Annotated in this window: 104 protein-coding genes and 4 pseudogenes (2 of these 108 running past the window's edge); 50 read left to right on the forward strand and 58 right to left on the reverse strand. The window is 72.2% G+C overall.

Annotated elements, in window-relative coordinates; all coding sequences use genetic code 11:
* A protein-coding gene (locus BT341_RS47170) for a lytic polysaccharide monooxygenase (RefSeq protein ID WP_425426453.1) crosses the window boundary here: on the reverse strand, window positions 1-35 show its beginning. It extends 178 nt beyond the left edge of the window; the window shows 35 of its 213 coding nt (coding positions 1-35); its start codon is at window positions 33-35; its stop codon lies beyond the left edge, outside the window.
* Between BT341_RS47170 and BT341_RS47570 the strand changes: the two genes are divergently transcribed.
* Complete coding sequence (locus tag BT341_RS47570; RefSeq protein WP_281256048.1) at window positions 15-143, forward strand: hypothetical protein; 129 nt, start codon at window positions 15-17, stop codon at window positions 141-143. The two genes, BT341_RS47170 and BT341_RS47570, sit on opposite strands and share 21 nt — an antisense overlap.
* 170 nt (window positions 144-313) lie before the next feature.
* On the opposite strand, the pseudogene BT341_RS48055 reads toward BT341_RS47570, so the two are convergent.
* A pseudogene (locus BT341_RS48055) lies at window positions 314-425 on the reverse strand (DNA-binding response regulator); the annotation flags it as partial.
* A 235-nt stretch (window positions 426-660) separates the two neighbouring features.
* Between BT341_RS48055 and BT341_RS41625 the strand changes: the two are divergent.
* Window positions 661-882: pseudogene (locus BT341_RS41625) on the forward strand (response regulator transcription factor); the annotation flags it as partial.
* A 6-nt stretch (window positions 883-888) separates the two neighbouring features.
* On the opposite strand, the gene BT341_RS41630 reads toward BT341_RS41625, so the two are convergent.
* A complete protein-coding gene (locus BT341_RS41630) occupies window positions 889-1,614 on the reverse strand; it encodes a thioesterase II family protein (RefSeq protein WP_245805274.1) in 726 nt (241 codons plus the stop codon).
* 220 nt (window positions 1,615-1,834) lie between these two features.
* Here BT341_RS41630 and BT341_RS41635 point away from each other — a divergent pair, with 220 nt between their 5' ends.
* A complete protein-coding gene (locus BT341_RS41635) occupies window positions 1,835-2,236 on the forward strand; it encodes an ATP-binding protein (protein WP_245805275.1) in 402 nt (133 codons plus the stop codon).
* 186 nt (window positions 2,237-2,422) lie between these two features.
* Here BT341_RS41635 and BT341_RS41640 read toward each other — a convergent pair whose 3' ends face one another.
* From BT341_RS41640 to BT341_RS41650, 3 genes are read right to left on the reverse strand one after another with little or no spacing between them, the layout of a single operon-like run.
* Window positions 2,423-5,167 (reverse strand): bifunctional YncE family protein/alkaline phosphatase family protein, encoded by a 2,745-nt coding sequence (locus BT341_RS41640; RefSeq protein ID WP_072481436.1) that lies wholly within the window; start codon window positions 5,165-5,167, stop codon window positions 2,423-2,425.
* Window positions 5,168-5,171: 4 nt separating this feature from the next.
* Window positions 5,172-6,518 carry an ABC transporter permease gene (locus BT341_RS41645; RefSeq protein WP_072481437.1) on the reverse strand — a complete coding sequence of 449 codons (1,347 nt, stop codon included), beginning with the start codon at window positions 6,516-6,518 and terminating at the stop codon, window positions 5,172-5,174.
* Window positions 6,515-7,429 (reverse strand): ABC transporter ATP-binding protein, encoded by a 915-nt coding sequence (locus tag BT341_RS41650; RefSeq protein ID WP_072481438.1) that lies wholly within the window; start codon window positions 7,427-7,429, stop codon window positions 6,515-6,517. Before BT341_RS41650 ends, BT341_RS41645 begins: the two co-directional genes overlap by 4 nt.
* Window positions 7,430-7,702: 273 nt before the next feature.
* Between BT341_RS41650 and BT341_RS41655 the strand changes: the two genes are divergently transcribed.
* Window positions 7,703-7,894 (forward strand): hypothetical protein, encoded by a 192-nt coding sequence (locus BT341_RS41655; protein ID WP_072481439.1) that lies wholly within the window; start codon window positions 7,703-7,705, stop codon window positions 7,892-7,894.
* Between the two features lie 5 nt (window positions 7,895-7,899).
* Here BT341_RS41655 and BT341_RS41660 read toward each other — a convergent pair whose 3' ends face one another.
* The 15 genes and pseudogenes from BT341_RS41660 to BT341_RS41730 form a co-directional block, all read right to left on the reverse strand.
* Window positions 7,900-8,565: a response regulator gene (locus BT341_RS41660; RefSeq protein ID WP_072482470.1), complete on the reverse strand. Its 666-nt coding sequence runs from the start codon at window positions 8,563-8,565 to the stop codon at window positions 7,900-7,902.
* Window positions 8,566-8,761: 196 nt separating this feature from the next.
* Window positions 8,762-9,415: a polysaccharide deacetylase family protein gene (locus BT341_RS41665; protein ID WP_072481440.1), complete on the reverse strand. Its 654-nt coding sequence runs from the start codon at window positions 9,413-9,415 to the stop codon at window positions 8,762-8,764.
* Between the two features lie 4 nt (window positions 9,416-9,419).
* Window positions 9,420-10,079: a glycoside hydrolase family 11 protein gene (locus BT341_RS41670; RefSeq protein WP_072481441.1), complete on the reverse strand. Its 660-nt coding sequence runs from the start codon at window positions 10,077-10,079 to the stop codon at window positions 9,420-9,422.
* Between the two features lie 89 nt (window positions 10,080-10,168).
* Entirely contained in the window at window positions 10,169-12,181 is a 2,013-nt protein-coding gene (locus tag BT341_RS41675; RefSeq protein ID WP_245805276.1) for an FtsX-like permease family protein, read from the reverse strand.
* A 128-nt stretch (window positions 12,182-12,309) separates the two neighbouring features.
* A pseudogene (locus BT341_RS48060) lies at window positions 12,310-12,576 on the reverse strand (MFS transporter); the annotation flags it as partial.
* Between the two features lie 197 nt (window positions 12,577-12,773).
* Window positions 12,774-13,718 (reverse strand): GlxA family transcriptional regulator, encoded by a 945-nt coding sequence (locus BT341_RS41685; protein WP_072481442.1) that lies wholly within the window; start codon window positions 13,716-13,718, stop codon window positions 12,774-12,776.
* Window positions 13,719-13,739: 21 nt separating this feature from the next.
* The gene (locus BT341_RS41690; RefSeq protein WP_072481443.1) at window positions 13,740-14,306 is read right to left on the reverse strand and encodes a TetR/AcrR family transcriptional regulator; all 567 of its coding nucleotides are present in this window, start codon (window positions 14,304-14,306) and stop codon (window positions 13,740-13,742) included.
* Window positions 14,307-14,355: 49 nt separating this feature from the next.
* Window positions 14,356-15,669 (reverse strand): ABC transporter substrate-binding protein, encoded by a 1,314-nt coding sequence (locus BT341_RS41695; protein ID WP_072481444.1) that lies wholly within the window; start codon window positions 15,667-15,669, stop codon window positions 14,356-14,358.
* Window positions 15,656-16,726 carry a branched-chain amino acid ABC transporter permease gene (locus BT341_RS41700; RefSeq protein WP_072481445.1) on the reverse strand — a complete coding sequence of 357 codons (1,071 nt, stop codon included), beginning with the start codon at window positions 16,724-16,726 and terminating at the stop codon, window positions 15,656-15,658. The genes BT341_RS41695 and BT341_RS41700 overlap by 14 nt, the downstream gene beginning before the upstream one ends.
* Window positions 16,723-17,574: a branched-chain amino acid ABC transporter permease gene (locus tag BT341_RS41705; protein ID WP_072481446.1), complete on the reverse strand. Its 852-nt coding sequence runs from the start codon at window positions 17,572-17,574 to the stop codon at window positions 16,723-16,725. The genes BT341_RS41700 and BT341_RS41705 overlap by 4 nt, the downstream gene beginning before the upstream one ends.
* 22 nt (window positions 17,575-17,596) lie before the next feature.
* Window positions 17,597-18,304, reverse strand: coding sequence for an ABC transporter ATP-binding protein (locus BT341_RS41710; RefSeq protein WP_072481447.1), 708 nt, complete (start codon window positions 18,302-18,304; stop codon window positions 17,597-17,599).
* 95 nt (window positions 18,305-18,399) lie between these two features.
* Window positions 18,400-19,206 (reverse strand): ABC transporter ATP-binding protein, encoded by an 807-nt coding sequence (locus tag BT341_RS41715; protein WP_072481448.1) that lies wholly within the window; start codon window positions 19,204-19,206, stop codon window positions 18,400-18,402.
* A gap of 221 nt (window positions 19,207-19,427) precedes the next feature.
* Entirely contained in the window at window positions 19,428-20,402 is a 975-nt protein-coding gene (locus BT341_RS41720) for an ABC transporter substrate-binding protein (RefSeq protein ID WP_072481449.1), read from the reverse strand.
* 322 nt (window positions 20,403-20,724) lie between these two features.
* Window positions 20,725-21,708: a methyltransferase gene (locus BT341_RS41725; protein ID WP_072481450.1), complete on the reverse strand. Its 984-nt coding sequence runs from the start codon at window positions 21,706-21,708 to the stop codon at window positions 20,725-20,727.
* A 14-nt stretch (window positions 21,709-21,722) separates the two neighbouring features.
* On the reverse strand, window positions 21,723-22,151 hold the full coding sequence (locus tag BT341_RS41730; RefSeq protein WP_072482472.1) for a hypothetical protein: 429 nt from the start codon (window positions 22,149-22,151) through the stop codon (window positions 21,723-21,725).
* Window positions 22,152-22,316: 165 nt separating this feature from the next.
* Here BT341_RS41730 and BT341_RS41735 point away from each other — a divergent pair, with 165 nt between their 5' ends.
* Window positions 22,317-22,505, forward strand: a complete 189-nt coding sequence (locus tag BT341_RS41735) for a hypothetical protein (protein ID WP_072481451.1) — start codon at window positions 22,317-22,319, stop codon at window positions 22,503-22,505.
* Here the strand turns inward: BT341_RS41735 and BT341_RS41740 are convergent.
* Window positions 22,439-22,939, reverse strand: coding sequence for a thioesterase (locus BT341_RS41740; RefSeq protein WP_245805277.1), 501 nt, complete (start codon window positions 22,937-22,939; stop codon window positions 22,439-22,441). The two genes, BT341_RS41735 and BT341_RS41740, sit on opposite strands and share 67 nt — an antisense overlap.
* Before the next feature lie 186 nt (window positions 22,940-23,125).
* Between BT341_RS41740 and BT341_RS47175 the strand changes: the two genes are divergently transcribed.
* Both BT341_RS47175 and BT341_RS41750 read left to right on the forward strand, forming a co-directional pair.
* Window positions 23,126-23,455 (forward strand): hypothetical protein, encoded by a 330-nt coding sequence (locus BT341_RS47175; protein ID WP_072481452.1) that lies wholly within the window; start codon window positions 23,126-23,128, stop codon window positions 23,453-23,455.
* 110 nt (window positions 23,456-23,565) lie between these two features.
* Window positions 23,566-24,333, forward strand: a complete 768-nt coding sequence (locus BT341_RS41750; RefSeq protein WP_072481453.1) for a GntR family transcriptional regulator — start codon at window positions 23,566-23,568, stop codon at window positions 24,331-24,333.
* Here the strand turns inward: BT341_RS41750 and BT341_RS41755 are convergent.
* The 4 genes from BT341_RS41755 to BT341_RS41770 are packed head-to-tail and all read right to left on the reverse strand — an operon-like array spanning window position 24,305 to window position 28,126.
* Window positions 24,305-25,627 (reverse strand): hypothetical protein, encoded by a 1,323-nt coding sequence (locus BT341_RS41755; protein WP_072481454.1) that lies wholly within the window; start codon window positions 25,625-25,627, stop codon window positions 24,305-24,307. The two genes, BT341_RS41750 and BT341_RS41755, sit on opposite strands and share 29 nt — an antisense overlap.
* Entirely contained in the window at window positions 25,624-26,013 is a 390-nt protein-coding gene (locus BT341_RS41760) for a PTS sugar transporter subunit IIA (RefSeq protein ID WP_072481455.1), read from the reverse strand. Before BT341_RS41760 ends, BT341_RS41755 begins: the two co-directional genes overlap by 4 nt.
* 9 nt (window positions 26,014-26,022) lie before the next feature.
* Complete coding sequence (locus BT341_RS41765; RefSeq protein ID WP_245805278.1) at window positions 26,023-27,630, reverse strand: PTS system mannose/fructose/sorbose family transporter subunit IID; 1,608 nt, start codon at window positions 27,628-27,630, stop codon at window positions 26,023-26,025.
* A gap of 19 nt (window positions 27,631-27,649) precedes the next feature.
* Entirely contained in the window at window positions 27,650-28,126 is a 477-nt protein-coding gene (locus BT341_RS41770) for a PTS sugar transporter subunit IIB (protein WP_072481457.1), read from the reverse strand.
* 341 nt (window positions 28,127-28,467) lie between these two features.
* Here BT341_RS41770 and BT341_RS41775 point away from each other — a divergent pair, with 341 nt between their 5' ends.
* Together BT341_RS41775 and BT341_RS41780 are read left to right on the forward strand one after the other, a co-directional pair.
* Entirely contained in the window at window positions 28,468-29,412 is a 945-nt protein-coding gene (locus tag BT341_RS41775) for an MBL fold metallo-hydrolase (protein WP_072481458.1), read from the forward strand.
* Between the two features lie 44 nt (window positions 29,413-29,456).
* Window positions 29,457-30,263, forward strand: coding sequence for a lipase family alpha/beta hydrolase (locus tag BT341_RS41780; RefSeq protein WP_245805279.1), 807 nt, complete (start codon window positions 29,457-29,459; stop codon window positions 30,261-30,263).
* Here BT341_RS41780 and BT341_RS41785 read toward each other — a convergent pair.
* The 4 genes from BT341_RS41785 to folP all read right to left on the reverse strand — a co-directional run bounded on the left by BT341_RS41785 (window position 30,253) and on the right by folP (window position 34,470).
* Window positions 30,253-31,095, reverse strand: a complete 843-nt coding sequence (locus BT341_RS41785) for an ABC transporter permease (RefSeq protein ID WP_072481459.1) — start codon at window positions 31,093-31,095, stop codon at window positions 30,253-30,255. The genes BT341_RS41780 and BT341_RS41785 overlap by 11 nt on opposite strands.
* Window positions 31,092-32,003, reverse strand: a complete 912-nt coding sequence (locus BT341_RS41790; protein WP_072481460.1) for an ABC transporter ATP-binding protein — start codon at window positions 32,001-32,003, stop codon at window positions 31,092-31,094. Before BT341_RS41790 ends, BT341_RS41785 begins: the two co-directional genes overlap by 4 nt.
* Window positions 32,000-33,127 carry a hypothetical protein gene (locus BT341_RS41795; protein WP_072482473.1) on the reverse strand — a complete coding sequence of 376 codons (1,128 nt, stop codon included), beginning with the start codon at window positions 33,125-33,127 and terminating at the stop codon, window positions 32,000-32,002. Before BT341_RS41795 ends, BT341_RS41790 begins: the two co-directional genes overlap by 4 nt.
* Window positions 33,128-33,591: 464 nt before the next feature.
* The gene (gene folP, locus BT341_RS41805) at window positions 33,592-34,470 is read right to left on the reverse strand and encodes a dihydropteroate synthase (protein ID WP_072481461.1); all 879 of its coding nucleotides are present in this window, start codon (window positions 34,468-34,470) and stop codon (window positions 33,592-33,594) included.
* A 148-nt stretch (window positions 34,471-34,618) separates the two neighbouring features.
* Here folP and BT341_RS41810 point away from each other — a divergent pair, with 148 nt between their 5' ends.
* Window positions 34,619-35,479, forward strand: coding sequence for a trypsin-like serine peptidase (locus BT341_RS41810; RefSeq protein WP_072481462.1), 861 nt, complete (start codon window positions 34,619-34,621; stop codon window positions 35,477-35,479).
* Between the two features lie 64 nt (window positions 35,480-35,543).
* Here the strand turns inward: BT341_RS41810 and BT341_RS41815 are convergent, their stop codons facing one another.
* Together BT341_RS41815 and BT341_RS41820 are read right to left on the reverse strand one after the other, a co-directional pair.
* A complete protein-coding gene (locus BT341_RS41815) occupies window positions 35,544-36,371 on the reverse strand; it encodes a COG1361 family protein (protein WP_072481463.1) in 828 nt (275 codons plus the stop codon).
* Between the two features lie 176 nt (window positions 36,372-36,547).
* On the reverse strand, window positions 36,548-37,177 hold the full coding sequence (locus tag BT341_RS41820; RefSeq protein WP_072481464.1) for a TetR/AcrR family transcriptional regulator: 630 nt from the start codon (window positions 37,175-37,177) through the stop codon (window positions 36,548-36,550).
* An 87-nt stretch (window positions 37,178-37,264) separates the two neighbouring features.
* On the opposite strand from BT341_RS41820, the gene BT341_RS41825 reads away from it, so the two are divergent.
* From BT341_RS41825 to BT341_RS41840, 4 genes are all read left to right on the forward strand, one after another.
* The gene (locus tag BT341_RS41825) at window positions 37,265-38,962 is read left to right on the forward strand and encodes a TIGR03086 family metal-binding protein (protein WP_072481465.1); all 1,698 of its coding nucleotides are present in this window, start codon (window positions 37,265-37,267) and stop codon (window positions 38,960-38,962) included.
* Window positions 38,963-39,087: 125 nt separating this feature from the next.
* Entirely contained in the window at window positions 39,088-39,924 is an 837-nt protein-coding gene (locus BT341_RS41830; RefSeq protein ID WP_218177826.1) for a hypothetical protein, read from the forward strand.
* Window positions 39,925-39,947: 23 nt separating this feature from the next.
* The gene (locus BT341_RS41835; RefSeq protein WP_072481466.1) at window positions 39,948-40,544 is read left to right on the forward strand and encodes a TetR/AcrR family transcriptional regulator; all 597 of its coding nucleotides are present in this window, start codon (window positions 39,948-39,950) and stop codon (window positions 40,542-40,544) included.
* A gap of 11 nt (window positions 40,545-40,555) precedes the next feature.
* Window positions 40,556-41,578 (forward strand): LLM class flavin-dependent oxidoreductase, encoded by a 1,023-nt coding sequence (locus BT341_RS41840; protein ID WP_072481467.1) that lies wholly within the window; start codon window positions 40,556-40,558, stop codon window positions 41,576-41,578.
* Here the strand turns inward: BT341_RS41840 and kstD are convergent.
* Window positions 41,575-43,302, reverse strand: a complete 1,728-nt coding sequence (gene kstD / locus BT341_RS41845) for a 3-oxosteroid 1-dehydrogenase (protein ID WP_072481468.1) — start codon at window positions 43,300-43,302, stop codon at window positions 41,575-41,577. The two genes, BT341_RS41840 and kstD, sit on opposite strands and share 4 nt — an antisense overlap.
* A gap of 218 nt (window positions 43,303-43,520) precedes the next feature.
* On the opposite strand from kstD, the gene BT341_RS41850 reads away from it, so the two are divergent.
* Both BT341_RS41850 and BT341_RS41855 read left to right on the forward strand, forming a co-directional pair.
* The gene (locus BT341_RS41850) at window positions 43,521-44,222 is read left to right on the forward strand and encodes an SDR family NAD(P)-dependent oxidoreductase (protein ID WP_425426507.1); all 702 of its coding nucleotides are present in this window, start codon (window positions 43,521-43,523) and stop codon (window positions 44,220-44,222) included.
* A 10-nt stretch (window positions 44,223-44,232) separates the two neighbouring features.
* Complete coding sequence (locus BT341_RS41855) at window positions 44,233-44,952, forward strand: hypothetical protein (RefSeq protein WP_072481470.1); 720 nt, start codon at window positions 44,233-44,235, stop codon at window positions 44,950-44,952.
* Here BT341_RS41855 and BT341_RS41860 read toward each other — a convergent pair.
* The gene (locus BT341_RS41860; RefSeq protein WP_072481471.1) at window positions 44,949-46,229 is read right to left on the reverse strand and encodes a 6-phospho-beta-glucosidase; all 1,281 of its coding nucleotides are present in this window, start codon (window positions 46,227-46,229) and stop codon (window positions 44,949-44,951) included. The genes BT341_RS41855 and BT341_RS41860 overlap by 4 nt on opposite strands.
* Window positions 46,220-46,963, reverse strand: coding sequence for a DeoR/GlpR family DNA-binding transcription regulator (locus tag BT341_RS41865; RefSeq protein ID WP_072481472.1), 744 nt, complete (start codon window positions 46,961-46,963; stop codon window positions 46,220-46,222). Before BT341_RS41865 ends, BT341_RS41860 begins: the two co-directional genes overlap by 10 nt.
* A gap of 113 nt (window positions 46,964-47,076) precedes the next feature.
* Here BT341_RS41865 and BT341_RS41870 point away from each other — a divergent pair, with 113 nt between their 5' ends.
* The 5 genes from BT341_RS41870 (at window position 47,077) to BT341_RS41890 (ending at window position 51,157) form a co-directional block, all read left to right on the forward strand.
* Complete coding sequence (locus tag BT341_RS41870) at window positions 47,077-48,105, forward strand: carbohydrate kinase family protein (RefSeq protein ID WP_072481473.1); 1,029 nt, start codon at window positions 47,077-47,079, stop codon at window positions 48,103-48,105.
* On the forward strand, window positions 48,105-48,827 hold the full coding sequence (locus BT341_RS41875; RefSeq protein ID WP_072481474.1) for a heavy metal-binding domain-containing protein: 723 nt from the start codon (window positions 48,105-48,107) through the stop codon (window positions 48,825-48,827). The genes BT341_RS41870 and BT341_RS41875 overlap by 1 nt, the downstream gene beginning before the upstream one ends.
* 311 nt (window positions 48,828-49,138) lie before the next feature.
* Window positions 49,139-49,930, forward strand: coding sequence for a heavy metal-binding domain-containing protein (locus BT341_RS41880; protein ID WP_072481475.1), 792 nt, complete (start codon window positions 49,139-49,141; stop codon window positions 49,928-49,930).
* 10 nt (window positions 49,931-49,940) lie between these two features.
* On the forward strand, window positions 49,941-50,759 hold the full coding sequence (locus BT341_RS41885) for a heavy metal-binding domain-containing protein (RefSeq protein ID WP_245805280.1): 819 nt from the start codon (window positions 49,941-49,943) through the stop codon (window positions 50,757-50,759).
* Window positions 50,759-51,157: a hypothetical protein gene (locus tag BT341_RS41890; protein WP_072481476.1), complete on the forward strand. Its 399-nt coding sequence runs from the start codon at window positions 50,759-50,761 to the stop codon at window positions 51,155-51,157. Before BT341_RS41885 ends, BT341_RS41890 begins: the two co-directional genes overlap by 1 nt.
* Window positions 51,158-51,254: 97 nt before the next feature.
* Here BT341_RS41890 and BT341_RS41895 read toward each other — a convergent pair whose 3' ends face one another.
* Both BT341_RS41895 and BT341_RS41900 read right to left on the reverse strand, forming a co-directional pair.
* Window positions 51,255-53,324, reverse strand: a complete 2,070-nt coding sequence (locus tag BT341_RS41895) for a PQQ-dependent sugar dehydrogenase (protein WP_072481477.1) — start codon at window positions 53,322-53,324, stop codon at window positions 51,255-51,257.
* 254 nt (window positions 53,325-53,578) lie between these two features.
* Window positions 53,579-54,430, reverse strand: a complete 852-nt coding sequence (locus BT341_RS41900) for an alpha/beta fold hydrolase (RefSeq protein ID WP_072481478.1) — start codon at window positions 54,428-54,430, stop codon at window positions 53,579-53,581.
* Between the two features lie 99 nt (window positions 54,431-54,529).
* Here BT341_RS41900 and BT341_RS41905 point away from each other — a divergent pair, with 99 nt between their 5' ends.
* A complete protein-coding gene (locus BT341_RS41905; protein WP_072481479.1) occupies window positions 54,530-55,093 on the forward strand; it encodes a CGNR zinc finger domain-containing protein in 564 nt (187 codons plus the stop codon).
* Window positions 55,094-55,921: 828 nt separating this feature from the next.
* Here the strand turns inward: BT341_RS41905 and BT341_RS41910 are convergent.
* Window positions 55,922-56,758: an oxidoreductase gene (locus BT341_RS41910; RefSeq protein ID WP_072481480.1), complete on the reverse strand. Its 837-nt coding sequence runs from the start codon at window positions 56,756-56,758 to the stop codon at window positions 55,922-55,924.
* 109 nt (window positions 56,759-56,867) lie between these two features.
* Between BT341_RS41910 and BT341_RS47575 the strand changes: the two genes are divergently transcribed.
* A complete protein-coding gene (locus BT341_RS47575; protein ID WP_072481481.1) occupies window positions 56,868-57,428 on the forward strand; it encodes a TetR/AcrR family transcriptional regulator in 561 nt (186 codons plus the stop codon).
* Window positions 57,429-57,566: 138 nt separating this feature from the next.
* On the opposite strand, the gene BT341_RS41920 is transcribed toward BT341_RS47575, so the two are convergent.
* From BT341_RS41920 to BT341_RS41930, 3 genes are all read right to left on the reverse strand, one after another.
* A complete protein-coding gene (locus tag BT341_RS41920; protein ID WP_072481482.1) occupies window positions 57,567-58,313 on the reverse strand; it encodes an SDR family NAD(P)-dependent oxidoreductase in 747 nt (248 codons plus the stop codon).
* Window positions 58,314-58,390: 77 nt separating this feature from the next.
* Window positions 58,391-59,227, reverse strand: coding sequence for an SCO6745 family protein (locus BT341_RS41925; RefSeq protein WP_072481483.1), 837 nt, complete (start codon window positions 59,225-59,227; stop codon window positions 58,391-58,393).
* Between the two features lie 132 nt (window positions 59,228-59,359).
* The gene (locus BT341_RS41930; RefSeq protein WP_072481484.1) at window positions 59,360-60,088 is read right to left on the reverse strand and encodes an SDR family oxidoreductase; all 729 of its coding nucleotides are present in this window, start codon (window positions 60,086-60,088) and stop codon (window positions 59,360-59,362) included.
* A 169-nt stretch (window positions 60,089-60,257) separates the two neighbouring features.
* Here BT341_RS41930 and BT341_RS41935 point away from each other — a divergent pair, with 169 nt between their 5' ends.
* Both BT341_RS41935 and BT341_RS41940 read left to right on the forward strand, forming a co-directional pair.
* Window positions 60,258-61,826, forward strand: a complete 1,569-nt coding sequence (locus BT341_RS41935) for a discoidin domain-containing protein (RefSeq protein ID WP_072481485.1) — start codon at window positions 60,258-60,260, stop codon at window positions 61,824-61,826.
* Window positions 61,827-61,903: 77 nt separating this feature from the next.
* On the forward strand, window positions 61,904-62,524 hold the full coding sequence (locus tag BT341_RS41940) for an SAM-dependent methyltransferase (protein WP_072481486.1): 621 nt from the start codon (window positions 61,904-61,906) through the stop codon (window positions 62,522-62,524).
* A 49-nt stretch (window positions 62,525-62,573) separates the two neighbouring features.
* Here the strand turns inward: BT341_RS41940 and BT341_RS41945 are convergent, their stop codons facing one another.
* Window positions 62,574-63,590, reverse strand: coding sequence for a S1 family peptidase (locus BT341_RS41945; protein WP_072481487.1), 1,017 nt, complete (start codon window positions 63,588-63,590; stop codon window positions 62,574-62,576).
* Between the two features lie 162 nt (window positions 63,591-63,752).
* Window positions 63,753-64,049, reverse strand: a complete 297-nt coding sequence (locus BT341_RS41950) for a GNAT family N-acetyltransferase (RefSeq protein ID WP_072481488.1) — start codon at window positions 64,047-64,049, stop codon at window positions 63,753-63,755.
* Window positions 64,050-64,216: 167 nt separating this feature from the next.
* Here BT341_RS41950 and BT341_RS41955 point away from each other — a divergent pair, with 167 nt between their 5' ends.
* The 7 genes and pseudogenes from BT341_RS41955 (at window position 64,217) to BT341_RS41985 (ending at window position 71,024) form a co-directional block, all read left to right on the forward strand.
* Window positions 64,217-66,277: a terpene synthase family protein gene (locus BT341_RS41955; protein ID WP_072481489.1), complete on the forward strand. Its 2,061-nt coding sequence runs from the start codon at window positions 64,217-64,219 to the stop codon at window positions 66,275-66,277.
* A gap of 61 nt (window positions 66,278-66,338) precedes the next feature.
* Window positions 66,339-67,130: an MBL fold metallo-hydrolase gene (locus BT341_RS41960; protein WP_072481490.1), complete on the forward strand. Its 792-nt coding sequence runs from the start codon at window positions 66,339-66,341 to the stop codon at window positions 67,128-67,130.
* Window positions 67,127-67,708, forward strand: a complete 582-nt coding sequence (locus tag BT341_RS41965) for a DedA family protein (protein WP_072481491.1) — start codon at window positions 67,127-67,129, stop codon at window positions 67,706-67,708. The genes BT341_RS41960 and BT341_RS41965 overlap by 4 nt, the downstream gene beginning before the upstream one ends.
* Window positions 67,705-69,819, forward strand: a complete 2,115-nt coding sequence (locus BT341_RS41970; protein ID WP_072481492.1) for a phage holin family protein — start codon at window positions 67,705-67,707, stop codon at window positions 69,817-69,819. The genes BT341_RS41965 and BT341_RS41970 overlap by 4 nt, the downstream gene beginning before the upstream one ends.
* The gene (locus tag BT341_RS41975; protein ID WP_072481493.1) at window positions 69,816-70,046 is read left to right on the forward strand and encodes a glutaredoxin family protein; all 231 of its coding nucleotides are present in this window, start codon (window positions 69,816-69,818) and stop codon (window positions 70,044-70,046) included. Before BT341_RS41970 ends, BT341_RS41975 begins: the two co-directional genes overlap by 4 nt.
* Entirely contained in the window at window positions 70,043-70,273 is a 231-nt protein-coding gene (locus BT341_RS41980; protein WP_072481494.1) for a putative acetyltransferase, read from the forward strand. Before BT341_RS41975 ends, BT341_RS41980 begins: the two co-directional genes overlap by 4 nt.
* A gap of 11 nt (window positions 70,274-70,284) precedes the next feature.
* A pseudogene (locus tag BT341_RS41985) lies at window positions 70,285-71,024 on the forward strand (SAM-dependent methyltransferase).
* On the opposite strand, the gene BT341_RS41990 reads toward BT341_RS41985, so the two are convergent.
* Window positions 71,002-71,796 (reverse strand): TetR/AcrR family transcriptional regulator C-terminal domain-containing protein, encoded by a 795-nt coding sequence (locus BT341_RS41990; protein WP_072481495.1) that lies wholly within the window; start codon window positions 71,794-71,796, stop codon window positions 71,002-71,004. The pseudogene BT341_RS41985 and the gene BT341_RS41990 overlap by 23 nt on opposite strands.
* A gap of 76 nt (window positions 71,797-71,872) precedes the next feature.
* Here BT341_RS41990 and BT341_RS41995 point away from each other — a divergent pair, with 76 nt between their 5' ends.
* The 6 genes from BT341_RS41995 to BT341_RS42020 all read left to right on the forward strand — a co-directional run bounded on the left by BT341_RS41995 (window position 71,873) and on the right by BT341_RS42020 (window position 84,302).
* Complete coding sequence (locus BT341_RS41995) at window positions 71,873-74,146, forward strand: ATP-binding cassette domain-containing protein (protein ID WP_072481496.1); 2,274 nt, start codon at window positions 71,873-71,875, stop codon at window positions 74,144-74,146.
* Window positions 74,143-74,946, forward strand: a complete 804-nt coding sequence (locus BT341_RS42000) for a siderophore-interacting protein (protein ID WP_072481497.1) — start codon at window positions 74,143-74,145, stop codon at window positions 74,944-74,946. Before BT341_RS41995 ends, BT341_RS42000 begins: the two co-directional genes overlap by 4 nt.
* A 166-nt stretch (window positions 74,947-75,112) precedes the next feature.
* Window positions 75,113-78,274 carry a hypothetical protein gene (locus BT341_RS42005; RefSeq protein ID WP_072481498.1) on the forward strand — a complete coding sequence of 1,054 codons (3,162 nt, stop codon included), beginning with the start codon at window positions 75,113-75,115 and terminating at the stop codon, window positions 78,272-78,274.
* Window positions 78,275-78,284: 10 nt separating this feature from the next.
* A complete protein-coding gene (locus tag BT341_RS42010) occupies window positions 78,285-82,142 on the forward strand; it encodes a hypothetical protein (RefSeq protein ID WP_072481499.1) in 3,858 nt (1,285 codons plus the stop codon).
* A 19-nt stretch (window positions 82,143-82,161) separates the two neighbouring features.
* Window positions 82,162-83,382 carry a hypothetical protein gene (locus BT341_RS42015; protein WP_072481500.1) on the forward strand — a complete coding sequence of 407 codons (1,221 nt, stop codon included), beginning with the start codon at window positions 82,162-82,164 and terminating at the stop codon, window positions 83,380-83,382.
* A 20-nt stretch (window positions 83,383-83,402) separates the two neighbouring features.
* On the forward strand, window positions 83,403-84,302 hold the full coding sequence (locus tag BT341_RS42020; protein WP_072481501.1) for a phosphotransferase family protein: 900 nt from the start codon (window positions 83,403-83,405) through the stop codon (window positions 84,300-84,302).
* Window positions 84,303-84,314: 12 nt separating this feature from the next.
* Here the strand turns inward: BT341_RS42020 and BT341_RS42025 are convergent, their stop codons facing one another.
* The 3 genes from BT341_RS42025 to BT341_RS42040 form a co-directional block, all read right to left on the reverse strand.
* Entirely contained in the window at window positions 84,315-84,878 is a 564-nt protein-coding gene (locus tag BT341_RS42025; protein ID WP_072482477.1) for a WHG domain-containing protein, read from the reverse strand.
* Between the two features lie 134 nt (window positions 84,879-85,012).
* Window positions 85,013-86,074 carry a glycoside hydrolase family 75 protein gene (locus BT341_RS48065; protein WP_425426454.1) on the reverse strand — a complete coding sequence of 354 codons (1,062 nt, stop codon included), beginning with the start codon at window positions 86,072-86,074 and terminating at the stop codon, window positions 85,013-85,015.
* Between the two features lie 146 nt (window positions 86,075-86,220).
* On the reverse strand, window positions 86,221-86,925 hold the full coding sequence (locus BT341_RS42040) for an SDR family oxidoreductase (RefSeq protein ID WP_072481502.1): 705 nt from the start codon (window positions 86,923-86,925) through the stop codon (window positions 86,221-86,223).
* 103 nt (window positions 86,926-87,028) lie between these two features.
* On the opposite strand from BT341_RS42040, the gene BT341_RS42045 reads away from it, so the two are divergent.
* Together BT341_RS42045 and BT341_RS42050 are read left to right on the forward strand one after the other, a co-directional pair.
* A complete protein-coding gene (locus BT341_RS42045; RefSeq protein WP_072481503.1) occupies window positions 87,029-87,520 on the forward strand; it encodes a winged helix-turn-helix transcriptional regulator in 492 nt (163 codons plus the stop codon).
* Window positions 87,521-87,557: 37 nt separating this feature from the next.
* Window positions 87,558-88,694 (forward strand): AAA family ATPase, encoded by a 1,137-nt coding sequence (locus BT341_RS42050; RefSeq protein WP_072481504.1) that lies wholly within the window; start codon window positions 87,558-87,560, stop codon window positions 88,692-88,694.
* A gap of 31 nt (window positions 88,695-88,725) precedes the next feature.
* On the opposite strand, the gene BT341_RS42055 is transcribed toward BT341_RS42050, so the two are convergent.
* Window positions 88,726-89,730 carry a LacI family DNA-binding transcriptional regulator gene (locus tag BT341_RS42055; protein WP_072481505.1) on the reverse strand — a complete coding sequence of 335 codons (1,005 nt, stop codon included), beginning with the start codon at window positions 89,728-89,730 and terminating at the stop codon, window positions 88,726-88,728.
* 154 nt (window positions 89,731-89,884) lie between these two features.
* Here BT341_RS42055 and BT341_RS42060 point away from each other — a divergent pair, with 154 nt between their 5' ends.
* The 6 genes from BT341_RS42060 to BT341_RS42085 all read left to right on the forward strand — a co-directional run bounded on the left by BT341_RS42060 (window position 89,885) and on the right by BT341_RS42085 (window position 97,475).
* On the forward strand, window positions 89,885-90,967 hold the full coding sequence (locus BT341_RS42060) for an ABC transporter substrate-binding protein (RefSeq protein WP_143168816.1): 1,083 nt from the start codon (window positions 89,885-89,887) through the stop codon (window positions 90,965-90,967).
* Window positions 90,967-92,523, forward strand: a complete 1,557-nt coding sequence (locus BT341_RS42065) for a sugar ABC transporter ATP-binding protein (RefSeq protein ID WP_072481507.1) — start codon at window positions 90,967-90,969, stop codon at window positions 92,521-92,523. The genes BT341_RS42060 and BT341_RS42065 overlap by 1 nt, the downstream gene beginning before the upstream one ends.
* Entirely contained in the window at window positions 92,516-93,478 is a 963-nt protein-coding gene (locus tag BT341_RS42070) for an ABC transporter permease (protein WP_072481508.1), read from the forward strand. Before BT341_RS42065 ends, BT341_RS42070 begins: the two co-directional genes overlap by 8 nt.
* The gene (locus BT341_RS42075; RefSeq protein ID WP_072481509.1) at window positions 93,475-94,461 is read left to right on the forward strand and encodes an ABC transporter permease; all 987 of its coding nucleotides are present in this window, start codon (window positions 93,475-93,477) and stop codon (window positions 94,459-94,461) included. The genes BT341_RS42070 and BT341_RS42075 overlap by 4 nt, the downstream gene beginning before the upstream one ends.
* A gap of 29 nt (window positions 94,462-94,490) precedes the next feature.
* A complete protein-coding gene (locus BT341_RS42080; RefSeq protein WP_072481510.1) occupies window positions 94,491-96,989 on the forward strand; it encodes a glycoside hydrolase family 2 in 2,499 nt (832 codons plus the stop codon).
* Between the two features lie 87 nt (window positions 96,990-97,076).
* Window positions 97,077-97,475, forward strand: a complete 399-nt coding sequence (locus BT341_RS42085) for a carboxymuconolactone decarboxylase family protein (RefSeq protein WP_072481511.1) — start codon at window positions 97,077-97,079, stop codon at window positions 97,473-97,475.
* A 6-nt stretch (window positions 97,476-97,481) separates the two neighbouring features.
* Here BT341_RS42085 and BT341_RS42090 read toward each other — a convergent pair whose 3' ends face one another.
* The 5 genes from BT341_RS42090 to BT341_RS42115 form a co-directional block, all read right to left on the reverse strand.
* Window positions 97,482-98,144, reverse strand: a complete 663-nt coding sequence (locus BT341_RS42090; RefSeq protein ID WP_072481512.1) for a TetR/AcrR family transcriptional regulator — start codon at window positions 98,142-98,144, stop codon at window positions 97,482-97,484.
* An 18-nt stretch (window positions 98,145-98,162) separates the two neighbouring features.
* Complete coding sequence (locus BT341_RS42095; protein ID WP_072481513.1) at window positions 98,163-98,579, reverse strand: PGPGW domain-containing protein; 417 nt, start codon at window positions 98,577-98,579, stop codon at window positions 98,163-98,165.
* Window positions 98,558-99,541 (reverse strand): serine hydrolase, encoded by a 984-nt coding sequence (locus tag BT341_RS42100; protein WP_084743160.1) that lies wholly within the window; start codon window positions 99,539-99,541, stop codon window positions 98,558-98,560. The genes BT341_RS42095 and BT341_RS42100 overlap by 22 nt, the downstream gene beginning before the upstream one ends.
* Before the next feature lie 520 nt (window positions 99,542-100,061).
* On the reverse strand, window positions 100,062-100,658 hold the full coding sequence (locus BT341_RS42110; RefSeq protein ID WP_072481516.1) for a CE1759 family FMN reductase: 597 nt from the start codon (window positions 100,656-100,658) through the stop codon (window positions 100,062-100,064).
* A complete protein-coding gene (locus BT341_RS42115; protein ID WP_072481517.1) occupies window positions 100,655-101,743 on the reverse strand; it encodes an LLM class flavin-dependent oxidoreductase in 1,089 nt (362 codons plus the stop codon). Before BT341_RS42115 ends, BT341_RS42110 begins: the two co-directional genes overlap by 4 nt.
* A gap of 107 nt (window positions 101,744-101,850) precedes the next feature.
* Between BT341_RS42115 and BT341_RS42120 the strand changes: the two genes are divergently transcribed.
* The 3 genes from BT341_RS42120 (at window position 101,851) to BT341_RS48070 (ending at window position 109,201) form a co-directional block, all read left to right on the forward strand.
* Window positions 101,851-103,212 carry a hypothetical protein gene (locus BT341_RS42120; protein WP_072481518.1) on the forward strand — a complete coding sequence of 454 codons (1,362 nt, stop codon included), beginning with the start codon at window positions 101,851-101,853 and terminating at the stop codon, window positions 103,210-103,212.
* Window positions 103,213-103,346: 134 nt separating this feature from the next.
* Complete coding sequence (locus tag BT341_RS42125) at window positions 103,347-105,398, forward strand: DNA gyrase/topoisomerase IV subunit B (RefSeq protein WP_072481519.1); 2,052 nt, start codon at window positions 103,347-103,349, stop codon at window positions 105,396-105,398.
* Between the two features lie 29 nt (window positions 105,399-105,427).
* Window positions 105,428-109,201, forward strand: a complete 3,774-nt coding sequence (locus BT341_RS48070) for a DNA gyrase subunit A (RefSeq protein WP_084743161.1) — start codon at window positions 105,428-105,430, stop codon at window positions 109,199-109,201.
* Between the two features lie 60 nt (window positions 109,202-109,261).
* Here the strand turns inward: BT341_RS48070 and BT341_RS42135 are convergent, their stop codons facing one another.
* Together BT341_RS42135 and BT341_RS42140 are read right to left on the reverse strand one after the other, a co-directional pair.
* Window positions 109,262-110,572 (reverse strand): family 1 glycosylhydrolase, encoded by a 1,311-nt coding sequence (locus BT341_RS42135; RefSeq protein ID WP_342750259.1) that lies wholly within the window; start codon window positions 110,570-110,572, stop codon window positions 109,262-109,264.
* Window positions 110,573-110,638: 66 nt separating this feature from the next.
* The gene (locus BT341_RS42140; RefSeq protein ID WP_072481520.1) at window positions 110,639-111,907 is read right to left on the reverse strand and encodes an RICIN domain-containing protein; all 1,269 of its coding nucleotides are present in this window, start codon (window positions 111,905-111,907) and stop codon (window positions 110,639-110,641) included.
* Window positions 111,908-112,190: 283 nt separating this feature from the next.
* Between BT341_RS42140 and BT341_RS42145 the strand changes: the two genes are divergently transcribed.
* Window positions 112,191-112,682 (forward strand): DinB family protein, encoded by a 492-nt coding sequence (locus BT341_RS42145; protein WP_072481521.1) that lies wholly within the window; start codon window positions 112,191-112,193, stop codon window positions 112,680-112,682.
* On the opposite strand, the gene BT341_RS42150 is transcribed toward BT341_RS42145, so the two are convergent.
* The 3 genes in view from BT341_RS42150 to BT341_RS42160 are tightly spaced (at most 5 nt apart) and all read right to left on the reverse strand, a layout consistent with a single transcriptional unit that may run on beyond the window.
* Complete coding sequence (locus BT341_RS42150; protein ID WP_072482480.1) at window positions 112,679-113,176, reverse strand: YbaB/EbfC family nucleoid-associated protein; 498 nt, start codon at window positions 113,174-113,176, stop codon at window positions 112,679-112,681. The two genes, BT341_RS42145 and BT341_RS42150, sit on opposite strands and share 4 nt — an antisense overlap.
* Window positions 113,177-113,181: 5 nt before the next feature.
* Window positions 113,182-113,562 carry a YbaB/EbfC family nucleoid-associated protein gene (locus tag BT341_RS42155; protein WP_084743162.1) on the reverse strand — a complete coding sequence of 127 codons (381 nt, stop codon included), beginning with the start codon at window positions 113,560-113,562 and terminating at the stop codon, window positions 113,182-113,184.
* Between the two features lie 4 nt (window positions 113,563-113,566).
* A protein-coding gene (locus BT341_RS42160) for a C40 family peptidase (protein ID WP_072481523.1) crosses the window boundary here: on the reverse strand, window positions 113,567-113,999 show its final stretch. It continues 677 nt past the right edge of the window; 433 of the gene's 1,110 nt are visible here — the last part of the coding sequence; its start codon lies off the right edge, out of view; it ends in the stop codon at window positions 113,567-113,569.

Consider the following 113,999-nt stretch of genomic DNA (forward strand, 5'->3'; position numbering starts at 1 on the left):
AAGAAGTCGGCGCCGTGGCTGGCCTGGTCGTACAACGCCGCATCTGGGAACTGACCGGCGTGTCCCCGGGGCCGGGCCTGGCCCCGCGCCTCGCGGAGGCGGCGGGCTGGTACCGCGAGGCACTGGACCTGTCTGTCCCATGAGGACGTGAGCCGAGGCCGGCCCGGCGCCCGTGTAGGCGGGTGCCGGGCCGGGGGCATCTCCCAAGCCGAAGTTCACGTCGCTGCACCACATGTACGTCTGGTCCTGGTGGGACGCCTGCCAGATCGTGAACACGACGTGGTGGCCGCCGTAGGCGCCGGACGTCTGGACTCTGGGCGACGACGTCGGGGTCGATCGCCGAGCCGCCGCCGGCCACCCGCCGGACCGCCTCCCAGGAAGTCCGCGACGTCGGCGACGCGCTCCTTCGGCAGGTAGTCCTCGCCGAGGCCGCGCGGGCGGGCACCGCGGGCGTGCTGTTCCTCAGCACGTGCGCGGTCTACCGCGACGGAGTCCACTGCGGCGTGGCGGAGCCGTCGGACGGGCCGGGGCCGGCGACGGACCCGGCGTGGGCGGCGGGTGGCGAGGCGGTCGCCTCGGTGGTGGCGGTGGCCGACCTGGCGGCGGCGATCACGGCGTCGGCGCTCGGCCCCCGGACCGATGCTGTCCCGCAACCGCGACCCGCTGCACGCGCTGACCGCCCGCGAGACGGAGGTCGTCGGGCTGATGGCCCAGGACCTGTCGAACGCGGCGATCGTGAAGCAGCGGGCGGTCACCCAGGGCGCGGTGGAGAACCACATCAGCAACATCTTCGCCAAGCTCGGCCTCGAGGCCAGCCGCGACGAGAACCGCCGCATCCGCGCGGTGCTGACCTACCTGGACAGCACCGCCGTCCGGGGCTGAACCAGGTCAGACGCGGACGATGCCCAGGTCGGCGGCCAGCCGGCGGAGGATCGCGTCCTGGTGGCGGGTGAGGAAGAAGTGGCCGCCGTCCAGCGGGACCAGCTCGAAGCCGCCCGCGGTGTGCCCGGCCCAGTCGGCGACCTCGTCGAGGGTGGCCATCGGGTCTTCGGTGCCGGTGAAGGCCACGATCGGCGTGGCCAGCGGCTTGCCGGGCACGTGCCGGTAGGTCTCGACGGCCCGGTAGTCGTTGCGCGCGGCGGGCAGGATCATGCGGACGACGTCGTCGTCGCCGAGCAGGCCGGTCTCGGTGCCGCTCAGCCGCCGCAGCTCGGCGAGGACGCCCTCGTCGGGTCCGGGTGTGCACGCTCTCGTCCCGCACCCGCGACGGCGCGCGGCGCCCGGAGACGAACAGTCCCGCGACCGGTACGCCGTCCCGCTCCGGCCGCCGCGCGGTCTCGTAGGCACCATCGCGCCCATGCTGTGCCCGAACAGGGCCAGCGGACGGCCGTCCGGCGCCCGCAGCGCGTCGATGCTGGTCAGGAAGGGTTCGTGCCGCCGGTCCTGCCGCCCGGGGTACTCCACGGCCAGCACCTCGACGTCCGGGGCGAGCGCCTTGGCGACGGGGAAGTAGAAGGTGGCCGAGCCGCCGGCGTGCGGCAGGCAGACCAGCCGCGCCCGCGCGCCGGGTGACGCGGCGAACCGGCGGAACCGGTTCTCCTCGGTGTGGTCCACGGGGGCGACCGCCTTTCCCTGTTTCGCGGCCACGGTCGCCAGGGGGCGAACGGCCAGGGCACCCCTAACACCCCCCAACCGTCCGTCCACACTGGACTGACGGGTGGTACCGGTGAATCGCCCGATCGGACGAGTAAACGTCGCCGAACCGGGTAAGCCCGACCCGGAGAATGCCGCGTCCGTGGGGGAGCGCGGCGGCAGGAGGAGTCGCACCGTGCGCGTGAGCTGGAACGGAGCCGACCAGGCCGGGTGGCACGTACTCGACGTCGCCGGCACCGACCGGACGGGCCTGAGCGCCGCCCGCCGGTGGGCCGAGGCCAAGCTGGGCACACTGCGGGAGACGGACCTGATCGACACGCTCATCGTGATCGGCGAGCTGCTGGAGAACGCCTACGTCCACGGCGGCGGTCCCCTGCAGCTGCGCCTCCACCACGAGCACGCCCCCTGCCGGGTGACGGTGGCGGTGGCCGACGTGGGCAAGGGCGAACCCCGCAAGCGGGTCCCGGACCGCGGCGGCGGCCGCGGCCTGATGCTGGTCGACCAGCTCTGCCTCGACTGGGGCGTCAGCCACCACGACGACGGCAAGCTCGTCTGGGCCCGCGTGGAGTGCGAAGAGGACTAGGTGTACTGACCTGCGAGGTCGGGGACGCGACTGGCGGGTGGTTGGCCTGCGGGTGCGGTGTGGCCGCGGTGGTGGTTGCAGGTGTGCAGCCGGTGCGGCAGGGCGCGGCGGCGTTCGGGGAGGCCGCACATCACGGCCCAGTGGACCGGGAGGCCCCGGCGTGGCGGCCTCCCGGTCCGTGCGGGATCAGCCGTCCGACTCCGCGGACGGCAGGTACGCGCCCGGCACCCGGTCCGGGGTGTACACCTGGTTCTCACCCGGGTACGGCTGCTGCCAGCCGTGCGTCTGGTACCACGTGAAGTGGTTCATCTGCGCCGGGTTGGCGTAGTCGGCCACCGCGTCCGGGCCGGTCAGCCGCTGGTGCGTGGTCCACTCCTGCCACTGCGCCGCGATCTGCTTCTTGTCCGCGGGCACCGCCGACGACGGCACCGGCGCCGCGGCCGGGTTCGCCGGGGCCGGGGTGTCCGGGCCGCACGACGGCTGGGTCTTCAGCCCGTCCGTCAGTGACGTGCGGTTCGGCAGCGCCGTGAACGGCGTGAAGTCCGGCTTCTGCTGGAACGCCGCACTCATCGGCGTCGCCGCGCTGTCCTTCTGGTTCATCGGCTTGATCCCGAGGATCTGCTCGATCGTGCGGATCATCGTGATCTGCGAGTAGTAGTGGCTGTCGACGACGCCGTGCCGGGCGTACGGGCTGATGATCTGCACCGGCGCCCGGTGCCCGTCGACGTGGTCGAGACCCGCCTGGGAGTCGTCCTCGACGACGAAGATCGCCGAGTCCTTCCAGTACTGGCTGTGCGAGATCTCGTCGACGATCCGGCCGACGGCGAGGTCGTTGTCGGCGACCTGGGCGGCCGCGTTCGGCGGGCCGCCGGTGTGGTCGCTCGACAGCCAGAACATGTTCAGGTCGGCCGGCCCGTTCTTCTCGAAGTCGTTCTTCCAGATCTGGTACCGGTAGACGTCCGGCACCGACGTGTCGAACTTCGGGAAGCCCGGCACCGACACGTTGTTCAGCGACGGGATCGGCGACGACGACACCAGCGGGTAGGCCGTCGGCTCACCCGTGGCCGCCATGTTCCTGGCGTCGCAGTACAGGTTCTGCCAGCTCGCCCCGGCGGGCTTGGTCAGGAACTGCTGGAACTCGCCGAAGTCCCGCACCGACTTGCCGGCCGCCTGCGCGCCGGTCCACAGGAACCCGCTGCTCTGGTGGCCGAGGGCGTCGTCCTCGGTGTCGTAGCTGCGCAGGTACTCCCCCGCCGACGACTCGGTGTACTCCGGGTTGTCGGCCTGCATGAGCCAGTTGTGGCCCTCGGCGGAGTTCGTGCCGATGTCGTAGGTGTTGTCGTACAGCCCGAACTGCCGGGCCAGCGCGTGCTGGTTCGGCGTCACGTTCTCGCCGAACTGCGTGACCGACGGGTCGCCGTTGCCGCGCGGGTCGTCGCCGAACACCTGGTCGTAGGTCCGGTTCTCCTTGACCAGCAGGAAGACGTGCTTGATGGTCGACGGGTCGCCGAGCCGCGCCGGGACCGGCACCGGGCTGCGGTGGCCGTGGTCGGTGGCCACCTGGACCGAGTCGTGGGTCCAGCCGTTCTGCTTGAACACCTGAGCGGTGTACCCGCGGACGGCGCGGTCGTCCGGCAGCCGGAACTTCTGCACGCTCGAGGTCGTGTCGTGGGTGCCGTGCCCGGCCGCCGTCGTCGGGCGGCGGGCGTCGATCCCGCGGGTGTTGGACACCACGACGTCCGGGCCCACCGTGGTGATCGCCGTCGGGAAGTAGTCGGTCGGCAGCAGCCCGACGTAGCTGACCGGCTCCTGCGCCCGGCTGTAGCGGTACACCGCGACGGCGTTGGCGCGGCCGAGCGTCACCAGCAGGTGCCCGTCCCCGGTCAGGGTCACGCCGTCCGGTTCGTAGCCGACCGACGCTTCCGGCCACGGCTGGGTCGCGATGGTCTGGACGACCTGGTCGCGGGCGGTGTCGATGACCGAGACGGTGTTGCTCGCGGTGTTCGTGACGAACAGCGCGTCCTTGCCGACGTACACCGCGGTCGGGTGCAGGCCGACGTCGATGCTCTTCGGCGTCGCGGCCGCGTTCGCCAGGTCGATGACGCTGACCGTGCCGCTGGTCGTGGCGCCGGTGAACTGGCTGGCCGGCACCTGCGTGTTGTAGGAGTTCAGCGTCGGCTCGCCGGGCTTCGCCGGGCGGCCGCCCTCGTTGCTGACGTACAGCTTGGTGCCGACGCGGACCAGGTCACGCGGGGCGTTGCCGACGGCCCAGCTCTGCTTGATCGCGCCCGTCGCCGCGTCGAGGGCGACGACGCGGTTCTGGCCGTTGACCGCCGAGTACACGGTCGAGCCGTCGGGCGAGAACACGGCCTGGGCGACCAGCGCGTGCTTCGCGCCGTCCGCCGGGATCTTGACCGGCACCGGAGCGGCGACCGTGCCGTCGGGGTTCACCGTGAACTTGGTGTAGCCGTCGGTCTGGGCCAGCCACAGCGTCTTGCCGTCCGGGGAGTACGACGGGCCTTCCTGGCCGACGTCGTTGCCCGCGATGCGCAGGTTCGCCGTCGCCGAGTTGCCGACGAGCTGCTGCACCTTCCAGTTCTTGAGGTCGACGATCGTGAGCGCGATCCCGCCGTCGGTGGTCAGCGCGGCGAGGTGGCCGCCGTCCGGGCTGACCGAGGACGCCATGATCTTGCCGTTGTTCACCACCAGCCGGTCGCCGATCGGCTTGAGGTACTGGTCGGCGGAGACGACCTGGCCGTTCTCGGTGACCTGGCCGACCTGGTCCTCGCCGAACTGCTGCGTCGACGCGACACCGACACCGGTGCCGGTGGCGACCAGCACGAGCGCGGCGGAGCCTGCCGTGGCGTAGCGCAGCCGATGGCGGCCGGGCCCGCGCTTCGCGGCACGCCGTCTGCGGCGTGTTACCTGCATCGGGTTATCCCTTCGGGGTGGAGGAGAGCAGCTCGACGTTGCCGTCGAACTGCCAGAGCGGGTTGGGTTGGTCCCCCGCGGGGGTCCGCACCTGGAAGTAGCCGTTCACTTCCTTCGGTCCGTCGCCGTCGGCGACGTACCGCCCGTCCGAGGTGATGTCCAGCTGGTAGATCGCCGATCCCGTCGCCGCGACGTCCGGCAGGTGCCAGGAGACGACGCACCGCCAGTCGTTGCCGGGCCCTTCGGGCTCGACCAGGCCGTCGCCCTTGGTGCACGCGGCCGTGGCGCCCAGCTGCGCCTCGGTGACGTCGGGCCGGTTCAGCTGCCCGGCCTGCAGCCGGTAGAGGTGGGCGAACGCGGTGGCGACCGACCGCTGGACCTTGTCCAGCTCGATGCCGGACCCGGTGGCCGGCGTGGCCACGGCGACGACCCCGGCCGTCGCGGCGAGCAGGCCCACGAGCGGCAGGACACCGAGGGTGAGCGCGCGGCGGCCCGAGCCGTCGTGCGCCGGGTTCGTGAAGTCGCGGCGCACGAACAGCACGTAGGCCAGCGCGGTCGCGGCCACGGCCCAGGCCAGGCCGACACCGACCGCGATGAGCAGCGGGCCGAGCTGGACCGGGTCGGTGAACAGGCCGTTCCACGCGATGAAGGCGTAACTGGGCAGGGCGAGGCGCACGGCGACGGGCAGCGGCAGCAGCTGGGCGAGCGCCATCGCGAGGGCGACGACGGCGGGCAGCAGCAGGCCCATCGGCGAGCGGCCCCAGGCGACCGACCCGAGGAGGCCGAGCGCGGCCAGCGCCAGCGTCGGGGCGAGCACGCAGACCCACGCGAGCAGGACCTGCGTGGCGGCCTCGCCCGGCGTCAGCGAGTGGCCGTCGAGCCCCACCAGCGGCCGGCTGCCCGCGGCGAGAACCCCGCCGGCGGCGCCGGACACGGCCATCCCGGCCACGAGCACGACGATCACGGTGAGGCTGGCCAGCGCTTTCGCCGCGAAGATCCGCCGGGGCGAGCGCACCGCGACCAGCAGGTGGCGCCAGGTCCCGAGCCGGTCTTCGGCGGCGAAGACGTCACCGGCCACCACCGACGTCAGCAGCGGGAGGGCGTAGGTGCCGGCGAACCCGAGCATGACCAGCGGCCCGGCCCAGCCCGTGGCATTCATCCACCGGCCGAACAGCGTGTCGACCGGCAGCGAGCTCTGCTCGCCGACCACGGCGACGAACAGCGCGGGCGCGATCCAGCAGGCCAGGACCAGCAGGCGGATCCGCCAGGCGGCGAACAGCTTGACCAGCTCGAAGCGGTAGCCGCGGGCCACCGGCACCGGCCGGGCCGCTTCGGCGACGGTCGCGGTCATCGGCCTGCCTCCCGGTCGGTGAGGGCGAGGAACGCGGCTTCGAGCGGGGACACGACGGGCGCGAGCTCGCGCACCGCCACGCCTTCCCGCGCCAGCCGCAGCACGAGGTCGTCGAGCGCGGGGGTCAGTGCCCGCACCACGAAGACGTCGGCGTCCGGGCCGGCGAGCCGGACGCCCGGGGCGCCGGCGACCAGGGCACGCGCCCTGTCCGGGTCCGAGGTGCGCAGCCGGTAGTCGAGTTCGCCGTTCTCGGCCGACAGCTTGGCCAGCGGGCCGGTGAACACGACGCGGCCGGTGGCGAGGATGGTGACCTCGGCGCACAGCGCTTCCAGGTCGTCCATCCGGTGGCTGGAAAGCACGACGGCGGTGCCTCGGCCGGCGAGCCGGCCGAGGACGCCGTGCACGTGCTGCTTGCCGGCCGGGTCTAGGCCGTTGGCCGGCTCGTCGAGCACCAGGAGCCGCGGCTCGGCGAGCAGGGCGGCGGCGAGGCCGAGCCGCTGCCGCATGCCGAGGGAGAAGCCGCGCACCCGGTCGTCGGCGACGTCGGTGAGCCCGACCTCGCCGAGCGCGTCGTCGATCGCGGACGTCTTCCGGTCGCGGCCGCGCAGCGCCAGCAGCGCGGCGAGGTTCTGCCGGGCGGTGAGCGACGGGTAGAGGCCGGGGCCGTCGACGAAGCCGGCGACACCGCCGAGGGGCCGCCCGGCCGGCGCGCCGAGGATCTCGAGGGTGCCCTCGTCGGCGACGGCCAGGCTCAGCAGGAGGCCGAGCAGGGTGGTCTTCCCGGCGCCGTTGGGGCCGACCAGGCCGTGGATCTGCCCCGGCGCCACGTCGAGGTCGACACCGTCGAGGGCGACGACGTCACCGAAGCACTTGGTGATCCCGCGGGCTCTCACTGCCAGGGGTGCGTCCATGGGTCCCTTCACCTTCGTCGCCTGCGGGAAAAACTTAGGGACCGCAAATGAAGGCGGCGGGCGAGCGGGGTGAACGCTGCCCGAACGGGAGCCGACCGGCGGCTGCCACGGTGGTGAAATGTCTGATTTAAGCCGGGGTATTACGCCGGGTTAACCGCGGGCTTAAGTTGTCCACAGTGGATCTCCACCCGCGTCTCCACCCCGCGGAGGTGCCACTCCACCCGGGTGCCGCCCTAGCGTTCCCGGTGTCGGAACACAGGGAGGAAAACGGCCATGGGTGAAGTCATGCAGTTCATGCTGCTGCGGTTCGCATTGATCGGCGGCGGCGTCCTGCTGCTGGTGATCGTGCTCGGGGTGATCGCCGTCGCCCTCAAGAAGGCGGGGCGGTACGACCAGGCGAAGCGGGCGGTGGAGCCGATCGTGCGCGAGCGGCTGGAGCGGTACCGGAAGCGGGACGACGGCTGACCGGGTCAGCCGGCCAGGCCACGCCGCGCGGCGTAGCGGGCCGCCTCGACGCGGTTGCGCACGCCGATCTTGGCGAAGGCGTTGTTGATGTGGGTCTTCACCGTCGCCTCGCCGATGAACAGGCGGGCCGCGATCTCGGCGTTGCTCAGCCCGGTGGTGATCAGGCCGAGCACCTCGGCCTCGCGGGCGGTGAGCCCGTCGGGCAGGCTTTCCTCGCGCGGCAACGGTTTCGCGGAAAGCGAGCCGGCGACCTGCCGTGAGACATCGGCCCCGAAGGTAAGCTGCCCGGCGACGACGGCCTGGAGCGCGGCACCGATCTCCCGGCGCCCGGCATCCTTGGTGAGGTAGCCGCGCGCACCGGCGGCGAGCGCCCCGGCAATGGATTCATCATCCGAATAGGTGGTGAGAACGAGAACCGCGACACCGGGGTGCGCGCGCGTGACGCGTTCGGTGGCTTCGACGCCGTTCAGGACGGGCATGTTGAGATCCATGAGCACGACATCGACCTGGCCGAGCCGCTCGAGCAGGGCGAGGGCCTGGGCCCCGTCGGCGGCGGAGCCGGCAACCTCGACGTCGTCGAGCAGGTCGAGAAGGGCAACGAGTCCCTCACGGACCACCTGCTGATCATCGACGACAACGACCCGAATCGGCTGCGGCTCACCGGTGTCCATGATCAGAGTGTGCCGCATGCGACGGTCGCCCGCCTCCGGCCCCGGCAGCCTCAGCCGAGGCCGGGCTCGGCCCACCACGCACCAGCCGGAACAGCGGCGCAGGCGGCCCGGGACCTCCGCACCACCCGCCCGGCCGGTCGCCACCAGCCGGGAACGGTGGCGCGGCGGCCCGGATCCGCCGCGCCACCCGGATGCCTCAGCCCGGGGCCACCGCCCGGCCCGTCTGAGGCGAAATCATTCCCGCGCACAGCCCGCGGCTCGCCAGCGTCTGCGCGATCCGCGGGATCGCCGTCAGCGTGTTCGCCGGCCATTCGTGCATCAGGATGATCTGGCCGTTGCCGAGGCGGGCGTTCGCCTGGACGATCGCGTCCACGCTCGCGCCGTTCCAGTCCTGCGAATCGACGTCCCAGATGATCTGGCGGAGCCCGTACTTCGCTTCCACCGCCTGCAGTGTCGCGTTCGTTTCGCCGTACGGCGGGCGGAACAGCCGGGGCGTTCCGCCGCCCGCCGCCGCGATCGCCTGCTGTGTCCGGGAAATCTCCGAGTCCATCTGGGACTGGCTCAGCTGCGTCAGGTGCGGGTGCGTGTAACTGTGGTTGCCCACCCACATGCCCGCGCCGACCTCGGCCCGGACCTGGGCCGGGTACGCCGCCGCGTACTGGCCCTCGTTGAACATCGTGGCCCGCAACCCGTTCTGCCGCAACGCGTTGAGCAGCGCCGGGGTGTGCGTGTTCGACGGCCCGTCGTCGAAGGTCAGGCCGACGTACCCGCCGCAGGACGCCGCGTGCGCCGGGGCCGCGGCCACCACGCCGGTCACCGCCATCGCGGCGGCCAGAATCCACGGACGCATGGCCTCAGCCCACCGTGATGTTCGAGTTGCCACTGCTCTGGTACCCCTCGGTCGCGAGGATCATGTAGTAGTTGAAGCTGCCCAGCCGCATGCCGGCGCGGGCCCACGCGTCGAAGTGGTTGCCGGTCGTGATGCTGCCGCCGGTCCGCTTCTGCTGCCGGACGCTCCAGTACTGGTTGAACGTCTTGGTCCCCTCGACCGAAGGCGCGTTGTACCGCGTGGTCTGGTAGATGTCGTAGGTGCCGCCGTCGGTCGTCACCGTGCCCTTGTACGTGCCGGTCGGCCGGTAGCTGCCCCAATTGTCGACGATGTAGTACTCGACCAGCGGGTTCGACGTCCAGCCGTAGAGCGACAGGTAGCCGTTGCCCGACGGGTTGAAGCTGCCGGAGTAGTTCACGGTCCGCCTGCTGCCGTTGCCCCATCCCTTGCCGGCGACGAAGTTGTTGGCGTTGCTCCAGTTGACCCGGTAGTTCCCGCCGGAGCCGAGCGTCATCGAGACCGAGCCGCCGCCGGCGGTCCAGAACGAGTAGTAGTACCCGTTGTTGTACCCGGTCTGGTTCGTGGTGATGACGGTGTCGGCCCGCGCCACCCCGGGCACCAGCGCGGCGATCACCGCGAGCGCGGCCCCGCCGGCGAACACCCTGAAGCGGTTCTTGGTGCGCATGCTTCCTCCTCGTCGAGGCTGCCAGGATGGCGAAAGCATGCGATCACCGGCCGTGGTCGGGCAATAACTTTCGGAATGTTTCGCCGGGCCTACTCCCGCAGCCCGATGGCGTCGATCGGACGCGCCCGCAGCGTCACCCACGTCGACACGCCCAGCGCCACCAGGCCCAGCAGCGCCGCGCCGCCGATGACTCCGATGTAGACGGACCACGGCCCCGACGGCCACGGGCTGCCCCGCAGGCCCACGTTGAGCAAACCCAGCGGTACCAACGCGACCAGCGTCCCGAGCACCACCGCGATCCCGACCGTCACCAGTGCCTCGAGGCGCATCATCCGGGTCACCTGCCGACGGGTCGTGCCGACCAGCCGCAGCAACGCGAACTCGCGCGACCGCTGCGCCGTCGTCAGCACCAGCGTGTTGGCCACCGAAATCGCCAGGTACCCGACGATCACGCCGACCGCCACCAGGTTCAGGGCGAACTGCGCCTGGCGGTCGCCGCCGTCCGGGGCCGCCGCCGACGCCGCCGGGGCGACCGTCAAGCCCGGGTACGGCAGCGCACGGAGAGCCGCGGCCACGGCCGCCGGATCGGCGTCCACCGCGCGCCGGACCAGCACCGAGTCGTCCAGGCGGCCGCCCGTGTGCTCGCGGGCCGGCTCCACCGGCAGCACGAAGTCGCCGAACGCCAGGTCGTGCGTGTACGTCGCCACCAGGCGCAGCTTCGCCGGGGCGCCGTCGCCGAAGTAGAACGACACCTCGTCGCCGATCCGCTTGTCCAGCCAGTCGGCTTCCGGCCGGCTCAGCGCCACCGTGCCGGCCGCCAGGTCGGTGATCCGGCCCTGGTCGACGCCCAGGTCGAGGGCGCCGCGGACCTGGCCGCCCGCCAGCCCCTGCGCGGGTTTGCGCTGGACGTCCATCGTGTCCCCCTGCGACGTCGCGACGATCACCGACGTCCGCACCACCGGCGTCGCCGCCGCCACGCCCGGCAGCCCGCCGGCGGCCGTCGCGACCTCCGGGGACACCCCGGCCGGGCCGCTGAGCACGTAGTCGGCCGTCGTCGACCGCGCCGCCTGCTCCGCCGCGGCCGCCGTGCTCGACGTCTGGCTGTAGAACGTCGCCAGCGCGAACGCGACCGACAGCAGCAGCGGGGTCACCGCCGCGGCGAGCCGCCGGGTGCCGGCCTGCGCGTTCGCCGCCGCCAGGTACCCGCTGATCCGCCAGACCCGCGCCAGTACCGGCGCGAGCACCCGCACCACCAGCCCGGTGACCTGCGGGCCGACCACGGCCAGCCCGATCACGACCACCAGCGTCGCCATGGTGGAGATCGCCGTCGCGACGTCGCCGCGGAGGAACAGCGGCACCAGCGCGCCGCCGAACCCGGCCACCACCAGCGCCCAGCCGGTGACCAGGCGACCGCGCCCGAGTGCCCGGCGTTCGACCGCGGCCTCGCCCAGCGCCTCGACCGGCCGGATCGCCGACGGCCGCCGCGCCGCCACCCACGCCGCCAGCCGGGCCGCGCCCAGGCCCAGCACCACCGCGGCGAGCGGTGGCAGCGGGCCGATCGCCAGCCGGAAGTCGGCCGGGACGACGCCGATGGCGGCGAACGCGTCCCGCAGCCCGGCCGCCACCGCCAGGCCGAGCGTGCCGCCGAGGACCCCGGCGGCGAGCGCGACCAGGGTCGTCTCGACGCCGATGAGCTTGCGGATCTGCCGGGGCGTCGCCGCGACGGCCCGCAGCAGGGCGAACTCGCGGCGGCGCTGGTTGATCGTCAGCGCGAGGGTGCTCGCCACCACGAACACGGCCACGAGCAGCGCGAACCCGCCGAACGAGCCGGCGATGGCGAGCAGCAGCGTGCGGGTCTGGCCGACGTCGGGGAACTCGACGGCGCTGCGCTCGACCCCCGTGGCGACCTCGGCGGGGCCGGTGACGGCGGCGACACGCCCGGCGAGGGTCTCCGGCGTCACGCCGGGTCCGGCGAGGACGCCGACCGCGTGCGCGCGGCCCGGCGTTCCGGCCAGCTGCGCGGCCTTCGCCGGGGTGAAGAACAACGCCGACTGGCGCGACGGGCTGCCGACGACGCCGCTGACCTTGAACGTCTCCGGCACGGACCGGGTCGTGATCCGCACCTGGCCGCCGATGCCGACGTCCGCCCGGCGCGCGAGATCGGCGTCGAGCACGACCTCGCCGTCGGCCGCGGGTGCGTCGCCGCCGCGCAGGGTGAAGGGCGCCAGACGACGGCGGCGACCAGCCGCGAGGTGAGCAGGACGGCGAACGACGTCGTCAGGCCGCCGGCGACGTGCGCGATCGCGAAGGCGGCCAGGAAGCCGAGCAGCGCGGTCCGCCTCGGCCACGCCCGTGCGAGCGCGGCCATCAGCGGAGCACCGGCGACCATGCCGGCGGCGAAGGCGGAGGTCAGGTAGCCGGCCTGGGCGAGCGAGACGTCCAGCGCGCCGGCGATGCCGGGGACGAGCCCGGCGAGCATGAATTCGGACGTGCCCATGGCGAACACGGCCAGGGCGAGGAAGAACAGCACGGAAACTCCAGGGATCACGAAAATCGGCGGACGACTTCGTGGTCACCCCGGAAACCCGGGAAGCGAGGTCTTACCGGGCTGCCGGGACGACCGGCAGCCCTGCCCTGGACGCTTCGGGGCTCGACATGCCCCCGACCCTACCGGCGCACCCGGCGGTCCCGGAGTCAGCCCACGGGGGCGCGGAAACTCGCGCGGTAGGCCTGCGGGCTCGTGCCCACCACCCGCTTGAACCGCTCCCGGAACGCGCCCGGCGAACCGAAGCCCACCTCGGCCGCGATGCGGTCCACCGGCTCCGTGGTCGCCTCCAGCAGGTGCTGTGCCCGCCGGACGCGGGCCCGCAGCAGCCACTGCAGCGGGGTCGTGCCCGTCTGCTCGCGGAACCGGCGGTTCAGCGTGCGGGTGCTCATCCCGGCCCGCGCCGCGAGATCCGGCAGCGTCAGCTCGCGCGCGCAGTTGTCCTCGATCCACGCCAGCACCGGCTCCAGCTCCGACCCGCGCGGCGTCGGCGGCGGGTCGTGGGCGATGAACTGGGCCTGCCCGCCCTCGCGTTCCAGCGGCATCACCGACAGGCGGGCCGCGTCGGCCGCCACCGCCGAGCCGTGGTCGCGGCGGATCAGGTGCAGGCACAGGTCCAGGCCCGCCGCCGCGCCCGCCGAGCTGAGGATCTGCCCGTTGTCGACGTAGAGCACGCCCGGGTCGACGTCCACCGCCGGGTAGCGCCGGGCCAGCTCCGGCGCCGCCGCCCAGTGGGTCGTCGCGCGCAGGCCGTCCAGCAGCCCGGTCTCGGCCAGGACGAACGCCCCCGAGCAGATCGACGCGATCCGCGTGCCCCGCGCCGCCGCCGCCCGCAACGCCGAGACCACGACGCCGGGCAGCGGCGGGTTCGACGAACGCCCCGGCACGATGACCGTGTCGGCGTCCGCGAGCCCCGACAGGTCCCACGGCGGCCGCAGCCGGAACGCGCCGGCGTCGAGGTCGCCGGTGCCGCAGATCCGGACCTCGTAGGCCGGTGCCCCGCCGGGGAGCCGGGTCCGCGAGAAGACCTCGATGGGCGTCGCCAGGTCGAACGGGACGACCTGGTCCAGCGCGAGGACCGCAACGATGTGCATGCCACCACGATAGATCGTCCACTAAGGACGGAGGCTGCGCAGCATGAGGTTCGCGAAGTGCTCCCCCACCTGTTCCCCCGACAGCGGCCCGTCCGCGTGGTACCACATGCCGAGCCGGTGGATGGCGCCGAAGTGGTAGTTGATCACCAGGTCGGCCGGGACGTCGGCGCGGAAGATCCCCGCCCGCTGCCCTTCGGCGACCAGGTCCCGCACCCGCTCGTGGTAGGTGCGCCGCTCGGCCCGCACCTGCACCTGCTTGGACTTCTCCAGCAGCGGGAACGACTGGAAGAACACCGTCGCCGCGTCGAGGTCGGCGATGCTGGTGACCACGACGTCGACGATGATCGCGTGCAGCCGCTCCGGCAGCGGCAGGTCGGACTCGGCGATCGTCACCATCCGCCGCGTCTGCATCCGCAGCATCGCCGTGTAGATCTCGAAGAGCAGGTCGTCCTTGGACTCGAAGTAGTGGTACAGCCCGCCCTTGGTCACGCCGGCCTCTTCGACGATTTCGCGGACCGTCGTGGCCTCGAACCCCTTCTCGGCGAACAGGCGCACCGCCGCCCGCACGACCCTGTCCTTGACCGTCATGTCGCCACCCTAGGAAGGGGCCGGGCCGGGGCCCGGCCCGGCCCCCGCCTCACTTGCCCAGCAGGGCGATCTGGTCGGGAGTGGCCCGCGCGCCGGTGTACGGCGTGATCGCGCCGGTGCCGCGGTCGGTGACGGCAGGCGGCTGGATCACCGTCGTCGTGGTGTCCGGGTTGATCTTGAACACGTACGCGCCGGTGTAGCCGGAGTGCGACTCCTTCGAGAACCCGAACGGCGTCAGGCCCGGCCCCTTGAGCGCGCCCGAGCTCATCGCGTCGACGATCTTCTGCCGCGTCGGGTCCGGTCCGGCCGCTTTCAGCGCCTGCGCGAACGTGTAGGCCTGCACCATGCCGTAGAACAGCGTGTTGGTGAACGGCTCTTTCGGGATGTACTTGTCGTGGATGCCCTTGAAGTAGGCCACCCACGGGTCGGACGTCTGCGCGACGTCGGGCAGGTAGCCGGTGCCGATCAGCCCGGCCAGCAGCTGGGCGCTGGAGACGCTGGCCCCGCCGCGCTTGGCGAAGTCCTGCAGCAGCCCGGACAGCGTCGCCGGGTCCGCGCCGATGCTGCTGACCACGAACTGCGGGTGGTAGCCGATCTTGGCCGCGGCCAGGATGGCGAGCGCGGTGAACGCCGGGATGCACTCGCAGACGACGACCTCGGCGCCGGCCGCCTTGAGCGCGGAGAGCTGAGGCGTGACGTCGGTGTTGGCGCTGTCGTAGCCCTGCCGGGCCACCGTCTGGTCCTTGACGAACTGGTCCAGCCCGGCCTGCGTGTCGCGGCCGACGTCGTCGTTCTGCGTGAAGTAACCGATCTTCTTGCCGGCGAAGCCGTCCTTGAGGTATTTGCCCTGGATCTTGCCTTCGCGCGTGTAGTCCACCTGGTAGCCGAAGGTCATCGGCGCCTTCTGCGGGTTGTCCCAGGCGAGCGCGCCCGAGGACACGAGCAGGTCCGGGACGCCTGCGGAGTTGAGGTAGTCGACCACCTTCGAGTGCGTCGGCGTGCCGAGGCCGCCGACGATCGCGAACACCTTGTCCTGCAGGACCAGCTTCTTCACGACCTCGACGGTCTTCGTCGGGTTGTAGCCGTCGTCCTCGACCTTGTAGTCGATCTTCCGGCCGTTGATCCCGCCGCCGTCGTTGATCGCCTGGAACACCGCGCGGGCGCCGACGGAGATCTTGCTGTACCCGGGCGCGGCCGGGCCGGTGAGCGGCTGGTGGGTGCCGATGACGACGGTGTCCTTCGTGACGCCGGCGGCGGAGTCGGCGGCCTGCTGCCCGCCGCCGTCGCTCTCGCCCGCGCCGCCGCACGCGCTCAGCGCCAGCGCGAGGGCGAGGAATCCCGCGCCGTACCTAGTGCTTCTCATGGTTCTCCTTCTTTTCGGCGGGTCGACGGAGAAGGTGGCGCAGCTTCTGGAAACCGCCCTGGATGCCACGCGGGAAGGCGAGCACGACCACGATGAGGATCACGCCGTACACCGCCAGCGGGAGGTTGTTGGCCACGTCGGTGTTCAGGTGCAGGACGTCGGCGAGGTCTTCGGACCAGGCCTGGAAGTAGACGAGCGCGACCGCGCCCCACAGCGCGCCCCACAGGGATCCGAGGCCGCCCAGCACGACCGCGGCCAGCAGGCTCAGCGACAGCGCGGGCGTGAACGAGCCAGGCGCGGCGGTGCCGAGCAGGAACGCCTGCAGGCCACCGGCGAGCCCGCCGCACACCGCGCTCACCAGGAACGCGAGGATCTTCGTGCGGCCGACGGCGATCCCGCTCAGCGACGCGGCGACCTCGTCGTCGCGCACCGCGCGGAAGTCACGGCCGAGCCGGCCGCGGACGATGTTGACCACCAGCACCAGCGCGACGAGCACGCTGAGCCAGACGATCCAGGTCTGCCAGCGCAGCTCGGGAACGGCCACTCCGGACGGTCTGCTGTGGACGGTGAAGCTCAGCCCGTTGCTGCCGCCGAGGAAGTCCTGGAACCGGCGGGTCAGCGCGGGCAGCCCGACGGCCAGCGCCAGGGTCGCCCCGGCGAGGTACGGGCCGCGCAGCCGGGCCGCGGCGGCCCCGGCCAGCAGTCCGGCGAGCCCGCCGGCCGCGCTGGCCAGCAGCAGGTCGGCCCACAGCGGGAACGACGGGACGCGCCGCACCAGCAGCGCCACGGTGTACGCGCCGATGAACATGAACGCGCCGTGCCCCAGCGAGACCTGCCCGGTCAGGCCGGTCAGCAGGGTCAGCCCGGCGACCGCGATCAGGTAGTAGCCGATGGTCGCGATCCGCAGGTTGGTGAACTCGTCGGTGACCAGGGTCAGCAGGACGACGACGGCGAACGCGGCCAGCGCGAACAGCGTGTGGCGCAGCAGCGGCGGCAGGGTCCGCGTCTTCGGGGAAGTCTCCACGCGGGTTTCCGGGAGGCTCGTGCGCACCGTCATACCCGCCTCACCTTCGCCCGGCCGAACAACCCGCTTGGCCGCACGATCAACACGACGACGAGGATCGCCAGCGCCGCGATCGTCACCATCTCCGGTCCGAAGTAGCCGGACACATAGGACAGTCCGACGCCCAGCACGAACCCGCCCGCGATGGTGCCGAGCGGGTTGTCCAGGCCGCCGAGCACCGCGGCCGTGAGGGCGTAGACGAAGACGCCGTCCAGCACGTTCGGGAAGAGGAACGGCGGGGTGGCGAGCAGGCCGGCCAGCGAGCCGACGGCCGCCGCCAGCCCCCAGCCGACGGTGAGCATCAGCCCGACGCGCACGCCGAGCGTGCGCGCCACCTCCGGGGCGAACGCGGCCGCGCGCATCCGCAGGCCCAGCGGCGTGTACTTGAAGACCACCAGCACGAGCGCGGCGATGACGAGCACCACGAGGACGACGAACAGGTCGTTGGCGGAGAACCGGCCGCGGAAGTCGAACGCGTACGGGAACGCCAGCGGCTCGTTGGACCAGATCATGCCCGCGACCGCCTGCAGCACCAGCAGCAGCCCCAGCGTGACGATGATCGAGCTCAGCTCCGAGCGGTGCCGCAGCGGCCGGATCAGCAGGCGTTCGGTGGCGACGCCGAGCACGGTGCCGGCCACGATGGCGACGGCGAAGCCGAGCCAGTAGCTGCCCGTCGCCTTCGTCACCGAGTACGCGAGGTACGTCGAGATGAGGGCGAGGGCGGGCTGGGCGAAGTTCACCACCCGGGTGGCCCGGTAGATGATGACCAGCGCGAGCCCGAGCGCCGCGTAGACCGCGCCGGCCGAGATCCCGCCGAGGGTCAGGTCGAAGAAGTCCCGCATACCGGACCTTCCTGGTGGGTGGTCAGAAACCGAGGTAGGCGTGGCGGAGGCCGTCGTCGGCCAGCAGCTCCGCCGCGGTGTCGACGGCGACGACCTTGCCCAGCGCCAGGACGTAGCCGCGGTCGGCGATGGACAGCGCGCTGTGCGCGTTCTGCTCGACGAGGACGACGGTGAGCCCGGTGGCGGCGCGCAGGTCACGCAGGATGCCCATGATCCGGGCGGTGATGAGCGGCGCGAGGCCGAGCGAGGGCTCGTCGAGCAGCAGCAGCCCGGGCCGGCTCATCAGGGCGCGCCCGATGGCCAGCATCTGCCGTTCGCCGCCGGAGAGCGTCGCGGCGGGTTTCGCCGCGCGTTCTTCGAGAGCGGGGAAGAGCTGGTACATCTCCCGCCGCGCGGCGGCGCGGTCGGCGCGGTCACGCCGCCACAGCGCGCCGAGCCGGAGGTTTTCGTCGACGGTCAGCTCGGTGATGACCCCGCCGCCTTCGGGCACGTGCGCGACGCCGCCCCGCGCGATGCGATCGGGCGCCAGGCCGGTGAGTTCCGTGCCGTCCCAGGTGATCCGGCCGGCGCGGGCGGGTTGCAGGCCGCTGATGGTGCGCAGCAGCGTGGTCTTGCCGGCCCCGTTCGCCCCGAGCACGGCGGTGATCCCGCCGCGTTCGACGCGGAGGCCGACACCGTCGAGCGCCCGGACGGCGCCGTAGGAGACGGAAAGCTCGTCGATCTCAAGCACCGGGCACCTCCTGAGCGGAGTGCGCAGCGAGGCCGGCCCGATGACGCCACCCCGGCGCCCGGGCCGCCCCCGAAGCCACCGGAAACCCGTCGATCTCAAGCACCGGGCGCCTCCTCGGCCGGGTCACCGAGGTAGGCCTCCGCCACCTTCGGGTCGGCCTGGATCTCCGCCGGGGTACCCGCCGCGATGACCTCGCCGAAGTTGAGCACGACCACGCGGTCGCAGACCTGCATCACCAGGTCCATGTGGTGCTCCACCAGCACCACCGCCATCCGCTGCCGCAGCGACAGGATCAGCGTCGCGAGTTCGGCCAGCTCCGCGGCCGAGAGCCCGCTCGCCGGTTCGTCCAGCAGCAGCAGATCCGGCTCGGCCACCAGCGCCCTGGCCAGCGCCACGCGTTTTCGGACCCCGTAAGGCAAAACTCCGGGCAGCCGGTCGGCGAGGTCGGCGATGCCCAGCTCGCCGAGCGTCTCGCGGGCGCGGCGGGCCAGGTCGGACTCGTCCCGCGCGGAGCGTCCGGCGCCGACGAGCGCGGGAAGCGCTCCCGTGCGAGCGTGCCGGCCCGCGCCGGCCATCACGTTCTCCAGCACCGTCAGCCCGGCGAACAACCCGAGCCCCTGCAGGGTCCGGACGATCCCGAGCCGGGCCAGGTGCTCCGGGCGGTGCCGGACGAGCGGCTCCCCGCGCCACAGCACGCGGCCGGACTGCGGCCGGACGAACCCGCAGACGACGTTGAACAGCGTGGTCTTCCCGGCACCGTTCGGCCCGATGACCCCGACGACGGTCCCGGCGCCGACGCTCAGCCGGACGTCGTGCAGCGCGGTGAGCCCGCCGAACCGCACGGTGAGCCCGTCGACCACGAGCAGGTCCTCGCCGGACGGTGCCTCCCCAACGAGTGTCATCGATGACTCTCCTGTCTCACCATGTGGACCAGGCCGTACCGCGCGGTCGGTATGAAGAGGGTGGGGTGCCGCGCCGGTCGTGTCAAGGTGTGAAAGGGAGATACCGGGATCTTCGCCACCGGTCCGAAAATCCCGGACGGCCGGCCGGAACAGGAAAGTACTGGCGGAACGGAAAAAGGGCAGGTGCGCGAGGCACCCGCCCTTCCGGTCTTCCTTGCCGCTCAGCCGGTACTGGCCTGCGGGGCGATCATCGAGGACGCGTCGATCTTCGTCTGGACCACGTCCAGCTGCTGCAGCAGGTCCGGCACCCGCTGGATGCGCCGGGCGTCCAGGGTGGACCCGAACGCGGGCATCACCATCAGGCTCGCGATGTCCACGTCCACGTGGGCGTTGCGGACGACCAGCGGCTCGATCCGGGACCGGTCCACCGCGGCGCGCGTGGCGTTGAGCATCGCGCGCTGGAACGCGAGCATCGTCTTCGGGTGGTCCTGCACCCACTTCGCCGTGGCGCCGTAGCCGGTCAGCGGGAAGGCCTGGGTGCTGCCGCTCGCCGCGTCGATGACCGGGTACGCGCCGGCGATCTTGGCTGCCTGCGTGAGGAACGGTTCCGGCTGGTAGGCGGCGTCGACCCGGCCCTGCGCCAGCGCCGTGGCCATGTCCGGCAGCGGCATCGGCACCCACTGCACCTTGGCGAAGTCGACGCCGTGGTCCCGCATCACCGAGCGGGTCAGCACGTCGGAAGCGGCGTTCTTCGAGCTGATGGCGATCCGCCTGCCCGCCAGGTCGCTCACGGTCTTGACCGGCGAGTTCGGCACGGTGACGACCTCGTTGCTGCGCGGGCTGGCCGAGGTGGCGTCCGCGATGAGCTTCAGGTCCGTCCCGCTGTTCTTGGCCAGGAAGAACAGCGTGTAGGTGGAGATCGCGAGGTCGTCCTGGCCGCTGGTCATGCGGCTGAGCGACTCCTGCCCGCTGGCGGCGACGTCGGCCTGCACCTGCAGGCCTTCGGCCGCGAAGTAGCCGCCGTCCTGGGCCAGCCAGAACGTGGCGAGGTCGACGGCGGAGAAGATCGCGACCCGGATCGCCGGCTTCTCGACGGGGCCGCCGGTGCCGGACGCGCCGCGCTGGCTGCACCCGCTCACCAGGGCGACGACGAGCGCGAGCACGGCGAACCGGCGCGTCGAGGCGCGTTTGGGCATGCCACTCCTCGGAAAAGATTCTGCGGAACGGGAAATCCGGCTTCTCACCAGCCGTTGTCGGCGGGACTGTAGATGACGATTTCCCGGTCCGCAAACACCTCGGCGAGCCGGCCGGACCGGCCGCCGAACGGGTAATCCACCCACCGCAGGGCGATCACCAACGGAAACAAACCCACGAGAAACCGGCACACAGCGTGATCGTCATCCGCCAACCGGCCCAGCGCACTGCGGCGGATGATCCATCGGGATCCGGATGGCGGACAGCGCGGTGAACAAGGGAAACCCGATTCCGGCGCCACCATTTCGGGCGACCCGAATTCGCTCAGCCGAATCGGAACTCGAGCACACTCCGGCCACTCAAATCGGTCACCGCGTCGAGAACCATCCCGTGGGCGGAGGCGAGCGCTTCGAACTCCCCGACCCGCCGTTCCCGGCCACCGAAGATGACGAGCATGGCCAGGTCCATGTCGGTCCCTGCCTGCCGCCCGCCGACCGGCTCGACGATCAGGACGCGCCCGTCCGGGCGGGCCGCTTCCGCGCACCGGGCCAGGATCCGGTGGGCGTGCTCGTCGTCCCAGTCGTGGAGGATGTCGCACAGCAGGTAGGCGTCCGCGCCCGCCGGGAGCGGGTCGAAGAAGCTGGCCGCGATCGCCTCGGCACGGTCACCGACGCCGTACGCGGCGAACGTGGCGGCGGCTTCGCTCGCGGTCGGGTCGAGGTCGACCAGCTTGCCCCGCAGTCCCGGGTGGGCCGCCAGGATCGCCGCGAGCAGCGCCCCGCGGCCACCGCCGACGTCGGCGATCGTGGCGAACCGGCCCCAGCCGTAGCCGGCGGCCAGCCGCGGGATCTGCTCGCGGAGCCGGTGCGCCATCTGCCGGTCGAACGACTCCCGCAGGTGCGGGTGCTCGGCGAGGTCCGCCCAGAAGTCCCGCCCGTACCGGCGGCCGTACCCGGGCTCCCCGGTGGTGACGCTGTGCAGGAGCTCCACGAACGCCAGCTCGGCGCGCCCGCCCGCGGTGCCCAGGTCCAGCAGGACGGTGACCAGGCTGTCGCCGCAGAGGTGCGCGCCGAACTCAGTGGTCCGGTAGCCGGTGGCCGTCCGCTCGAAGAAGCCGAGGCTCGTGAGGTGCCCGAGCAGCTGCCCGAGCGGAACCGGCGCGACGCCGAGCTCCCCGGCCAGCTCGGCGACTCCGGCTCCGGCCCCGCGCAACCGGTCCGGCAGGCCCAGGGTCACCGCCACGCGCAGCGCCATCGGGGTCGCGAGACCGGCCATGCGCAGGATCGTGGTCACGTCGTCGCCGCCCATGACGGCCGATCCTGTCAGCCGGGGAACATCGTGTCGCGCGAAATCGCGTCGTTCCCGTCGAGCAGCAGGACTTCCAGGCCACCCCCGGCGACCTCGCCGTCGGCGACGCGCACGGTGCTCCACTCGAACTTGACGACCGGCCCGAGCCGGACGGCCGTGCCCCGGGTCCGGAAGGTGAATTCGCCGGTGGCGACGAACCGCTCGTAGCTGCGGCGCACCCGCGTCTCGATGGCCGCGTGACCGCGCGCCTCGAAGACAGGCGAGCCGAAGCCGAGCTCCGCGGCGACCCGCACCACCTCGGCCGGGGGCAGCAGGACGTGGACGCCGCCGGGCGCCCACAGCTCGTGGATCGCGGCCCGCCGGGCCTGCTCGCCGGGTTCGGTCCAGAGGGCGATGTAGCGGTCGGCCAGCGCCTGCGGGCCGAGCTTCGAGGATGTGCTCACGCCGCGATCGTCGGCCACCGGGCACCGGCCGCCAATTCCCCGCGGGGAATCACCGCGCCTCCACAAGGGACAGTCGGTGACCGGATGACCGCTGCGGGCAAAGGGAAGCGGATCGGAAGCCGGGTGCGGCAAGATCGGCGGCACCCGAACCTGAGGAGTCCCGCCATGAGAGCCCGTTTCGTCCAGGCCGTCATCGGCACGGCCTTCCTGGGCGCCCTCGTCCTCGCGCCCGCCGCCCAGGCGAGCGAGCCGCCGCCCCAGAACGGTCCCACCATCGGCGGCGGGCCCTACATCGGCGACGGCAAGCCGTTGGCCACGCCGCCCGCGGGCACGGCCAAGGCGGCCACCAGGTAGGCCGCGCGCAGGACGGCGTCGCGCAGCAGGGCGGCGCTGTCCCGCGCGCGGGCCGGGGCGAGCACGAACCCCGCGGTGGTGTGCTCCCCCCAGCCGGCCATCACCTGCGGCTCGCCGAAGCCGCGGATCGGGCACGGCAGCGGCGGCGCCGCCGGCACGTGCGCGTCGCCGGCCGGCAAGCTCACGTCGGCGCGCGCCGCCTGCTCCGGCACCGCCCGCGCGGCCCGGCCGGGCGGCGCCTGGTGCGCCACGACGAGTGCCCGCGGGACCCCCAGTCCCGCGGCCACCCGCCGCTGCGCCACCCGGTAGGCGACCAGGGCGCCGAGGCCCGCGCCGAACAGCACGTGGGGCCGCGAGGCGGCCGACGCGATCGACCGGTCCCTGACGGGGTTCCGCGACCTCGGGTCGAGCTTCGGCGAGGCAACGGCCCTCACGGCGTTGAGCGCGTTGCAGAACGCCCGCGGCGGACACACGGAGGCGGCCAGGACGGCGGAAGCGGCACTGGCCCAGGTCCGCCGCGACGGCGACCGCCAGGTGGAGGCGGCGGCCCTGATAGCGCTGGGCCGGCCCTCGGAGGCCGCCGGCGACCTCGCGACAGCGGAGCGGGTGCTGAGCGAAGCGTGGCAGCCGGCGGCGGATTCGGGGCTGCGCGGCCGGCTGGCGGAGGCATCGGCAACGCTGGCCTGGGTGCTGGCGGCGGCGGGCCGGGTCCGGAAGCGGGCGAGAAGGCGAGAACGGCCCTGGACGCGGCCCGCGCGGGCGGCTACCGGCTGCTGGAGGCCCAGGCCCTGCTCGGCCTGGCGGCGGTGGAAGGAGCGGCGGGCCGTTCGACGCTGGCCACCGGGACGGCGCGCGAGGCGCGGGGGCTGTACCGGTCCGCCGGGCACGTGACGGGAGAGGCGTTGGCGGAGCGGTTCCTGACGGAGCCGGCCGGCCGCGCGACCGGCTGAACCGGTTGCGGTCCAGAGCGGCCGGGGCGCCGGCCACCTCAAGGCCTGCCCCCAAAGGGTGAGGCCGCCTTCACCCACCACGCCCGGCCGCGGCGGGACATACTTGTCCCATGCCCCGCCCGAAACACGTCGCCGCGAGCGATCTCCGGCTTCCGGACGCTCTGCAGCCCGGGCGGCCCAAAGGCGACCAGCTCCGGGAGATCCTCGAAACCGCCGCCGTCGAGGCCGGTCCCGGACGGCTCATGCCGTCCGAGCGGTTTCTCGCCGAGCACTTCGGGGTCGCTCGCGGGACCGTGCGCCAGGAGGTGAACCGCCTGGTCGCCGACGGTGTCCTCTACCGGCGGCACGGCACCGCCACCTTCACCGCCGAGCGCCAGGCCGCGCACATCGACATGCTGACCTCCTTCACCGAGGACATGGAGGCCCGCGGCGTCGTCCCCAAGACGAAGGTCCTGCACGCCGAGGTCGAGCGCGCCGGCGCGCGGCTGGCCGGGCGGCTCAACGTGCCTCCCGGCGCCCGCGTCTTCCGGCTGGAACGGCTGCGCTACGTCGACGACGAGCCCTTCGCCGTCGAGCGCACCAACCTCTCCGTCGACCGGTTCCCCGGCATCGAGCTGTTCGACTGGGAGACGCAGTCGCTGCACCGCACCATCGAGGAACGCTGGGGCGTGCACGCCGAGTGGAACGACACCGCGATCTCCGCCGTCCTGCCCGACGCCGGCGACGCCGCCCTGCTCGGCATCGAGACCAGCCAGCCCTGCCTGATCATCGAAGGCACCCTCCACGACCAGAGCGGCGGCGTCATCGAGGCGGGCCGGTCCCTCTACCGCGCGGACCGCTACACCGTCTTCACGCAGGCGCGCCGGAACCCGCGCTGACGTGGTGCTTCCGGAGCAGCTTCAGGCAGTGCTCCACCAGCACGTCGGCGGCGTCGGGGCCGAAGAGCGTCACGTACGATTCGTACACCCGCTCGCGGTGCCCGTCGGCGTCCGGCAGGTACCCGAGGTAGCCGTCGGTGTAGCCGATCACCCGCGTGTGCCGGAACGGGCTGCCCCGGCGGATCCGCAGCCCCAGTGACGCGAACAGCTCGAACGGCGTGTGCAGCCACGCGATCTCCCCCAGCGACACGACGCTGACGGGCACCTCCGCGCAGCCCGTCGGCCGGTCGGTGGCCGCCATCGCCGCGAGCATCGCGCAGCCTTCGTAGCGGGTCTGCGCGATCCGGACGGCCGGGTGGTCCTCGCCGTGGCAAGCCAGCTCGCGCTGCCACTCGCGCTCGGCCGTCTGTCGCAGCTCCAGGCTGTCCTCGAGCGACGGCACGTCCCGGTAGGGCAGGTGCAGCGCCGACCGCGAGAGCCGGACCGGGCCGGTTTCGGCCGTGGCCGGGGCCGCCGCCAGCGTGCGCGCGATCGACGTCGCCAGGTGGCCGCCGAGCGTGCGGACCTCGTCGTGGCCGCGGCCGCGCCGGACGAACCGGGAGCTCGCGTCACCCGCCGCGCCCTGCAGGAACGCCGCGACCGGCTGCCCGATCAGCGCCGCCAGCTCGCGGCGGGTCGCGCCCGGCCAGTCCGCCGACCAGGCCAGGTTGTCGGGGCCGAGCACGGTCGGGTGGCTGGCGTAGTCGAACAGCAGCGCCGCCGGGGTGCCGTCGTCGCGGCGCAGCTCCAGCACGCCGAACGACGGGTCGTGCGGCCCGTCCGGCCGGTAGCGGTTGCTGCCGACGGCTTCGGTCGACCCCGCGTGCCAGCGGGCCCGCACCCGCCCGCGGCCGGCGCGCAGCCGCAGCGCGGCGCCGGCGACCGTCTCGGCCATCCGCCCGACCAGGCCGGCGTCGCGCTGCCCGGGCAGGCCCGGGTGCAGCGGGCCGGTCCAGCCCTCGGGCCCCGAATGCGTGTGCGACGCGCAGACCAGCACCCGCGCCGGGTCGATGCCGACCGCCGCGGCCACGGCGTCGGCGAGCGTGCGGGTCAGCCCGGCGTCGGCCGCGAGCGCGTCCAGTGCCAGCCACAGCACCCCGGGGTCGTCTTCGGTGGACAGCCAGATCAGCGACGCCTCGAGGTCGTCGTGCGTGCCGGTCGCGACGCCGTGCCGCGCCAGGTAGCCGCCGAGCGGGTGCCCGGGTCCCGGCGTGATCCGGACGTCCTGCGCGGCCAGCAGGAGCGGGGCGGTCACCAGGTGGATTCCAGGACGTCGACGACGCCGTCGCGGCCGGCGGCGCGGGCCACCCCGGCGAGCTCGGCGACGTCGCCGGTGGTGTGCAGCAGGACTTCCAGCAGCATCGGCAGGTTCAGCCCGGAGACCAGCTGCAGGCCCGGGCGCGTGGCCGCGAGCGCGCGGACGGCGTTGAACGGCGACCCGCCGTGCAGGTCGGCGAGCACCAGCGCCTCGGTGGCGTCGCCGAGCAGCGCGAGCAGCCGGACGCCGAACTCCTCCGGGCTGTCGCGCGGGCTCAGCTCGCAGACCTTCAGCCGCGACTGCGGGCCGAGGATCATTTCGGCCGCTTCCCCCACGCCGGAGGGCAGGCGGCCGTGCCCGGCCAGGACGATCGGGACGGACATGGCGGACTCCTAACTCTTCGCCGGGGCCGCCGGCGCGAACCAGCCGAGCCACCCCAGGACGACCCCGGCCACGACGACGACGGCGATGATCCAGACCGGCCGCAGCCGGGCCTTGACCGTGAGCAGGTAGACCCCGGCGGTGACGAGCACCGGCAGCAGGAACGGCAGCAGCTCGTCGAGCCGGTCCTGGATCGCGACCGACTGGGTCACCGGCTGCCCCTGGACGGTGGTGGTCTGCCGGTAGGTCAGCGTGGTGACGACCTTGACGATCGACGGGATGAACCCGCCGAGCACGACGAACCCGAGCACGGTCGCGCCCTGGGCGACGCGGGCGAGCGCCCCGGCGGCGAGGTGCCCGGCCAGCCGTTTCCCTTCCCGGTAGGCGAAGCCGAACTGCCAGCGCCGCACGAGCGCGTACGGCACGAGCACCATCACCGCGGCGAAGGCCGGGCCGAGCCAGTTGCCCTGCAGCGCCCACGAGGCACCCATGGTGAAGACGATGCTGTTGTACAGCGCGAAGACGACCGTGTCGCCGATGCCGGCCATCGGGCCCATCAGCGCGACCTTGGTGCTCGCGGCCGACTGCGGCGTGCCCGCCTCCTCCAGTGCGACGGTGGAGCCGAGGATCAGCGGGCCGCCGATGAGCACCGAGGTGTTGAAGAACTGCAGGTGCCGCTGCAGGCCGGCGGCGTAGCCCGCCTGGTCCGGGTAGAGCCGGCGCAGCGCCGGTTCCATCGCGTACGCGAACCCGAGCGCCTGCATCCGCTCGTAGTTCCAGGAGATCTGGCTCGCCCAGAAGTACCGGCGGAACACCCGCCGCAGGTCCTGCTTGGTCAGCCGGGAGTCCACTGTGGACTCCTCGGCGGTGCTTTCCGGGACGGCGATCGCCGGCTCGTCGCGCTTGAGCGTCACGTACAGCATCGCGACCGCGACGCCGACCAGCGCGATCCCGAGCAGCGGAAGGTGCAGGTAGGCGAACGCGACGAACCCGATCAGCAGCAGGTACCAGTACCGCGACAGCTCCATCATGCCGAGCAGCAGCGCGAACCCGACCGCGGGCAGCAGCGCGCCGGCGAGCGTCATGCCGTGCACGAACCCGGCCGGGATGCTCGCGGTGATGTCCTTGACCAGCCCGCCGGACGCGGCGAGCGCGGCGAGGAACGTCGGGATCGCGCGCACCGCGACCCACGGCACCAGGCTGATCCAGTGGATCGCGGCCAGGCCGCGCGCATTGCCTTCGGCGGCGTAGCCGTCGGCCCGGTGCACCAGCGCGGTGGTGATGATCTTGCCGACCGGGTCCAGCGTGGACAGCAGGATCGCCGCCGGCAGCCCGACGCCGATCCCGATCGCCGCCTGCGCGGCCGGTTCGCCGGCGGCACCGGCGGCCAGCGCGGTGCCGACGATCGCGCCGGTCTGGTAGTCCGGGATGGTCGCGCCGCCGTAGGTGTAGACGCCGAGCGAGGCCAGCTCCAGCGTCGCGCCGACCAGCAGGCCGAGCAGCGGGTGCCCGACGATCAGCCCGGCCACCGAGCCGGCGATCAGCGGGCGCTGGGCGTAGATGAGGAACGGGCCGAGCCCGTCGTAGGTGCAGTAGATCGCCCAGAGGGTCAGGGCCAACGCGACGAGCATGCTCCGGCTACAGCCCTTTCCGGTCGAGCAGGGGAACGAATTCCGCGGGTTTGTCCTGGGGCATCAGCTGCGTGACGAGCGGGACGCCCGCCGCCGCGAGCTTGCGGTAGCCGTCGGCCTCGTCCGCGGTGACCGCGATCGAGCGCGTGACCATCGTGTAGGCGGTGCCCGGCCGGGGCGCGACGTTGCCGACGTTGACGATCTCCGGCCGCAGCCCGCCGTCGACCAGGCGGAAGGCGTCTTCGGGGTGCTTCGCCAGGATCATGACGTCCGCGGCCACCGGCGCGGCCAGCGTGGCCTCGACCGTCAGCACCTCGGTGGGCAGGCCGCGCGCGGCCTGCGGGAGCAGCATCCGCTGCAGGTCGTCGGCGGCCACTTCGTCGTTGCAGACGAGCAGCCGGCGCACGCCGAGCCGCCGGGTCCACGCGACCGTGACCTGCCCGTGGATCAGCCGGTTGTCGATCCGGACGTGTGCCCCCGCCATAGTTCTCCTCCCGGCCAGGAGACAGACTGGTGCGTACCAGTATCTGTGTCAACACTGCCCGTGACCGGGGGCCGGAACCGGGGCTTCGCGCGGCCGACGGAAGGACCCCTCAGACCTTCCGTCGGCCCGCGTACGCGAAGCCCCCTCGATTCACCCGGACCCTCCCATAAAGGTATATACCAGTATGGACGTCCGGGTTCGGCTGTCAAGACCCGTACCGCTCAGCGGATCGGAAGATCGTTTTCGGTCGTGTGATCGAAAAATGTGCCGGGTGCCGCCGGGAAACGCGCAACCTGCCCGCGCCCCCGTCGTTAACGGTGCGTCAGTTCAGGGGAGGAACCATGCCTGCCGTCAGATCGAACATCGTCCCGCTGCGGCACGCGCGCCCGGGAGTGGTCGCGTACGTGAAGAGCCCGGCGGAGTGGTTCGTCTCGAACTGCGGCTGGATCCAGGGCAGCGAGGGCGTGGTCCTGGTCGACACCTGCGGCACCGAGCAGGCGACGCTGGAGCTGGTGCGCGACGTCCGCAAGTACGCGGGCGAGCAGGAGCTGACGGTCGTCGTCACGCACGCGCACGGCGAGCACCACAACGGCGTCGGGGTCGCGCTGCGCGACGGCGGGACGGCGCTGGCCGCGCCCGGCAGCGTCGAGCTGGTCAAGGCCGGCCCGCAGACCTACGGCAACGTCTTCACCTACACCCAGTGGGGCGTGCTGGAGCCGCCGGAACCGTCGGCGGTCCGCGCGGTGCCGGGGTGGCGGCGGCTGGACCTCGGCGACGCGGTCGCCGACGTGGTGGCGGTGCCCGGCGTCGCGCACACCGCGGGCGACCTGGTGGTGCACGAGCCGCGCTCGGGCACGCTGTTCACCGGCGACCTGGTGTCCATCGGCGACACGCCGCTGGCGGTGCACGGCTCGGTCCCCGGCTGGCTCGACACGCTCGACTGGCTGCAGGACACCTTCCGCCCGCGCACGGTCGTGCCCGGCCACGGCCCGGTGGCGACCCCCGGCCACAGCGCACTGCACGCGATGCGCGTCTACCTGGAGTGGCTGCTGGAGATGACCGCGCGCCAGCGGGACTTCACGAAGCTGGCGCACCAGGCGTCGCTGCGCTGGCCGTCGTGGCGCAACCCGGAGCGGCACATCGGCAACCTGATGCGCGCGTACGCGGACCAGCACGGCCGCAAGCTCGACGTGGATCTGGCGATCGACGCGGTCCTCGCCGCGGCGGGCGGCCGCATCGACCTGGACTGCGTGCTGGGCGGCGAACCGGTCCGCCGCATCTCGTAACCGCTTCACACCCGCGCGGCGGGGCCGGGGGTCATCATGGATCCGTGCGGATCACGGCCTGGTGGCGCGGCATCAGCCCGCGACGGCGGCTGCTGCTGAGCGGTGCCGGCGCCGCCGTGGTGACCGTGCTCGTCGCGGCCGTCGCCGCCACCACCGGGACCAGTGCCGCGCCGCGCACCGGCGTCCCCGACCAGAGCCGGCCCGGCCCGGTGCTGCTCGTCCCCGGCTACGGCGGCGGCCAGGGCGGCCTCGACGTGCTCGCCGCCCGCATCCGGCAGGCCACCGGCCGCAGCACCGAGGTCCTCACCCTGGCCGGCGACGGCACCGGCGACCTGCTCGAGCAAGCCGGCGTTCTGGCCGAAGCCGTCGAACGGGCGTACGCACGCGGAGCGCCTTCGGTCGACGTCGTCGGCTACTCCGCCGGCGGTGTCGTCGCCCGGCTGTGGGTCAGCCGCGAAGGCGGTGACCACCAGGCCCGCCGGGTCGTGACGCTCGGCGCGCCGATGCACGGCACCGGCCTCGCCGCGGCGGGCACCGCGCTCGACCCGGGTGCCTGCCCCGTCGCGTGCCGCCAGCTGGCGCCCGGCAGCTCGCTGCTGCAGGAGCTGGCGAAGGAGCCGATCCCGGCCACCCTGCCGTGGCTGTCGGTGTGGACCGAACGCGACGAGACCGTCACCCCGCCGGACTCGGCCCGGCTCGACGGCGCGGTCAACGTCGCCCTGCAGCAGGTCTGCCCCGGCAACCAGGCCCGGCACGGCGACCTGCCGACCGACCCCGCCGTCACCGCGCTGGTCCTGCAAGCCCTCGGCACCACGCCACTCGAAGCGCCGGCCGGGTGCCTCAGCTCGTGACGTCCTTCGTCGCGAAGTTCGCCCACGCGGCCCCGAAGAACACGACGATGTAGCCGGCCTGCAGCAGCAGCCCGTGGTCGATGTTGCGCCACAGCACCGGATCGCGGAAGAAGTCGATCCAGGACAGCCAGTAGTGCGTCGGCAGGTACGGCTTCACCGACGCCGCCGCGTCCAGGGTCTCCAGCACCGAGCTGGTGATCAGCACGGCCAGCCCGCCCAGCGCGGCACCGAGCGCCGAGTCGGTCAGCGTGGAGAGGAACACCGTGATCGCGGCGAACCCGAGCATCGACACGACGATGTACGAGACGGCGCCCAGCAGCCGCAGGCCCAGCGCGGACGAGCTGAGCGACTGCCCCGACAGCGACGTCACGCCGCTCGGCTGCCCGCCGGGCCCGGCGACCCCGGGCGTCCCGCCGGTGCCGAACAGGATCACTCCGAGCACGAGCGACGTCAGCACGACGATCACGATCGCCGCCGTCACGTAGACCGCCAGCGCCACCAGCTTCGCGCCGAGCAACCGGGTCCGGCCGACCGGGCGCACCAGCAGGTACCGCAGCGTGCCGCCGGACGCCTCGCCGGCGATCGCGTCGCCCGCGACCACCGCGACCGCGATCGGCAGGAACAACGGCAGCACCAGCGCGAGCGCGGCCGCCGGGAACAGCGCGCCGTCGCTCACCACGGCCGAGAGGAACGCCCCGCCCTGACCCGGCGGCGGCGCGAAGTCGGCCGTCGCCAGGAAGACGCCGACGATCGCGGGCAGCAGGCACAGCAGCAGCACGCTGACCCACACCCGCGGCCGCAGCGCGAGCTTCCGCAGCTCGACGCCGATCATCCGGCCGCGCCGAACCGGTCCGACCCCGGACCCGTCACGTCGAGGACGACCTGTTCGAGCGTCCGCTGTTCGGCCTGGATCGACCGCACGCGCACGCCGGCTCCGACGAGCAGCGCGTTCAGCGCCGCCGGGTCGCCGTGCCGGATGACCAGGCGATCGCCGTCGCGGGACTCCAGCTGCCCGTCGAGCACCGTGGCCGCCGCCGCCGCGTCCGGCGTGCCGACCAGCACCCGGCCGGTCGCCGCCCGCAGCGTGGCCAGCTCTTCCTCCAGCACGAGCCGGCCGCGGTCGACGACCCCGACGCGCGTGCACAGCTGCTCGACCTCGGCCAGCAGGTGGCTGGACAGGAACACCGTGGTGCCGGCCCGGTTCAGCTCGGCCAGCAGCTCCCGGATCTCCTTGATGCCCTGCGGGTCGAGGCCGTTCGTCGGCTCGTCGAGGACCAGCAGCCGGGGTTGCCGCAGCAGCGCGCCGGCGAGCCCGAGGCGCTGCCGCATGCCCAGCGAGTACGCCTTCACCGGCCGCCGGTCGACCCCGCCCAGCCCGACCCGGTCGAGGGCCTCCTCGATCCGGCGCCGCCGGGTCCGCCGGCCACCACCGCGCCCGGCGGCGTCGAGCAGCGCGAGGTTCCGCCGTCCGGACAGGTGCGGGTAGGCGGCCGGGCCCTCGACGAGCGCGCCGACGTCCGGCAGCACTTCGGCGACCCGCTTCGGCACCGGCTTGCCCAGCACCTCGATCTCCCCGCTGGTCGCGTAGACCAGGCCGAGCAGCATCCGGACGAGCGTGGTCTTGCCCGAGCCGTTCGGGCCGAGGAAGCCGTATCGATCGCCTTCGCGGACGGCCAGGTCGACGGCGTCGACGGCCACGGTGGTCCCGTAGCGCTTGGTCAGCGCGCGCGTGACGATCATCGGCCGCTCCGGCGCGGCCGGGACAGCTCGTCGGCGACCGTCTTCAGCACTTCCGGTGTCACGGTCCCGGCCAGCAGGTACGTGCGGCGGTAGACCGGCGAGCGGACGATGGCCAGCGACAACGGCGTGATCGACAGCTGGACCACGCTCCCGGCGGCCAGCTTGACCTGTACCGCGCCGGCCTTCCCGGCGGCTTCGGCCGCCGCGTTCCCGACCGCGCGGGGCACGGCCACCACCGCGAACGCGGCCAGCCCGGTGCCGTAGAGGGCGGCGCCCTCGACCCCGCCGAAGTCCGAGGACACCACCGGGCGGCCCGCCAGCGTCGGCGGCAGCTCGACCTGGCCCAACGCGCCGAGGACGGCCGAGACGTCCGGCGCGCTCGCGACGGTGAAGCCCGAGCCGGGCACCGGCCGCGGCGCCTCGACGACCGGGGCCGTCTGCGCCAGCTGCCGGAACTCGGTGACGAGGATCGGGGCGCGCTGCCCGCGGGCGCTCACCTCCACGCGCACCGGCAGGCCGGTCGCGGGATCGGCCCAGACGTCGACCTGCCCGATCGTCGTGGCCGGGTCGGCGGGCACGAGCCGCAGCCCGGACGCGGCGACCCCGGCGACGTTCCGCCCGGGCAGCGCGGTCACCGGGTCGCCCTGCGCCGCACGGAGGATCCGGCGCGCGAGCTCGGGCGGCAGCAGGTCGCCGGCGCGCGGCAGCCGGACGGCGGGCTCGCCGATCAGCTCGGTCAGCGTGTCGTCGCCGTAGTCCCAGGTGTATTCGCCGTCGGGCAGCCGGGAGACGTCGTGCTCGCCGGCGGTGCCGAGGATGTCGACGCGGTAGCGGTCGGGCCCGGCGTACCACGCGCGCATCGGCGTCCGCATCGAGAACAAGGCGGTGACCGGCGCGAGGTTCGGCAGCTCCGGCAGGGCGAGCGAGCCGGCGCTTTCGGCGTAACCCTGGTAAGGCCGTCCGGCGGACTGCAGCACCAGTGCCCGCAACCGCGCGGGGTCGACGGACGCACCCGCCGGCGCCAGCGCGGCGACGACCGACGGCAAGGCCACGAGCACCACGGCCACGGCGGCGACGACCGCCCACCGGCGCCGCTTTTCGTGCCGCACCACCGAGGGCGTCATCGGCATCACCTCTTCGTCCTTTGTACGCCATGGTCGCGGGCACCGGCTGGGTCAGCCGCTCAGGACTTCCCGCGCACCCCGCACCTCGCGCCGGCGACCGCCTCGCCTTCTTCCACGGAACCGCCTTGCTGTGGCGGGCGGCTACCCGGCCGCCCGGCGGTTACTCGACGCGGGTGAACCGGCGGATTCTCCCGCCACCGCCGGACGACCACGTCGACTACCGCGCCGCTGCCCTGGTCTACATGCGCGCCGGCACCTCACCCGGGCGGCGAGGGGTGGCTGGCGCTGCCGGACCTCGCGGAACACCACGGCCTGCGCACGCGCGACGAACTGCCCGGCTGACCGCGGCGGCGGGACTGCGCGTGGTGACGCGGGCGGACACGCCGCCACTGCACCCCCGCGCGCTCGACCCGCCGACCCGCTGCACCGGGCCAGGGCCGCGGAAGTGACGTCGCACTGGCGGCTCAGTCCTTAGTGGACACCAGGCCCGCGACCGCCTCGACGGCTTCCCGTGTCTCGCGGACGTTGTGGGCGCGGAAGACCGCGGCACCGGCGTGCGCCGCGATCGCCGTCGCCGCGAGGGTGCCCGCGAGGCGGTCGTGGGCTTCGACGTCGAGGGTCTCGCCGATGAGGTCCTTGTTCGACAGCGCGACGAGCACCGGCCAGCCGGTCGCCACCAACCGGTCGAAGTGCCGGAGCAGCTCCAGGCCGTGGCGGGTGCTCTTGCCGAAGTCGAAGGTCGGGTCGACGAGGATGCCTTCGCGCGGTACGCCGGCCGCGACGGTCCGCTCGGCGGCCGCGGTCAGCTCCGCGACCACGTCCGCGACGACGTCGTCGTAGCGCGGCCAGAACGGCCGCTCCGGGGTCGGCGCGGGGTACGGGTCGGTCCGCACCGGCATGCCTCCGACGTGCGAGCACACGTAGCCCGCGCCGAACTCGGCGGCGACCTCGACCAGCTCCGGGTCGGCGCCGGCCCAGGTGTCGTTGAGCAGGTCGGCACCGGCCTCGCAGACCCGGCGGCCCACCTCGTGCCGCCACGTGTCGACGCTGATGACCAGGCCCGGGTGGCGTTCCCGCACCTCGGCGACGAACGGCACGACCCGCCTGCTCTCCTCGTCGACGTCGACTTCGGGGCCCTCGCCCGCCTTCACCCCGCCGATGTCCACGATGTCGGCGCCCGCCTCGACCGCGCGGTCGACCGCGTCGCGGGCGGCGTGCCCGGCGAAGGTCGCGCCCTTGTCGTAGAACGAGTCGGGGGTGCGGTTGACGATGGCCATGACCAGCGCGCGGTCGCCGGGCATGCGACGGCCGCGGAAGACCATCTCCGGCCGGTGTGACGTCATGCCACTCACCCTGCCAGGTCACGACCGGGCCCGGAACGGCGCCCGCCGTCACCCGGCCGCCTCATCGGTGACTCACAGGCTCTGTGAAGTCACTGTGGATCGGCGTTCCCGTGCTGCCGGATCGCCGCCGCTGTGGTGATCTGGACGGGTGGCGATCAAGTTCCTGAGGTCCGCGTTCGCGGCCGGGGCGACCGTGCTGGCGCTGGGCGCCGGCCTGGTCGCCGGCACGGGCACGACCGCCGACGACGCCTACGCCGAGGGCGTCCCGGCCACCACCACCGCGCCGGCTCCGGCCGCCACCGCGGCCGCGCAGTCTTCCCCGGCCGCGCAGTCTTCCCCGGCCCCGGCCGCTTCCGCCGTCCCGCAGTCTTCCCCGGACCTGGCTTCCTCCCCGGCACCGGCGCCCGCCTTGGCTCCGGCGAAAACCGTTTCCCCGGTCGGCGCGCTGTTCGCGAACGGAAGCCATTTCTGCACCGCGAGTGTCGTCCATTCACCCGGCGGCGACCTGGTACTGACGGCCGCGCACTGCGTCCGGGACGGAATGTCCTTCGCCCCGGGATATCACGACGGAATCGCGCCGGCAGGAATGTGGACCGTCACCGCCGTCGCCGTCGCGAGCGGCTGGACCGCCTCGGCCGACCCGGATCTCGATTTCGCGTTCCTGACCGTCCGGCAGCCCGGCACGACGGCGTCGCTGGAAAGCCTCACCGGCGCGAACACGCTCGGCGTGAACCGCGGATTCGAGCACCGGATCACCCTCACGGGCTACCCCGACACGACCGATTCCCCGGTCGTCTGCACCGGCACCACGACCCGGTCCGCCCCCTACCAGCAGCGCGTGGCGTGCCCCGGTTTCCCGGACGGCACCAGCGGCGGCCCGTGGGTGACCGGCGGCGAGGTCATCGGCGTCATCGGCGGCTACCAGCTCGGCGGCGACACCCCGGACGTCTCCTACAGTCCCTACTTCGACGACGACATCGCGAAGCTGTACGCCTCGGTCACCGGCTGAAAACGCGGACCGGGCCCGCGTCCCTGGCGGAGGACACGAGCCCGGTTCACCTCTTCGCGGACCTTCAGCAGGTCACGATGAGCCCGGTGAGCGCCGAGCACGTCTTGGCGGCGCTGTCGTTCGCGGCGTTGGGATCCGCCGGCGAACTCGCCGTGCGCTGCACGGTGGTGGCGTAGGAACCGAGGGCCAGCAGGCCGCCGTTGAGCGAGAACTTCGCGGTCGTCGAAGCACCCGAAGCCAGCGAAGCGACGTCGCAGTTCAGCGTCCGCGTGGTACCGGCAGTGGCACATCCCGTCCCGCCGGCGAACGACAGCCCCGGCGGATACGTTGCCACGACCCGGATTCCGCTCGCCGCGGACGGGCCGTCGTTCGTCACGGTCAGCGTGTAGTCGATCCGCGCGTTCAGCCCGCCGTGCCCGGACGCGGCCAGCGCCACCTTGACGTCGGCGTTGGTCGCCGGGTTCGCGATCGTGACCAGCGGCCCGCCGAGGATCTCGAAGGCGTAGTTGTCGCCGACGAACTGGTGCTGCAGCGTGAACTGGCCCGGCGTCGCGGTGTCCTTGACCCGCAAGGTGAACACCGCCGTCCGGGTGCCGCCCGGCTCGAGGTTGCCGAAGGGCGCGCGGTAGCTGCTGCCGGCCTGGAAGCAGCCGAGCTCCGTCACGCCGGTGCAGGACACGAGGTCGGCGATGTCGGTGATCGGCGTCGGCGAGCCGTAAATGGCGGCCTTCGCATACGACACCGTGAAATCGCGGTCGTTGTAAATGGTTTCGGAGACGGTGAAAGTCTGTCCCGGAAGCAGGGTGGTGGGACTGATTTCGACCGAACTGGACGGCGGCACCGCCTGCGCGGCGGGTGCCATCGCGATGAACGCCGTGGCCAGTGCGGCCACCGCAGACAGAATCGTGGTCCGTCGCCAGCTTCGTTGCATAGTCGTGATCTCGCTGTTCCGGTCCGGGGAATGCCGCTCTGACGGGTACTGCACGGTCTTTGTGGACATCCGACGCTGATCAGTCGTCGCACTCCCGGAATTCGTTACCGCCATCCGGACGTCGCCGCGCACCGCCGTCAGGACGGACGCCAGCGGCCGTTCATCTCACCGGGCCGCGGCGGCGGGCCCGGCAGGTCCGGCCCCTCGCCCGCCGCCAGCCCGCCGACGAGCATCGCCAGGTACCGGCGGCGCAGCTCGGCGGTGCGGTCCGGGTCGTCGACGCGGATCGCCGCGCAGCACTCGAGGATCATGCCGAGGTCCTCGGTGACGGCGTCGTGGCGCAGCCGCCCGGTCTCGCGCGCCCGCTCGACCAGGCGCGCCGACAGCTCACCCGCCCGCCGCGCGTCGTCGCCCATCTCGGCGGTCGGGGTGAACGTGCCGGCGAGGTGGACGGTCAGCGAGTGCACGTCGGCGTCCACCACCCGGCCGAGGAACTCCGTGAGCGCCTTCCAGCCGTCGGGCTCCTCGGCGGCCGCCTCGGCTTCGGCGATGTAGCGGCGCAGGCCGTCGTGGCAGAGCCGGCTGAGCAGCGCCTCTTTGCTGGGGTAGCGCCGGTAGAGGGCGCTGATGCCGACCCCCGCGCGCTCGGCGACCTGGGAGATCGGCGCTTTCGGATCGCGGAGGAAGACCTGGCGGGCGGCGTCGAGGATGACGGAGTCGTTGCGGGCGGCCTGGGCGCGGCGGCCCGGCAGGGCGGTCTCGGGCATGCGCCGAGAGTAACACTGGAACGGATCATTCCGCTCTGCTACAGTTCGGAACGAAGCATTCCGTTCCATCATCACGAGGAGCCAGTCATGACGGTCCCCGCCCTTCGCCCCTTCCGCGCCGAGATCCCGCAGTCCGCCCTGGACGACCTGCAGGCGCGGCTGCGCCGGGCGCTCTGGCCGGACGACCTGCCCGCCGAATACGGCGTCACGAACGAGCGGGTCCGCACGCTGGCCGAGTACTGGCTGACGGAGTTCGACTGGCGGGCGTTCGAGGCGCGGCTGAACGCGTACCCGCAGTTCGTCACCGAGATCGACGGCGAGACGATCCACTTCCTGCACGTCCGGTCCTCCCGCGCCGGCGCGACGCCGCTGGTGCTGACGCACGGCTGGCCGGGCTCGGTCGTCGAGTACCTCGACGTCATCGGCCCGCTCACCGAACCGGAGTCGCCGGACGCGCCGGCGTTCCACCTGGTGATCCCGTCACTGCCGGGCTTCGGCTTCTCGGGCCCGGTCCGCTCGGCGGGCTGGGACCGCTACCGCACCGCGCGGGCGTGGGCGGAGCTGATGGACCGGCTGGGTTACGAGTCGTACGGCGCCGTCGGCAACGACGCCGGGTCGATGATCTCGCCGGAGATCGGCAGGCTGGCGCCGGAGAAGGTCCTCGGCGTGCACGTCACGCAGCTGTTCTCGTTCCCCTCCGGCGACCCGGCGGAGCTGGCGGACCTGAGCGAGGCCGACCAGGCCGCGCTCGCCCACCTCCAGTGGTTTTACGAGAACATGTTCTCCTTCAACCAGCTGCACAGCCAGCAGCCGCACACGCTGGCCTTCGCGCTGGCCGACTCGCCGCTGGCGTTGCTGGCGTGGAACGCGCAGCTGTTCGGCGAGCACCTCGACGCGGAGTTCGTCGTCGCCAACGTGGCGCTGTACTGGCTGACCGGCACGGGCGGCTCGTCGATCCGCTTCTACTTCGAGGAAGCGCACACGGCGTCGCACCCGGAGGGCCCGACGACGGTGCCGACCGCCCTGGCGATGTTCGCGGGCGACTTCCAGTCGATCCGCCGGTTCGCCGAGCGCGACCACGCCAACATCGTCAGCTGGCACGCCTACGACGTCCGGCCGGGCAGCGGCGGTCCCCGCGACGCGGCCGGCCACTACGCGGCGCACGAGGCCCCGGAGGTCCTGGTGCCCGACATCCGCCGGTTCTTCGCCGGGCTGGTCCGCCCGTGGCCGCTGCTGGCGTCGGCGCACGAGGCCCTGCGCACGGCGGTCGCGGGGGTGACGGACGGGACGCTGCCGACGCCGTGCGCGGACTGGACGGTGACCCAGGTGATCCACCACGCGGGCGGCGACCAGCTGGCGTACGCGGCGTCGATCACCGGCCAGGCGGGCCCGGACTTCAACCCGTTCGCCCCGTCGGGCGAGCCGGCGGACACGGCGAGTTTCCTGGAGCCGAAGCTGGCCGCCGCGGCGGCGGCGTTCGCGACGGTGTCCCGCGAGGCGACGGCGGTTCCGACGCCGTTGCCGCAGGGACCCCTCCCGGCGGCGACGGCGGTGGCCGCGGCGGCGTTGGACGCGGCGGTGCACGCGTGGGACATCGCGGTCGCGACGGGTCAGGCGTCCCCGCTGACCGCGGAGCTGGCCGAGGCCCTGCTGCCGGCGGCGAAGGAGCTGACGCCGCCGTTGCGCGGCTTCGCGTACGCACCGGCGCTGGACGGCGAAGCGGGCGACGACGTGGTGTCGGAGCTGCTGCGGTACCTGGGCCGCGACCCCGAGTGGAAGGCGTAAGGAGCTTTCGGCGACGGCGCCGGGTCCCCCCGGCGCCGTCGCTCCACAATGGACTCGGCGCGCTCGCGCGCGGCCGCTCCGAAAACCCTTTGCCCCCAACACTTGGCCGCCCCTACCCTCACCGCATGACGATCCGGCCCTTCCGTTGGGACCTGGTGCGTCCCGACCAGGTCGGGACGCTCCTCGACCGCACGCCCCCACCACGCCTGTGGTTCCTGCCCGACCTCACCGTCTGCGCCGCCAAGGTGCTGGCCCGCTGCGGGGACGGGGAACTCCACTTCGTCGGCCGCTCGCTCGACAGCATGCACGACCTGCTCGGCGGCGCTCTCGAACGCACCTCCTGGCACGACCGCCTACACCGGCTCCCGCTCTCCCTCAAGCCGCGCGAGGCGTTCGGCCGCCGCGAGACCCGGTTGCTGCGCGAGCACCTCGCCGAAGGCGGAATCACGCCCCACTCGCTCGCCCGCGGGACCCGGTCCACCGTCTTCGTCGACCTCGTCTTCGAAGGCGACACCTTCACCGAGCTGTACTACCAGCTCCGGCAGTGGATCGACGACGAACGCGAGGCGTGGCAGGTGATCCGGCGCAAGCTGCGGTTCCTCGGCGTCACGCTCCGCCAGCCCACCCGGCCCGGCGCCTGGCGCTGGCAGGAGGACGTCGCCTGGACGCGGGAGCTGCCCGCCTCCGCCGTCCGCAACGTGTCGCTCGCCCGCGACGTCTGGTACTACTTCGCCGACGACCAGCCGAAGGTGACGCCGTCGTTTCCGCGGCAGCGGTGGACCGACGAGACCGTCACGGTCCCCGGCCACGGCAAGCCGGTCCGGCGGGCACTGGCCGAAGCGTTCGCGCTCGTCGACGCCGGACGGTCCGCCGCGGTACGGGACCGGCTCGTGCGGACGATCTCCGGCGAGCCCGCGATCGCCGGGCCGTGGCTGCGGGCGCTCGTCACCGAACTGCGCTGACCCGCGGCCGGTACGGTGTCGCCATGACGCGCAAGGCGGTGGCGGTCCGGCGGGAGGAGATCGTGCTCGCCGCGCTCGGGCAGATCCGCGCGCGGGGCATCGCCGGCGTGCGGGCCGCCGACGTCGCCAAGGCCCTCGACGTCAGCACGGCCTTGGTCTTCTACCACTTCGGCACCCTGGAAGCGCTGGTCATCGAAGCCTTCCGGCACGCCGCCGAGACGCAGCTGGCCGCCCTGCGCGACGAGCTGGACCGCACCGGCCCGGTCGAAACCCGCCTGCGTGCCGTCCTGGCGCTCTACGGCCCCACCGGCTCCGGCGACTGGCGGCTCTGGATCGAGGCGGGCGCCGCGGCGATGCGTGACGAGCGGCTGCGCGCGGTGCTGCAGCGCCTCGACCGGCGATGGCGGGACGCGGTGGTCGCGCTGATCACCGAGGGCGTCGCGGCGGGCCGGTTCCGCTGCCCCGACCCGTACGGCGCTGCGTGGCGGCTGACCGCCCTGCTCGACGGGCTCGCCGTACAGGTCGTCACGCGCGACGGCACGGTCACCGCCGGCGACTGCGCCCGCTGGGTCGCGCAGGCCGTGACGTACGAGCTGGGAACGAATCAGCCCGCAAAGTAGTTGAACGTTGTATGAAACTCGGCATCTACAGCTTCGGCGACCGCGCGCCGGACCCGCGGACCGGCGAGCAGCTGTCCGTCGCGCGGACGCTGGCCAACACGCTGGAGCGCATCAAGCTCGCCGACGAGCTGGGCCTCGGCTTCTACGGTCTCGGGGAGCACCACCTCGACCAGTACGCCATCTCCAGTCCGGGCACCGTCCTGGCCGCGGCCGCGAGCGTCACCAGGCAGATCACCCTCAGCTCCGCCGTCACCGTGCTGAGCACCGAGGACCCGGTCCGCCTCTACCAGCAGTTCACCACGCTCGACCAGCTCAGCCACGGCCGCGCCGAGCTGCTCGCCGGGCGCGGGTCGTTCACCGAGTCGTTTCCGCTCTTCGGCCACGACCTCGGCGACTACGACGAGCTGTTCGAAGAGAAGCTCGCGCTGCTGCTGCGCATCGACCGCGAGGACCCGCTGACGTGGTCGGGCAAGTTCCGGCCACCGCTGGAGAACGCGCGGATCCTGCCCCGGCCCTACGGCGAGCACCTGCGCATCTCGGTCGGCACCGGCGGCCACCCCGAGTCGTCGATCCGCGCCGGGCTGCTCGGCCTGCCGGTGGTGTACGCCGTGATCGGCGGACGGCCGGAGCGGTTCGCCCCGCTCGTCGACCTCTACCGCCAGGCCGGCGAGGCGGCCGAGCAGCAGGACCTGCACGTCACCATGGGCGCCATCGGCTTCATCGCCGGGAACTCGCAGGACGCCAAGGAGAAGTTCTACCCGTACTGGCTCGAGACGATGAAGTACGGCGCCCGCGCCCGCGGCTGGGCGGTCCCGAGCCGCGCCGAGTACGACGAATACACCCGTGGCGCGCAGGCGTTGTTCGTCGGCAGCCCGCCGGAGATCGCCGAGCGCATCATCGAGGTCGGCAAGCTCACCGGCGCCGACCGCTACGCGATGCAGATGGACTGGTCCGGCGTGCCGCACGCCGACGTCATGAAGGCCGTCGAGCTGCTCGGCACCGAGGTCCTTCCCTTGGTGGAGAAGGAGTTCTAGACGTCGTTCCCGGCGATGTAGCCGAACGTCATCGCCGGGCCGATGGTCGAGCCGGCGCCCGCGTAGCTGTGCCCCATCACCGCCGCGCTCGCGTTGCCGGCCGCGTACAGGCCGGGAATCACCGAGCCGTCCGGGCGGAGCACCCGTGCCCGGGCGTCGGTGCGCATCCCGCCCTTCGTGCCCAGGTCACCGGGCACGATCTTGAACGCGTAGAACGGCGGCGCCCACAGCGGCGCGAGGCACGAGTTGGGCAGCACCAGCGGATCCGTGTAGTAGTGGTCGTACGCGCTCGCGCCGCGGTGGAAGTCACTGTCCACTCCGGACCACGCGAAGCCGTTGAACCGATCCACTGTGGACTTGAGTGCGCCGGCCGGGACGCCGATCTTCGCGGCGAGGTCCGGGACGCTCGGCGCCTTGAAGACCGCGCCGGCGGCGTACCACGAGTCCGGCAGCGGCAGCAGCGGCGGCGTGTCGCGGAACAGGTACTTGTTCCGGTAGTTCTGGTCGACGATCAGCCACGCCGGGATGTCCGGGTCGCCCGGGTCCCGGTCGTACATCACGTGCACGACGTCGCTGTAGGGCGCGGCTTCGTCGACGAACCGCCGTCCGGCCTGGTCGACGATCAGGCCGCCGGGCAGGGTGCGCTCGGCCAGGCAGAAGTACGGGTCGCCGGGGATCGGGATGGCCGGGCCCCACCACGCGTCGTCCATCAGGTCGAGCGCGGCGCCCGCGCGCAGCCCGGCGCGGTGCCCGTCGCCGGTGTTCTCCTTGGCTCCCACCGTCCACGCGGTGCCGATCGGCTGCCGCTGGTACTGCGCGCGCATCGCGGCGTTGTGCTCGAACCCGCCCGAGCCGACGATCACACCGCGCCGGGCCCGGACGAGCCCGTCCGGGACGAGCACCCCGGTGACGGCGCCGTTTTCGACGTTCAGGTCGACGAGCGGGGTGTTCAGCAGCACCGGGACGTTCGCCCGCAGCAGGCCGGCGCGCAGGCCGGCGGCGAGCGACTGGCCCATCGTCAGCGGCTTCTGCCCGGCCAGCGCGGCGGCCGTGCCGCGGGCGAGGCATTCGGCGGCGACCGCGGCGCCCTTCGCGTTCACCGCGGCGAGGTTCAGCCACTTGTAGTCGGCGCTGAACACCACGAGCCCGGGCGGCGTCGCGAGGTAGGGCGGGTTCAGGTTGGCCAGCTCGGCGCCGAGGACGGTGCCGTCCAGCTGGTCCGGCTCGATCGAGCGGCCGTTCGGCAGCCCGCCCGGCAGTTCCGGGTAGTAGTCGCTGTAGCCCGCCATCCAGCGGAACCGCAGCGGGCTGTTCGCCATGACGAAGGCGATCATCTCCGGGCCGTTGCGCAGGAACGCCTCCTGGCGCGCGGCCGGCACGTCCGGCCCCACGACGGCGGCGAGGTACTGCGCGGCCTTCGCCGGCGTGTCCGGTACGCCCGCGGCGAGCAGCACCGGGTTGTTCGGGATCCAGATGCCGGCGCCGGAGCGGGCCGCGGAGCCGCCGAACGTCGGCGCCTTCTCGAGCACGACGACGCTCAGCCCGCGCTTGGCCGCCGTCAGCGCCGCGGTCATGCCCGCCGCGCCGGACCCGGCCACGACGACGTCGTACTCGCCTGCCGGTGGCGCGGCGGAAGCGGGCGTCGCGAGCCCGGACGTCACGGCGAGGCCCACGCCCGCCGCGGTGCCGCGCAGGATCTGGCGGCGGGTCAGGTCGGCATCCATGGCGCACTCCTCGCTCGCGGAACGGCGAAGGTCATGGTGTCGGGACACCCGCAGAACTGGAACGTGTTCTACCCGCATGGAGCAGCCCCCGGCGTCCGGATTCCGCCGGTGGCCTCAACACATGGCGACATTTGCGCGACAAGTTGACTACGTCCTCAATTTACGGGATAACTTGAGGGTCAACTCAACTTCGTTTCGAGGAGGTTCCCTTGCCGAAGGTGATCGCCGTCCTGGGGGTCGGCCCGGGACTCGGCCTGTCGATCGCCCGCCGCTTCGGCCACGAAGGCTTCACGACGGCGCTGGTCTCACGCACGGACACGCGGCACGCGGACTACCGGTCGTCGCTGACCGGCGTCACGACCCACACGTACGCGGCCGACGTGACGGACGAAGCCCAGCTCACGGCCGTCCTGGCGCGGATAACGGCGGAAGCGGGCGAGATCGACACCGTCTACTTCGGACCGGCGGACGCGTCCGGGCCGGGCATCACGCCGCTCACCGAAGCGGGCGCGGACGCGGTGCGCGGCCCGTTCGAGTCGATCGTGGTCCCGGCGGCGAGACTGGTGGAGAAGGTGCTGCCGGGCATGCTGAAGCGCGGCTCGGGCGCCCTGCTCTTCGCGGGCGGGTTGAGCGGCAAGTACCCGATGCCGATGCTCGGCACCCTCGCCCCGGCATCGGCGGCGCTGCGCATGTACGTGCTGACGCTGCACGCGGCACTGCGCGAACGGGGCGTCTACGCGGGCACGTTGACGATCGGCGGCCTCATCGACCGCGGCGACATCCACCGCGTGTTCACGGCGCGGGACCACGGGTTCACGCCGGGAGTGCTGAACCCCGACGACATCGCGGAGAAGGCGTGGGAGATGTACGTCGAGCGGAGGGAGGCGGAAGCGGAGTTCACCGCGATCGCGGCCGTCTAGCCTGGGGATCATGTTCACCCCGGACGAGCGGAACCGGCTCCGCGTAGCACTGATCGAGGCGGCCCGGTCAGACGGGCGCGTCAGCGGCGCCGCCCTCACCGGCTCGGCCGCGGTCGACGCCGAAGACGCGTGGTCGGACATCGACCTCGCCTTCGCCGTCAGCGGCGAGCCGGGGCCGGTGCTCGCGGACTTCACCGAGCGGATGTACCGCGAGCACGATGCCGTGCACCACATGGACGTCGTCTTCGAGCGGACCGTCTTCCGGGTGTTCCTGCTGGCGAACACGCTGCAGGTCGACCTGGCGTTCTGGCCGGCCGCCGGCTTCGGCGCGACGACCCCGAAGTTCCGGCTGCTCTTCGGCACCGCGAACGACCGGGAGCCTGCCCCGCCACCGGACCCGCGGCGCCTGGCGGACCTGGCCTGGCTGCACAGCCTCCACGCGCGGTCGAGCATCGCGCGCGGCCGGCGCTGGCAGGCCGAGTACATGATCGGCCGGGTTCGCGAGTACGCGCTCGCGCTGGCCTGCCTGCGTCACGGCGTCCCGGCGGTGGACGGCCGCGGGCTCGACCGGCTGCCCGCCGATGTCCTCGAACCGTTCGAGGAGGCGCTCGTGCGCGGGCTCGACGACCTCGTCCGCCCGTTCCGCGCCGTCACCGAGCTGCTGATCGGCGAACTCGGCCCCGAACTGGCCCCCCGGCTGGCGCCGGTCCTGCGTGAACTCGCTTCCTAAGCCAGATAAGCGAGTTCCGGGTGCGCGGCGGCATACGCGTCCAGCAGCCGGTGGGCCACGGAGACCGAGTCGACCAGCGGGTGCAGCGCGAAGGCCCGCAGCGCCGCCTCGCGTGAACCCGTCGTCGCCGCTTCGATGGTGGCCCGCTCGACCGCCTTGACCGCCGTCACCAGACCCTGTGCGTGGTCCGGCAGCGGTGCCGTCGCGAGCGGGCGGGCACCGTTCTCGTCGACGACGCACGGTACCTCGACGACCGCGTCGCCCGGCACGCCCGGGAGCGCGGATCCATTGCGGACATTGAGGATCAGCGTCGTGCGTTCGCCGTACGCGATCGCACGCATCAGCGCCAGTGCGACCCCCTCGTAGCCGCCGCCTTCGAGGTCGTCGCGCTCGCCTTCGCGCGCCTCGGCCATGTACGTCGCTTCCCGCTCCAAGCGCGTGCGCTCCCACGAAGCCAGCGAAGGTTCCGCGTAGAAGTCGCGTTGCTGCTCCAGCAAAACGGCGCCGCGCGAAGCAGACCGGGCAGCTTCGCGCGTGAAGTAGTAATAGTGCAGGTACTCGTTCGGCACCGCACCGAGCGCGCGCAGCCAGGAAGTGCCGAAGAGCTTCCCCTCCTCGAAGGACTCAAGCGCTTCCGGGTCGGCGAGCAACTGCGGCAGGACGTCCGAGCCGCCGACGCGCACCGCGCGCAGCCAACCCAGATGGTTGAGGCCGGCGTAGTCGAACCACGCCGTCGCCGGGTCGACGCCGAGCGCGCGGGCGACGCGGCGGCACAGCCCGACCGGCGAGTCGCAGATGCCGAGCACCCGCCCGCCCAGGTGCGCGGCCATCGCTTCGGTCACCATCCCCGCCGGGTTGGTGAAGTTGATGACCCACGCGCGCGGCGCCAGTTCCGCGATCTTCCGCGCGAGGGCGACGGCGACCGGGACTGTCCGCAGCCCGTACGCGACGCCGCCCGCGCCGACGGTTTCCTGGCCCAGCACGCCTTCCGCGTGCGCGAGCTGCTCGTCCACGCGCCGCCCGCGCAGGCCGCCGACGCGGATGGCGGAGAACACGAAGTCCACATCGGACAGTGCGGTGCGGAGATCGGTGGTGGTGCGCACCCGCGGCGCGCCCGGCACTCCCGCGGCCTGCTCGGCCAGTACCCGGTCGATCGCCGCGAGCCGCCCGGGGTCGACGTCGTGCAGGACCAGCTCGGTGACGCCGCCGCCGGCCAGCAGCGCGCCGTGCACCAGCGGGACGCGGAACCCGCCGCCGCCGAGGATCGTCAGCCGCACCGCAGCACCTCGGCACCCGCTTCGGCCAGGGCCGCGCACGTCGGCTCGTCGGCCCCGGCGCTCGTGACCACGACGTCGAGCGCGTCCGGCCCGCAGACCTTCGCCAGGCCGGTGCCGGGGAACTTGCCGGCGTCGGCGAGCAGCACCACGCGGTCGCCCGCGGCGAGCATCGCCCGCTTCACCGGGACCTCGGCGACCGAGTCCGTGACGTGGCCGTCGCAGCGGACGCCGCCGGCGCCGAGGAAGACGGTGCCGGCCCGCACCTGGCGCAGCGCGTCCTCGGTCAGGAACCCCACCATCGAGTGACAACTACGCCGGACCATGCCGCCGAGCAGGACGAGCTGGACGTCGTCGGCGTCCTTCAGCTCCTCGTAGACGGCGAGGCTGCTGGTGATCACCGTCAGCGCCCGGTCACGCAGGTGCCGCGCCAGCCGGTGCGCGGTGGTGCCGATGTCGAGCAGCACCGTGTCGCCGTCGGCGACCAGGTCCGCCGCGCGCCGGGCGACGGCGTCCTTTTCGCCTGCCCGCTCGCCTGCCTCGCGCGCGAACGGCTCGACGGCCGCCATCGCCCCGCCGTAGACGCGGGTCAGCCGCCCTTCGCGGTCGAGCCTGCCCAGGTCGCGCCGCACCGTGGCCGGGCTGACCCCGAGCCGCTCGGCCAGCACGCCGACCGGCGACGGGCCGTCCGCGCGCAGTGCCCGCAGGATCAGCTCGTGGCGGCGCTGGGGCAGCATGCCGGGACGATAGCAGCCGGACTCGCTCACCGAGTGAACGAGTTTGCGCGGCTCTTGCGCATCTTGCGCGGCTCAAGCACGCTCGGGCGCATCCGTGACCGCTGGAGGCGCCCGTGCCGGCCGAGCCCGCACCCGACATCGATGTCTTCCTGTCCGGCCTGCTGTTCTTCGACCTGGTGTTCACCGGGCTCGACCAACCGCCGTCGCCCGGCACGGAGGTGTGGACCGGCGGCATGGGCTCGGGCCCGGGCGGCATCGCGAACTTCGCGGTGGCGCTGAGCCGGCTCGGCCTGCGGACGTCGCTGGCGGCCGCGTTCGGCACCGACGTCTACGGCCGCTACTGCTGGGATGTGCTTTCACGGCAGGAGCACATCGACCTGTCGCGCTCCCGGCGGTTCCCGGAATGGCACTCCCCCGTCACCGTTTCGCTGGCCTACGCCGGCGACCGCGCGATGATCACGCACGGCCACCCGCCGCCCGTCCCCGTCGCGGAGCTGGCAGGCTGCCCGCCCCGCAGCCGGGCGACCGTCGCGCACATCGGCCTCGACACCGCCGAGTGGGTGCACACCGCGCACCAGGCGGGCAGCCTCGTCTTCGCCGACGTCGGCTGGGACCCGTCGGAGGCGTGGTCGCCGGCGCTGCTCGAGCAGCTGGCCTGCTGCTACGCGTTCCTGCCGAACGACGTCGAAGCGATGCGCTACACCCGCACGGACACGCCGGAGGCGGCGCTGGCGAAGCTGGCCGACCTCGTCCCGGTCGCGGTGATCACCCGCGGCGCGGCGGGCGTGCTGGCCGTCGACGGCACCACGGGCGAGACGGCGGACGTCCCGGCGCTGCCGGTCGACGTGCTGGACGCGACCGGCGCGGGTGACGTGTTCGGCGCCGGGTTCGTCGCCGCCACCCTGACCGGCTGGCCGCTGGCGGACCGGCTCCGGTTCGCCGGGCTCACGGCGAGCCTGTCGGTCCAGCACTTCGGCGGCGCGCTGGCCGCGCCGGGCTGGCGCGAGATCGCGGAGTGGCACGCGGTGACACGGCGGCCGGACTACGCGTTCCTCGACGACGTCCTCCCGGCGGAAACGATCGCCGAGACGTCCCGCCGCGGCCCGGTGACGCTCGGCTTCGGCGACGACGGCTGGCGCTGATGCACCCGCGCGCCGGCCGCTACGCGACGTCCGGGCTGCGGACGTCGCTGCTGCCGGTGCCGGGCGCGGTCGGTGCCGAGGCGGTGGGCCTGCGGCCGATCGGCGAGGTGATGGGCTGCGTGGTGGAGCGCGCCGACGACGTGGCGGCGAGCATGCGCCGCGGCTACGCGACGGCGCTGGGCAGGCTGCGCGCGGAGGCGTCGGCGCTCGGCGCGGACGGCGTGCTGGCGATCGGCTGCACGGTGACGCGGGTGAGCGCGACGGTCCGCGAGTACGTGGTGCTGGGAACGGCGGTCCGCGCGGCCCGCGGACGACGTCCCGCGGAGCCGTTCACGACGGGCTTGCCGGGCCCGGACGTGGCGAAGCTGCTGCTGGCGGGCTGGGTCCCGGTGACGCTGGCGATCGGCATCGACGGCGGCACGGCGTACGACATCGCGATGACCGACCGCCCGGGCGAGGAGGCGAAGGCCCCGACGGAACTGGTCACCCGCGTCCGCGCCGGCGCCCGGGCGGAGTTCCTGGCCGCGGTGCGGAGATCGGGCGCGGACGGCGGCCTGGTGTCGGCGGCAACGGTCCGGGCCTGGGCACTGGGCCACACGGGAGCGGCGGCCGTGGCGAGCGTGTTCGGCACGGCGGTGGCCCGGGTGGCGGCTGGACCGGCGCCGACGAGGTCACGAGGAGTCCTGCCGCTCGGCGAAGACCGGCCGGGGCCCGGTCGCTGATGCCGAGCCGGGCCGCGGCTCGCTCGGCTTCGCCGAAGCCCATGCCCTGGCCGGGTTGCGGCCGCGCGGGACCGGCCGCTGCCCGCTCCGCCGAACCCCATCCCCCGGCCAGGTGCCTACCACGCGGGACCGGCCGCTGCCGCCTCCGGCGGCAGGCTCGCCGACCGCCCGGACCCGGCCGCTGCCCGAGTCGGTCCCCTGCCCACTCGCGGCCGACCTTCCGGACATTCCACCTCGATCACCCCGTGCGTGCCTCGTCCCGCGGTCGATCCGTGCCACGATGGGGGCAGCCGCGCCGGAAGGAGGCCGCCGTGTCCGAGCGGGATGCCCTGCCACCCGTTGCGCAGGCGCGCGTCGACCGCTTTGCCGCTTCCGGGCTCAAGACCTCGCTGTTCACCGTGCCGGAAGCCGTCGGCGCCGAGGTGGCCGGCTTCACCGCCGTCGGTGAGGTCATGGGCTGTGTCGTGCACCGGATCGGCTTCACCGGCCCCGGCGCCTGGGCCGCCGACCAGGTCCGGCTGCTCGCCGGCACCACGCGCCAGGGCTACGCGACCGCGCTAGACCGGCTGGCCCGGGAAGCCAGGGCCGTCGGCGCCGACGGCGTGCTGGGCATCCGCCTCACGATCACCCCGATCGACGACGTCATGCAGGAGTTCGTCGCCCTCGGCACGGCCGTGCGCGCCGAAACCCGGCAACGGCCGGGACGGCTGTTCACCACCGACCTGCCGGGCCAGGACGTCGGCAAGCTGATGCAGGCGGGCTGGGTGCCGGCGCGCGTCGCGATCGGCGTCGCCGGGCGCGCCATGGCCGACTACAACCTGCCGTACCAGGTCAACCCGCTCGCCGGGAACACCGAGGTCGACGTGGTGACGCGGGTCGTCAACGAAGTCCGCGGCGCGGCCCGCGCGGAGTTCGCCCGCGCGATCCGCGAAAGCGGCGGCGACGGCGGCATCATCTCCGGCATGACGCTGCGGACGTGGCCGGTGCAGGAGGTGGCCGCGGCCGGTGTCGCGACCGTGACCGGCACCGCGATCGCCCGCTTCCACACCGGCCGCGCCGCCCCCACCGGCGCGCTCAAGATCCTGCCGCTGAACCGTTCCTGAAGGAGGCTTCGTGACCACCGCGGACCCCGCCGAGCAGCACATCCCCGAGGACGCGATGCGCCGGCTCGCCGAGATGCGACCCGGTCAGAAGACCAGCCTGTTCACCTCGGACCTGAGCGTCAACGAGTTCCTCCTCGTGCGCGAAGCCGGGTTCCGGCCGCTCGGGCTCGTGCTCGGCTCGAGCATCTACCACGTCGGGTTCCAGATGGGACGGTGGAGCAAGAACCAGGAGCTGGACCGGCTTTCGCAGGCGATGTACCACGCCCGCGAGCTGGCGATGTCGCGGATGGAGGCGGAGGCGGACGTCCTCGGCGCCGACGGCATCGTCGCGGTCCGCCTGGAGATCGAGTTCAAGGAGTTCGGCAGCGACCTCGCCGAGTTCATCGCCGTCGGCACCGCCGTGAAGGCCGACGAACCCGGCGAATGGCGCAACAACACGGGAAAGCCGTTCACCTCCGACCTGTCCGGACAGGACTTCTGGACGCTGGTGCAGGCCGGTTACGCGCCGCTGGGCATGGTGATGGGCACGTGCGTCTACCACATCGCGCACCAGCGGTTCCGGCAGCTGGTGGGCAACATCGGGCAGAACGTCGAGATCCCGCAGTACACGGAAGCGCTGTACGACGCGCGTGAGCTGGCGATGTCGCGGATGCAGGCGGAGGCGGAACAGCTGGAGGCGGAAGGGATCGTCGGCGTGCAGCTGCTTTCGCTGCCGCACCGCTGGGGCGGCCACACGACGGAGTTCTTCGCGATCGGCACCGCGGTCAAGCCGCTGCGCGCCGACCACCACATCACCAAGCCGCAGCTCGTGCTGCCCCTGACCGACTGATGGGCGAGCTGGACTTCCACCTGCTGGTGGCGGCGCTGCGCACGGACCGCGCGGACGTCGAGTCGTACCACCGGGTCCTGTCGGAGACGCTGGGCGCGGCGCTGCCACCGGGCATGGTGGAGGTGTCCCGCCGCCGGACGTTCGCCGACCGCGTCGCGGGCCGCGAAGGGCGTGCGGTCGCGGTGCGGGTGCGCACGCCGGACCGGGTCCTGGTGCTGAGCGCGACCGAGCACGGCGGCGTGGCGGCGGAGATCCACCAGGTGGTCAGGGGCGTGGTGATCAGCCGCCGGGACATCGCGGTCGACGACTGGCTGGCCGCGCTGGCGCAGGAGCTGGCTGCGCTGGCCGAGCGGGACGCGAAAGCACGGGACGCGCTCTCGCGGCTGCTCGGCGGCTGAGAAGTCGTTGCGGCGCGAGGAATGTGCATCGGGGGCCGGATGAAGCGCCCCCGATGCACAGCCTGGCCGGTGGGTACGACGAAACCGCGAGGCCGCGTCAGGCCACCGTCACCCGCAGGATCTTGTTGTGGCTGTTGTGCGGGATGCTGTCCTTGTCGCCGTCCACGCTGGTCGCCAGCCACATCTGGCCGTCCGGGGCCGGCTCCACCGTGCGGAGCCTGCCGTACGTGCCGTTGAAGAACGTCTGGAAGTTCGTCAGTGAGCTGCCGCTGATCACCGCGCGGTACAGCCGCGCGCCGCGCTGGCAGGCCACGTACAGCGCGTCGTGGATGATCGTGATGCCGCTGCACGAACCCTGCGCGACCGGGTACGTCTTCTTCGGCGCGATGAACCCCGGGTTGCCGCACGAGCCTGACGTCCCTTCGCACGACGGCCAGCCGTAGTTGCCGCCCTTCACGATCAGGTTCGTCTCGTCCATGATGCTGTTGCCGAACTCCTGCTCCCACAGCCTGCCCTGCGAGTCGAACGCCAGGCCCTGGACGTTCCGGTGCCCGTAGCTCCACACCGCGTTGTGGAACGGGTTGTCCGCCGGGATCGAGCCGTCCGGGTTGATCCGCAGCACCTTTCCGTTGAGGCTGCTGGTGTTCGACGCGTTGTCGCCGTTCTGCGCGTCGCCGGTGCCGGCGAACAGGTACCGGCCGTCCGGGCTGAAGCGCAGCCGCCCGCCGTTGTGGAACTTGTTGCGCGCGATGCCGGTCAGCAGGACCTGCTCAGTGCTCGTGACCAGCGAATCGGCGGCCGGGTCGTACTTGATCCGCACGATCCGGTTGTCGCTCGGTGAGGTGTGCATGATGTAGAGCCAGTGGTCGGAGGCGAACGACGCGGGGTTGATCTCCAGCCCGGTCAGGCCGCCTTCACCGTCGGTGCTCTGGACGTTCGGGACGACGCCGATCGTCTTCTTCGCCCCGGTCTTCGGGTTCAGGTGCACGATGTCGTGCGCGTCGCGCTGGTTGTAGAGGATCGTGCCGTCGGGCAGCGTGACCAGGCCCCACACGACGTCGTCGTCCGTCGCGACCTGCGTGGCGCCGCAGACACCCTGCGCCGGCGTGCAGGCCGACCCGCCGGTCGTGGTGACCTCCAGCGGCGGCGTGCTGGGGTCGCTGAGGTTGCCGTTCCCGTCGACCGCCCGCACCTGCAGGCGGTAGGTCGTGTTCGGGGTCAGGCCGCCGAGCGTGGTGCTGGTGGTGTCGGACGTGCCGATCTGGGTGCCGGAGTCGTAGATCCGGTAGCCGGCCACGCCGACGTTGTCGGTCGAAGCGGACCAGGCGAGGCCGATCGACGTGCTGTTGATCGCGGTGGTGTGCACGTTCCCCGGCACCGACGGCGGCGTGTGGTCGTCCGACGGCGGCGTCTTCACCGACAGAGTGCCACTGGCCTGCGAAACGTTGCCGGCCGCGTCACGCGCGTTGACGTAGAAGCCGTAGGTGCCGTTCGGGCTGAGGTTGCCGCAGGTCGCCGTCAGGGCGCCGGTGGTGCTGGCGCAGAGCTGACCGTCGCGGTAGACGTCATAGCCGGCGACGCCGACGTTGTCGCTGGCCGCGGTCCAGGAGATCGTCGCGCTGGTCGGGGTGACTCCGACGAGCGTCGGGGTACCGGGCGGCGACGGCGGCACGACGTCGCCCCGCGATCCGTACACGCCGAACTCCTGCAGCGAATAGCCCTTCGACGCGTCGGTCCGGCAGCGTTTGGTGCCGTACATCCGCACGTAACGGCCGGTGCCGTCGAGGGAGGTGAGGTCCTCGACGCCGCCTTTCCCGGCGGTGGTCGAGTAGATCCGCGTCCACGCGACGTGGTCGGCGGAGGTGTCGATCTCGTAGGCGGTGGCGCATGAAGCGTCCCACTGCAGCCGCACCCGGCTGACGTGCGCGGCGGCGCCGAGGTCGACGTAGATCCACTGTGGATCGACGCCGGGCGCGCTGGCCCAGCGGGTGGCCGAGTCGCCGTCGACGGCGTTCGCCGCCGGGCAGCACCCGCCCGCCGACGACGCCGTCACCGGTTTCCCCTGCGAGAGCAGCGGATCGGCGGCCTGCGCCGGTCCCGCTGCCGCGGTCAGTGTCGCGGCGACGACCGCGGCCGCGATCATCCCCGCCCGGATCCGTCCGGTCATCCGTCCTCCTGCGCAGTCGGCGCGGAGGCTCGAACCGCCTCCGCGGTGACCCCGGTCCGCTCGCGCACGCCCGGACCCGTCGGCGAACGACCCGTCGGCGCAGGCAGAGGCGGATGCCTGACGACGACGGCGGGGTTCTCCGGGACCGGGACCGACCTGGGGTCAGGGCGATCTCGGGGAAACCCTACGAGCGGACGGTCCGGCGGGTCAACGTCCCTGTCCCGCTCACCGGAAAGCGTTGTGCGGCAAGGTGTTCAGCCGACCACCCGCCCCAGGAACCCGCGGACGTACCCGGCGATGGCGTCCAGGTGCGTCTCGAGTGCGAAATGCCCGGAATCGAGCAGGTGGATCTCAGCACCGGGCAGATCGCGGGCGTAGGCGCGGGCGCCGTCGGCGACGAAGATCTCGTCGTTGCCGCCCCAGACGGCCAGCAGCGGAACCTGGCTCGTCCGGAAGTACTCGTGGAACTTCGGGTAGAGGTCGATGTTGTGGTGGTAGTCGCCGAGCAGCGCCATCTGGATTTCCGCGGCGCCGGGCCGGTCGAGCAGGGCCTGGTCGTGGATCCAGACGTCGGGGCTGACCAGCGCGGGATCGGGCACGCCGTCGAGGTACTGCGCCTTGGTGGCTTCGAGGGTGACCATGCCGCGAAGGTCGTCTTCGGTCAGAGTGCCGGCGGCGAGCTTCTGCGGCAGGCCGGCGCCCAGGCCCTCGACGTAGGCGTTGCCGTTCTGCGTGACGATGGCGGTGACCCGCTCGGGGTTCCCGGCGGCGATCCGCAGTCCGACCGGCGCGCCGAAGTCCTGGATGTAGAGCGCGAAGCGGCCGAGGCCGATCTGGTCGAGCAGCTCCAGCGTGAGTTCGGCGAGGGCGTCGAAGGTGTAGGCGAACTCGCCGACGGGCGGCGCATCGGAAGCACCGGAACCGAGGTAGTCGGGCGCGACGACGCGGTAGCGGTCGGCCAGCGCGGGCATGAGGTGCCGGTACATGTGCGAGCTGGTCGGAAAGCCGTGGAGCAGAACGATGACGGGCGCCTCGACGGGCCCGGCCTCCCGGTAGAAGAGCCGGCGCCCGCCGACGGTGGCATAGCGGTGATACACGGCAACCATGGGTCACTCCTCACGTCTCATGGATATTTGTCATTTATCCATGAGAGATCGTAGACTGTCAACGGCCGGGAGAATGCGGAACGGACTCGGGAGGCGAACGTGGTCACAGCGGCACCGGGCGAGGAACGCTCCCTCGCATTGGCGTTGGTCAACACCCGCCGGTTGAGCGCCGGCGACGAGGTCGACGACCTGGCGGACCCTCGCGACGCAACGGAGTGGCTGCGCGGCCACGACCTCCCGGCGGTCCGGCTCACCGCGGAGGACGTGAGCCGCTTGACCGGCCTGCGCACGGCGGTCCGCGAGCTGCTGACGGCGCTGGCGGAGGACCGTCGTCCGTCGGCGGCCGCGGTGGAAACGGTGAACGCGGCCGCCCGCGCCGACGCGGCAGCACCCCAGCTCGCGTGGACGGCCGGTCCGAACCGGAAGTGGCACAGCACCCGACCGGGCAGCGTCGAGGAGGCGCTGGCAACACTGGCCCGCGACGCGATCGACGTGGCCAGCGGCGAGCTGGGCGAAGTGGTGAGGGCGTGCGAGGCCCACGGGTGCGTGCGGTTGTTCTTCCGCGAGCACGCCCGCCGCCGCTGGTGCTCGACAACGTGCGGCGACCGCGTCCGCGCGGCCCGGCACCAGCGGTTGGTGGTCGAGCAACGGGAGCGAGCGTGAGGTCGGCCGTTCCGCAAGGTCCGGGCTGAGGTCACGCAGCCCGCTCAGCAAGGTGCGGGCGGAGGTCAGGTCGCAGACGGCCCGGCAACGTCCGGGCTGAAGCCAGGTCTCGATCGCGGCCCGCTCGGCCAGGGCACTCTTGCGGCCGAAGATCCGGCGGCCGGACTCCCGCGGCCCAGCGGGCCATTGGCCGCCCGCCGGCGACCTTGCACTCGTCGGCTTGGCAGCCCAGTACTGGGCGGGTTCCGCAATCAGCCAACGCCGCAACCGGTCATCCCGACGGCGGCCGGAATCAGGTTCGCGAGAGCCGAACCGCGCCGGATCCGGCCGAAACGGCACTCCGGCAGCGCGGCGACCCGAGGCCCGCCGACTCTGTAGCCCATCAGCCGAACAGTCCAGCGCTCCGCGGCCCAGCAACCCTGTCGCCCACCAGCCCGCAACCCGCAGTCCAGCGCCCGGCGGCCCGGCAGCCGACCAGCCCCACGCCCGCGGCCCGGGCGACCCGCGATCCACCAGCCCAGCGCCCCGCGGCCCCGCGGCCCGCCGCCCGGGCGACCCGCGGCCCCACGGGGCCCTGCAGCCCCGCGCCCCGCCGCCCGGGCGACCCGCGGCCCCACGGCCCTACTGCCCACCAGCCCCACGTCCGCCGCCCGGGCGCCCCGCGGCCACACGGGGCCCTGCAGCCCAGCCCCCGGCGGTCCGGCAGCCGACCAGCCCAGCACCCCGCGATCCCGTAGCCCACCAGCCCCGCGGCCTCCGCCCCCACGAGCCCAGCGATCCGCAGCCACCACCTCGCCAACTGCTCCCCGGCAACCCGGCGCCACCGCATCAGTTCGTCGCGAACACCGCCGATCGGCTCACCTCCGCCCACTGCGCCATCTCCGCCGCGCGGGCGTGTTCTGATCGCTGGACCGCTTCCACCGCGTCCGCACCCAGTAGCAGGCGCAGCGGGGGTGTCTCCGACTTCACCACGTCCACGAGGATGCGGGCTCCCCGGGCCGGGTCGCCCGGTTGCTTGCCGTCCGTTGCGTCGCGTAGGCGGTGCATCTCGCCCACCGAGGCGTCGTACTCCCGGCGGACCGGGGCCCGCTCCATCGATGCTCCCTGCCAGTCCGTGCGGAACGCTCCCGGCTCGACGATCGTCACCTTCACGCCGAACGGCTTCACCTCCGCGTTCAGCACCTCCGAGAACCCCTCCACCGCGAACTTCGCCGCCTGGTACGCACCCAAGCCCGGCGATCCGCCGACCCGGCCGCCCACCGACGAGAACTGCAGGAAATGCCCCGAGCCCTGCTCGCGGAACACCGGCAGTGCCGCGCGCGTCACGTTCACGACTCCGAAGAAGTTGGCCTCGACCTGCGCGCGGAAGTCGTCCTCCGGCATGTCTTCGATCGGGGCACTGTTCGCGTAACCCGCGTTGTTCGCCACGACGTCGAGCCCGCCGAACTCGCGTACCGCGAATGCCACGGCCTCGCGGGCGGCCGCCGAATCTGTGACGTCCAGCGCGAAGGCGCGGACCGCGTCGCCGTACTCGGCTACCAGATCCTTCAGCTGCTCCGGGCGGCGCGCCGTCGCGACGACTCGGTCGCCGTCCTCCAGCGCCGCGCGGGCCAGCTCGCGCCCGAAACCTCGGGAACTGCCCGTGACCAGCCAAATCCTGCTCATGATGCCGTCTCCTCGCTCGCTCGATCGGCTAACCAACCGGTTGGTTACCTCCAGGGAACACCCGGCGGGAAGATTTGTCAACCAACCAGTTAGTTGCTAAGGTGGAGACATGAGAGACGCGGAGGACACCAAGCGGCGGTTGCTGGCCGCCGCCACGGAGGAGTTCGCGGAACGCGGGATCGCGGGCGCCCGCGTCGACCGGATCGCCGATGCCGCCGGGTGCAACAAGGCGATGTTGTACAAGTACTTCCACAGCAAGGACGCGTTGTTCGACACGGTCTTCGGCGAATCGGTCGGCCGGTTCGTCATCGACATCCCGGTGGACGCCGCCGATCTGCCGGGCTACGCCGGGAAGCTCTTCGACCGGTACGAATCGCAGCCGCACACGCTGCGGCTGGCGATCTGGCACCGGCTGGAGCGCCCCGAAGGCAAGTGGCTCACGGAAATCGTGCTGGCCAACGAGATCCGGCTGGCGGAACTGCAACGCGCACAGGACGAAGGGAAACTGTCGAAGCACTACACACCGCTTGAGCTGCTGGTGCTGATTCAGTCGATCACGACGGCGTGGGCCACGACAAACACGGAACTGGGCGTCCGCATGACGGTCCCCCGCGAGCAACGGCGGGCGCTGGTGGTCGACGCCGTGCGGCGGCTGATCGCCGAAGACTAATGGAACGTCGACCCCAGCGCGGAGACCGGGCCACCGTGGCGGCGCACCTGTTCCGGCTTGGCGCGGCCGACAACGGCCAGACGAGCCGCGAACCCGCCCGGGTGCGAACAGCCACGTCCCCAACCCGGCCGGCCCTCGCTAATCCACCAACGCGCCGCAGCTGATGTTGACCGTCGAAGCCGTCATCGTCCTGGCTCGGTCCGAGGCCACGAATGCAGCCACCGCTCCGACGTCCGCCAGTGTCGCCGCTCGGCCCAGCATCGTCTTCGCCGCGATGTTGTCCTCCAGCTCCGCTCGCCCCGGGAAGTCCTTCGGGATCGTCTCCGGGATGCCGCCCGTCCGCAGCGTCACCGCGCGTACTCCGTGCCTGCCCAGCTCGGCCGCCAGCTGGCGGCGCATCGCCTCCACCGCGTGAAACGCCACCTGGAGCCCGCCGACCGAAAACTCCCGTACCGGGTCGCCCGCTCCACCGAACAGCAGGATCACTCCCGACTGCTGCTTCACCATGTGGCGGGCCGCCGCTCGGGCCGTCAGGAACTGGGTGCGCACCGCCGTCCGGACCGGGCGCTCGTAGTCCGCCAAGCTCATCTCCAGCAACGGTGTTCCCTGGACGTCGCCGTGGGCGATGAGGTTGAACGAGATGTCCAGGCCTCCCCTGGCCGCGACCGCGTCGGCGTGGGCGTCCACCGCTGCCTCGTCCAGCGCGTCGACCTCCGCCACCTCGGCCGCCGCGCCGATGCGTGCCGCCACCTCCTCCAGCCTGGCGCGGGTGCGGCCCGCCAGAAACACCTTCGCGCCGTCCTCGGCGAACGCGGTCGCCACCGCCGCGCCGATGCGGCCGCCTGCGCCGTAGATGATCGCGTTCTTGCCGGCCAGCAACGTCATGAGTCCCTCCGATGTCCGGGTGCCTTCACCCGTGCGTCGAACGGGACACCCCGGAATCGACCACCGGCCGCCGAACGTCACGGCCTCGGGACGCCCATCGGGTTCGGCACCGGCACCACACCCGCGTCGATCGCCGCCCGGCTCAGCGGGACCGCCAGCTCGAGCACCCGGTCCAGGTCGGCGCCCAGCTCGGCGACCGGGGCCTGCGCCAGGCGGTCCGTGTCCTCCTCGATCCGGCGCCGCACCGCCGCGCCCTCCGCGGTCAGGCGCCCGTCTCCGTCCAGCAACCCGCGCGAACGCAGGCTCGCCAGCGCCTCCGTCCACTCCGCGTCGGACCAGCCCCGGTGCGGCTGGACGTCGGCGCGGCCGATCACGCCGTCGCCGATGTGGGTCAACGTCGTCTCCAGGCCGGTCAAGCCCGCGTGGACGGCCGCCAGGACGTGCCCGTCGCCGCGGTGCTCGCGCAGCACCGTCGCCGCCAGCCACAGGCGCCCCAGCGCTCCCGGCGGGCGCGGGACCGCGGACCACGCCGCGGCCAGCGGGCGCCCGTCGAACCGGCACGCGCCGGCCGCCCGTTCCAGCAGCGACACCAGTTCGGCATCCGGCTCCACCACGCGCGACAACGCGGCTTCGACCGCCTCCAGCCGGGTCGCGAGCACGTCCCGCGGCGACGCGAACGACCACGCGTCCGGCAGCGCCCGCGCCACCATCGCCGGGGCGAAACCGAACAGCACCGAGGTCGCCGCCGCGGGACCGACCGGGCCCAGCGGCGCGAGACGGCCCGCGAAGTAGCCCATCCAGTAGCCCCGCAGGCCGACGTCTTTCGCCGCCGACGCGGTTTCCGGCGCGAAGTAGACGACCGCGTGCAGGGGTTCCACGGCCGCCCACAGCCGCCGGGCCGGTGAAGTGCTCATGCCGGCATTCTCGCCCGCGACGCCTGACGCGCGCGAGCCGCCGTCCGACGCACTGGTGGGCGCCGAAGCCGAAGGCGACGTGCGTGTGCGGCGACTCGCGGTGGAAGCCGTTCGGATGCGGGTCCGCTTGGCCTAGCGGGCGCCGTACGCGCCGCCGTTGACGTGCACCACCTGACCGGTGATGTGGCCGGCGCCCGGTGAAGCCAGGAACTGCACCGTTTCCGCGACTTCCTCGGGCGTTCCCGCGCGCTTGTCGAATGCGACGGAAACCCTTGAGCTGAGCCATTCCTCGGTCAGCGTGCCGTGGAAGAACTCCGTGTCGAGGATGACGCCGGGTGCCACGACGTTGGCCGAGCCGGCCGCTCCGAGCTGCCGCGCGAGGTCGGTGTTCCACGCCTCGATCGCCGCCTTCGCCGCGCCGTACGAGCCGGAGCCTTGCTTCGCCGCGACAGAGCCGAGGGTCACAACCCGCACGTTGTCCGCGAAGCGGGGTTTCACGGCAGCCGTGACGAGGACGGCGGGGAGGACGTTGGCGTCGAAGTTCGCGCGCCACGCGTCGGCCAGCCCCTGCAGGTCGTCCGGGGCCGGTGCCTCCCGGATGCGGTCGGTGTTGCCGCCGGCGTTGTTGACCAGGACGTCCACCCGTGCCGGCAGCTCCGCCAGCGCGGCCCGCACCGCCGCCGGGTCGCTCGCGTCGAAGGCGACCGCCCGCGCGCCGATCCGCTCCGCGGCCGCCTCCAGCACGTCCTTGCGGCGCCCGGTGACGGTGACCCGCTCGCCCGCCGCCGCGAACCGGGCGGCGATCGCCAGCCCGATGCCCGTGCCGCCCCCGGTGACCACGACTTCCCGCTGTTCGCTCATGGCGCCATCTTCGCGCACGGAATGCCGCCGCGGCGCGCCTTTCCCGCCCGCCGGGACACAGACCGCGATTAGTTAGGAAACTTTACGAATGGGACTTGACGTCGCGGCGCCGCCCGGCGAACCTGGACGCACGCCGCAGTCATCGTCCGCCCACTCTTCCGGAGGCAGCATGACCCGGCGCGCGCTCGTACTCGTCGTCACCCTGTTCCTCGCGTTGGCCACCGCCGGTGCCCCCGCGGCGAACGCGGCGACGACGCAGCCGACGTTCCTCACCTTCTACGGCTGGTGGGACAACACGCCGCCCGGCGGCGACATCTCCTACCCGCAGATCCACGGCACCGCCGGCGGCAAGGGCACCTACACGGACCCGATCACCTTCGCCACCAGCAGCGACGAGCTCAAGCCCGGCACGAAGGTCTGGGTGCCGCGGGTGAAGAAGTACTTCATCATGGAGGACGGCTGCGACGAGTGTTCCGCCGACTGGAACAGCCACGGTCCCAACGGCGGACCCGGCCTGCGGCACATCGACCTCTGGCTCGGCGGCAAGGGCGGCAGCGCCTTCGACGCGATCGACTGCGAAGACGCGCTCACGCACTACAACGCCGACAACACGCCGGTCATGGAGCCGGTGGTCGTCGACCCGCCGTCGAACGAGCCCTACGACGCGACGCCGATCTTCAACACCAGCACCGGCGAGTGCTACGGCGGCGCGAAGCCGAACACGACGGTCGGCCAGTACCGCAACGAATCCACCGGCACGTGCCTCGAAGCCCCCAGCTCCGGCACCGCGCTGAAGGTCGCGCCCTGCACCGGAAGCGCCGCCCAGCGGTTCACCTTCCACGGCGCCTTCCTGGTGATCGACGGCAAGTGCGCGGGCATCTCCGGCAGCTCGATCGTGCTGCAGACCTGCACCGGGGGCCCGGCGCAGCAGTGGTCGGTCAACCCCGACGGCACCATCTCCGACATCCAGACGAGCAAGAAGTGCTTCCGCGCCTCGGGCACGACGGTCACCGCGGGCAGCTGCTCGGGCGCCCAGGCCCGGTGGGCGTTCACCGCCGCCGGCACCCCGAGCGGCCTCAGCGTGACGCCGTCGTCGGTGTCGGTCGCGCCGGGCGCTTCGGCGACAGCCACCGTCACGGCCACGGATTCCGTCACGCTCTCCGCGAGCGGCGCGCCGGCGGGCGTCACCGTGTCCTTCTCCCCGGCGGCGATCCCGGCGGGCGGGACCTCGACCGTCACGGTCAGCGCCTCGGCCACCGCGTCCCCCGGCTCGGCGACGATCACCCTGAGCGGCGGCACGAAGACCGCTTCGCTGGGTCTCACGGTCACCGCGGGCACGGAAACCCTGCTGTCCCAGGGCAAGACCGCGACGGCGTCTTCGACGGAATCGTCGTCCTACCCGGCGAGCGCGGCCTTCGACGGGAACCTGACGAGCACCCGCTGGGCGTCCAAGGAAGGGACCGCGTCGGAGTGGCTGCGCGTCGACCTCGGCGCCACCAAGGCGATCTCGCACGTCAAGCTGACCTGGGAAGCCGCGTACGGGAAGGCCTACCGCGTCGAGACCTCGGCGGACGGCACGACCTGGACGGCGATCTACAGCACCACGACCGGCAACGGCGGCACGGACGACCTCACCGGCCTGGCGGGCAGCGGACGGTACGTGCGGATGACCGGCGTCACGCGCGGCACGTCGTACGGCTACTCGTTGTACGAGATGCAGGTGTACGGCACCGCCTGAGTTGCCATTCCGGCAACGGAGTTTGCCTCCTCGGGGACGTCGCGCGCATGCTCGCGGGACGTCTTTGAGGAGGAACCATGCCGCACGACCAGCCGATGACCGTCGAGAACCTGCTCAAGCGGGACTTCTGGGAAGCCCTGTACCAGCGTGAGGACCAGATCTGGAGCGGGAACGTCAACGTCAACCTGCGGACCGAGGTCGACGGGCTGACCCCGGGACGCGCCCTCGACCTCGGCTGCGGTGAAGGCGGGGACGCGATCTGGCTGGCCGAGCAGGGCTGGACCGTCGACGCCGCCGACATCTCGACCACCGCGCTGGCCCGCGCCGAAGCCGCGGCCGGGGCGGCCGGCGTGACCGTCCGCTGGGTGCACCGCGACATCCTGCAATGGCAGCCGGAAGAGCAGTACGACCTGATCTCCGCCCAGTACGTGCACCTGCCGCCGGACCTGCGCCGGGACGTCTTCTCGGCGTGCGCGGCCGCGATCCGGCCAGGTGGCTCGCTGCTGGTCGTCGGGCACTCGCCGAAGGCGATGCGCGAGTTCGACGGCCGGAAGCCGCCGGCGGAGCTGTACTTCGAGCCGGAGGAGATCACGGGCTATCTGGGCGACCCGTGGCAGTGGCTGGTCGAGACGTGCGAGACGCGCGGAGAGGGCCACCACACCGACGCCGTCTACCGCGCGAAGCGGCTGGAGGCCTGACGCGCCAGGGCGGCACTTTCGGGTGAAAGTGCCGCCCTGGTGACGTGGGTCAGGCGAGCTGGAGGCCGTACGCCTGCAGCTCCAGGGTGAGCGGGTAGAAGTAGCTGGTCACGGTGTCGCCGCCGGACAGCGTGCCGAGGCCCTTCTCACCGTCGTACGCCGGGCCGCCGGAGTCGCCGTGGTCGGTGTGCGCGGTGGTGCCGAACTCGTGGTTGAGCACGCCGACGTCGAAGTTGACCGACTCGTCGACCGAGGTCACTTCGCCGCTGCCGCCGCCGGTCGTCGAGCCCTGCTTCTGGATCTGCTCGCCGACGGTCGGCTCGGCCGCGCCGGTGATCGGCTGGCCGGTGTTGATCTCGCCGGGGCCGGTGCCGTTCGGGCGGGTCAGCAGGCCGGAGTCGGCGCCGGGGCAGTCGCTCTCGACGACCTGCGCGCCGGAGACGTCGCCGCCGGACCAGGTGCCGCCGAGGTTGGTGCAGTGGCCCGCGGTGAGCAGGAACGGCTCGCCGCCGCGCGTCACGTTGAAGCCGAGCGAGCAGCGGCCCTGGTTGTTCTGGATCGCGTCGCCGTCGGCGATGTGCAGTTCCAGCTTGCCGGTGCGGTGCTCGACGCGGACGCTGTCGCCGTACTTCGCGGCGGCGGCGGCGACCTTGTCCGCGGTCTCCTTGCTCGCCGCGTCGTAGATCTTGACGACGACCTGGTTGGTCTTGGTGTCGATGCCCCACGCCGTCTGCGGGACGTTCTTCACCGCGTCGAGCTGGTTCTTGACGCCGGTGAGCGCGGCGAAGGTGTGCTTGACCTTCTTCGCGGTCAGGCCCGCGGCCCGCACCTTCTGCAGCGCCGCGTCGTCGACGACGTTCACGACGGCCTTGCCGTTTTCGAGGTGGACGCCACCGGAAGCGGCACCGAGCGATTGGGCGACCTGGGTCGCGCCGGCGATGGCGCGGGCCTGCATCTCGGCGAAGGCCAGCGGGGACGCGGTGGCCGCCGACGAGCACACGCCCGCCGTCAGCGCGGCGGCCGACAAGACGGCGAGGGTCCTGAGGGCGGTCTTCCGGGGAGTCATCAACTTCCTCCTGGTTGCCGGTGGGAAGGCTGCGCCGGTCACTTTCGTTGCCGGGCAACCAACGCAACACCGACTAAGGTGGGTTAATAACCAATAGATCCGGACATAGCGCTCATTTCAGGACCGATCGGCCCAGTGACACTGCTGCGGAAGGCGTAACGGTCAGCCTTTCGGCCACCGGACGTGGTCCTCGTAGCCCGGGTGCTTCTTCAGGTACCCGGCGATGAACGGGCAGACCGGCACGATGGTCCGGCCCTTCGCGACGACGTCGTCCAGCGCGCCGGAAGCCAGGACCTTGCCGAGGCCCTGCCCGGAGAACGCGTCGTCGATCTCGGTGTGGGTGAACACGGTGAGGTCGCCGCGCAGGTCGTACTGCGCGAACCCGGCGAGCTTCTCCCCCGCCCACAGCTCGTACCGGTCTTCGTCGGGGTTGTCGACCACGCGGGTCTCGTCGGTCATCGGCTCTCCTTCGGTCGGGCGGCTTTCCCCATCGTGCGACGGCGGACCGCCGCGTGCCGACCGGGTGGTGCGCGTCACTGGGCCGGCCGGGGGACGCGCCCGGCCCGTTCGTGTGCATCCCGCCTGCTCCCCTTGGCCGCGCGACCGTACTTTGGTTGCCTCACGGTGTGCCCGAGCAGCCGTTCGTCCTCCCCGAGTTCTACCTGCCCCACCCGGCGCGGCTGAACCCGCACCTCGAACGCGCCCGCGCGCACAGCAAGGCGTGGGCACGCGAGCTGGACATGATCGACGTCCCGCAGCGCGGCACGGTGATCTGGACCGAGCACGACCTCGACTCCCACGACTACGCGCTGCTCTGCGCCTACACGCACCCGGACGCCGGCGCCGAAGAGCTGGACCTGGTCACCGACTGGTACGTCTGGGTGTTCTACTTCGACGACCACTTCCTCGAGCTGTACAAGCGCACCGGCGACATCGACGGCGCCCAGGCCCACCTCGACCGGATCGAGCTGTTCATGCCCACCGGGGGCGAGATCACCGCGACACCGGGAAACCCGGTCGAGCGCGGCCTGGCCGATCTGTGGACCCGGACGATCCCGCAGCGCTCGGCGGCCTGGCGGCGGCGGTTCGCCGGCAGCACGAAGGCGCTGCTGGAAGAGTCGCTGTGGGAGCTGGCCAACATCAACGAAGGACGCCTGGCCAACCCGATCGAGTACGTCGAGATGCGGCGGAAGGTCGGCGGCGCGCCGTGGTCGGCGAACCTGGTCGAGCACGCCGCGCACGCCGAAGTTCCCGACGAGATCGCCGCGACGCGGCCGATGGAGGTCCTGCGCGACTGCTTCGCCGACAGCGTCCACCTGCGCAACGACCTGTTCTCCTACCAGCGGGAAGTGCACGACGAGGGCGAGCTGTCCAACGGGGTGCTCGTCGTCGAGAAGTTCCTCGGCCTGACCACGCAGGAGGCGGCCGACGCCGTCAACGACCTCATCACGTCCCGGCTGCACCAGTTCGAGCACACCGCGCTGACCGAGGTGCCCGCGCTGTTCGACGAGCACGGCGTCGACCCCGCGGCCCGCGCGGCGACGTTCGCCTACGTCAAGGGCCTGCAGGACTGGCAAGCCGGCGGGCACGAATGGCACCTGCGGTCGAGCCGGTACATGAACGAAGGCGCACTGGACGGCCGCGGGCCGAGCCTCTCGTCCGTCCTCGCCACGGCCCCGCAACGGCTGCGGGCCTACAGCCACACGCCGTTCCGCGCGGTTTCGGTTCCGCCGCGGCGGTTCGAGCCGCCGTTCCCCGTGCGGCTGAACCCGCACCTCGACACCTGCCGGCGCCGCAACGTCGACTGGGCGCGCCGCACCGGGCTGCTCGACGGGGTGGTGTGGGACGAGCGGAAGCTGCGGGCGGCCGACCTGCCGCTGTGCGCGGCGGGCATCCGGCCGGACGCGACCGCCGGAGAACTCGACGTCACGGCCGGCTGGCTGACGTGGAGCACGTACGCCGACGACTACTTCCAGACGGTGTTCGGCGCGTCCCGCGACCTCGCCGCGGCGAAGGCGTGCCACGAACGGCTGGCGCTGTTCATGGCGGACGGCTCGCCGGCCCCGCTCAACCCGCTCGAAGCAGCGCTCGCCGACCTCTGGCCGCGGACGCCGAACCGGCTCGCGGTGCGGCGCGCGGCGGAGTCGATGACGTCGAGCTGGCTGTGGCGGCTGGTGAACCTGGCGCAGAACCGGATCCCGGACCCGATCGACCACGTCGAGATGCGGCGCCGCACGTTCGGCGCCGAGCTCACGATGAGCCTCGCGTTCCCGCTGCTGCGCACCCGCGCGGCGCAGACCCTCGAGCACACCGCGGCCGACTACGGCGGCCTGCTCAACGACCTGCGCTCCTACCGCAAGGAAATCCAGTTCGAAGGCGAGCTGAACAACGGCGTGCTGGTGGTGCGCAGCTTCCTCGGCTGCTCCGAGGAACGCGCGTACCAGGTGGTCGCCGATCTGGCCGACGCCCGGCTCGCGGAGTTCCGGCACGCGGCGGCCGCGGCCCCGGACGTACCACCGGATTACGTCGACGGTCTCCGCGACTGGCTGGCCGGCACCGCCCACTGGCACGAGAACGCCGGGCGGTACCGGGAGACGGAACTGGGCCACCACCCCCGGTTCGGCGGCCCGACCGGCATCGGGACGTCGTCGCTGCGGATCTCGTCGCTGCTGCCCGCCGGTCGCTGAGCGGCGTTGCCCGCGCCACTCCGCCGGGCGTCCGGTCCGCCGACCGGCGATACTCGACGGCGTGAGCGGCTTCGCCCTGCGTTTCCTCGGCCATTCGACCGTCCGGCTCGAGCTCGGCGGGCGCGTCGTGCTGACCGATCCCGTGCTCACCGCCCGCGTCGGCGGCCTCACGCGGGTGGTGCCGCTTCCCGAGCCCGCGGCCCACGCCGGTGTCGACCTCGTCCTGATCTCGCACCTGCACGGCGACCACCTGCACCTGCCGTCCCTGAAGCTGCTCGGCCGCGACACCCGGATCGTCGTCCCGCGCGGGGCCGGGCGGTGGCTCGCCGGGAAGGGCTTCCGGCACGTCGACGAGATCGCGCCCGGCGAGACGCTGGACGAAGGCGGGCTCACCGTCACCGCCACCGAAGCCGTCCACTCCGGACACCGGTGGGGCCCGCGCCTCACGCACGGGCCGCAGAGCCCCGCCACCGGGCACCTCATCACGAACGGCGACACGATCGTGTACAACGCCGGGGACACCGACCTCTTCGACGGCATGGCGGATTACGGCCCGGTCGACGTCGCCCTCCTGCCCGTCTGGGGCTGGGGGCCGAACCTCGGGCCGGGTCACCTGGACCCGGCCCGTGCCGCGCTGGCGGCCGGCCTCACGCGTGCCCGCGCCGCCGTCCCCGTGCACTGGGGCACCCTCGCCGTCCCCGGCCTGCGGCGCACCGCCCGGATGCGCCGGCTGCTCGCCGACCCACCGCGCGTGTTCGCCGCCGAGGTGCGCAAGAACGCCATCGCCACCGAGGTGCTGTTCACCGAGCCCGGCGCCGAAGTCGCCATCCCGACGCGCACGGACCGGGCGTGAACTGGACCGACCCCGCCGCCATCGGCTACCCGGCCCTCTTCGGCGGCGTACTGCTCGGCTCGATCGTCCCGATCGTGCCCACCGGCGCGGTCGTCGGCGCCGCGGCGGCCGTGGCGACCACCACCGGCCACCTGTCCCTGCCGCTGGTGATCGTCCTGGCCACGCTCGGCGCGTACCTCGGCGACGTCGTGACCTTCGGCATCCCGCGCCTGGGCAGCGAAGCCGCGTTCCGCTGGATCAGCCGCCGCCAGCCCGCCGAACGGCTCGAAAAGGCCCGCGAGCAGTTCACCCGGCGCGGCTGGCAGCTCGTCGTGATCGGCAGGCTCGTCCCGGCCGGCCGGATCCCGGTGCTGCTGGCGGCGGCCGCGCTGAGCTACCCGTGGCGGCGCCTGCTGCCCGCCGCGCTCGTCGCCTGCGTCCTGTGGGCGACCGCGTACAGCCTCCTGGGCATCCTCAGCGGCGGCATCTTCGACTCGCCGCTGGTCGCGACGCTGCTCGCGACCGTGCTGGTCCTGCTGGTCACCGTCGCCATGAACCTGATCGCCCGGTGGCGGCGCAACACCAAGGAGCGAGTGTGACGACGACCGCGCCGAAGGGTCGGCTGCTGCGCGGCGGCCGGACCGTCGCCCGCGCACTGCTCGTGTGGATCGCGGTGACCGGCGCGCTGCGCCTGCTCGACGTCCTCCTCCCGGGCTTCCGCATGCCGCACTGGTGGCAGCCGACGGTCTGCGCGCTGCTGCTCGGCCTGCTCGCGGCCGTCGGCTGGCCGCTGGTCATGCGCGTCGCCTACCCGCTGGCGTTCTTCACCTTCGGTCTCTTCGGGTTCCTGCTGCTCGGCGCCGGGACGCTGGCGGTGTTCCGCTCGGTGCCCGGGGTCGAGCTGGTCGGGTTCCGGACGGCGGTGATCGTCACCGTCGCGATGGCCGGGGTCGGCGCGCTCATCTCGGCCGTGCTCGCCATCGACGAGGACGAGATCTTCTTCCGCCGCGCCGCGCGGCGACGCCGTCGTCACGCGCCCGCGACCGGCGACGGCGAACTGCCGCCCGGCGTGCTGTTCCTGCAGATCGACGGCCTCGGGTTCGACACCGTCCGCCGCGCGATCCGCGACGGCGACATGCCCACCTTCGCCGCCTGGCTCGCCGAAGGCAGCCACACGCTCACGCCGTGGCACACCGACTGGAGCTCGCAGACCGGGGCGAGCGTCTGCGGCATCCTGCACGGCTCCAACCACGACATCCTCGGCTTCCGCTGGTACGAAAAGGACCGCGACCACGTGATGGCGTGCGCGCACCCGACCGACGCGGCCGAGATCGAACGGCGTCACTCCGACGGGCGCGGCCTGCTCTCCGGCGACGGCGCCGGCCGCGGCAACCTGTTCTCCGGCGACGCCGGCCACGTCAGCCTGACCATGAGCGCCATTCCGGTACTCGTGCCGAAGAAGCTGCTGCGCCGCCGCCGCGACCGGCTCGGCGCGGGCTACTACGCCTACTTCGCCAACCCGGTCAACGCGCTGCGCACGTTCGTCGTCGCGCTCGTCGACGTCTTCCGCGAGATCAGCGCGTCGGTCCGCCAGCGCCGGGCGGGCGTGGTGCCGCGGGTTCCGCGCGGCGGCTGGTACCCGCTCGCCCGGCCGGGCACGACGGTGATCGCGCGCGACGTCGTCGTCTCGGCGATCCTCGGCGACATGCTCGCCGGGCGGCCGGTCGTGTACGCGGACTTCCTCGGCTACGACGAAGTCGCGCACCACTCGGGCATCGAGCGGTTCGACACCCTCGCCGTGCTGCGCTCGATCGACCAGCAGATCGCGCGGCTGCACCGGGCGAGCCGGCTCGCGCCGCGCCGCTACCACCTGGTGGCGTTGTCCGATCACGGCCAGACCCAGGGCCAAGCGTTTTCGCAGCGCTTCGGCGAGACGATCGAGGCGTACGTCGGGCGGCTGTGCGGTGGCTCGCCACCGGCGTCCGCGGGCAAGCGACGGCAGACCGAGAGCTGGCAGATCAACGCGGCGCTGGCGGAAGCGACGAAGAGCGGCGGGCTGATCGCGCGCCGGCTGCGAGCGCGGGTGGAGAACGCCGAGTGCGCCGAAGACCGGCCGCGCACGGAGTCCGGTTCGCCGGGTGCCGTGACGCGGGTGGCGCCCGGCGTGGTCGTGGTCGTGTCCGGGCACCTGGCGATGGTGTCGTTCACCGAGCACGGGGGCCGCGCCGAGCTGGAGACGATCGAGCGGGAGCACCCCGACCTGCTGCCGTCGCTGGTCGACCACCCCGGCGTCGGGTTCCTGCTGGTCCGCAGCCGCGAGTTCGGCCCGGTGGTCCTGGGCCGCGACGGCCTGCACCGGCTCACGACGGGCGTCGTCATCGGCGAGGACCCGCTGCTGCCGTACGGCCCGCACGCCGCGGACCTGATCCGGCGGGTCGACACGTTCCCGCACTGCGCGGACATCATGATCAACAGCCGGTACGACCCGGAGTCGGACCAGGCGTCGCCGTTCGAAACGCACGTGGGCTCGCACGGCGGCCTCGGCGGCCCGCAGCAGCGCGGGTTCGTCGTGTACCCGCGCGAGTTCCCGCCGCCGGGCGAGGTCGTCGGGGCGGAGGCGCTGCACCGGGTGTTCCGTGGTTGGCTGACCGGGCTCGGGCACCCCGAGCCCGCTCCCGTGGAAACCGCAGTTTCGGAGGTCGTTTCGTGAGCTTGACCGTGTACGGCGCTTCCTGGTGCCCGGACGTGAAGCGCAGCCGCGCGCTCCTCGACCGCGAAGGCGTCGAGTACTCCTATGTGGACGTCGAGGCGGACGCGGACGCCGAGCGCCGGGTCCGCGAGCTGCAGGGTGGCGCGCGCCGGATTCCCACGATCGTCTGGGACGACGGCACGTTCCTGGTCGAGCCGTCGGACGAAGAGCTGAGTTCGCGGCTGTGAAGCTGCTACGGGAACTGCCCCTCGGAACCCGGGTCGTGGTCCGGTACCGGATCGAGGGCGGGTTCACCGACGCGCTGGGGAACCTGGTGGCCCGCGACGAGACGACGTGCACGGTGGACACCCGGCGCGGCCCGGTGGTCGTGGCGTTCGAGACGGTGACGCTGGCCAAGCCCGTGCCGCCGCCGCCCGTGCGGAAATCCGGTGGCCCGGTCCCGCCGTCGCTGTGACCATCGGGGTCATGTTCGAGGAGCTGGTGGCCGAAGCCGAAGCCGTACCGGTCGAGGGCTGGGACTTCTCCTGGCTCGGCGGCCGCGCCACCGAAGCCCGTCCGCCGTGGGGCTACCAGCGGCTGCTCGGGGACGGCTCGGGGGCGTCCGCACGGCCCTCGACCTGGAAACCGGCGGCGGTGAGGTCCTCGACGGCTGCCCGGCCCTGCCACCGGTGACGGTCGCGACCGAGTCGTGGCCGCCGAACGTCGCGAAGGCCGCGGCCCGGCTGGCCCCGCGCGGAGTCACCGTCGTGGCCACCGCAGGCATGCCTTTCCGCGACGACGTCTTCGAGCTGGTCTCCAGCCGGCACCCGGTGACGACCGACTGGGCCGGGATCGCCCGCGTCCTGCGGCCGGGCGGGACGTACTTTTCCCAGCAGGTGGGCCCGGCGAGCGTGTTCGAGCTGGTCGAGTTCTTCCTCGGCCCGCAGCCGCCGGAGGTGCGCGACAGCCGCCACCCGGAGCACGCGGTGACGGCGGCCGAAGCGGCCGGCCTGGAGGTGGTCGGCCTCCGCCAGGCGCGGCTGCGCACGGAGTTCTTCGACATCGGCGCGGTGGTCTACTTCCTGCGCAAGGTGATCTGGCTGGTCCCGGGGTTCACGGCCGAGCGGTACCGCGACCGGCTGCGGGAGCTGCACGAGAAGATCGAGCGGGACGGCCCGTTCGCCGCGCACACGACGCGGTTCCTCATCGAAGCCCGGACGCCTTGACGATCGCCGCCTCGACGCCGTCCAGCAGCAGTTCCAGGCCCGCTTCGAAGGCCAGGCGGGCCTCGCGCTCCAGGTAGGGCTCGTCGGGCGGTGGTTCCTCGGCCGATGCGCCCAGGCGGGCGACCGTCGGAAAGCGGGTCGGCAAGTCGGGTGCCAGCTCGCCCAGCAACGCCGACCGCGCGTACCACCAGTCCTCTTCGGACAGTCCCGTTTCGCGGGCCGCCTGGCGGGACTCCGCCGCCGCCTGGACCGAGCCGCGGACGACGTTGAACAGCGCCGACACCACCCAGCGCACGCGCGGCAGCGGCAGCCCCGTCTGCGCCAGGACCCGCAGCAGCGTTTCCTGCACGTGGAACTCGCCCGGCCCGAGCACCGGGCGCGCCGGCGAGACCTGCAACAGCCACGGGTGGCGCAGGTGCAGCTCCCACAGCTCGTCGGCCAGGGACAACGCCGCCGGACGCCAGCCCTCGGAGTCCGGGTACGACGCAGGCAGCTCGCCCAGGGTCCGGTCGTACATGAGGTCGACCAGCTCGGTCTTGCCCGGCACGTACGTGTACAGCGCCATCGCCGTGCGGCCCAGCCGTTCGCCGACCGCGCGCATCGACAGCGCCGCCATGCCCTCGGCGTCGGCGATGTCGATCGCCGCCGCGACGATCGCCTCGACGGACAGCCCCGGCTTGGGGCCCGGGCCCGTGCGCGGCGCGACGACCCGCGGCCCCCACAGCAGCTCCATGGACCGCCGGGCATCGCCCTGACCGGCGAAGACGACCACCTTGCCGACTCCTTACACCCTAAAGTAATGTACGATCGAGAATCACTTTACAGCCTAAAGTATCGAGAAGGACGGTATGACCTCACCCAGGCGGGCCGCCGACACCCACGACGTGATCAAGGTCCGGGGCGCCCGGGAGAACAACCTCGACGGCGTCGACCTGGACATCCCTAAGCGCCGGCTCACGGTGTTCACGGGCGTGTCCGGCTCCGGCAAGTCGTCACTGGTGTTCGGCACGATCGCGGCCGAGTCCCAGCGGCTGATCAACGAGACCTACAGCGCCTTCCTCCAGTCGTTCATGCCGAGCCTCTCGCGCCCGGACGTCGACCTGCTGGAGAACCTCAGCGCCGCCATCGTCGTCGACCAGGAGCGGATGGGCGCCAACTCGCGCTCCACGGTCGGCACCGCGACCGACGCCTACGCGATGCTGCGGATCGCCTTCTCGCGCCTCGGCGAGCCGCACGTCGGCACGTCCGGCGCGTTCAGCTTCAACCTGCCCGAAGGCATGTGCCCGGCCTGCGAGGGCCTCGGCCGGGTGTCCGACCTCGACGTGCACGCTCTGCTGGACTTCGACCGCTCGCTCAGCGAAGGCGCGATCCGGGTGCCCGGCTGGACCCCGGACAACTGGTACGTCCAGGTCTACGTGTCCTCCGGCTTCTTCGACCCGGACGCGAAGATCCGCGACTACACCCCGCAGCAGCTCGACGACCTGCTGCACAAGGGGCCGGCCAAGGTGAAGATCGGCACCGGCAACCTCACCTACGAAGGTCTCGCCGTGAAGATCCGGCGGCTCTACCTGAACAAGGACACCGAGTCGCTGCAGCCGCACATCCGCGGGTTCATCGAGCGGGCGGCGACGTTCAAGACGTGCGACGCGTGCGGTGGCGCCCGGCTCAACCAGGCGGCGTTGTCGGCGAAGATCGCGGGCCGCAACATCGCCGAGTGCGCCGCCATGCAGATCAGCGACCTCGCCGAGTTCGTCCGGAACCTCGACGCGCCGTCGATCCGGCCGCTGCTGGGCAACCTCCGCGACACGCTCGACTCGCTGGTCGAGATCGGCCTCGGCTACCTGTCACTGGACCGCGAGTCCGCGACACTTTCGGGTGGCGAGGCGCAGCGCGTGAAGATGGTGCGCCACCTCGGGTCGAGCCTCACCGACGTCACGTACGTCTTCGACGAGCCGACGGTCGGGCTGCACCCGCACGACATCGAGCGGATGAACAACCTGCTGCTCTGCCTGCGGGACAAGGGGAACACGATCCTGGTCGTCGAGCACAAGCCGGAGACGATCCGGATCGCCGACCACGTCGTCGACCTCGGCCCCGGCGCGGGCACCGGCGGCGGACGGCTCTGCTACGCCGGCAGCGTCGACGGCCTGCGCGCGTCCGGCACGCTGACCGGCCGCCACCTCGACCACCGCGTCGCGCTGCGGGAGCACGTCCGCACGCCCACCGGGCAGCTCGGGATCACCGGCGCGACGCTGCACAACCTGCGTGACGTCAGCGTCGACCTCCCGCTCGGCGTGCTGACCGTGGTCACCGGCGTGGCGGGCTCCGGGAAGTCGTCGCTGATCCACGGCTCCCTGGCCCACCGCGACGACGTCGTCGTGGTCGACCAGTCGGCGATCCGCGGGTCGCGGCGGTCCAACCCGGCGACCTACACCGGCCTGCTCGACCCGATCCGCACGGCCTTCGCCAAGGCCAACGGCGTCAAGGCGAGCCTGTTCAGCGCCAACTCCGAAGGCGCCTGCCCGCACTGCAAGGGCCTCGGCGTGATCTACACGGACCTGGCGATGATGGCCGGCGTGGCCACGGTCTGCGAGGAGTGCGAGGGCAAGCGGTTCACGCCCAAGGTCCTGACGCTTCTGCTGCGGGGCAAGAACATCAGCGAGGTACTGGCCATGTCGGTCGCCGAGGCGCGCGAGTTCTTCCCGTCCGGCACCGCGCGCGCGATCCTCGACCGGCTCGCCGACGTCGGCCTCGGCTACCTGACGCTCGGGCAGCCGCTGACCACGCTTTCGGGTGGTGAGCGGCAGCGGCTCAAGCTGGCCATCCGGATGGCCGAGAAGGGGTCGACCTACATCCTGGACGAGCCGACGACCGGCCTGCACCTCGCCGACGTCGACCGGCTGCTGGCCCTGCTCGACCGGATCGTCGACGCCGGCAACACGGTGATCGTCATCGAGCACCACCAGGCCGTGATGGCCCACGCCGACTGGCTGATCGACCTCGGCCCCGGTGCCGGCCACGACGGCGGCCGTGTCGTCTTCACCGGCACGCCGGCCGACCTGGTCGCGAACGCCTCCACCCTCACCGCCCGGCACCTGCGCGAATACCTGGGGAAGCCGTGAACCCGACCGGGCTGCTCACCGTCACCGCGGTGCGGAAGCCGACCCCGCGCACCGTGCGCGTCACCTTCACCGGTGACGGCCTCGCCGAGCTGGAACCGTGGCCGGACCAGCAGCTCAAGCTGCTGTTCCCGCCGCCGGGCCGTCCGGTGCGGCTGCCGGAGCCGGACGCCGACGCGATGCGCTGGTACCAGGCGTACCTCGCGATTCCGGCGGACGAGCGGCCGGTGCTGCGCAGCTACACCGTGCGCGACCGCGATCCGGGCGCGGCGGCGATCGACGTCGAGTTCGTGCTGCACGACGACGCGGTGGTGGACGGCCCGGCCACGGCCTGGGCCCGGACCGCGGCGCCGGGCGACGTCCTCGGCCGGTACGGCCCGGACGCCGCCTACCGCCACCCACTGTCCACAGCGGACACACTGCTGCTGGCCGGCGACGAGACGGCGGTGCCCGCCATCGCGACCATCCTGTCCGAAGTGGACAAGGCGGTGGCGTTCGTCGAGGTGGCGGACGCGGCGGAGGAGCAGCCGCTGCCGGGCGAAGTCCACTGGCTGCACCGCGACGGCGCGGGGCACGGCACGAAGCTGGTCGAAGCGGTGCGTGAGGCGAAGCTGCCCGGCGACGCGGCGGCGTGGCTCGCGGGCGAAGCGGGGATGGTGCGGACGCTGCGGCGGCACCTCGTCGGTGACCGGGGACTGGGCAAGCGGGCCGTCGAGTTCACCGGGTACTGGCGGCGACGGCTCACCCAGGACGACGCGCCGACCACCGAGGACCTCGCCGACGCCGCGGAGAAGCTCGCCTAGGCGGGGGCGCCGCGGTGGGCACATCGGGCGAGCCGCCCGTGGGCTGATCGGCCGAGAGGGCGGACAACACTGCCCGAAGGGGAGGTATCCGCGCCCGCCGCTTGCCGGGGGCGGGCCCCGGGGCGACCGTGATCGGGCTCAGTTCGCTCCGGGGAGGTCCCCAGCCATGCCCGAAACCACTCCGCACGACACCGACGGCGTCCCGGTCTGGCGGCGCGATGTCGGCAGGCGCACGATCCTCGCCGCCGGCGGCGCCGCCCTGCTGCTGGCGAACCTGCCCGGCGACACGCCGCTGCCCGCCCTGCTCGCCGCCGACGCGACGCCGGATCTCACGCTCGACCTGCTGCGCCGCGAAGACATGCTCAAGCTGCGGTTCGAGTTCTTCAACCTGCGGCGCTCGACCGCCGCGGGCCCCCCGAAGCTGGTGCCGATCGACGCGAGCGCGCAGTCGGTCGTCGTCGTCGGGTTCGACAGCCAGCACCTGATGGAAGAGACGACCTACGTCTCCGACCCCGGCGGGGCGCCGCCGGCGAACCTGCCCGCGCCCGGCGACATCGCCACCCGCGCGGCCGGCCCGAGCCGGATCGCGTTCCTCGTGCCCGCGACGGTGAAGGAGCTGCCGTTCACCGAGGACGGCCTGCTCGCGTGGTCGAGCTGGGTGATGCGGGTCGTGCCGAAGACCGCGGCCCCGGCCGTGCCCGGACAGCTGGTCACCGACCTGCGCCTGGTCGACTGGCTGCACCTGACCCCGGAGCAGTACGCGTCGTGGGCGCACGTGACGCACCCGGTGACGTCGGCCGGGCGCACCGAGCTGTGGCACACCCGCCTCGCCCCGCGGGACGACTTCGGCAGGCCGGACCCGCTGCTCGGCCCGGCCGAGATCCGCGCGACGGCCGCCGACACCCCGGACGACCCGCGGTTCGACGACCTGCTCAGCCGGCCGCAGACGCTCACCGACATCGTGACGCAGTCGAACACGCGCGGTGCGGTCCGCGGCGACCTCGTGCTGCTCTCGGCGCTGGGGTCGTCGCTGGAGCTGGACGGCAAGTGGGCCGAAGGCACGCTCACGGCCTGGCGGCACCGCTCGGTGCTGGGTCGCGACAACTACGTCCGGATCGAGGAACGCGGGTTCCTCTTCCCGTACGGTCACAAGGCGACCCTGATCACCGAAACCGAGCGCACCATCGCCGGCGGTGCCGCGCGGCTGCTCAGACGCCAGTTCGTGCGGGTGCGCGAACCCGTGAAGCTGTTCCAGGACAACGGGTTGCCGTTCCGGTCGGTCGAGATCGGCATGACGACCACGCCGAACCTGGCCGCGCCCGGCAAGCGCGAGATGATCGGCACGACCAGCGCGTTCTGGGTGCAGTACACCCTCGGTGACGAGACGACGGACATCCCGTTCCCCATCATCGCGACAGATTGGGCGGGCAACCGGATCGACTCCGTCGCGCACTTCGCGTTCGTCTACGAGGGCGACGCCACCGACCAGACGGTACTGGCCGCGCTGCAGGCCAAGGCCGACCCGAACGACTTCGAGACCGTCCACCCGCGGCGCACCCACGAGCTGGGCGGGCAGAAGGTCGCCTTCGGGCCGGTCCCCGCGTCGGCCGGCCTGGCGGCCGACACCCCGCGCAACACGACCTTCCCCGCGCTTCGCGTCCACCTCAACGTGAAGCTGCGCGTGCAGGACGGCGAGGCCGGGTTCGCGCCGCAGATGCTCGCCGCCGAGATCCGGATGCCCGCCGTCGAGGCCCTCGCGGGCGGCCGGCAGCTGACCACCGCCATCGGCTACGACCCCGGCTACGTCGCGGGCTCCTTCGAGAACACGAAGGGCGAGCTGTTCGCCCGGGTCAGCCCGACGGTCGCGGACGTCGGGCGGCTGGTGCAGGCGATCACCGCGCAGAACCCGCTGCCCGACGTCGGCGCGGTCACGGCGCGGTTCGGTAACCAGGTCGCGCAGCTCGGCGGAATCGCCGCGCCGGACCTGGACATCCGCGGCCTCTCGCGGTCGCTCGGGCCGCTGTCCGGGCCCGCCGGCACGATCAGCCAGATCGCGAAGGACGGCGACTTCGACCCCCGGAAGTTCTTCCCCGGCACCGCCAAGCTGCTCGGCGGGCTCAGCCTGGCCGATCTCCTCGGCGGCACCCCGAAGCTGCCGGTGGCGAACGCGCCGAAGATCGTCACGACGCCCGAGTACGGCAACGGCCCGGACCGGCCACCGACCGCCGTCACGACCATCCTGGACTGGCAGCCGGCACTGCCCGACGACCTCACCGCCGGGGTCTTCCTCCCGAAGCTCCCGGACCGTCCACACGCGACACTGAGTCTGCACGGCGAAAACCGCACGGTGCTGGGCGCGAACGGCGTCACCACGACGTCGGCCATCAAGGGCGACCTGCGCGACTTCGCGATCGAGCTGGTCAAGGGCAACGACGACCAGCTGTCGTTCATCCGGCTCACCTTCCGCCGGTTCGCCTTCGAGCAGCACGACGGCGCCAAGCCGGTGATCCACGTCGAGCTGGACCGGATCGACTTCGAGGGCCCGCTCAAGTTCGTCAACACCCTGCAGCAGTTCCTGGTCAGCACCGGCAAGGGGCTCGGCATCGACGTCCAGCCCGCGGGCATCACCGCGGGCTACACCCTGGCGATCCCGGACGTCGGCATCGGCGTGTTCGCGCTGCAGCACCTCGCGTTCAGCGCCGCGCTGTCGATCCCGTTCGACGGCAGCCCGGCCCGCGCCCGGTTCGCGTTCTGCAGCCGCGAGCACCCGTTCACGCTCACCGTGTCGCTCTTCGGCGGCGGCGGGTTCTTCGCGCTGGCGCTGGGCACGGACGGCTTCGAGCTGATGGAGGCGTCGATCGAGTTCGGCGGGGCGGTGGCGTTCAACCTCGGTGTCGCCAGCGGGTCGGTTTCGGTGATGGCCGGGATCTACTTCAAGCTCGAACACAAGCCGAAGCAGATCGGCGACGGCGGCACCGAGATCCCCGAGCACGACGCGATCACGCTCACCGGGTACGTCCGGGCGAACGGCTCGCTCAACGTCCTCGGCCTGATCACCATCTCGGCCGAGTTCTACCTGGCACTGAGCTACACGAACGACGGCGGCAAGAACCTCGTCGAGGGCGAAGCCTCGCTGACCGTCGAGATCGACATCCTGTTCTTCTCGAAGTCGGTCACGCTCACCGTGCACAAGTCCTTCGCCGGCCCCGGTTCGTCGGCACTGGCCGCCCGCACCGCCGCCGCGCTGCCGTCCGGCGGTTCGCCGTCCTTCGGCGACCAGATGAGCCAGGACGACTGGAACACCTACTGCGACGCGTTCGCGGCCTGAGGAGACAGAGATGGCCACCCAGACTGTCCTGAGCACCGCGCTGCCCAACGGCGTCCGGACCGAGCAGGGCCGGACCTTCCTGCACCTGTCGGCGTTCCTGTCGCCGCGGCTGACCGGGGCCGACACGCTCGCGGCGTTCCCCGCGTGGCTCGACTGGCCCGCCGCCGCGGTCGAGTTCGACGTCTCGCTCGGCGGCACGGTCACCCGCGCCGAAAAGCTGCCGCAGGACCTGCGGTCCGACCTGTGGAAGAAGCTGTTCGCCGGATCCGCGCCGGTCGGGTCGGCGACCGCGCCGGCGATGCGGCCCGGGCTGACGTTCGTGCGGTCCTACCCCGTGCGCAACGTCCGGAATTTCGTCCGCGAGCAGTACGCGCTGATGGCGGCGAACAACCCGACGACGCACCCGACGCTCACCGACTACCTGGGCCGGCCGCAGCAGGGCCTGCGGGCGAGCGGGAACCGGTGCGGCCCGCGCTACCGGCTGCACGACACGTGGATCTCGCCGGCGACGAAAGCGGCCGTCGCCGAGGACCTGGCGCTCTACTTCTTCTACGCCAAGTTCATCGACCGCGACGACCCGGAGCTGGAGAAGCTCAGGACGAGCCACGGCCTCAGCCCGCAGCAGCTCGACTTCCTGCTCTCCGAGCACTTCCACGGCCGGGGCGTGGTTCCGCACCCGGTGGACTTCGCGGGCGGGGCACCCCAGTTCCGGGCCGCGGCCGCGCCGGAACCGCCGAACTTCCACTCGGTCGTCGGCTCGCTCGGCCAGTACCCGGCCCTGCTGCGGAAGTTCGGGCTCGTCCGCGACCTGCGGATCCCGTTGCCGGACCCGCTGCCGTCCGGTCCGACCTGGGTGAGCGTGACACCGGTCCTGCCCGGCCTGACGGCCACCGCCCAGCAGACCGCCTGCACGGTCACCGCGACGGCGTTCACCGCGACCGCGCGCACCACGCGGCTGTCCGGCGGCCTGCTCCAGCTGACCGGCCCGGACTTCGACGTCACCGAGGTCGACCCCGACTCGGCGGCGGTCAAGCTGCTCGGCTTCGGCGAGAGCGTCGCGCGGCTCGACCCGTACGGCGGGATCGGGAAGCCCGCCTCCGACGCGCCGGACACCGCCGCGCCGCCGGCCCTGCAGAGCAACGGCTTCTCGATCGTCGAGACCGGGCGGGCCAAGCGGATCTGGGGTTCGGTCGACCAGGCGGCCAAGCTGGCGCAGGGCGCGACGGCGGCTGCCGAGGACCTGGTCCGCGGGCTACGGATCGACGTCTGGGACGACGTCTCGCAGAGCTGGCACAGCCTCTGCCGCCGCCAAGGCACCTACACCGTCGCCGGCACGACGCTCGCCGTCGCGGACGAAGGCGTCGTCACCACCGCGCACACGACCCAGCGGGACGACCCGTCGCAGACGTTGTACCTCCACGAGTCACTGGCCCGGTGGAGCGGCTACAGCCTGGTCGCGCCGCGGCCCGGCAAGGCCGTCGCCGACGACGGCACGCTCGTCGCGGGCGACGGCACCGAGCCCGACCCGGCGTTCCCGCTCGGGGTGAAGTTCACGGCCCAGCCGGGGAGCCTGCCGCGGCTGCGGTTCGGCCGCACCTACCGGTTCCGCGCGCGGACGGCCGACCTCGCGGGCAACGGCCCGGCGCTCGGCGACGTCACCGGTGACGCCGGCGCGACCGCGCCCGTCAAGTACACGCGGTTCGAGCCCGTCGTGTCGCCGCACGTGCTGTTCCGCAAGCCGCGCACCGAGGGCGAGTCGGCGGAACGGCTGGTGATTCGCAGCAACTTCGACACCGCCGCGACCGGCGACTGCCAGCGCCACCTCGCACCGGTGCGGATCGCGGAGCTGCTGGCCGAGCAGCACGGCCTGTTCGACCTGCCGGCGACCCTGCTGACCCCGCCGATGATGAACAAGCTCGCCTACGCCCGGATCAAGCAGAAGGACACCGGCTCGTTCGACCAGGGCGGCACGCCCGACAGCGGCGGCTACGGCATCCCGTACTACGACACCGACCAGCTGACGCTGCCGTACCTGCCGGACGTGCTCAGCCGCGGCGCCGCGTTCGCCGGCCTGCCCGGCACGGCCGACGGCGAGGTCGTCACCGGCGACTTCGACCCCGTGCCGCTGCTCGGGAACTGGCCCGACTACCGGCCGTTCCGGCTGCGGATGGTCGAGGGCACCGGGAAGCCGAAGTTCGACCCGCTCTTCCGGGTGCTGACCGTGCAGGTGCCCAAGGGCCGGACGTTCGAGGTGAACTACAGCAGCATCCTGGCCGACGCGGACATCGATCTGCTCGGGCTGTGGAAGTGGCTGACCGACGCCGTCGCGGCCGGCACGGTGACCCTGCCGTCCGGCACGACGCTCGAGTCGCTGCGGGCGCTGGCCCGCCAGGGCAGGCTGTGGCAGCTGACGCCGTTCCGGACGCTGACCCTGGTGCACGCGATCAAGCAGCCGCTGACCCCGCCCGCGCTCGGGAAGCCGGTCGCGGTGCGCAAGCCCGGCGAGACGTCCGCCCGGATCGTCGACCGGCTGAGCTTCGACCGGCCGAGCACCGGCCGCGTCGACGTCCAGGCCGCGTGGACCGAGCAGGTCGACGACGTGACGCTGCCGGCCCCGGCGCCGAAGGCGGGCGCCGCGGCGGCGTTCGGCGTGGTGACGCGGCCGGACGACCCGGCCGGCCCGGTACTCCCCCTCGACGAGCGGCACGAGTTCCACGACACCCGCTACCGCCGCGTCACGTACACGCCGATCGGCACCTCCCGGTTCGCCGAGTACTTCCTGCAGCGGGCGACGGTCCGGCCGGGCCCGGCGCCGGTCGTCGTCGCCAAGGGCGGGATCGTGCCCGCGTCGGACGTCGTCCGGGACGGCGGGACGACCTACGTCCGCGGCACCGACTACGGCGTCGACTACGCCGGCGGCACGATCACCTGGCTGGCTTCGCCGGTTCCGGCGTCGGTCGAGGTGGCCTACGTGCCGCCGCCGATCACGCGGGCGGGCGCCGCGCTGACGATCGACGTCCCGAGCACCGCCCGCCCGGCCGCGCCCGACATCGCCTACGTCGTCCCGACGTTCGGCTGGACCACGGAAACGACGGCCGCGCAGGTCACCAGCACCCGCCGCGGCAACGGCCTGCGCGTGTTCCTCCACCGGCCGTGGTACTCCTCCGGCGACGGCGAACAGCTCGGCGTCCTGCTGGCCGACGGCCCGTCGGTGGCCGCGAACCTGGCCCGGTACGTGACGGACTGGGCGCAGGACCCGGCGTGGCGGTCGGCCGCGTTCACCCGGCCGCCGCAGGTCGGCGACTTCCCGCTGGCGGTGCACCCGCGCTCCGGGCTGAAGCTCGTCGAAGACCCCGCTTCGCCGGTCGCCGTCGCACCCCACGACGTCGTCTACGACGCCGAGCGCAAGCTGTGGTTCTGCGACATCACCTTCGCGGCTCCGCAGCCTTCGCCGTACACGCCGTTCGTGCGCCTGGCGCTGGCGCGGTACCAGCCGGTGTCGGTGCCCGACGTCGAGCTGTCCGCGGTGGTCCAGGCCCAGTTCGCACAGCTGTCGCCGGACCGGGTGGCGACGGCGGTGTTCGCCTCGCCGACGTCGGTGCGGCTGACCGTGACCGGGCCGATGCCGGCCCCGGCCACCGAACTGAGCGCGCAGCTGCAGGTGGCCGATCCGGCGCTGAGCGGGAACGTCGCCTGGCAGGCCAGTGGCGCGCCGGTCGTCCTGACGGCCTCGGCCACCGGCTGGGCCGGCACCGTGCCGCTGCCCGCCGCGCGCGGGAGCCGCCCGTTCCGCGTGGTGCTGACCGAGTCCGAACTGCCGAGCCAGGGCGGGAAGCGGCTCGCCTACGCCGACGCCCTCACCTTCTGAGTCCACTGTGGAGGATCTGATGAACCGAACCGGACCGCTGTGCGCGGCCGCGGTGCTGCTGCTCGCCGTGGCGACGCCCGCGGCCGCGGCACCCGAGCCGCCCGCCCAGTGGAAAACGAGGACACACGCGGCACTCGCCGTCACGCCCACGTTCGGCAACGGCGTCTTCCGCGTGTCGGTCCAGCAGGCGCAGGGCCTCGGCGTCGGCTCGTTCACCGTGCGGACCGGGCCGGACCACCCGGCCGGCGCCGGGCGGGACCTGCTCTTCGGCGGCGGCGTGCCCGGGACGTCGTTCATGACCGTGCGCGACCTGACCACCGGTGCCGACTACGTGCAGGGCCAGTACCTGACCACGTCGACCGAGATCGCGCTCGACGACCTCGGCCCGTACACCGAAGCGATCGGCACGACCGGGTTCCACACGAACTGGTACACCGTGCTGGGCAGCGGCCTGATGGAGATCGACCAGTACGTCACCGTGCACGGCAGCACGGTCGCGGACTCGAGCGTCGAGGTGACGACCACGATCACCGGCACGAGCACCGACACGTTCCAGGTCCAGTACCTGTGGGACACCGCCGCCGGCACCGACGACGGCCCGGTGCTGCAGACGGGCGCCTACAACCCGTTCGGCGCGACGGCCACGCGCGAGGTCACCCTGTCCGGTGTGGACAGTGTGGCGCTCGCCGACAACGACGGCGGGCCGAGCCTGTCCTACGGGCTGACCGGTACCGGCCCGGCCCGGATCACGCCGCCGCCGACGCCGCCGCAGTCGATCCAGTTCGTGTGCTGGCCGCGCGCGGTCGGCGCGGCTCCGGGGCGGTACCGGACGGACCCGGCGATCGACGTCGCGACGACCGGGGCCGGCTGCCCGGGTTCGGCCGGGCCCGACTCGGCGGTGCAGTACCTGTTCGCCGCCGCGCCGATCGGGACGAGCGGCGTGCGCGCGTCGGCGTCGCTCTTCTCGACCGCGCCGGACCCGACGTCGGTCACCGTGGCGCCGGCCCGCCTCGGCTCGCCGGCGGTGAGCGCGACCCTGACGGACACGCGGTACGGCCGGGGCGTGCCGGGACGCACGCTGACCTTCGGCGCGGGCGGCCGGACGCTGTGCACCGGAGTGACGAACGCGAACGGCGTCGCGGCCTGCGGCGGCCTGACGGAAGGGCTCGCGGCCCTGCTCGGCTACTCGGCGGCGTACGCCGGCGACGGCATCTGGGCGGCCTCGGCCGGCAAACGCTGACGGCGTGCCAGACTCGGCCGGTGCGCACGGAAACGGCGGCGGCGCTGGCGGCGTCGGGCATCGACCCGGCTTCGGTGGTGACCGCCGCGGCCATCGGCGGAGGTACGTACAACACGGCGCTCCGGCTGACGCTGGCGGACGGGCGGCGGCTGGTGCTCAAGCTGGCACCGGCCGCGCCCGGCCTGACCTACGAACACGGCCTGCTGGAGACGGAAGCGGAGTACTACCGGCTGGTCCGGGGGCCGCTGCCGGCCGTGGTCGGCGGCGGGCCGGGGTTCCTGCTGATGACGGAGCTGCCGGGCGTCCCGTGGGCGGGCGCGCGGGTCACCGACCGGCCCCGGCTGCGCCGGGAGCTCGGCGGGATCGTCGCCGGGCTGCACGCCACGACCGGCGACGGCTTCGGCTACCCCCAGGACCCCTTGCGGCCGACGTGGAGCGCGGCGTTCACGGCGATGGTGGACGCGGTGCTGGCCGACGCCGCCCGGTACGGGGTCCGCCTGCCCCGCCCGGCGGCGGAGATCCGGCACCTGGTCCACCGCCACGAGCCGCTGCTGGACCTGGTGACGACCCCGGTCCTGGTGCACTTCGACCTCTGGGACGGCAACATCCTCCTCGACGGCGGCCGCGTCTCGGGGATCATCGACGCGGAACGCGCGTTCTGGGGCGATCCGGTGGCGGAGTTCGTTTCGCTGTCGCTGTTCCGCCCGCCGGACGCGGCCCTGCTGGCGGGCTACCAGGCGGCGGGCGGCCCGGCCGAGTTCGGCATGCCGGCGTGGGCGAGGCTTCGGCTCTACCGCGTCTACCTGGGCCTGATCATGCTGGCGGAGATGGTGCCACGGCAGGACACCGACGCCGAGCGGGCGCGGTTCGTCGCCGGGCACCTCGCGAAGGACGTCGACGCGCTGCAGCGGGCTGTCTGACGGCACGGCCGGTCAGGCGAACACCAGCGACACCAGCTCGTCGACGAACGGCTCCACCAGCTCGGCCCCCGTCCGGTTCAGCACGCTGTGGAACAGTGCCACCCGCCCGTGCGCGCCGACGAACACGATCGCCGCCGCTCGGCCCGGGCTGACCCGCAGCTCGTGGCCGGCCGCCACGCAGCGCTCGAACCCCGCCGCCAGGCGGTCGATCACGTCCAGCAGCGGCCCTTCCGCGCGGGCGCCCGGCTCCGGCCGGGACGCGCCGTTCGCGAGCATCAGGCGGTAATGGCCCGGGTTTTCCAGCGCGAAGGCGCAGTAGGCGTGGATCTGCGCCCGGACGCGGCCGACGACGTCGGTTACACCGAGCGTCTCCTCGGCCGCGCGCATCGAATCCGCCAGCCGCGCGTATTCGTGGTCCAGCAGCCCGCGCACCAATTCCGCGCGATCGGAGAAATGCTGGTAGATGCTCGCCGGGGCGATGCCGACCGCGCGCGCCACCCCGCGGATCGTCAGCCCGTCTTCGCCGCCGAGCTCGGCCAGCAGCCGGCCGGCCGCGGCCAGGATCTCCCCGCGCAGCCGTTCCCCTTCGCCCCAGCGGTTCCTCGTTCGGCCGTTTCCGGCTTCGGCGTTCTCCGGCATCCGCCCATTCATACTCCCGGCGCGGGACGCCCGTGTTCCGGGGTCCGGCGAAAGGACCCCGGAACGAACGCTCAGTGGTTGTTCACGAACTGCCGGGCAAGCGCTTCCCCGGTGCTCACGGCGTTGGCGTGGCTCTCGATCGGCGTCACCTTCGAATTCTTGAAGAACAGGTAGGTGACCCCGGAATCGGTTCCGCCGTTCGACGGGTCGGGGTTGATCCCGAGCGAGCTCGCCGTCGCGTACGACGCCTCACCGATGATGTCGGTCGGCCCGGTGTCGCCGACCACGGCGTAGGTGACCTGGTCGTGGTAGATCACCGCGACCACGCCGGCGCCCGCGATGCCGAACTTCCGGTAGTCCCAGGTGCTGCTCGGGCTGGGCACGACCACGTACGGCAGCGCGGCGGCGTTGAGCGGCTTCCCGTCCGACTGGTGGAACGCGGTGTCGGCCTGGAAGCAGCAGTCGGTGTTCTCGTTGCACTGCGAGGTCCGCTGGCCGTCGCAGTCGATGTCCATGTCGGCCTTCCAGAAGACGGCGTCCGACAGCCCGCACACCGGGATCGTCCGGCTCGCCTCGGAGTCGGTCTTGTACTTCCCGCTGGAGATCTGGCTGCACGACGTCAGCTTCGAGAGCAGTTCGGACGCGGTCGGCGCCCCGCCACCGCCGCCACCGGTGTCGCTCACGGTCAGCGAGTCGACGTTCGGGCCGCCGTTGGCGGTGGTCGCCGTCGCGCGGACGGTGTGGGTGCCCGCGGTCAGCGTGGCGGTCACGGTCGTGGTCGCCCACGTCGTCCAGGCCCCGGTGCCGGCGAACGACGGCGTCGCGACGGTCGCGCCGTCGACCGCGATCGTCATCGGCCGGGCGGTCGTGGTGCCGTTGGCGTACCGGAAGGCCAGCGACGTGCTGCCGGCGGCCGCGACGGAGACCGACCACTGGACGTAGGAGCCGGTCAGGTTGTCGTAGTTGACGAATCCGGTGCCGGTGAAGCCGGCGTGGTCGGCGTTGACCGCGCCCTGGGAGATGGTGGCGTTTTCGGCTTCGTAGGTGACGGTCGCGGCGTCCGCGGTCGCCGGGGCCACGAAGAGGGCACCGGCGGCCGCGATCGCCATGGCGATCGCCCGGGGTCTGCGCATGAGGACCTCCGACAGTTAGGAAAGTTTCCTTACTGCCAGAAGACGCTAAGTCGACATACCGCCCCGGTCAAGACGGACCTCTGCCGGCGGGTGGGCTCCCGTCGAGCGGGAACCCGTTCAGCCCGTTGACACCGTCCGAAGTGGACTCAGGAGGCCAGCGACGGGTACAGCCCGGCGAGGTCGCCGGACAGCCCCGCCCGCACCTTCCGGCTGACGTCGTCGGCGAGCACCTCGAAGCGGCCCTGCTCGACACCGTCGAGCGCGGCCCCGGCGACCAGCTTCGGGTCGTTCTTCGGCCCGTCGACGTGCTTGGCCATGCCGGTGTCCATGTAGCCGACGTGCAGCGCGGTCACCTGCGTCTTCTGCGACGCCAGCTCCAGGCGCAGCGCGTTGGTCAGCGACCACGCGGCCGCCTTCGCCGCCGAGTAGGCCGCGACGGGCGGCGCCGTGGTCCAGGACAGCACCGAAAGCACGTTGAGCACCGCGCCGCCGCCGTTGCGCTCGAGGATCGGCGCGAACTCGCGCGTCACCGCGAGGGTGCCGAAGTAGTGCGTGTCCATCTCCAGCTTGATGTCGTCGAGCGGCCCGTCGAGCAGCGACGCCCCGGTCGACGAACCGGCGTTGTTGACCAGCAGCGTGACGTCCCCGGCCGCCTTGGCTGCCTCGCGGATCGACGCCGGGTCGGTCACGTCGAGGCGCAGCGGCACCACACCCGGCAGGTCGACCGACTCGGGGTTGCGAGCCGCGGCGTAGACCTTGGCCGCGCCGCGTTCGAGGAGGGCGGCGGCGAGCTGACGGCCGAGCCCCCGGTTGGCCCCGGTGACCAGCGCCACCGCACCCGTGATCTCCATGACGTCTCTCCTTCGCGCATCTGACTTGCTCTTTGCAAGCTAGCTGCGGCCGACTGTACGGCGTAGACTTGCTCCGAGCAAGCCAGGTCGAAGGGATCACCCGATGAGCCGTCGCATCACCTGGGAGGACGCCTCCTGCCCGATCGCCCGCGCCGCCGACGTCCTCGCCGAGCCGTGGACGCTGCTGATCCTGCGCAACGCCACTGCGGGCACCACCCGGTTCGAGGACTTCCGCGCCCAGCTGGGCATCGCGGACAACGTGCTCACGACCCGGCTGGCCAAGCTGGTCGACCGCGGGCTGCTGACGAAGCTCCCCTACCGCGACGGCGGCCGCACCCGCCACGAGTACCGCCTCACCCAGGCGGGCTCGGACGCGTTGCCGGTGCTGCACGCGCTCGGCGCGTGGGGCGACGCGCACACGTCGTCGGAGAACGCGTACGGCCCGATGAACCTGGTCCACAAGCCGTGTGGCGCGCTGACCCGCCCGGGCGGGCGGTGCGACGGCTGCGGGCAACCCCTGGCCAGAGACGATTTGACGTGGCGCGGCTCGTGGCTGAGCGACGGCGAGATCCCGCTGGCGGAGCCGGTCGGCTGAGCCGGAAGCTGTCGGTGCCGGCGGCTAGGTTCGGGTCATGCTGACCACGCTGGCCGTCGAGAACTACCGTTCGCTGCGCGACCTCGTGCTGCCACTGTCGGGGCTGACGGTGGTCACCGGGCCGAACGGCAGCGGCAAGTCGAGCCTGTACCGGGCGTTGCGGCTGCTGGCGGACGCGTCGCGCAACGGCGCGGTGGCGGCGCTGGCGCGCGAAGGCGGGTTGCCGTCGACGCTGTGGGCGGGGCCCGAGACGGTCGGGCGGGCGCCGGTGCAGGGCACGGTGCGCACGAAGGCGGTCGGGCTGCGGCTGGGATTCGCGGGTGACGAGTTCGGCTACGCGCTCGACCTCGGTCTGCCGGTGCCGGGCCGCACGATGTTCAACCTCGACCCGGAGTTCAAGCGCGAGGCGGTCTGGGCGGGCCCGGTGCTGCGGCCGTCGACGCTGCTGGCGGACCGCGCGGGCCCGTCGGTGCGGACGCGCGTGGCTTCCGGCGGCTGGGGCACCGAGCGCTTCGAGATCCGGCTGACCGACAGCATGCTGAGCGAGTTCGCGGACCCGCGCGCGTGCCCGGAGCTGCTGGTGGTGCGCGAGCGGATCCGGTCGTGGCGGTTCTACGACCACTTCCGCACGGACGCCGCGGCCCCGGCCCGCCGCTCATCGGTGGGGACCCGGACGTTCGTGCTGTCCGCGGACGGCGCGGACCTGGCCTCGGCGCTCCAGACGATCATCGAGGTGGGCCGGACCGCGGAGCTGGCGGCGGTGGTGGACGCGGCGTTCCCCGGCTCCCGCGTGGAGGTGGTGACGCACGAGGGAGTGCTCTCGATCCGCTTCCACCAGCACGGCCTGCTCCGCCCGCTGTCGGCGGCGGAGCTGTCGGACGGGACGCTGCGGTTCCTGCTGTGGGTGGCGGCACTGCTGAGCCCGCGGCCCCCGGAGCTGCTGGTGCTGAACGAGCCGGAGACGAGCCTGCACCCGGACCTGCTCCCGGCCCTGGCCGCATTGGTCGCGACGGCGGCGAAGGAGACGCAGGTCGTGGTGGTCACGCACGCCGCTTCGCTGATCCGGGCGTTGCCGGAGGCGGAGGTGCTGGAGCTGGAGAAGCAGCACGGCGAAACACGGCTGTCAGGCCAAGGGCGGCTGGACCGCCCTTCATGGTACTGGCCGAAACGCTGATGTCCCCGGAGAGCCGGCTGTCCCGAGTGCGTCAGCGGCCGCGGGTGCTCTCGCGGATCTCCAGGGCGAACGGGGTCTGGATGTCCTGCGGCGGCGAAGTCTTGTCCCCCGTGATGCGCCGGTGCACCAGGTCGATCGCCGCCTCCGCCAACGCCGTCTTGTCCGGGGCGATCGTCGTCAGCGACGGCAGCGAAAACGCGCTCTCCTCGTTGTTGTCGAACCCCACGATCGCCACGTCCTCGGGGACCCGCAGGCCCAGCTCCGCCACCGCGCGCAACGCGCCGATCGCCAGCAGGTCGTTGAAGCAGAACACCGCGTCCGGCGGGGAGGCCAGTCCCAGCAACGCCTTCATCGCCGCCGCGCCCACCGATCGGTGCCACTTCTCCGCCGGGGCCACCAGTTCGTCCGCATAGGACAGTCCAGCCTCCGTCAGCGCCGCGCGGTAGCCCGCCAGACGCTGGGACGACGTTCCGCGCGACGGGTTGCGGCCGATCGCCGCGATGCGCTTTCGGCCCAGTGACGCCAGGTGCGACACCGCCGTGCGGGCCGCCAGGACGTTGTCGATCGCCACGTGGTCGATCGGGACGTCCACCGCGTGCTCGCCCAGCATCACCAGCGGGATGCCGCCCGGATCGGCCGGGAAGTCCGCCGCTTCCAGGGCTTCCGGGTGCACCAGCGCGCCGTCCACCAGGTGCGGTCCCAGTGACGCCAGCGTCGCGCGCTCCCGTGAGCGCGTGCCCTGCGTCTGCTCGATCAGGACGCTCCACCCGCGCTTCTGCGCGGCCGTGATGACCAGCCCGGCCAGCTCGCCGAAGTACGGGATCGACAGCTCCGGCACCATCAGCGCCAGGAACCCCGTCCGGCCGCGGCGCAGGTTGCGCGCGCCGACGTTCGGGCGGTAGCCCGTCGCCGCCAGCGCCTCTTCGACCCGCCGGCGGTTCTCCGGCTTGACGAAGGCGTAGCCGTTCACCACGTTCGACACCGTCTTCACCGACACTCCGGCGAGCGTGGCGACGTCTTTGAGCGTCACGGTCACGGGCGGTCCCTTCGAGATAGTGAGCACGAAGTGTAGCGAGGATTTGCCGGTTTACAACGTTGTTCCAACGATGTAAAAAGTACCTCAAGGCTCCCGCGGTGACTGCGATCACCCCGGTGAGCGGGCCACCATCGTCGCTGCCCGAGGAGTCGTAGTGCCTCTGTCCACCCGCCCCCGCCTGGTCATGGCCGCCGCCGCCACCGCGGCCGCCGCGCTCACCCTCACCTCCTGCACCAGCCGGGAAGAGACCCCCGCCGCCCCCTCCAGCGGCGGCGGTCCCGCCGCGAGCGCCCAGTCCGCCGCCCCCACGGCCGACGGCTGCACGCTCGAGAAGACCGGTTACCCCAAGGTCGACCTCAAGACCGCGGTGGTCGGTTTCTCACAGTCCGAAAAGGAAGCCAATCCCTTCCGGATCGCCGAGACGCAGTCCATTCGCGACGAAGCCGCCAAGCTCGGCATCGCGAGTGACAAGCTGCTGGTCACCAACGCCCAGAGCGACCTCAACCGGCAGATCAGCGACATCAAGTCGCTGCTCGACCGGGGTGCGCAGCTGCTCGTCGTCGCGCCGCTGAACTCCGACGGCCTCCAGCCCGCGCTCGACGCGGCGAAGGCCAAGAAGGTCCCGGTCGTCACCATCGACCGCAAGGTGACGTCGCAGCCGTGCACCGACTACCTGACCTTCATCGGCTCGAACTTCGTCGAGCAGGGCAAGCGCGCCGCGCAGGAGACCGCCCGGGTCACCGGCGGCACCGGCAAGGTCGCGATCCTGCTCGGCTCGTCCGGCAACAACGTGACCACCGACCGCACCAAGGGCTTCAAGGACGAGCTGGCCAAGACGCCCGGTCTGTCCGTGGTCGCCGAGCAGACCGGCGAGTTCGACCGGTCCAAGGGCCAGGCCGTGATGGAGCAGCTCATCCAGAGCCACCCGGACATCACCGCCGTCTACGCCGAAAACGACGAGATGGGCGTCGGCGCGGTCAACGCCCTGAAGACGGCGGGCAAGACGCCGGGCAAGGACGTCAAGGTCATCTCGATCGACGGCACCCGCAACGCCGTGCAGCTGATCGCCGACGGCAGCTACAACGCCGTGATCGAGTCCAACCCGCGGTTCGGCCCGCTGGCCTTCCAGACGCTGCAGAAGTTCGAGAACGGCGAGCCGATCCCGGCGAGCATCGTGATCACCGACGACCAGTACGACGAGACCAACGCGGCCCAGAAGGTCGGGAACGCGTACTGATGACGGCAGCCACCGAAGAGGACGTCGCCATGACGACCGCACCGGTGCTCGAGGTGGCCGGGGTGACCAAGCGGTTCCCCGGCACCCTCGCCCTCGACGACGTCAGCTTCGCGCTGCGGCCGGGCGAGGTGCACGCGCTGGTCGGCGAGAACGGCGCCGGCAAGTCCACGCTGATCAAGGTGCTCACCGGCGTGTACCAGCCCGACGAGGGCGAGGTGCGCCACCTCGGCGCCCCCGTCACCTTCAAGCGGCCGATCGACGCGCAGCGCGCCGGGATCTCCACGATCTACCAGGAGGTCAACCTCGTCCCGCTGATGAGCATCGCCGGCAACGTCTTCCTCGGCCGCGAACCGCGCACGAAGGCCGGTCTCGTCGACTGGTCGAAGATGTACGCCGACGCCCGCGAGCTGCTCAAGGGCTACGGCATCGAGGACGACGTCAAGCGCCCGCTGCACACCCTGGGCGTCGGCGCGCAGCAGATGGTCGCGCTCGCCCGCGCGGTCTCGACCGACGCGAAGGTCGTCATCATGGACGAGCCGACGTCGTCGCTCGAGCCGCGCGAAGTGGAGACGCTGTTCGAGGTGCTGAACCGGCTCCACGCGCAGGGCATCGCCATCGTCTACGTCAGCCACCGGATGGACGAGCTGTACCGGGTCTGCGACAGCGTCACCGTGCTGCGCGACGGCCGGGTCGTCCACAGTGGACCGTTGAAGCCGCTGCCGCGGATCGAGCTGGTCTCGAAGATGCTCGGCCGGGAGATCAGGCAGATCCGCGAAGAGGGCGTCACGGCGTTCGGCGAGGAACACGACATCGAGCGCGAACCGCTGCTCAAGGCCGAGAACCTGAGCGGGTTGCGGAAGCTGCACGACGTCTCGGTGAGCATCCGCCCCGGCGAGGTCGTCGGCCTCGCCGGGCTGCTCGGCTCCGGCCGCAGCGAGACGGCGCGGGCCATCGTCGGCGCGTTCCCCCTCGACGGCGGAAGTGTCCTGCTGGCCGGGAAACCGCTCAAGAAGGGCAGGATCAAGGCCGCCATGCGCGCCGGGATCGCGCTGCTGGCCGAGGACCGCAAGACCGACGGAATCATCCCGAACCTGTCGGTCCGGGAGAACATCGTGCTCGCCGCGCTGCCGACGCTCTCGCCGTTCGGCCTGGTCAGCAGGGCCAAGCAGGACAAGATCGTGAAGATCTTCATGGAGCGCCTGCGGATCAAGGCGGCCAGTCCCGAGCAGAAGGTGTCGGAGCTGTCCGGCGGCAACCAGCAGAAGGTACTGCTCGCCCGCTGGCTGGCCACCGGCCCGAAGATCCTGCTCCTCGACGAGCCCACGCGCGGCATCGACGTCGGCGCGAAGGCGGAGGTGCAGGCGCTGATCGACGAACTCGCGCAGGAAGGGCTCGGCGTGCTGCTCATCTCGTCCGAACTGGAAGAGCTGATCGACGGCTCCGACCGCGTGGTCGTGCTGCGCGACGGCTCGGTCGTCGGCGAGCTGACCGGCGACCGGATCACCGAGGAGAACGTCCTGACCGCCATCGCAGCCGAGGGTGACAACGATGTCTAGCGCCACCCTGACGAAGAGCCCGGACCGCGCGAAAGTCACGGCGTGGCTGCAGAACTACGGCGTCTACCTGGCCGTCGTGGTGCTGCTGCTGTTCAACGTCGTGTTCACCGAGAACTTCCTGTCCGCGGCCAACTTCCGCACCCAGCTGGTGCAGGCGGCGCCGGTCTGCATCGTCGCGCTCGGCATGGCGCTGGTGATCGGCACCGAGGGCATCGACCTGTCGGTCGGCTCGGTGATGTCGATCGCCGCCGCGCTCATCCCGCTCTACCTCGGCGCGGGCTCGACGACGGCGATCATCGTCGCGGTCATCGCCGGGGTCGTGTCCGGCCTGTTCAGCGGGTACCTGGTGGCCTACCTGGGCATCCAGCCCATCATCGCGACGCTGGCGTTGCTGGTCGGTGGCCGGGGACTCGCGCTGGTGATCGCGCACGGCCAGCTCGTCCAGCTGCACAACCGGGACTTCCTGGCCCTGGGCACCGACGACGTCCTCGGCGTGCCGATCATGGTCATCGTCGCGGGCGTGCTCGCGGTGCTGGCCGGCCTGGTCGTCCAGCGGACGACGTTCGGGCGGCACCTGGTCGCCATCGGCGGCAACCGCGCGGCGAGCACCCTGGCCGGGCTGCCGGTGAAACGCGTGCTCGTCAGCGTCTACGTGATCTCCGGGGCACTGGCCGCGGTGGCCGGCGTGCTGGCGACGTCGCGGCTGGGCGCCAGCGATCCCAACGACCTCGGCCTGCTCATGGAGCTGTCCGCGATCACCGCGGTCGTCGTCGGCGGCACGCCGCTGACCGGCGGCCGGGTCCGCGTGCTCGGCACCGTGTTCGGCGCGCTGCTCATGCAGCTCGTGCACGCCACCCTGATCAAGCACAACCTGCCCGACTCGACCGCGCAGATGGTCCAGGCGGCCATCATCGTCGTCGCGGTCTACGTCGCTCGTGAGCGGAGCAGCAAGTGACGACAACCCAGTCCGCCACTCCGATCACCGCCCGCAACGCGGCCTTCGCCGGGGTCCTGCAACGGCAGGGCGCCGCCGTCGTCCTCGTGCTCGGCATCGCCGCCGCGTGGTTCGCGTTCCCGCGCTTCGGGTCCGCGGACAACCTGCGCGACCTGGCGCTGCAGAGCTCGTTCCTCGCGGTGATCGCGCTCGGCATGACGTTCGTGATCATCTCCGGCGGCATCGACCTGTCGGTCGGCTCGAACTACGCGCTCGGCGGCGTCCTCGCCGCGTACGGCGCGCAGTACGGGCTGGTCGTGGCGATCCTGCTGCCGCTGGCGGTGTGCTCACTGATCGGGCTGGTCAACGGCCTGCTGATCGCCCGCACCGGGATGGCGCCGTTCATCGTGACGCTGGCGTCGCTGCTGTTCGCCAGGGGCCTGTTGCTCGCGCTGACGTCCGAAGGCGCGACGACGTACAAAGTGGAGCCCGGCTCGGCGTTCCTGTGGCTGGGGCAGGGCACGATCTTCGGCATCGGCGTGCCGGTGTACCTGACGCTGGTCCTGTTCGCCCTCGGCGGGCTGCTGCTGCGCCGCACGCGGTTCGGCCAGTCGGTGTTCGCCATCGGCGGGGCCGAGCAGTCGGCGCTGCTGATGGGGCTTCCGGTGGCCCGCACGAAGATCTCGCTCTACACCCTGAGCGGCGCGCTCGCCGGGGTGGCGGGCATCCTCACCGCCGCGTACCTGCAGTCCGGCGTCACGGTGATCGGCGTCGGCACCGAGCTGGACGCGATTTCCGTCGTCGTCATCGGCGGCACGCTGCTCACCGGCGGCGCCGGGACGATCATCGGCACCCTCGTCGGTGTCCTGCTGCGCACGCTCATCCAGAACGTCATCAACCAGATCGGCACCCTCGACTCCAACTACCAGACCGTGGTGAGCGGGGCCTTCCTGCTCGTCGTCGTGGTGATCCAGCGCCTGCTCGCGCGCTCCCGTACCCGCTGAGCCCTGTCCCCTACCAGGAGGTCTCAACGATGTTCCACCCTGCCCGAAAAACCCGGAGATGGCTGACCGCGGCCGCGGCGTTCGCGGTCGCGGTGGCCGGCCTCGGCACCGCACCCGCCGCGAGTGCCGCCGACGCGCCACAGTGGCAACGGCTGACGCCACCGCTGTCGACGCCCTGGACGAAGGACGTCTCGCCGTCCAACGCCCTTCCCGACTACCCCCGTCCCCAGCTGACCCGCGACAAGTGGCAGAACCTCAACGGCGTCTGGGAGTTCGCCAAGGCGAACCCCGGTGAGGCCGCCCCCGTCGGCAAGACGCTCGGCGAGCGGATCCTCGTGCCGTACCCGGTCGAGTCCGCGCTGTCCGGGATCATGCGCCACGAGACGAACATGTGGTACCGCCGCACGTTCGAGGTCCCGAAGACCTGGCAGGTCGGCCGCGGGCAGCGCCTGCTGCTGCACTTCCAGGCGGTCGACTACGACGCCACGATCATCGTCAACGGCCGGACCGTCGGCCGCCACACCGGCGGCTACGACGCGTTCTCCGTCGACGTCACCGACGCGCTGACCACGGCGAAGAGCCAGGAGCTCGTCGTCGGCGTCGCCGACCCGAACGACCAGGGCGGGCAGCCGATCGGCAAGCAGCGCCAGCCCGGTGACGGCATCTTCTACACGCCGACGTCCGGCATCTGGCAGACCGTGTGGATGGAACCGGTGGCGCCGGCCCACATCGACCGGCTCGACGTCACCCCGGACGTGGCGAGCGGCTCGGTCACGGTCAACGCCGTGGTCGGCGGGCCGGTGCGCCAGCGCGTCGAGGCCACGGCCTACGACCACGGCCGCCCGGTCGGGCGCGTGAGCGGCGAAGCGAACAGGCCGTTGACGCTCAAGGTCGACCGGCCGCACCTGTGGTCGCCGGACGACCCGTTCCTCTACGACCTGCGCGTGCGGCTCGTGCCTTCGGGCGACGAGGTGGGCTCGTACTTCGGCATCCGGTCGATCAGCGTCGGCAAGACCGCCGACGGCAAGGAGCGGATGCTGCTCAACGGCAAGTTCGTCATGCAGGTCGGCCCGCTCGACCAGGGTTTCTGGCCGGACGGCATCTACACCGCGCCGACCGACGCGGCCCTGAAGTTCGACCTGGAGCAGGAGAAGGCGCTCGGCTTCAACATGGTGCGCAAGCACATCAAGGTGGAGCCCGACCGCTGGTACTACTACGCCGACAAGCTGGGCCTGATGGTCTGGCAGGACATGCCGGCGATGAAGGACGACATCGAGCCGTCGCCGGCGTCGCGGGCGAACTACGAGTCCGAGATGCGGCGGATGATCGACCAGCACCGCAGCTTCCCGTCGATCGTCACGTGGGTGCCGTTCAACGAGGGCTGGGGCGACTACGAGGTCGGCCGGATCGCCGACGAGGTGAAGTCGTGGGATCCGACGCGGCTGGTCAACGCCGAGTCCGGGGTCAACTGCTGCCGCTCCGAACCGGATAGCGGCAAGGGTGACATCTACGACGACCACACCTACACCGGGCCGGGCACGCCGATGCAGACCGGCACGCGCGCGGCGGTCGACGGCGAGTACGGCGGCCTCGGCCTGAAGGTCGACGGGCACCAGTTCGACCCGGCGGGCAGCTTCGCCTACGAGATGGAGCCTGACAGCGCGACGCTGACCCGGCGCTACGGCGAGCTGCAGCAGCGCCTGCTGCTGGTCGCCCAGCAGTGCGGGGTCTCGGCCGGCGTCTACACGCAGACCACCGACGTCGAGAAGGAGGTCAACGGCTTCTTCACCTACGACCGGCAGGTGAAGAAGATGGACTTCGCGGCGGTGCGCGCGGCGAACCTGGCGGTGATCAAGGGCGCCACCGGCGCTCCGGTCTCCGGGCCTTCGGTGCCGGCGGGCACGCCGGGGATCGACGGCATCGCGGCCTACCCGTTCGACGAGAACGCGGGCACGGTGGCGAAGGACATCGTGGGCGGCCACGACGCCACGCTCGTCGGCGGCGCGTCCTGGACCGCGGGCAAGAGCGGTTCGGCACTGGCGGTCAACGGGTCGGGCCAGTACGCCGACACGGGTGCGGCCCTGCTCAACACCGAAGGCAGCTACAGCGCGGCGGCGTGGGTCAAGTTCAACGCCGTGGGTGACGGCTTCCAGACCGTGGTGAGCCAGGACGGCGGCGACCACAGCGCGTTCTTCCTGCAGTACTCGGGCGCGGACCACCGGCTGGCGTTCAGCTTCGTGGGCACGCGGGCCCTGGCGCCGACGGCGCCGGAGCCGAACCGCTGGTACCACGTCGTCGGCGTCCGCGACGCGGCTTCGGGCACGCTGAAGCTGTACGTGGACGGCCAGCTGGCGGCCACGAAGAGCGTCTGCCTCGGCGAGGCGTCGACGGGCCACACGGTGATCGGCCGCGGCAAGTACGGCGGCGGCCCGGTCGACTTCCTCAACGGCGCGGTCGACCAGGTCCACGTCTACGACCGGGCACTGTCCGACGCGGACGTGAGCGCGTTGTACAGCAGCGGCAAGTAACGGACCGTCCGGAAGGGCCGCACCGGGGTTCCCGGTGCGGCCCTTTTCCTTGCCCTGGAGCCCGCTCCAGCCGCTACCGTCGCGGTCATGACCGAAGATCGCTTCGAACGCGGCAAGCAGGCCCTGATCGACCTCAACGGCGAAGAGACCGCCCAGCGCGTGCTCGACAGCCTGGCCGACGTCTCCCCCAAGCTCGCCGACAGTCTCGTGTCGTGGGGCTTCGGCGAGATCTACACGCGGCCGCAGCTGGTGCCGCGGGACCGGCAGCTGGTCACGCTCGGCATGCTCACCGCGCTCGGCGGGTGCGAGCCGCAGCTGGAGGTGCACGTCAACGCGTCGCTCAACGCCGGGCTCACCGCCGCGGAAATCGTCGAAGCCCTGCTGCAGTCGGCGGCCTACTGCGGGTTCCCGAAGGCTCTCAACGCGACCGCCGTGGCGAAGAAGGTCTTCGCCGAGCGCGGCCTGCTCCCGGTGAGCGGGGACTGAGACCGCTCACCGCCGCCGGGCGACGAGACCGGCCAGCAGGTTCGTGAGGCCCTCGGCCAGCCCGGCCGCGAACCCCGGCGTCCCGCCGAGCTCGGCGGTGGCCGCCGCCACGGCGTCGGTCGGGTTGGCGTACGGCCAGGCCCCCGACACCACGATGACCACGCCTGAGGCGAACTGGCGGGCGCCGTCGGCCGACAGCTCCGGCACCCGCGCCCGGACCAGCGCCCCGAGCCGCTCGGTGTTGGCGGACGCGCGGACCTTGAAGCCGCGGGCGAACTCCGGCGAGATGTTGCGTTCCAGCACCGGCGCCATCGCGCTGATCAGCTCGCACAGCTGCCGCCGCTCGGCCAGCGTCGCGGCGATCGTCCCGGCGACCCGCTCTTCGCGCGCGAAGCCGGGATCAGCCGGTGCCGGGTCGCCGAGGACCCGGTCCAGCTCGGTGAGCCACGTCGTCCACGCCGTGTCGAGGACCTCGAGGAAGATCGCTTCGCGGCTGTCGAAGTAGCGCAGCACGTTGGACTTCGCGAGCCCGACCCGGCAGCTGAGCTCCCGCAGGCTGATGTCGGCGACCGGCCGCTCCGCCAGCAGCTCCCGCGCGGCGGCGAGGATCGCGGTGCGACGCGCCGCGATCTGCTCCGGCCGCCGGGCACGCTGGAATCCGGCGCTCATGGCGCCGACCCTAGCCGGTCAGCCGCGCTGGACGGCCGTCCGCCGCGTCCTGACCCGCCGGTAGCTCCAGCCGAGCAGCGCGAACAGGATGACCGACGACAGGATCAGGCTCGACCCGGTGCTCCAGCCGCTGAACGGCAGCGACTTCACCGTGCCCCAGACGATGCCCGCGGCCAGCAGGGCCAGCCCGGCCAGCACCGAGCCGGCGATCCGCAGCGGCGAGGACACGCTGTCCTCGGCCGCCTTCATCGCGCGGTCGCGCACCGGGTCGACGTACCGCTCGAGCGCCGGGAACTCCGAGGCGAGCAGCAGCAGCCCGGCGAGCACCAGCAGCAGCCCGGGGCCGGGCAGCACGAGCAGCAGCACCCCGACCACCAGCAGGACGGCGCCCGCCACGACGATGAGGACGCGCTTCACACGCTTTCCGACTCCCACGCGACCACTCCCGTCGTTTCGCCCGATTCTTCCCGTCCGGGCCGGTCCCTGCCACTCACGAGGGCCGATACCCGCGTCACGAGCACCACCAACGCGCCGAGCGTGCCGCATCCGAGCGTGCCGGCCAGCCCGGGCCAGACGTACAGCAGCTGCCCGAACGTGCCCTGCCGCCCGGCGAACACGACGCTCATCAGCTCGGGCAGGAACAGCAGGACCAGGCCGGGGACCAGGTACGGCAGCAGCCGCAGCCCGGCCCGCCACGGACTCGTCCGGCGCGCCGCCCACCGCCGCGCGCGGACGGCACCGAGCACGGCGAGCACCACCGAAAGGAGCAGCAGCGCGGCGAGCACCCGGTCCGCGACCACCCCGGCGGGCAGCGCGGGCTCGGGCGTTTCGCCGCCCACCAGCGTGGCGAGGCCCTGCGCCAGCGACTCGGCGTCGTTGTCGAGGGCCAGCCCGGTGGTGGCCAGCACCGCGATGCCGTAGCCGCCGGGCAGCAGGGATCTGCGCGGCGGTGTGGCTGAACCACTCGCCGTTGTGGGACAGCTGTCCCGGCCGCCAGGCCGCCCAGCCCAGCGCGTAGTCGCGGCCGGGTGCGGGGGTGTGCGCGAGCGCGACCGAGGCCGGGTGAGCACCCCGCCGCCGTCGCGCTGCGCGATCAGCCACCGCGCGAGGTCGCCGGCGGTGCTGAGGACGCCGTGGCTGCCGCCGGTGAACCAGACGGGCTCGGTCACCGGCACGTCGATCCCGAACGCCCGGACGTACCCCCGCGCGACGTCCGCGGGCGGCTCGTCCACGGTGGTGCTCGACGTCATCCCGAGCGGGGTGAACAGCCGCGTCCGCAGGTAGCCCGGAAACGGCTGCCCGGCGACGGCCTCGACGATCCGCGCCGCGACCTCGTAGTTCGGGTTGTGGTGGTGGAACTGCGTCCCGGGCTCGCTCGCCAGCCTCGCGTCCCGCAGCCGCGTGACGGCTTCGGCGAGGGTGTGCGTGCGGCTGCGCCGGCTTCAGGTCGGGAAACGCGGAATCGGCCATCCCGGACGTCTGGTCCAGCAGCATCCGGACGGTGATCCGGCAGGAGCACGGCGAGCACGAGGAAGAGCCCGGTCATGAGGCTCGACGTAGAAAGCGGGCGCCCGGTCGCACCGCTGCCGGACGACGGGGACGACCCCCTACTTCCGGCCTTCTTGACGAACGCGTCCGGCCGCGCCCCGGGCCTCGCGAGTCCTTGTTGCCGCCGAATGCTTCGCGGCTCGGCCGGACGACTCCGCCGCGCCAGTGGTTGGCTCCGCAGGCGAGGCCGAGATCCCGCGTGCACCCCGCCGCCGCGGACTACCCGCGGGCACGCCTCGACGCGGTCGGCCACCGGCGCGTCCGGGCCCGGCCGTGCCTGAACCAGCGCCTGCCGGACGCGTCCGGAATCGACCGCTGCCGGGTTCCCCGGCGCCGGGAAGGCGTGACCCACCTCCGGTACCGGGTGCGCTATCCGTCCTGAGTGGACACTTCCGCCAGCAGCCGGTCGAACGGGACGAAGTCCGGGCCGGCCGGTACGGCGGGCCGTCCCGCGGCCAGTGCGGCCAGCTCGGCGCCCGCCTTGTCGATCCGCCGCTGCAGCGCACCTTCTCCACTGCCCCAGTCCGACGAAGCCGCGTACACGCCCGTCGCGACCGGGTCCGCCTTGAGGTAGGCGAACAGCGGCCGGAGCTGGTAGTCGAGCACCAGCGAATGCCGCTCGGTACCGCCCGTCGCGCCCAGCAGCACCGGCTTGCCCACCAGCGAGTCCGCGTCGAGGACGTCGAAGAACGACTTGAACAGCCCGCTGTAGCCCGCCGTGAACACCGGCGTCACCGCGACTAGCGCGTCGGCGCCCGTGACCGTCTCGATCGCCGAGCGCAGCGCCGGGGCGGGGAACCCGGTCAAGAGGTTCTTCGTGACGTCCAGCGCGATGTCACGCAGCTCCACCACGGACACGTCGACCGGCTCGCCTGCCGCGGCGACCGTCGCCGCGGCCAGCCGGTCGGCCAGCAGCCGGGTCGAGGACGGGACCGAGAGTCCCGCCGTCACCACCGCGAGCTTCATGCCTGGCTCCCCACCAGAGCCGCGGCCTTCAGCGACTCGTGCGTCGGCGCGTCCGGCACGTTCGCCGGGCGCTTGGCGGCCAGTTCCTTGCGCAGCACCGGGACGACCTCTTCGCCCAGCAGGTCGAGCTGCTCCAGCACCGTCTTCAGCGGCAGGCCGGCGTGGTCCAGCAGGAACAGCTGGCGCTGGTAGTCGCCGAAGTGCTCGCGGAAGGTCAGCGTCTTGTCGATGACCTCCTGCGGGCTGCCGACGGTCAGCGGCGTCTGGTCGGTGAACTCCTCCAGCGACGGCCCGTGCCCGTACACCGGCGCGTTGTCGAAGTAGGGCCGGAACTCCTTCCACGCGTCCTGCGACTTCGGCCGGATGAACGCCTGCCCGCCGAGGCCGACGATCGCCTGGTCGGCGGTGCCGTGCCCGTAGTGCTCGAAGCGCTGGCGGTAGAAGCCGATCAGCTGCTGGAAGTGCTCCTTCGGCCAGAAGATGTGGTTGGCGAAGAAGCCGTCGCCGTAGTACGCGGCCTGTTCGGCGATCTCCGGGCTGCGGATCGAGCCGTGCCAGACGAACGGCGGGACGCCGTCCAGCGGCCGCGGGGTCGACGTGAAGCCCTGCAGCGGCGTGCGGAACTTGCCGGACCAGTCGACGACGTCCTCGCGCCACAGCTTGCGCAGCAGCGCGTAGTTCTCGATGGCCAGCGGGATGCCCTGGCGGATGTCCTGGCCGAACCACGGGTAGACCGGGCCGGTGTTGCCGCGGCCCATCATCAGGTCGACGCGGCCGTCGGCGAGGTGCTGCAGCATCGCGAAGTCCTCGGCGATCTTCACCGGGTCGTTCGTGGTGATCAGCGTGGTCGACGTGGAGAGGATGATCTTCGACGTCCGCGCCGCGATGTAGCCCAGCATCGTCGTCGGCGACGACGGCACGAAGGGCGGGTTGTGGTGCTCGCCGGTCGCGAAGACGTCGAGGCCGACCTCTTCGGCCTTGAGCGCGATGCGGACCATCGCCTTGATCCGCTCGTGTTCCGTCGGCGTGGTGCCGTTCGTGGGATCGGTCGTGACGTCGCCCACCGTGAAGATTCCGAACTGCATGACCTGCTCCCTTCGCGCCCCTCATCTTACATGCGCGTTCAACTACTTCCAAGCAAGAGATATTCCGGCCGTCCGGTCCCCGGGAGGCACCCAGTAAGGTCAAGGGCATGGACGCGGAGCTCGCTCGGCTGGGTCTGGCAGAACGTTCGGTACGACTCCTCACGGGCCGCGACATCTGGGCCTCGATCACTCCCCTGCTCGCACCGCGCCGGAACCTGGTGGCCGCCTTCGGCCACGTCGGCCCCGGCGCGGCCGCGCTGCTGCCCCTGGAACCGGGCGACACGCTGATCACGGACGCGAGCCTCGACCTGGTGCTGTCGGGCGCGACGAGCCCGCACGCCCTGCTGCACTGGGTGAAGGCGGGCGTGATCGTGCACTCGCTGCGCGGGCTCAACGCGAAGCTGGTGATCGCCGAAGACGAGCCGTCGTTCGTCGTCGCCGGCTCGGCCGACGTCACCGCCGCGGGCCCCCGCCAGCTGTTCGAAGCCGTGACGGTCACCACCGAGCGGGACACCGTCGAGGAGGCCCAGGAGGCCTGGCTCGAGTGGTGCGACCTGGCGGGCCCGGCCCTGACGGCGGGCGACCTGGAGCCACTGCTGGAGCAGTACGGCGCGGGCAAGCCGGTCACGTCCCGGCCGCCGACGGCGCGCCCCGCCGCGGCTCCGGCCCGCCCGGTGGTCACCAGCCGGCCGCCGGCACCGGTCCGCCCCGCGGCCGCGACACCGCCGCCGTCGCCGGTCCGCCCCGCCACGCCACCGGCGGCTCCTTCCCCGGCCCGTCCGGCGGCCACCTCGCCCGTTGCCCCGCCGCGGCCCGCCGGCGCCACGCCCGGCTCCTCCGACCGCCCGGATGCGCCGGAGCCCGCTCTCGCCGGGACGGACGGCCTGCAGCCCGCCGCTGCGGAGACAAGCTCTCCGGCCGAGGCCCCGGAACCGGTTGCGGACGCCGAGCCCGAAGCCGCCGACGTGCCCCGCCCGGCGTGGCCGCGCCCGGCGGAGCTGTACCTGGTCAGCCTCGTCGAAGGCGGCGAACCTTCGGCCGAAGCCGAGTACCGCCTCGAAGAGCTGGCGCGCGAGTACACCCACCCCGGCGAGAACGGCGAATCGCCGTTCCGCGTCGAGCTGTTCTGGGCCGACGACGGCCAGGGCCAGGACCCGCCGCGCACGCTCCGGCCGGGCGTGCACGTGATCCGCGTCTACAGCCAGAAACAGGGCCGCGCCCTGGTCGGGTCGCGGATCGAGGCCCCCGGTCTCGTGCTGCACGCCTACGCCGACGAGTACGCCTACCCGCGGCGCACGTACTGCTACCTCCTGACGCGGGAGACGACGTCGAAGCCGGTGTTCGGCGACCTCCGCAAGGGCCTCGCCGCGATCGGCGAGAAGCCGAACTTCCGCAACAGCTTCCAGGTGCCGCGGAAGATCGAAGCGCTGCTCGGGCTGTGGCCCGACCTGGGCTACGACCCCCGCTAGGGGCGGCGCGCGCCACTCCCGGGACGGCCGTCGCGCGAAAACTGTCGGGGTGGGCGGATATCCTGCACTACGGTGCCGGGGAGTCCGCACCACCACCTGCACTTTCGCGAGCCACGATCCGGGAGAACGACCCTGTGACTGCCGAGACCTTGTACGGGGCCGACGACCTGACGCATCTCGAGGGTCTCGAAGCCGTCCGCAAACGACCCGGGATGTACATCGGCTCCACCGACAGCCGGGGCATCAACCACCTCTTCTCCGAGATCGTGGACAACTCCACGGACGAGGGCGTGGCCGGGCACGCGACGAAGATCGTCGTCACCCTGCACGCCGACGGCAGCGTCCAGGTGGAAGACGACGGCCGCGGCATCCCCACCGGCACCCACGCCAAGTCCGGTTTGTCCGGCGTCGAGCTGGTGCTGACGCGGCTGCACGCCGGCGGCAAGTTCGGCGGCTCCGGCTACAAGACCTCCGGCGGCCTGCACGGCGTCGGCGCATCGGCGGTCAACGCGCTGTCGCACCGCTTCGACGTCACGGTGAAGCAGGACGGCAAGGTCCACCAGATGTCGTTCAAGCACGGCGTCCCGGGCACCTTCGACGGGCCCGGCCCGAAGGCGAAGTTCACCCGCCGCTCCGGGCTGAACCTCGTCGGCAAGATGAAGCGCGGCGAGCGCTCCGGCACGTCGATCCGCTACTGGTACGACTCGCGCTACTTCGAGTCGGGCGCGGCGCTGGACGTCGAAGGCGTCCGGGCCAAGCTGCGCAACACCGCGTTCCTCGTCCCGGGCGTCACGTACGTGCTGCGCACCGCGATCGAAGACACGATCAACGAGGAGACGTTCCACTTCCCGAACGGCCTCGTCGACATGGTCGACTTCCTGACGCCGTCGGGCGAAAAGCCGGTCTGCGGCACGCTGCTGATCACCGGTGAAGGCACGTACAAGGAGAACGCGGCCGACGCGGCGGGCGTCATGCAGTCCAATGTGGAGCGTCGCGCCGAGGTCGAGGTGGCGCTGCGCTGGGGCACCGGCTACGAGCGCACGATCGAGTGCTTCACCAACACGATCCGCAACGTCCACGGCGGCACGCACCGCCGCGGCTTCGACCGCGCGCTGACCAAGGCGCTGCAGGAGGCGATTTCCAAGACCCGCGGGCTGCTCAAGCCCAAGGAGGACATGCCGACGACCGAGGACGTCCTGGAGGGCATGACCGCGGTCGTGCACGTGCGGATCCCGGAGCCGCAGTTCACCTCGCAGACGAAGGACGAGCTGTCCACCGCCGGCATCACCCGGGTCATCCAGGGCATCGTCGACAAGCACGTGAAGGCCTGGACCGAGGACCGCAAGACGAAGTCCGAGGCCAAGGTCGTGCTGCAGAAGGTGGTCGACGCCGCCCGCGTCCGGCTCACGCAGAAGCAGCAGAAGGACGCGGCCCGGCGCAAGACGGCCCTCGAAGGCGCGGCGATGCCGCCGAAGCTGGTCGACTGCCGCACCACCGGCATCTCCCGCAGCGAGCTGTTCCTCGTCGAGGGCGACAGCGCGCTCGGGTCGGCCCGCATGGCGCGCGTCTCGGAGTACCAGGCGCTGCTGCCGCTGCGCGGCAAGATCCTGAACGTCCAGAAGGCGTCGCTCGGCGACACGTTGAAGAACGCCGAGATCGCGTCGATCGTGCAGGTGCTCGGCGCGGGCACCGGCCGCACGTTCGACCTGACGACCATGCGCTACGGCCGCGTGATCCTGATGGCCGACGCGGACGTCGACGGCTCGCACATCCGCACGCTGCTGATCACGTTGTTCGCCCGGTACATGCGCCCGGTGATCGAGGACGGCAGGCTGTACGCGGCGATGCCGCCGCTGCACAAGGTCGTCACGAAGGGCCGCAACCCGGAGACGCACTTCACCTTCACCCAGCGCGAGATGGAGCAGAAGGTCGCCGAGCTGGAGAAGGCGGGCAAGACGATCGTCAAGCCGGTGCCGCGGTTCAAGGGCCTCGGCGAGATGGACGCCGACGAGCTGTGGGAGACCACGATGAACCCGGCGACCCGCTCGGTCCGCCGCATCACCCTCGACGACGCCGAAGCCGCCGAGGCCGCACTGGAACTGCTGATGGGCGAGAAGGTCGAGCCCCGCCGCAACTGGCTGGTCGAATCGTCCGACCGCGTCGACCGCGAAGCCATCGACGCCTGAGTTTTCCGTAGCTACCAAGGAGTTTCGCCGTGGCACGCCGTAAGGCCCCCACCACCCGCGTCGACCCGAGCGCGTTCGACTCCGCCGGCGCGCAGGTCTTCGAGAACCCGCTGAAGACCGAGATCGAGGACTCCTACCTGGAGTACGCGTACTCGGTCATCCACTCGCGCGCCCTGCCGGACGCGCGGGACGGGCTGAAGCCGGTGCACCGCCGGATCCTGTACTCGATGAACGAGAACGGCTACCGCCCGACGCACGCGTACGTGAAGTCGTCCCGCGTGGTCGGTGACGTGATGGGCCGCTACCACCCGCACGGCGACGTGGCGATCTACGACGCGATGGTCCGCATGGCGCAGGACTTCTCGCTGAACGTCCCGCTGATCGACGGCCACGGCAACTTCGGTTCGCCCGACGACGGCCCGGCGGCCAGCCGCTACTGCCTGGTCGGCGACACCCGGATCCGCCTGGCAGACGGCTCGAGCCCACGCATTGCCGATGTCGTCAACCTGCCCGCCGATTCCGAGGCGGACGCCGACTTCGAGGTCCTCGACAAGGACGGCAAGGCCGTCCAGGTCGACAAGGTCTTCAACTCGGGCGTGCATCCGACCGTCCGGATCACCACCAAGTCCGGCTTCTCACTCCGGGGCAGCGAGAACCATCCTGTCTTGTGTCTCGAGGCGCCGATGGGCGTCCCGATGTTCCAGTGGAAGCAGCTGGACGAGATCAAGCCAGGCACGATCGTGTGTGTGGCTCGCAATGCGTGGAGCAACGTCGTACCGACCGCTCGCGAGTACATGCTGGGCGTGCTGGCCGGCGCCTGGGCGTCCGAAGGCTTCGCGAGCGAGAACCGCGCCGGATTCAACAACGCCGACAAGCACTTCTTCGCCGAAGTGCTGCATGCTTACGACCAGATCGTCGGCGGTAAGCGGTACGTCTCCGAACGGCAGACCCGCCGGGATCGCAAGCGGATCCAGGAGCTCGACGTTCAGGAGTACGCCGGCGGCATGGACGCCTTCCGGGCGAGCCCGCTCGGAGAGTTCATCGGGCACCAAGCGGTCGACAAGGTCGTCCCCGAGTTCGTCTGGCGCAGTGGCCCAGGAGTCAAGCGGACTTTCCTGATGGCAGCGTTCGAAGGTGACGGCGGCTGTCGGATCGCCAAGGACGGCTTCACGATCCAGTACACCAGCTACAGCGAGCAACTCGCGTCCGGGCTGCAAGAGCTGCTCGCCGAGTTCGGCGTCATCGCGGTACACCGGCGCTACACCCGCGCCGGCGGGTCGGTCGAGCACCGGCTCGTCGTGTCCGGCCTCCGCAACGTCCGTGCCTTCGCCGAGCGGGTCGGCTTCCTCAAGACCAAGCAGGCGAAGCTGCAGGAGCTCGTCCGGCGTTCGGTGCTCCGCCCGCATCGGCTGAGCTCGGACCACGTGCCGTTCGTCGCCGAGTACGTCCGCGGCGCGCTCGACTTCGATCGCCGGGGCAGCGGGCGCAAGTGGCTCACCCAGCACAACTTCGACCGGATGGAGCGCTGGGAGACCGAGCGGCTCCGGATCATCGACCGGATCAAGGACACCGAGGTTCTGGCGACGATCCTGCCCATCATGGACTCGGGTTACCGGTTCGAAGAGGTCACCGAGGCTGTCGCCGCGGCCCCGGCCGAGGTCTACTCCGTCCGCGTCACGACGGAAGACCATTCGTTCCTCGCCGGCGGGTTCGTGAACCACAACACCGAAGCGCGGATGTCGCCCGAGGCGATGCAGCTGGTGGGCGAGCTGGGCGAGGAGACCGTCGACTTCCGGCCGAACTACGACGGCTCACTGCAGGAGCCGACCGTGCTGCCCGCCGCGTTCCCGAACCTGCTGGTCAACGGCACGTCCGGGATCGCGGTCGGGATGGCGACCAACATGATCCCGCACAACCTCGGCGAGGTCATCGCGGCCGCGCGCTGGCTGATCACGCACCCCACCGCGACCCTCGACAAGCTGATGGAGTTCGTCCCGGGGCCGGACCTGCCGACCGGCGGCAGCCTGCTGGGCCTCGACGAGGTCCGCCGCGCGTACGAAACCGGCCGTGGCGTGGTCCGGATGCGCGCGAGCGTCGAAACCGGCCCGCTCGAAGGCAGCCGCGGGCGGCAGGCGATCACCGTCACCGAGCTGCCGTACGGCGTCGGGCCGGAGAAGGTGATCGAGAAGATCACCGACGAGGTCAACAAGTCGAAGCGGCTCACCGGCATCGCCGACGTCAAGGACCTCACCGACCGCGAGAACGGCACGCGGCTGGTGATCGAGTGCAAGGTCGGCGTCAACCCGCAGGCGCTGCTGGCCGACCTCTACCGGCTCACGCCGCTGGAGCAGTCGTTCGGCATCAACAACCTGGTGCTCGTCGACGGCCAGCCGCGCACGCTGGGGCTGAAAGAGCTGCTGGAGGTCTTCCTCCGGCACCGCTACGACGTCGTCACCCGGCGGACGCGCTACCGGCGGCGCAAGCGCGAAGAGCGGCTGCACCTGGTCGACGGCCTGCTGATCGCGCTGCTGAACATCGACAAGGTGATCCGGCTGATCCGCGAGAGCGAGAACGCCCAGGCCGCGAAGGACGGCCTGATGAAGCGGTTCAAGCTGTCGGAGATCCAGGCGACCTACATCCTCGACACGCCGCTGCGCCGGCTGACCAAGTACGACCGCCTCGAACTGGAGTCGGAGCAGGACCAGCTGCGCGAGGAGATCGCCGAGCTGACCACGATCCTCGAAGACGAGTCCGTGCTGAAAAAGCTCGTCTCGTCGGAGCTGGCGAAGATCGCGAAGGACTTCTCGACCGAGCGCCGCACTTCGCTGATCGACGGTGACCTGAAGGAGGTCCTGGCCGCGTCGAAGCCGTCGGGTCCGCTGGAGGTCGCGGACGACCCGTGCCAGGTGATCCTGTCGGCGACGGGCCTGGTCGCCCGCACGGCGGCCGAGTCCGAGGAGGCCACGGAAACCCGCCGGCGCAACGGCCGCGTGAAGCACGACGCGGTGGCGGCGGTGGTCCACACGACCGCGCGCGGCCAGGTGCTGCTGGTGACCAGCCGCGGCCGCGCGTTCAAGACGGACGTGCTGCCACTGCCGGTGCTGCCGGAGCAAGCGGGCACGGTCTCCCTGCGCGGCGGCATGGCGGCGAAGGAGCTGGTGCCGCTCGAAAAGGGCGAGACCGTCGTCGGCATCGCGCCGCTGGGCGAGCAGGCGGCGGGCTCCCCGGGCCTGGCGCTGGGCACGCGAGCGGGCGTGGTGAAGGTGTGCGCGCCGGAGTGGCCGGTCCGGTCGGACGAGTTCGAGGTGATCTCGCTGAAGGACGGCGACGAGGTGGTCGGCGCGACGTGGCTGACGGACGGCACGGAAACGCTGGCGTTCGTGTCGTCCGAGGCGTCGCTGCTGAAGTACGCGGCCTCGCTGGTCCGCCCGCAGGGCCTGAAGGGCGGCGGCATGGCGGGCATCAACCTGCCGTCCGGCGCGTCGGCGGTGTTCTTCGGCGCGATCCGCACGGACGACGACGAGCACGGTGAACCGCTGGTGATCACGTCGACCGGCCAGAGCGTGAAGGTGACACCGTTCAGCGAGTACCCGGCCAAGGGCCGCGCAACGGGCGGGGTACGGGCACAGCGGTTCCTGAAGGGCGAAACCGCGCTGCGGCTGGCCTGGATCGGCCCACGGCCGGCCGGAGCGGCAAGGAACGGCGACCCGGTGGAGCTTCCGGAGGTGGACTACCGCCGAGACGGCTCCGGCCACGCCCACCCAGGCCCGGACGTGGTGGGGCACCTCATCGAGCGCGACTGAGCTCGTGAGCGGGAAACAGGGTGCTAACCCTGTTTCCCGCTCACGACCGGCGTGCGGAGGTCAGCCCAGCGGGGCCAGCGGGCCCGGGTACCGGGCCGGGTTCAGGCAGCTGCTCAAACCATCCACCACCGAGCAGAACCCCGGCGGCCGCACCGGCGTGTACCCGTCCCCGACCCCGTGGTTCGCGATCAACGCGCGGTACGTCGCCACCGCGTCGGTCGGCCGCCGGGTCAGGGCCGGGTCCGTCAGGGCGTCCACTGTGTACAGTCCGAACCTCGGCTCGTAGCTGCCCCACTCGTAGTTGTCCGTGAGGCTCCAGTAGTTGTAGCCGATCACGTTCATGCCGTCGGCCTTCGCGCGCTGCACCCAATAGACGTGGTCGCGCAGGTGGTCGGAGCGCGTGTAGCCGTCCGGGCGCGCGTTGCCGTTGTCGGTCGGCATTCCGTTCTCCACCACGTACAGCGGCAGGCCCGGGAACTTCGTCGCGTAATAGCGCAACGCGTAGTAGATGCCGTCCGGCTGGGGTGTCACCTTCCAGAACTCGCCGTTGGCCGCGTGCGCCGCGCTCACGTTGTCCAGGCTCGCGCCGTAGTAGTAGTCGACGCCCGCGAAGTCGAGCTTGTCCTTCACGTGGTCCAGGAACGACGCGTCCAGCACGCCCTGCGCCACCGGGATGAACGCCGTGTTGCTGGAGACGAGCGCGCCCGGGTCCAGCGCGTGGATCATGTCGTACGCGGCGCGGTGCACCTGGACCAGGCGCGAGAGCATCCAGGGCGCCTTCCACGCGGCCAGCCCGCCGTTGCCGATCTCGTTCTGCAGGTAGACCGTCGGCTCGTTGATCGTGATCCACAGCGCGCCGAGGCCCTTGTAGCGCTCGACGACGCGACGGGCGTTGGCCAGCCAGGCGTCGCGTGTCCGGTCGCTGTCCCAGCCGCCCTGGTCGGCGACCCAGCCCGGGTAGACCCAGTGGTCGAGGGTGATCATCGGCCGCATGCCGGCGGCCACGACGTGCCGCACGACGTCGTCGTAGTACGCCAGCTCGGTTTCGTCCACCTGGCCGGGACGCGGCTCGATCCGCGCCCACTCGACGCTGAAGCGGAACACGTTCACGCCCAGCTGCTTCGCCCGGTCGATGTCCTCGGCGTAGTGGTGGCGGAAGTCGGCGGACTCGCGGTAGGAGTCCTTGATCGACGACGTCTTCGCCTGTTCGTAGCGGCGCCAGTTGCTGTCCGGTGCCGAGCCCTCCGACTGGTACCCCGACGTCGCGACACCCCAGAAGAACGTCGGCGCGGCGACTGCCGGCCCCACACCGGCGAGCATGCCCGCCAGGAGGGCCAGCACCACGAAGATCGCCCGGTTCCCGCGCACCACGGCACCCTCCTCAGCCAACGTGAAGGCAATTCATGTTAGCCGAGGAGGGGCTCGGACGCATCCCCGTCAGGCGACCTTGAACGACTGGGCGGCACCGCCGGTGCAGGTGGCCTGCACCAGCTGGACGCTGTCGGCGGTGGACGCACCCGGCACGGTCAGGCACTTGCCGCTGTGGCGGGCGACGAAGTGGTAGTACCCGCCGCCGTCCGACACCGGCTGCCATTGCTGGTTGCCCCCACCGCTGTACGACCAGAGCTGCAGCCCGGCGTTGTCCGCGGTGGAGACGCCGGTGACGTCGATGACTTCGCTGGCGTTGGTGCGGTTGTTGATCCGGTCGAAGCCGCCGCTGGTCGGCGCGAACTGGTACTGCTGCGCGGCGGTGCCGTTGCAGGTGTACTGCTGGATCACCGTGCCGTTGGTGCTGCCCGCGGCCCGCGCGTCGATGCACTTGCCGTTCGCCTTGTTCACCACGGCGTACCACGCGGCCGGGTCGATCGTGCCGGGATCGGGCGGCGTGGTGGAGCCGCCGCCAAGCCACTTCAGGCCGTCGAGCACGAGCCGGTTCTGGTCGGCGCTCTCGAACGTCGAAGACAGCGCGGTGTTCGTGTCGTAGTTCATCGCGTTGTGGCCGAAGTTGGCGTAGAGCATCTTGTAGTTCTTGTTCGTCCACACGATCGGGTAGTACCCGCTGTACCAGGTCTGGTTCGGGTCGGTGCCGATCGGGAACGTCGAGGCGTCCATCGATGCCAGGATCGTGATGTCCGGGTTCTGGCGCAGGTCGTTCTGCCACGCGTACCACTCGGACGTCGATGACCGGATCGTCGACGGCAGGTTCGCCGTCGCGGGATGCGTGCGGTTCTCGATCTTCAACGTCTCCGGGGTCGGACCCCAGGTGTTGGACGTGAACCGGCCGGTGCCGAGGAAGTCGTTGTGGAACCAGTCGGCGTACGACGGTGTCGAGCTGTCGTTGTAGGCCGTGACGTGGAAGCCGAAGAACGCGCCGCCGGCCTGCATGTACCGCTGGAAACCCTGGAACTGCGCCGGCGACTGCGGCTGGTCGTCGAGGAACAGGACGACCTGGTACTGGCTCGGCGTGATGGTCGTCAGCTGGTTCCAGTCGGTCGTCGCGGTGTAGGTGTAGCCGTTGGCGCTCGCCTGCTGCGGGAACCAGACGTTGGCTTCCTTCTCGAAGCTGATGTGCGCGGCGTCGTAGGTACCGCTGTAGAAGGCGAGCACCTTGAACGGCGTCGCGGCCTGGACCGCCGGGGCACCCAGGCTCAAGCCGAGGCAGGCGGCGAAGAACGCCAGGATTCTGAGCAGGGGACGGCGGGGCATGGCAGTTCCTTCCGGTGGGGGCCGATCACCAGTGGCACGGACAGCGGAGGCCGACGGGGAACAGCGCCGTCACCGGCAGCTGCCCGGTCGGGTCGTGGTCGCGCCGACGCCGAGCTCGCGTCCGAGGCGCATCCGGGTCCTCCTCGTCGAGACCGAAATTCACGCCTTGAATTAAGGCACAGCGTTGGCGATTTGGTCCAGACCTCTACGGAAACTCGGGTGCCACTGAACGGGACGCGCCTTCCGGTCAGAATCCGGCCTAATTGCGTTCTACGGTCGCACCATGACTCGCGAACACGAAGACCTCTTGAGCCTGCTGACCGAAGTCCGCTCCCGGCTGCTGATCACGGTCCGCGGCATTTCGGACGGGGAAGCGGCCAAGCGCACGACGGTCAGCGCACTGACCCTGGGCGGCCTGATCCGCCACCTGGCCACGGGAGAACGCCTGTGGCTGCAGATCCTGCGCACGGCCGACGGATCGCTACCGGAGGGGATGCTGGACACGGCGCAGTACACCATGAGCGAGACGTTGTCCCATTGGCTGTCGGCCTACGAAACGGCTGCGGCCGAGACCGACGCGTACGTGGCTTCGCTGCCTTCCCTGGACGTCGAGGTCCGGCTGCCGACGACACCGTGGTCACCGCCCGAGCCCCAGTTCTGGTCGGCGCGCCGGATCGTCCTGCACCTGATCCACGAGACGGCCCAGCACGCGGGCCACGCGGACATCATCCGGGAATCCCTCGACGGCGCGAACTCCACGGCTCAGCTGGCTTAGCGGTCCGAACGCAGCGAAGCCGGGTCGAAGGACTCCCAGTACGCGTCCTCGTCCTCGGCACTCGGAACGGCGGAGGCCGCTTCCGGCGCGGCGGCACCCAGCCGCTCGGCCCGCAGCCGCTGGAACTCCTCGACCGTCATGCCCGGGTCGTCGTCCTCGGCGCGGGCCGGGGCCGGCATGCCCGTCATGCGCTCGATCATCACCGTCATGTCCTCGCCCAGCAGCAACGCGACCTTGTTGTAGCCGTCCTGGGTCGCTTCGCGCATGGCCGCCTGGGCGATCTCCACGATCAGCGGGCCCAGGCGGTCGCCGAGGTTCACCGCCGACGGGGCCAGCCAGAGCCGCAGCAGCTTGCCGCGCGCGTCGACGGTCACCTCGACCTGGCCGTCGACGTCGTGGGCCGTGCCGGACGCCGTGGCCAGCAGCTCGTCCACCTTGGCCATCGCCTCTTCGCGGGCGCGGGCCTGGGCGATCAGCCGGCGGGTCGTGATCACCGCGGTCACCTTCCGTACGAGTAGGTCTCGGCGTCCGGGTCGTCGTCCGGGATCGGCTCGTACCCCAGCGTTTCCAGCTGTTCGCGGTCGACGACGGACGCCAGCGCGTGGTACATCCGGTCGCCCGCGCGCCGGGTCGCGCGCTGGGCCAGCTCCATGATCTGGTCGGCGAGCACCGCCGACCCGTGCCGCAGCGCCGACCGGTGGATGGTCACGCCGGTGAGCAACCCGCCGGGCGCCACCTGGACCTCGACGGCGCCGTCGCCCGAAGAAGCCTTGCCCACCACGGGGCCTGAGCGCGCGAGGCGGGCGGCCGCTGCCGAGCCGGCCCGGTCGGCCTGCTCGGCGACGCGTGCCGCCGCCAGCTCCATGTCGAATTCAGCCACGAAGTCACCCCGTCGGGCGGTAGAAGCCGATGAACTGCTGTCCCGCGTTCGTGGTGCGGATCTTGCTGATCTGCACCGGGTCGCCCGCCTCGATCATCTGCCCGTCGCCGATCACCATGGCCACGTGCCCCGACCACACGACGAGGTCGCCGGGCAGCAGCTGGTCGATCGAGGGCACCTCGGCCCCGACCGTCTGCTGCGCCGCCGTCCGCGGCAGCTGCAGGCCCGCGTCCTGGTAGGACGTCATGGTCAGGCCGCTGCAGTCGAGGCCGACGCCGCGCGCGGTGCCGCCCCAGACGTAGGGCACGCCGAGCTGCGAAAGCGCGGCCCGCACGGCCTTCGCCGCGGTCTCGTTCGGCGCCATGACCTGCTTGCCGCCGGGCAGGTTGATCGCGACACCGCTGCCGGGCTGCGGCGGGATCGCGACCGGCAGGCGC

This window comes from Amycolatopsis australiensis, assembly GCF_900119165.1.
GTDB classification, from domain to species: Bacteria; Actinomycetota; Actinomycetes; order Mycobacteriales; family Pseudonocardiaceae; genus Amycolatopsis; species Amycolatopsis australiensis.

Bases quoted from the DNA above. Each gene is read 5' to 3' on its own strand.
- BT341_RS41640 (WP_072481436.1), bottom strand. From the start codon at position 5,167: ATGCAGGTAACACGCCGCAGACGGCGTGCCGCGAAGCGCGGGCCCGGC.
- BT341_RS41645 (WP_072481437.1), bottom strand. From the start codon at position 6,518: ATGACCGCGACCGTCGCCGAAGCGGCCCGGCCGGTGCCGGTGGCCCGC.
- BT341_RS41650 (WP_072481438.1), bottom strand. From the start codon at position 7,429: ATGGACGCACCCCTGGCAGTGAGAGCCCGCGGGATCACCAAGTGCTTC.
- BT341_RS41655 (WP_072481439.1), top strand. From the start codon at position 7,703: ATGGGTGAAGTCATGCAGTTCATGCTGCTGCGGTTCGCATTGATCGGC.
- BT341_RS41660 (WP_072482470.1), bottom strand. From the start codon at position 8,565: ATGGACACCGGTGAGCCGCAGCCGATTCGGGTCGTTGTCGTCGATGAT.
- BT341_RS41665 (WP_072481440.1), bottom strand. From the start codon at position 9,415: ATGCGTCCGTGGATTCTGGCCGCCGCGATGGCGGTGACCGGCGTGGTG.
- BT341_RS41670 (WP_072481441.1), bottom strand. From the start codon at position 10,079: ATGCGCACCAAGAACCGCTTCAGGGTGTTCGCCGGCGGGGCCGCGCTC.
- BT341_RS41685 (WP_072481442.1), bottom strand. From the start codon at position 13,718: ATGCACATCGTTGCGGTCCTCGCGCTGGACCAGGTCGTCCCGTTCGAC.
- BT341_RS41690 (WP_072481443.1), bottom strand. From the start codon at position 14,306: ATGACGGTCAAGGACAGGGTCGTGCGGGCGGCGGTGCGCCTGTTCGCC.
- BT341_RS41695 (WP_072481444.1), bottom strand. From the start codon at position 15,669: ATGAGAAGCACTAGGTACGGCGCGGGATTCCTCGCCCTCGCGCTGGCG.
- BT341_RS41700 (WP_072481445.1), bottom strand. From the start codon at position 16,726: ATGACGGTGCGCACGAGCCTCCCGGAAACCCGCGTGGAGACTTCCCCG.
- BT341_RS41705 (WP_072481446.1), bottom strand. From the start codon at position 17,574: ATGCGGGACTTCTTCGACCTGACCCTCGGCGGGATCTCGGCCGGCGCG.
- BT341_RS41715 (WP_072481448.1), bottom strand. From the start codon at position 19,206: ATGACACTCGTTGGGGAGGCACCGTCCGGCGAGGACCTGCTCGTGGTC.
- BT341_RS41720 (WP_072481449.1), bottom strand. From the start codon at position 20,402: ATGCCCAAACGCGCCTCGACGCGCCGGTTCGCCGTGCTCGCGCTCGTC.
- BT341_RS41725 (WP_072481450.1), bottom strand. From the start codon at position 21,708: ATGGGCGGCGACGACGTGACCACGATCCTGCGCATGGCCGGTCTCGCG.
- BT341_RS41735 (WP_072481451.1), top strand. From the start codon at position 22,317: ATGAGAGCCCGTTTCGTCCAGGCCGTCATCGGCACGGCCTTCCTGGGC.
- BT341_RS41750 (WP_072481453.1), top strand. From the start codon at position 23,566: ATGCCCCGCCCGAAACACGTCGCCGCGAGCGATCTCCGGCTTCCGGAC.
- BT341_RS41760 (WP_072481455.1), bottom strand. From the start codon at position 26,013: ATGTCCGTCCCGATCGTCCTGGCCGGGCACGGCCGCCTGCCCTCCGGC.
- BT341_RS41770 (WP_072481457.1), bottom strand. From the start codon at position 28,126: ATGGCGGGGGCACACGTCCGGATCGACAACCGGCTGATCCACGGGCAG.
- BT341_RS41775 (WP_072481458.1), top strand. From the start codon at position 28,468: ATGCCTGCCGTCAGATCGAACATCGTCCCGCTGCGGCACGCGCGCCCG.
- BT341_RS41785 (WP_072481459.1), bottom strand. From the start codon at position 31,095: ATGATCGGCGTCGAGCTGCGGAAGCTCGCGCTGCGGCCGCGGGTGTGG.
- BT341_RS41790 (WP_072481460.1), bottom strand. From the start codon at position 32,003: ATGATCGTCACGCGCGCGCTGACCAAGCGCTACGGGACCACCGTGGCC.
- BT341_RS41795 (WP_072482473.1), bottom strand. From the start codon at position 33,127: ATGACGCCCTCGGTGGTGCGGCACGAAAAGCGGCGCCGGTGGGCGGTC.
- folP (WP_072481461.1), bottom strand. From the start codon at position 34,470: ATGACGTCACACCGGCCGGAGATGGTCTTCCGCGGCCGTCGCATGCCC.
- BT341_RS41820 (WP_072481464.1), bottom strand. From the start codon at position 37,177: ATGCCCGAGACCGCCCTGCCGGGCCGCCGCGCCCAGGCCGCCCGCAAC.
- BT341_RS41825 (WP_072481465.1), top strand. From the start codon at position 37,265: ATGACGGTCCCCGCCCTTCGCCCCTTCCGCGCCGAGATCCCGCAGTCC.
- BT341_RS41830 (WP_218177826.1), top strand. From the start codon at position 39,088: ATGACGATCCGGCCCTTCCGTTGGGACCTGGTGCGTCCCGACCAGGTC.
- BT341_RS41835 (WP_072481466.1), top strand. From the start codon at position 39,948: ATGACGCGCAAGGCGGTGGCGGTCCGGCGGGAGGAGATCGTGCTCGCC.
- BT341_RS41840 (WP_072481467.1), top strand. From the start codon at position 40,556: ATGAAACTCGGCATCTACAGCTTCGGCGACCGCGCGCCGGACCCGCGG.
- kstD (WP_072481468.1), bottom strand. From the start codon at position 43,302: ATGGATGCCGACCTGACCCGCCGCCAGATCCTGCGCGGCACCGCGGCG.
- BT341_RS41855 (WP_072481470.1), top strand. From the start codon at position 44,233: ATGTTCACCCCGGACGAGCGGAACCGGCTCCGCGTAGCACTGATCGAG.
- BT341_RS41865 (WP_072481472.1), bottom strand. From the start codon at position 46,963: ATGCTGCCCCAGCGCCGCCACGAGCTGATCCTGCGGGCACTGCGCGCG.
- BT341_RS41875 (WP_072481474.1), top strand. From the start codon at position 48,105: ATGCACCCGCGCGCCGGCCGCTACGCGACGTCCGGGCTGCGGACGTCG.
- BT341_RS41890 (WP_072481476.1), top strand. From the start codon at position 50,759: ATGGGCGAGCTGGACTTCCACCTGCTGGTGGCGGCGCTGCGCACGGAC.
- BT341_RS41895 (WP_072481477.1), bottom strand. From the start codon at position 53,324: ATGACCGGACGGATCCGGGCGGGGATGATCGCGGCCGCGGTCGTCGCC.
- BT341_RS41900 (WP_072481478.1), bottom strand. From the start codon at position 54,430: ATGGTTGCCGTGTATCACCGCTATGCCACCGTCGGCGGGCGCCGGCTC.
- BT341_RS41910 (WP_072481480.1), bottom strand. From the start codon at position 56,758: ATGAGCAGGATTTGGCTGGTCACGGGCAGTTCCCGAGGTTTCGGGCGC.
- BT341_RS47575 (WP_072481481.1), top strand. From the start codon at position 56,868: ATGAGAGACGCGGAGGACACCAAGCGGCGGTTGCTGGCCGCCGCCACG.
- BT341_RS41920 (WP_072481482.1), bottom strand. From the start codon at position 58,313: ATGACGTTGCTGGCCGGCAAGAACGCGATCATCTACGGCGCAGGCGGC.
- BT341_RS41925 (WP_072481483.1), bottom strand. From the start codon at position 59,227: ATGAGCACTTCACCGGCCCGGCGGCTGTGGGCGGCCGTGGAACCCCTG.
- BT341_RS41930 (WP_072481484.1), bottom strand. From the start codon at position 60,088: ATGAGCGAACAGCGGGAAGTCGTGGTCACCGGGGGCGGCACGGGCATC.
- BT341_RS41935 (WP_072481485.1), top strand. From the start codon at position 60,258: ATGACCCGGCGCGCGCTCGTACTCGTCGTCACCCTGTTCCTCGCGTTG.
- BT341_RS41940 (WP_072481486.1), top strand. From the start codon at position 61,904: ATGCCGCACGACCAGCCGATGACCGTCGAGAACCTGCTCAAGCGGGAC.
- BT341_RS41945 (WP_072481487.1), bottom strand. From the start codon at position 63,590: ATGACTCCCCGGAAGACCGCCCTCAGGACCCTCGCCGTCTTGTCGGCC.
- BT341_RS41950 (WP_072481488.1), bottom strand. From the start codon at position 64,049: ATGACCGACGAGACCCGCGTGGTCGACAACCCCGACGAAGACCGGTAC.
- BT341_RS41995 (WP_072481496.1), top strand. From the start codon at position 71,873: ATGACCTCACCCAGGCGGGCCGCCGACACCCACGACGTGATCAAGGTC.
- BT341_RS42005 (WP_072481498.1), top strand. From the start codon at position 75,113: ATGCCCGAAACCACTCCGCACGACACCGACGGCGTCCCGGTCTGGCGG.
- BT341_RS42010 (WP_072481499.1), top strand. From the start codon at position 78,285: ATGGCCACCCAGACTGTCCTGAGCACCGCGCTGCCCAACGGCGTCCGG.
- BT341_RS42015 (WP_072481500.1), top strand. From the start codon at position 82,162: ATGAACCGAACCGGACCGCTGTGCGCGGCCGCGGTGCTGCTGCTCGCC.
- BT341_RS48065 (WP_425426454.1), bottom strand. From the start codon at position 86,074: ATGCGCAGACCCCGGGCGATCGCCATGGCGATCGCGGCCGCCGGTGCC.
- BT341_RS42040 (WP_072481502.1), bottom strand. From the start codon at position 86,925: ATGGAGATCACGGGTGCGGTGGCGCTGGTCACCGGGGCCAACCGGGGG.
- BT341_RS42045 (WP_072481503.1), top strand. From the start codon at position 87,029: ATGAGCCGTCGCATCACCTGGGAGGACGCCTCCTGCCCGATCGCCCGC.
- BT341_RS42050 (WP_072481504.1), top strand. From the start codon at position 87,558: ATGCTGACCACGCTGGCCGTCGAGAACTACCGTTCGCTGCGCGACCTC.
- BT341_RS42065 (WP_072481507.1), top strand. From the start codon at position 90,967: ATGACGGCAGCCACCGAAGAGGACGTCGCCATGACGACCGCACCGGTG.
- BT341_RS42070 (WP_072481508.1), top strand. From the start codon at position 92,516: ATGTCTAGCGCCACCCTGACGAAGAGCCCGGACCGCGCGAAAGTCACG.
- BT341_RS42080 (WP_072481510.1), top strand. From the start codon at position 94,491: ATGTTCCACCCTGCCCGAAAAACCCGGAGATGGCTGACCGCGGCCGCG.
- BT341_RS42085 (WP_072481511.1), top strand. From the start codon at position 97,077: ATGACCGAAGATCGCTTCGAACGCGGCAAGCAGGCCCTGATCGACCTC.
- BT341_RS42090 (WP_072481512.1), bottom strand. From the start codon at position 98,144: ATGAGCGCCGGATTCCAGCGTGCCCGGCGGCCGGAGCAGATCGCGGCG.
- BT341_RS42110 (WP_072481516.1), bottom strand. From the start codon at position 100,658: ATGAAGCTCGCGGTGGTGACGGCGGGACTCTCGGTCCCGTCCTCGACC.
- BT341_RS42115 (WP_072481517.1), bottom strand. From the start codon at position 101,743: ATGCAGTTCGGAATCTTCACGGTGGGCGACGTCACGACCGATCCCACG.
- BT341_RS42120 (WP_072481518.1), top strand. From the start codon at position 101,851: ATGGACGCGGAGCTCGCTCGGCTGGGTCTGGCAGAACGTTCGGTACGA.
- BT341_RS42140 (WP_072481520.1), bottom strand. From the start codon at position 111,907: ATGCCCCGCCGTCCCCTGCTCAGAATCCTGGCGTTCTTCGCCGCCTGC.
- BT341_RS42145 (WP_072481521.1), top strand. From the start codon at position 112,191: ATGACTCGCGAACACGAAGACCTCTTGAGCCTGCTGACCGAAGTCCGC.